117 protein-coding genes, 1 tRNA gene, 2 pseudogenes and 1 riboswitch (2 of these 121 only partly in view) are annotated in these 110,727 nt (G+C 65.3%); of the genes and pseudogenes, 72 read left to right on the forward strand and 48 right to left on the reverse strand.

Annotated elements, in window-relative coordinates:
- On the forward strand, positions 1-292 hold the 3' portion of the coding sequence (locus AM2010_RS00565) for an NADH:ubiquinone oxidoreductase subunit NDUFA12 (RefSeq protein WP_047805426.1). Its footprint begins 107 nt before the window's first position; 292 of the gene's 399 nt are visible here — the last part of the coding sequence; the start codon falls outside the window, past its left edge; the stop codon is at positions 290-292.
- A 2-nt stretch (positions 293-294) separates the two neighbouring features.
- Positions 295-819 (forward strand): DUF2155 domain-containing protein, encoded by a 525-nt coding sequence (locus AM2010_RS00570; RefSeq protein ID WP_047805427.1) that lies wholly within the window; start codon positions 295-297, stop codon positions 817-819.
- On the opposite strand, the gene aat is transcribed toward AM2010_RS00570, so the two are convergent.
- Positions 738-1,433: a leucyl/phenylalanyl-tRNA--protein transferase gene (gene aat / locus AM2010_RS00575; RefSeq protein WP_047805428.1), complete on the reverse strand. Its 696-nt coding sequence runs from the start codon at positions 1,431-1,433 to the stop codon at positions 738-740. The two genes, AM2010_RS00570 and aat, sit on opposite strands and share 82 nt — an antisense overlap.
- A gap of 95 nt (positions 1,434-1,528) precedes the next feature.
- On the opposite strand from aat, the gene AM2010_RS00580 reads away from it, so the two are divergent.
- A tRNA-Trp gene (locus tag AM2010_RS00580) sits at positions 1,529-1,604 on the forward strand.
- Here the strand turns inward: AM2010_RS00580 and AM2010_RS13870 are convergent.
- The gene (locus AM2010_RS13870; protein WP_082132751.1) at positions 1,593-1,895 is read right to left on the reverse strand and encodes a hypothetical protein; all 303 of its coding nucleotides are present in this window, start codon (positions 1,893-1,895) and stop codon (positions 1,593-1,595) included. The genes AM2010_RS00580 and AM2010_RS13870 overlap by 12 nt on opposite strands.
- A gap of 14 nt (positions 1,896-1,909) precedes the next feature.
- Positions 1,910-2,971 (reverse strand): Leu/Phe/Val dehydrogenase, encoded by a 1,062-nt coding sequence (locus tag AM2010_RS00585; RefSeq protein WP_047805429.1) that lies wholly within the window; start codon positions 2,969-2,971, stop codon positions 1,910-1,912.
- Positions 2,972-3,097: 126 nt separating this feature from the next.
- On the opposite strand from AM2010_RS00585, the gene AM2010_RS00590 reads away from it, so the two are divergent.
- Positions 3,098-3,562: an Lrp/AsnC family transcriptional regulator gene (locus AM2010_RS00590; RefSeq protein ID WP_047807556.1), complete on the forward strand. Its 465-nt coding sequence runs from the start codon at positions 3,098-3,100 to the stop codon at positions 3,560-3,562.
- Positions 3,563-3,623: 61 nt separating this feature from the next.
- Positions 3,624-3,884, forward strand: coding sequence for a hypothetical protein (locus tag AM2010_RS00595; protein WP_047805430.1), 261 nt, complete (start codon positions 3,624-3,626; stop codon positions 3,882-3,884).
- Positions 3,885-3,914: 30 nt separating this feature from the next.
- Here AM2010_RS00595 and AM2010_RS00600 read toward each other — a convergent pair whose 3' ends face one another.
- Positions 3,915-4,589, reverse strand: coding sequence for a queuosine precursor transporter (locus tag AM2010_RS00600; RefSeq protein ID WP_047805431.1), 675 nt, complete (start codon positions 4,587-4,589; stop codon positions 3,915-3,917).
- A 128-nt stretch (positions 4,590-4,717) separates the two neighbouring features.
- Here AM2010_RS00600 and AM2010_RS00605 point away from each other — a divergent pair, with 128 nt between their 5' ends.
- The 6 genes from AM2010_RS00605 to AM2010_RS00630 all read left to right on the forward strand — a co-directional run bounded on the left by AM2010_RS00605 (position 4,718) and on the right by AM2010_RS00630 (position 12,592).
- Positions 4,718-6,025, forward strand: a complete 1,308-nt coding sequence (locus AM2010_RS00605; RefSeq protein ID WP_047805432.1) for a NupC/NupG family nucleoside CNT transporter — start codon at positions 4,718-4,720, stop codon at positions 6,023-6,025.
- A gap of 21 nt (positions 6,026-6,046) precedes the next feature.
- Positions 6,047-6,976, forward strand: a complete 930-nt coding sequence (locus AM2010_RS00610) for an isopenicillin N synthase family dioxygenase (protein ID WP_047805433.1) — start codon at positions 6,047-6,049, stop codon at positions 6,974-6,976.
- A gap of 233 nt (positions 6,977-7,209) precedes the next feature.
- The gene (locus AM2010_RS00615) at positions 7,210-9,756 is read left to right on the forward strand and encodes a TonB-dependent receptor (protein WP_047805434.1); all 2,547 of its coding nucleotides are present in this window, start codon (positions 7,210-7,212) and stop codon (positions 9,754-9,756) included.
- Between the two features lie 169 nt (positions 9,757-9,925).
- Complete coding sequence (locus tag AM2010_RS00620) at positions 9,926-10,675, forward strand: TonB family protein (RefSeq protein WP_047805435.1); 750 nt, start codon at positions 9,926-9,928, stop codon at positions 10,673-10,675.
- 67 nt (positions 10,676-10,742) lie between these two features.
- The gene (locus AM2010_RS00625; RefSeq protein WP_047805436.1) at positions 10,743-11,780 is read left to right on the forward strand and encodes a mannose-1-phosphate guanylyltransferase; all 1,038 of its coding nucleotides are present in this window, start codon (positions 10,743-10,745) and stop codon (positions 11,778-11,780) included.
- A gap of 26 nt (positions 11,781-11,806) precedes the next feature.
- On the forward strand, positions 11,807-12,592 hold the full coding sequence (locus AM2010_RS00630; RefSeq protein ID WP_236699473.1) for a class I mannose-6-phosphate isomerase: 786 nt from the start codon (positions 11,807-11,809) through the stop codon (positions 12,590-12,592).
- 56 nt (positions 12,593-12,648) lie between these two features.
- Here the strand turns inward: AM2010_RS00630 and AM2010_RS00635 are convergent, their stop codons facing one another.
- Positions 12,649-13,458 carry a flagellin N-terminal helical domain-containing protein gene (locus AM2010_RS00635; protein WP_047805438.1) on the reverse strand — a complete coding sequence of 270 codons (810 nt, stop codon included), beginning with the start codon at positions 13,456-13,458 and terminating at the stop codon, positions 12,649-12,651.
- Positions 13,459-13,691: 233 nt separating this feature from the next.
- Here AM2010_RS00635 and AM2010_RS00640 point away from each other — a divergent pair, with 233 nt between their 5' ends.
- From AM2010_RS00640 to AM2010_RS00730, 19 genes are all read left to right on the forward strand, one after another.
- On the forward strand, positions 13,692-14,984 hold the full coding sequence (locus AM2010_RS00640; protein ID WP_082132752.1) for a sigma-54 interaction domain-containing protein: 1,293 nt from the start codon (positions 13,692-13,694) through the stop codon (positions 14,982-14,984).
- On the forward strand, positions 14,981-15,352 hold the full coding sequence (gene fliE, locus AM2010_RS00645; RefSeq protein ID WP_047805439.1) for a flagellar hook-basal body complex protein FliE: 372 nt from the start codon (positions 14,981-14,983) through the stop codon (positions 15,350-15,352). The genes AM2010_RS00640 and fliE overlap by 4 nt, the downstream gene beginning before the upstream one ends.
- A 3-nt stretch (positions 15,353-15,355) precedes the next feature.
- On the forward strand, positions 15,356-16,990 hold the full coding sequence (gene fliF, locus AM2010_RS00650; RefSeq protein WP_047805440.1) for a flagellar basal-body MS-ring/collar protein FliF: 1,635 nt from the start codon (positions 15,356-15,358) through the stop codon (positions 16,988-16,990).
- A complete protein-coding gene (fliG, locus tag AM2010_RS00655; protein WP_047807558.1) occupies positions 16,990-18,006 on the forward strand; it encodes a flagellar motor switch protein FliG in 1,017 nt (338 codons plus the stop codon). The genes fliF and fliG overlap by 1 nt, the downstream gene beginning before the upstream one ends.
- The gene (locus tag AM2010_RS00660; RefSeq protein WP_047805441.1) at positions 17,999-18,607 is read left to right on the forward strand and encodes a FliH/SctL family protein; all 609 of its coding nucleotides are present in this window, start codon (positions 17,999-18,001) and stop codon (positions 18,605-18,607) included. Before fliG ends, AM2010_RS00660 begins: the two co-directional genes overlap by 8 nt.
- Entirely contained in the window at positions 18,601-19,932 is a 1,332-nt protein-coding gene (locus tag AM2010_RS00665) for a FliI/YscN family ATPase (protein ID WP_047805442.1), read from the forward strand. The genes AM2010_RS00660 and AM2010_RS00665 overlap by 7 nt, the downstream gene beginning before the upstream one ends.
- Positions 19,922-20,347: a hypothetical protein gene (locus AM2010_RS00670; RefSeq protein WP_047805443.1), complete on the forward strand. Its 426-nt coding sequence runs from the start codon at positions 19,922-19,924 to the stop codon at positions 20,345-20,347. Before AM2010_RS00665 ends, AM2010_RS00670 begins: the two co-directional genes overlap by 11 nt.
- A gap of 32 nt (positions 20,348-20,379) precedes the next feature.
- The gene (locus AM2010_RS00675; protein ID WP_160325584.1) at positions 20,380-21,645 is read left to right on the forward strand and encodes a hypothetical protein; all 1,266 of its coding nucleotides are present in this window, start codon (positions 20,380-20,382) and stop codon (positions 21,643-21,645) included.
- Between the two features lie 35 nt (positions 21,646-21,680).
- A complete protein-coding gene (locus AM2010_RS00680) occupies positions 21,681-22,259 on the forward strand; it encodes a flagellar basal body-associated FliL family protein (RefSeq protein WP_047805445.1) in 579 nt (192 codons plus the stop codon).
- Positions 22,256-23,173: a FliM/FliN family flagellar motor switch protein gene (locus AM2010_RS00685; RefSeq protein ID WP_047805446.1), complete on the forward strand. Its 918-nt coding sequence runs from the start codon at positions 22,256-22,258 to the stop codon at positions 23,171-23,173. The genes AM2010_RS00680 and AM2010_RS00685 overlap by 4 nt, the downstream gene beginning before the upstream one ends.
- Entirely contained in the window at positions 23,170-23,496 is a 327-nt protein-coding gene (fliN, locus tag AM2010_RS00690; protein ID WP_047805447.1) for a flagellar motor switch protein FliN, read from the forward strand. The genes AM2010_RS00685 and fliN overlap by 4 nt, the downstream gene beginning before the upstream one ends.
- The gene (locus AM2010_RS00695) at positions 23,496-23,795 is read left to right on the forward strand and encodes a flagellar biosynthetic protein FliO (protein ID WP_047805448.1); all 300 of its coding nucleotides are present in this window, start codon (positions 23,496-23,498) and stop codon (positions 23,793-23,795) included. Before fliN ends, AM2010_RS00695 begins: the two co-directional genes overlap by 1 nt.
- Positions 23,792-24,547, forward strand: a complete 756-nt coding sequence (gene fliP / locus AM2010_RS00700; protein WP_047805449.1) for a flagellar type III secretion system pore protein FliP — start codon at positions 23,792-23,794, stop codon at positions 24,545-24,547. The genes AM2010_RS00695 and fliP overlap by 4 nt, the downstream gene beginning before the upstream one ends.
- A 16-nt stretch (positions 24,548-24,563) precedes the next feature.
- Positions 24,564-24,836, forward strand: a complete 273-nt coding sequence (locus tag AM2010_RS00705; RefSeq protein WP_047805450.1) for a flagellar biosynthetic protein FliQ — start codon at positions 24,564-24,566, stop codon at positions 24,834-24,836.
- Entirely contained in the window at positions 24,833-25,618 is a 786-nt protein-coding gene (fliR, locus tag AM2010_RS00710; protein ID WP_047805451.1) for a flagellar biosynthetic protein FliR, read from the forward strand. The genes AM2010_RS00705 and fliR overlap by 4 nt, the downstream gene beginning before the upstream one ends.
- Positions 25,615-26,745 carry an EscU/YscU/HrcU family type III secretion system export apparatus switch protein gene (locus AM2010_RS00715; RefSeq protein ID WP_047805452.1) on the forward strand — a complete coding sequence of 377 codons (1,131 nt, stop codon included), beginning with the start codon at positions 25,615-25,617 and terminating at the stop codon, positions 26,743-26,745. The genes fliR and AM2010_RS00715 overlap by 4 nt, the downstream gene beginning before the upstream one ends.
- 45 nt (positions 26,746-26,790) lie before the next feature.
- Entirely contained in the window at positions 26,791-28,212 is a 1,422-nt protein-coding gene (gene fliD / locus AM2010_RS00720; RefSeq protein WP_047805453.1) for a flagellar filament capping protein FliD, read from the forward strand.
- A gap of 1 nt (position 28,213) precedes the next feature.
- The gene (locus tag AM2010_RS00725) at positions 28,214-28,588 is read left to right on the forward strand and encodes a flagellar protein FliS (RefSeq protein ID WP_047805454.1); all 375 of its coding nucleotides are present in this window, start codon (positions 28,214-28,216) and stop codon (positions 28,586-28,588) included.
- A gap of 169 nt (positions 28,589-28,757) precedes the next feature.
- Positions 28,758-29,402 (forward strand): response regulator transcription factor, encoded by a 645-nt coding sequence (locus AM2010_RS00730; RefSeq protein ID WP_160325585.1) that lies wholly within the window; start codon positions 28,758-28,760, stop codon positions 29,400-29,402.
- Here the strand turns inward: AM2010_RS00730 and AM2010_RS00735 are convergent.
- A complete protein-coding gene (locus tag AM2010_RS00735) occupies positions 29,369-29,809 on the reverse strand; it encodes a hypothetical protein (RefSeq protein WP_150115310.1) in 441 nt (146 codons plus the stop codon). The genes AM2010_RS00730 and AM2010_RS00735 overlap by 34 nt on opposite strands.
- 242 nt (positions 29,810-30,051) lie before the next feature.
- Here AM2010_RS00735 and AM2010_RS00740 point away from each other — a divergent pair, with 242 nt between their 5' ends.
- From AM2010_RS00740 to AM2010_RS00760, 5 genes are all read left to right on the forward strand, one after another.
- On the forward strand, positions 30,052-31,377 hold the full coding sequence (locus AM2010_RS00740; RefSeq protein ID WP_047805456.1) for an alkaline phosphatase PhoX: 1,326 nt from the start codon (positions 30,052-30,054) through the stop codon (positions 31,375-31,377).
- 67 nt (positions 31,378-31,444) lie between these two features.
- Positions 31,445-32,008, forward strand: coding sequence for a hypothetical protein (locus AM2010_RS00745; RefSeq protein ID WP_047805457.1), 564 nt, complete (start codon positions 31,445-31,447; stop codon positions 32,006-32,008).
- 99 nt (positions 32,009-32,107) lie between these two features.
- Entirely contained in the window at positions 32,108-32,569 is a 462-nt protein-coding gene (locus AM2010_RS00750; protein WP_047805458.1) for a Dps family protein, read from the forward strand.
- Between the two features lie 72 nt (positions 32,570-32,641).
- Entirely contained in the window at positions 32,642-33,262 is a 621-nt protein-coding gene (locus AM2010_RS00755) for a 6-phosphogluconolactonase (RefSeq protein ID WP_047805459.1), read from the forward strand.
- Between the two features lie 20 nt (positions 33,263-33,282).
- A complete protein-coding gene (locus tag AM2010_RS00760) occupies positions 33,283-33,717 on the forward strand; it encodes an NUDIX domain-containing protein (RefSeq protein WP_236699475.1) in 435 nt (144 codons plus the stop codon).
- Here AM2010_RS00760 and dinB read toward each other — a convergent pair.
- Entirely contained in the window at positions 33,712-34,854 is a 1,143-nt protein-coding gene (gene dinB / locus AM2010_RS00765) for a DNA polymerase IV (RefSeq protein ID WP_236699476.1), read from the reverse strand. The genes AM2010_RS00760 and dinB overlap by 6 nt on opposite strands.
- 63 nt (positions 34,855-34,917) lie before the next feature.
- Between dinB and AM2010_RS00770 the strand changes: the two genes are divergently transcribed.
- Complete coding sequence (locus AM2010_RS00770) at positions 34,918-36,192, forward strand: multidrug effflux MFS transporter (protein WP_082132753.1); 1,275 nt, start codon at positions 34,918-34,920, stop codon at positions 36,190-36,192.
- Between the two features lie 28 nt (positions 36,193-36,220).
- On the opposite strand, the gene AM2010_RS00775 is transcribed toward AM2010_RS00770, so the two are convergent.
- The 6 genes from AM2010_RS00775 to crtY all read right to left on the reverse strand — a co-directional run bounded on the left by AM2010_RS00775 (position 36,221) and on the right by crtY (position 43,092).
- Positions 36,221-38,113: an acetyl/propionyl/methylcrotonyl-CoA carboxylase subunit alpha gene (locus tag AM2010_RS00775; protein WP_047805461.1), complete on the reverse strand. Its 1,893-nt coding sequence runs from the start codon at positions 38,111-38,113 to the stop codon at positions 36,221-36,223.
- A gap of 48 nt (positions 38,114-38,161) precedes the next feature.
- Positions 38,162-39,223, reverse strand: coding sequence for a phytoene/squalene synthase family protein (locus AM2010_RS00780; protein ID WP_420834974.1), 1,062 nt, complete (start codon positions 39,221-39,223; stop codon positions 38,162-38,164).
- Between the two features lie 40 nt (positions 39,224-39,263).
- Entirely contained in the window at positions 39,264-39,845 is a 582-nt protein-coding gene (locus tag AM2010_RS00785; RefSeq protein ID WP_047805463.1) for an LOG family protein, read from the reverse strand.
- Positions 39,842-40,264: an endonuclease domain-containing protein gene (locus AM2010_RS00790; protein WP_047805464.1), complete on the reverse strand. Its 423-nt coding sequence runs from the start codon at positions 40,262-40,264 to the stop codon at positions 39,842-39,844. Before AM2010_RS00790 ends, AM2010_RS00785 begins: the two co-directional genes overlap by 4 nt.
- 87 nt (positions 40,265-40,351) lie before the next feature.
- A complete protein-coding gene (locus tag AM2010_RS00795; protein ID WP_082132754.1) occupies positions 40,352-41,914 on the reverse strand; it encodes a phytoene desaturase in 1,563 nt (520 codons plus the stop codon).
- Positions 41,911-43,092 carry a lycopene beta-cyclase CrtY gene (gene crtY, locus AM2010_RS00800; RefSeq protein ID WP_047805465.1) on the reverse strand — a complete coding sequence of 394 codons (1,182 nt, stop codon included), beginning with the start codon at positions 43,090-43,092 and terminating at the stop codon, positions 41,911-41,913. Before crtY ends, AM2010_RS00795 begins: the two co-directional genes overlap by 4 nt.
- Before the next feature lie 119 nt (positions 43,093-43,211).
- On the opposite strand from crtY, the gene AM2010_RS00805 reads away from it, so the two are divergent.
- A complete protein-coding gene (locus AM2010_RS00805) occupies positions 43,212-44,072 on the forward strand; it encodes a MipA/OmpV family protein (RefSeq protein WP_047805466.1) in 861 nt (286 codons plus the stop codon).
- A 70-nt stretch (positions 44,073-44,142) separates the two neighbouring features.
- Here the strand turns inward: AM2010_RS00805 and AM2010_RS00810 are convergent, their stop codons facing one another.
- The gene (locus AM2010_RS00810) at positions 44,143-46,185 is read right to left on the reverse strand and encodes a S9 family peptidase (protein WP_047807563.1); all 2,043 of its coding nucleotides are present in this window, start codon (positions 46,183-46,185) and stop codon (positions 44,143-44,145) included.
- Positions 46,186-46,317: 132 nt separating this feature from the next.
- Between AM2010_RS00810 and AM2010_RS00815 the strand changes: the two genes are divergently transcribed.
- The 10 genes and pseudogenes from AM2010_RS00815 to AM2010_RS13620 all read left to right on the forward strand — a co-directional run bounded on the left by AM2010_RS00815 (position 46,318) and on the right by AM2010_RS13620 (position 55,835).
- Entirely contained in the window at positions 46,318-47,598 is a 1,281-nt protein-coding gene (locus tag AM2010_RS00815; RefSeq protein WP_047805467.1) for a metal-dependent hydrolase family protein, read from the forward strand.
- Positions 47,599-47,715: 117 nt separating this feature from the next.
- On the forward strand, positions 47,716-49,572 hold the full coding sequence (locus AM2010_RS00820; RefSeq protein WP_047805468.1) for a DUF885 domain-containing protein: 1,857 nt from the start codon (positions 47,716-47,718) through the stop codon (positions 49,570-49,572).
- Positions 49,569-50,015, forward strand: a complete 447-nt coding sequence (locus tag AM2010_RS00825) for a hotdog fold thioesterase (RefSeq protein ID WP_047805469.1) — start codon at positions 49,569-49,571, stop codon at positions 50,013-50,015. Before AM2010_RS00820 ends, AM2010_RS00825 begins: the two co-directional genes overlap by 4 nt.
- Positions 50,016-50,059: 44 nt before the next feature.
- A riboswitch (TPP riboswitch) is annotated at positions 50,060-50,171 on the forward strand.
- 46 nt (positions 50,172-50,217) lie between these two features.
- A complete protein-coding gene (gene thiC / locus AM2010_RS00830) occupies positions 50,218-52,071 on the forward strand; it encodes a phosphomethylpyrimidine synthase ThiC (RefSeq protein WP_047805470.1) in 1,854 nt (617 codons plus the stop codon).
- Between the two features lie 71 nt (positions 52,072-52,142).
- Entirely contained in the window at positions 52,143-52,670 is a 528-nt protein-coding gene (locus AM2010_RS13875; protein ID WP_420834975.1) for a DUF2199 domain-containing protein, read from the forward strand.
- Positions 52,642-53,031: pseudogene (locus tag AM2010_RS14360) on the forward strand (hypothetical protein); the annotation flags it as partial. The gene AM2010_RS13875 and the pseudogene AM2010_RS14360, both read left to right, overlap by 29 nt.
- A gap of 96 nt (positions 53,032-53,127) precedes the next feature.
- Positions 53,128-53,994 carry a hypothetical protein gene (locus tag AM2010_RS00840; RefSeq protein ID WP_047805472.1) on the forward strand — a complete coding sequence of 289 codons (867 nt, stop codon included), beginning with the start codon at positions 53,128-53,130 and terminating at the stop codon, positions 53,992-53,994.
- A gap of 1 nt (position 53,995) precedes the next feature.
- Positions 53,996-54,610, forward strand: a complete 615-nt coding sequence (locus AM2010_RS00845) for an alpha-ketoglutarate-dependent dioxygenase AlkB family protein (protein WP_047805473.1) — start codon at positions 53,996-53,998, stop codon at positions 54,608-54,610.
- 9 nt (positions 54,611-54,619) lie between these two features.
- A pseudogene (arr, locus tag AM2010_RS13880) lies at positions 54,620-55,030 on the forward strand (NAD(+)--rifampin ADP-ribosyltransferase); the annotation flags it as partial.
- Positions 55,031-55,112: 82 nt separating this feature from the next.
- Positions 55,113-55,835 (forward strand): hypothetical protein, encoded by a 723-nt coding sequence (locus tag AM2010_RS13620; protein ID WP_053043821.1) that lies wholly within the window; start codon positions 55,113-55,115, stop codon positions 55,833-55,835.
- Between the two features lie 54 nt (positions 55,836-55,889).
- Here AM2010_RS13620 and AM2010_RS00860 read toward each other — a convergent pair whose 3' ends face one another.
- Positions 55,890-56,378 carry a YaiI/YqxD family protein gene (locus tag AM2010_RS00860; RefSeq protein ID WP_236699477.1) on the reverse strand — a complete coding sequence of 163 codons (489 nt, stop codon included), beginning with the start codon at positions 56,376-56,378 and terminating at the stop codon, positions 55,890-55,892.
- Between the two features lie 125 nt (positions 56,379-56,503).
- On the opposite strand from AM2010_RS00860, the gene AM2010_RS00865 reads away from it, so the two are divergent.
- Entirely contained in the window at positions 56,504-56,707 is a 204-nt protein-coding gene (locus tag AM2010_RS00865; RefSeq protein WP_047805476.1) for a hypothetical protein, read from the forward strand.
- Positions 56,708-56,719: 12 nt separating this feature from the next.
- Here AM2010_RS00865 and AM2010_RS14450 read toward each other — a convergent pair whose 3' ends face one another.
- Positions 56,720-56,854, reverse strand: a complete 135-nt coding sequence (locus AM2010_RS14450; protein WP_269084055.1) for a hypothetical protein — start codon at positions 56,852-56,854, stop codon at positions 56,720-56,722.
- Between the two features lie 173 nt (positions 56,855-57,027).
- Between AM2010_RS14450 and AM2010_RS00870 the strand changes: the two genes are divergently transcribed.
- A complete protein-coding gene (locus AM2010_RS00870; RefSeq protein WP_047805477.1) occupies positions 57,028-57,372 on the forward strand; it encodes an HPF/RaiA family ribosome-associated protein in 345 nt (114 codons plus the stop codon).
- A gap of 38 nt (positions 57,373-57,410) precedes the next feature.
- On the opposite strand, the gene AM2010_RS00875 is transcribed toward AM2010_RS00870, so the two are convergent.
- Positions 57,411-57,866, reverse strand: coding sequence for a GFA family protein (locus AM2010_RS00875; RefSeq protein WP_047807565.1), 456 nt, complete (start codon positions 57,864-57,866; stop codon positions 57,411-57,413).
- Positions 57,867-57,997: 131 nt separating this feature from the next.
- Between AM2010_RS00875 and AM2010_RS00880 the strand changes: the two genes are divergently transcribed.
- From AM2010_RS00880 to AM2010_RS00900, 5 genes are all read left to right on the forward strand, one after another.
- Positions 57,998-58,333: an antibiotic biosynthesis monooxygenase family protein gene (locus tag AM2010_RS00880; protein WP_047805478.1), complete on the forward strand. Its 336-nt coding sequence runs from the start codon at positions 57,998-58,000 to the stop codon at positions 58,331-58,333.
- Positions 58,334-58,382: 49 nt separating this feature from the next.
- Positions 58,383-58,817 (forward strand): DUF6491 family protein, encoded by a 435-nt coding sequence (locus AM2010_RS00885; RefSeq protein ID WP_047805479.1) that lies wholly within the window; start codon positions 58,383-58,385, stop codon positions 58,815-58,817.
- A 202-nt stretch (positions 58,818-59,019) separates the two neighbouring features.
- On the forward strand, positions 59,020-59,232 hold the full coding sequence (locus AM2010_RS00890; protein WP_047805480.1) for a cold-shock protein: 213 nt from the start codon (positions 59,020-59,022) through the stop codon (positions 59,230-59,232).
- A gap of 72 nt (positions 59,233-59,304) precedes the next feature.
- Positions 59,305-59,529, forward strand: coding sequence for a hypothetical protein (locus AM2010_RS00895; protein ID WP_047805481.1), 225 nt, complete (start codon positions 59,305-59,307; stop codon positions 59,527-59,529).
- A gap of 117 nt (positions 59,530-59,646) precedes the next feature.
- The gene (locus AM2010_RS00900; protein WP_047805482.1) at positions 59,647-60,090 is read left to right on the forward strand and encodes a COG3650 family protein; all 444 of its coding nucleotides are present in this window, start codon (positions 59,647-59,649) and stop codon (positions 60,088-60,090) included.
- On the opposite strand, the gene AM2010_RS00905 is transcribed toward AM2010_RS00900, so the two are convergent.
- Together AM2010_RS00905 and AM2010_RS00910 are read right to left on the reverse strand one after the other, a co-directional pair.
- Entirely contained in the window at positions 60,068-60,412 is a 345-nt protein-coding gene (locus AM2010_RS00905) for an Mpo1-like protein (RefSeq protein WP_047805483.1), read from the reverse strand. The two genes, AM2010_RS00900 and AM2010_RS00905, sit on opposite strands and share 23 nt — an antisense overlap.
- Positions 60,413-60,465: 53 nt before the next feature.
- Positions 60,466-61,932, reverse strand: a complete 1,467-nt coding sequence (locus AM2010_RS00910; RefSeq protein ID WP_047805484.1) for a S41 family peptidase — start codon at positions 61,930-61,932, stop codon at positions 60,466-60,468.
- A 244-nt stretch (positions 61,933-62,176) separates the two neighbouring features.
- On the opposite strand from AM2010_RS00910, the gene AM2010_RS00915 reads away from it, so the two are divergent.
- The 4 genes from AM2010_RS00915 (at position 62,177) to AM2010_RS00930 (ending at position 65,310) form a co-directional block, all read left to right on the forward strand.
- Positions 62,177-62,782: a YbhB/YbcL family Raf kinase inhibitor-like protein gene (locus AM2010_RS00915; protein ID WP_053043824.1), complete on the forward strand. Its 606-nt coding sequence runs from the start codon at positions 62,177-62,179 to the stop codon at positions 62,780-62,782.
- Positions 62,783-62,815: 33 nt separating this feature from the next.
- Positions 62,816-63,067: an SWIB/MDM2 domain-containing protein gene (locus tag AM2010_RS00920; protein WP_047805485.1), complete on the forward strand. Its 252-nt coding sequence runs from the start codon at positions 62,816-62,818 to the stop codon at positions 63,065-63,067.
- A 168-nt stretch (positions 63,068-63,235) separates the two neighbouring features.
- Positions 63,236-64,039 carry a DUF72 domain-containing protein gene (locus tag AM2010_RS00925; RefSeq protein WP_047805486.1) on the forward strand — a complete coding sequence of 268 codons (804 nt, stop codon included), beginning with the start codon at positions 63,236-63,238 and terminating at the stop codon, positions 64,037-64,039.
- On the forward strand, positions 64,036-65,310 hold the full coding sequence (locus AM2010_RS00930) for a dipeptidase (RefSeq protein WP_047805487.1): 1,275 nt from the start codon (positions 64,036-64,038) through the stop codon (positions 65,308-65,310). Before AM2010_RS00925 ends, AM2010_RS00930 begins: the two co-directional genes overlap by 4 nt.
- Positions 65,311-65,334: 24 nt before the next feature.
- Here the strand turns inward: AM2010_RS00930 and AM2010_RS00935 are convergent, their stop codons facing one another.
- The 7 genes from AM2010_RS00935 to AM2010_RS00965 form a co-directional block, all read right to left on the reverse strand.
- The gene (locus tag AM2010_RS00935; RefSeq protein ID WP_047805488.1) at positions 65,335-65,523 is read right to left on the reverse strand and encodes a DUF3008 family protein; all 189 of its coding nucleotides are present in this window, start codon (positions 65,521-65,523) and stop codon (positions 65,335-65,337) included.
- Between the two features lie 48 nt (positions 65,524-65,571).
- The gene (locus AM2010_RS00940) at positions 65,572-65,880 is read right to left on the reverse strand and encodes a hypothetical protein (RefSeq protein WP_047805489.1); all 309 of its coding nucleotides are present in this window, start codon (positions 65,878-65,880) and stop codon (positions 65,572-65,574) included.
- 91 nt (positions 65,881-65,971) lie between these two features.
- Positions 65,972-66,793 carry a 2,3,4,5-tetrahydropyridine-2,6-dicarboxylate N-succinyltransferase gene (dapD, locus tag AM2010_RS00945; RefSeq protein ID WP_047805490.1) on the reverse strand — a complete coding sequence of 274 codons (822 nt, stop codon included), beginning with the start codon at positions 66,791-66,793 and terminating at the stop codon, positions 65,972-65,974.
- A gap of 67 nt (positions 66,794-66,860) precedes the next feature.
- Positions 66,861-67,946 (reverse strand): phosphotransferase family protein, encoded by a 1,086-nt coding sequence (locus AM2010_RS00950; RefSeq protein WP_047805491.1) that lies wholly within the window; start codon positions 67,944-67,946, stop codon positions 66,861-66,863.
- The gene (locus tag AM2010_RS00955) at positions 67,946-69,034 is read right to left on the reverse strand and encodes a Zn-dependent alcohol dehydrogenase (protein ID WP_047805492.1); all 1,089 of its coding nucleotides are present in this window, start codon (positions 69,032-69,034) and stop codon (positions 67,946-67,948) included. The genes AM2010_RS00950 and AM2010_RS00955 overlap by 1 nt, the downstream gene beginning before the upstream one ends.
- Positions 69,034-70,320, reverse strand: coding sequence for an acyl-CoA dehydrogenase family protein (locus AM2010_RS00960; protein WP_047805493.1), 1,287 nt, complete (start codon positions 70,318-70,320; stop codon positions 69,034-69,036). Before AM2010_RS00960 ends, AM2010_RS00955 begins: the two co-directional genes overlap by 1 nt.
- A gap of 95 nt (positions 70,321-70,415) precedes the next feature.
- The gene (locus AM2010_RS00965; protein ID WP_053043826.1) at positions 70,416-71,852 is read right to left on the reverse strand and encodes an MFS transporter; all 1,437 of its coding nucleotides are present in this window, start codon (positions 71,850-71,852) and stop codon (positions 70,416-70,418) included.
- A gap of 240 nt (positions 71,853-72,092) precedes the next feature.
- Here AM2010_RS00965 and AM2010_RS00970 point away from each other — a divergent pair, with 240 nt between their 5' ends.
- From AM2010_RS00970 to AM2010_RS00980, 3 genes are all read left to right on the forward strand, one after another.
- Positions 72,093-73,256 (forward strand): acyl-CoA dehydrogenase family protein, encoded by a 1,164-nt coding sequence (locus AM2010_RS00970; protein WP_047805494.1) that lies wholly within the window; start codon positions 72,093-72,095, stop codon positions 73,254-73,256.
- 138 nt (positions 73,257-73,394) lie between these two features.
- Positions 73,395-74,534 (forward strand): acyl-CoA dehydrogenase family protein, encoded by a 1,140-nt coding sequence (locus AM2010_RS00975; RefSeq protein WP_047805495.1) that lies wholly within the window; start codon positions 73,395-73,397, stop codon positions 74,532-74,534.
- Between the two features lie 46 nt (positions 74,535-74,580).
- Positions 74,581-75,378: an SDR family oxidoreductase gene (locus AM2010_RS00980; protein ID WP_047807568.1), complete on the forward strand. Its 798-nt coding sequence runs from the start codon at positions 74,581-74,583 to the stop codon at positions 75,376-75,378.
- Positions 75,379-76,228: 850 nt separating this feature from the next.
- On the opposite strand, the gene gmk is transcribed toward AM2010_RS00980, so the two are convergent.
- The 3 genes from gmk to AM2010_RS00995 are packed head-to-tail and all read right to left on the reverse strand — an operon-like array spanning position 76,229 to position 77,895.
- Positions 76,229-76,864, reverse strand: a complete 636-nt coding sequence (gene gmk / locus AM2010_RS00985; protein ID WP_047805496.1) for a guanylate kinase — start codon at positions 76,862-76,864, stop codon at positions 76,229-76,231.
- A 50-nt stretch (positions 76,865-76,914) separates the two neighbouring features.
- Positions 76,915-77,346, reverse strand: a complete 432-nt coding sequence (locus AM2010_RS00990) for a hypothetical protein (protein ID WP_053043827.1) — start codon at positions 77,344-77,346, stop codon at positions 76,915-76,917.
- A gap of 45 nt (positions 77,347-77,391) precedes the next feature.
- A complete protein-coding gene (locus AM2010_RS00995) occupies positions 77,392-77,895 on the reverse strand; it encodes an SspB family protein (RefSeq protein ID WP_047807570.1) in 504 nt (167 codons plus the stop codon).
- 85 nt (positions 77,896-77,980) lie between these two features.
- On the opposite strand from AM2010_RS00995, the gene hisB reads away from it, so the two are divergent.
- From hisB to AM2010_RS01030, 8 genes are all read left to right on the forward strand, one after another.
- A complete protein-coding gene (gene hisB / locus AM2010_RS01000; RefSeq protein WP_047805497.1) occupies positions 77,981-78,574 on the forward strand; it encodes an imidazoleglycerol-phosphate dehydratase HisB in 594 nt (197 codons plus the stop codon).
- The gene (gene hisH / locus AM2010_RS01005; protein ID WP_047805498.1) at positions 78,567-79,187 is read left to right on the forward strand and encodes an imidazole glycerol phosphate synthase subunit HisH; all 621 of its coding nucleotides are present in this window, start codon (positions 78,567-78,569) and stop codon (positions 79,185-79,187) included. The genes hisB and hisH overlap by 8 nt, the downstream gene beginning before the upstream one ends.
- On the forward strand, positions 79,184-79,912 hold the full coding sequence (gene hisA / locus AM2010_RS01010) for a 1-(5-phosphoribosyl)-5-[(5-phosphoribosylamino)methylideneamino]imidazole-4-carboxamide isomerase (protein ID WP_047807571.1): 729 nt from the start codon (positions 79,184-79,186) through the stop codon (positions 79,910-79,912). Before hisH ends, hisA begins: the two co-directional genes overlap by 4 nt.
- Positions 79,909-80,682, forward strand: coding sequence for an imidazole glycerol phosphate synthase subunit HisF (gene hisF, locus AM2010_RS01015; protein ID WP_047805499.1), 774 nt, complete (start codon positions 79,909-79,911; stop codon positions 80,680-80,682). The genes hisA and hisF overlap by 4 nt, the downstream gene beginning before the upstream one ends.
- Before the next feature lie 84 nt (positions 80,683-80,766).
- Complete coding sequence (locus AM2010_RS13890; protein WP_082634716.1) at positions 80,767-80,934, forward strand: PEP-CTERM sorting domain-containing protein; 168 nt, start codon at positions 80,767-80,769, stop codon at positions 80,932-80,934.
- Positions 80,935-80,984: 50 nt separating this feature from the next.
- Positions 80,985-81,692: a guanitoxin biosynthesis heme-dependent pre-guanitoxin N-hydroxylase GntA gene (gntA, locus tag AM2010_RS01020; protein WP_047805500.1), complete on the forward strand. Its 708-nt coding sequence runs from the start codon at positions 80,985-80,987 to the stop codon at positions 81,690-81,692.
- Positions 81,689-82,306, forward strand: coding sequence for a DUF1989 domain-containing protein (locus AM2010_RS01025; protein ID WP_047805501.1), 618 nt, complete (start codon positions 81,689-81,691; stop codon positions 82,304-82,306). Before gntA ends, AM2010_RS01025 begins: the two co-directional genes overlap by 4 nt.
- Before the next feature lie 64 nt (positions 82,307-82,370).
- The gene (locus AM2010_RS01030; protein WP_047805502.1) at positions 82,371-82,643 is read left to right on the forward strand and encodes a hypothetical protein; all 273 of its coding nucleotides are present in this window, start codon (positions 82,371-82,373) and stop codon (positions 82,641-82,643) included.
- 22 nt (positions 82,644-82,665) lie between these two features.
- Here the strand turns inward: AM2010_RS01030 and AM2010_RS01035 are convergent, their stop codons facing one another.
- Together AM2010_RS01035 and AM2010_RS01040 are read right to left on the reverse strand one after the other, a co-directional pair.
- The gene (locus tag AM2010_RS01035; RefSeq protein WP_047805503.1) at positions 82,666-83,412 is read right to left on the reverse strand and encodes a Crp/Fnr family transcriptional regulator; all 747 of its coding nucleotides are present in this window, start codon (positions 83,410-83,412) and stop codon (positions 82,666-82,668) included.
- Between the two features lie 144 nt (positions 83,413-83,556).
- Positions 83,557-84,849 (reverse strand): sugar MFS transporter, encoded by a 1,293-nt coding sequence (locus AM2010_RS01040; RefSeq protein ID WP_047805504.1) that lies wholly within the window; start codon positions 84,847-84,849, stop codon positions 83,557-83,559.
- A gap of 150 nt (positions 84,850-84,999) precedes the next feature.
- On the opposite strand from AM2010_RS01040, the gene AM2010_RS01045 reads away from it, so the two are divergent.
- Positions 85,000-87,078, forward strand: coding sequence for a glycoside hydrolase family 97 protein (locus AM2010_RS01045; protein ID WP_047805505.1), 2,079 nt, complete (start codon positions 85,000-85,002; stop codon positions 87,076-87,078).
- 9 nt (positions 87,079-87,087) lie between these two features.
- Here the strand turns inward: AM2010_RS01045 and AM2010_RS01050 are convergent, their stop codons facing one another.
- Together AM2010_RS01050 and bglX are read right to left on the reverse strand one after the other, a co-directional pair.
- Positions 87,088-88,764, reverse strand: coding sequence for a sulfatase family protein (locus AM2010_RS01050; protein ID WP_053043829.1), 1,677 nt, complete (start codon positions 88,762-88,764; stop codon positions 87,088-87,090).
- Between the two features lie 4 nt (positions 88,765-88,768).
- Positions 88,769-91,102, reverse strand: coding sequence for a beta-glucosidase BglX (gene bglX, locus AM2010_RS01055; protein WP_082132756.1), 2,334 nt, complete (start codon positions 91,100-91,102; stop codon positions 88,769-88,771).
- A gap of 208 nt (positions 91,103-91,310) precedes the next feature.
- On the opposite strand from bglX, the gene AM2010_RS01060 reads away from it, so the two are divergent.
- Together AM2010_RS01060 and AM2010_RS01065 are read left to right on the forward strand one after the other, a co-directional pair.
- Entirely contained in the window at positions 91,311-94,388 is a 3,078-nt protein-coding gene (locus AM2010_RS01060) for a TonB-dependent receptor (protein WP_236699478.1), read from the forward strand.
- Positions 94,389-94,465: 77 nt separating this feature from the next.
- A complete protein-coding gene (locus AM2010_RS01065) occupies positions 94,466-95,959 on the forward strand; it encodes a glucoamylase family protein (RefSeq protein ID WP_053044101.1) in 1,494 nt (497 codons plus the stop codon).
- A gap of 72 nt (positions 95,960-96,031) precedes the next feature.
- Here AM2010_RS01065 and AM2010_RS01070 read toward each other — a convergent pair whose 3' ends face one another.
- The 15 genes from AM2010_RS01070 to AM2010_RS01140 form a co-directional block, all read right to left on the reverse strand.
- Positions 96,032-96,895: an endonuclease/exonuclease/phosphatase family protein gene (locus AM2010_RS01070; protein WP_053043831.1), complete on the reverse strand. Its 864-nt coding sequence runs from the start codon at positions 96,893-96,895 to the stop codon at positions 96,032-96,034.
- Positions 96,892-98,265 (reverse strand): GH1 family beta-glucosidase, encoded by a 1,374-nt coding sequence (locus AM2010_RS01075; protein WP_047805506.1) that lies wholly within the window; start codon positions 98,263-98,265, stop codon positions 96,892-96,894. The genes AM2010_RS01070 and AM2010_RS01075 overlap by 4 nt, the downstream gene beginning before the upstream one ends.
- The gene (locus tag AM2010_RS01080) at positions 98,262-99,011 is read right to left on the reverse strand and encodes a carboxylesterase family protein (RefSeq protein ID WP_160325586.1); all 750 of its coding nucleotides are present in this window, start codon (positions 99,009-99,011) and stop codon (positions 98,262-98,264) included. The genes AM2010_RS01075 and AM2010_RS01080 overlap by 4 nt, the downstream gene beginning before the upstream one ends.
- Positions 99,012-99,013: 2 nt before the next feature.
- Positions 99,014-99,826, reverse strand: a complete 813-nt coding sequence (locus AM2010_RS01085) for a carbohydrate ABC transporter permease (RefSeq protein WP_047805508.1) — start codon at positions 99,824-99,826, stop codon at positions 99,014-99,016.
- Positions 99,823-100,725, reverse strand: coding sequence for a carbohydrate ABC transporter permease (locus tag AM2010_RS01090; RefSeq protein ID WP_047805509.1), 903 nt, complete (start codon positions 100,723-100,725; stop codon positions 99,823-99,825). Before AM2010_RS01090 ends, AM2010_RS01085 begins: the two co-directional genes overlap by 4 nt.
- On the reverse strand, positions 100,722-101,975 hold the full coding sequence (locus AM2010_RS01095) for an extracellular solute-binding protein (RefSeq protein ID WP_047805510.1): 1,254 nt from the start codon (positions 101,973-101,975) through the stop codon (positions 100,722-100,724). Before AM2010_RS01095 ends, AM2010_RS01090 begins: the two co-directional genes overlap by 4 nt.
- A complete protein-coding gene (locus tag AM2010_RS01100; RefSeq protein WP_047805511.1) occupies positions 101,975-103,006 on the reverse strand; it encodes a LacI family DNA-binding transcriptional regulator in 1,032 nt (343 codons plus the stop codon). Before AM2010_RS01100 ends, AM2010_RS01095 begins: the two co-directional genes overlap by 1 nt.
- Positions 103,007-103,037: 31 nt before the next feature.
- Positions 103,038-104,147 carry an ABC transporter ATP-binding protein gene (locus tag AM2010_RS01105; RefSeq protein WP_047807577.1) on the reverse strand — a complete coding sequence of 370 codons (1,110 nt, stop codon included), beginning with the start codon at positions 104,145-104,147 and terminating at the stop codon, positions 103,038-103,040.
- Positions 104,148-104,243: 96 nt separating this feature from the next.
- On the reverse strand, positions 104,244-105,605 hold the full coding sequence (locus AM2010_RS01110) for a methyl-accepting chemotaxis protein (protein ID WP_047805512.1): 1,362 nt from the start codon (positions 105,603-105,605) through the stop codon (positions 104,244-104,246).
- Positions 105,602-107,131 (reverse strand): putative bifunctional diguanylate cyclase/phosphodiesterase, encoded by a 1,530-nt coding sequence (locus AM2010_RS01115; RefSeq protein WP_236699479.1) that lies wholly within the window; start codon positions 107,129-107,131, stop codon positions 105,602-105,604. Before AM2010_RS01115 ends, AM2010_RS01110 begins: the two co-directional genes overlap by 4 nt.
- Positions 107,132-107,165: 34 nt before the next feature.
- Positions 107,166-108,038: a CheR family methyltransferase gene (locus AM2010_RS01120; RefSeq protein WP_047805513.1), complete on the reverse strand. Its 873-nt coding sequence runs from the start codon at positions 108,036-108,038 to the stop codon at positions 107,166-107,168.
- Complete coding sequence (gene cheB / locus AM2010_RS01125) at positions 108,038-109,129, reverse strand: chemotaxis-specific protein-glutamate methyltransferase CheB (protein WP_047805514.1); 1,092 nt, start codon at positions 109,127-109,129, stop codon at positions 108,038-108,040. Before cheB ends, AM2010_RS01120 begins: the two co-directional genes overlap by 1 nt.
- Positions 109,130-109,135: 6 nt before the next feature.
- Positions 109,136-109,501 carry a response regulator gene (locus tag AM2010_RS01130; protein ID WP_047805515.1) on the reverse strand — a complete coding sequence of 122 codons (366 nt, stop codon included), beginning with the start codon at positions 109,499-109,501 and terminating at the stop codon, positions 109,136-109,138.
- Positions 109,502-109,556: 55 nt separating this feature from the next.
- Positions 109,557-109,988 carry a chemotaxis protein CheW gene (locus AM2010_RS01135; RefSeq protein WP_047805516.1) on the reverse strand — a complete coding sequence of 144 codons (432 nt, stop codon included), beginning with the start codon at positions 109,986-109,988 and terminating at the stop codon, positions 109,557-109,559.
- On the reverse strand, positions 109,988-110,727 hold the 3' end of the coding sequence (locus tag AM2010_RS01140) for a chemotaxis protein CheA (protein ID WP_047805517.1). 1,618 nt of this gene lie beyond the right edge of the window; the window shows 740 of its 2,358 coding nt (coding positions 1,619-2,358); its start codon lies off the right edge, out of view; the stop codon is at positions 109,988-109,990. The genes AM2010_RS01135 and AM2010_RS01140 overlap by 1 nt, the downstream gene beginning before the upstream one ends.

A 110,727-nucleotide genomic window follows, 5' to 3' on the forward strand; every position in this document is an offset into this window, starting at 1 on the left:
CCGCTATTACCGCGCGCGCAAGACGCCGTCCGGCGGGCGCGAACGGCGCTGGGTAATCTACGAAGGCGCAAACGATGCGAGCCGGGTTCCGGCCGAATGGCACGGCTGGCTGCACGGCGCGTTCGACGACGTGCCCGAAAGCCACCTGCCCCCGGCGCGAATCTGGGAAGTGGACTACACCCCCAACGCAACCGGCACGCAGGCGGCCTATCTGCCGCAGGGCGCATTGCAGCGCGGCGGCCGCCGGGCGGCGGCGACAGGCGATTACGAAGCGTGGTCGCCGGACAGTTGAGCATGCGCGCACTGGCCGGGCTGCTGCCCTTCGCGGTGGCGCTCGCCGGCTGCTCGCCCGACGCGCAGGACCCGCCGGCGCCTGACGCGGTCGAGACAGAGGTTCCCGCCGACATCGCGGCGGACGACATCCCCGAGGTGGTGGACGATGTCGAAGGCACGCCGATGGATCAGCGCGTTGCCACGATCGGCCTGCTCAACAAACGCAACAACCTGTCGCAGGACCTGGAAATGAAACCGGGCGAATCGCGGCGGGTGGATAACGTGATCGTGCGACTCGCGGCTTGCGAGCGCACGGCGCCGTGGGAAATGCCGCGCGAGACGGGGGCTTTCGTGCAAGTGCTGGTGCGCGACAATGCCGCATCGGACGAAGGCCGCTGGGACAAGGTCTTCTCGGGCTGGCTGTTCCGCAATTCGCCCAGCCTCAATGTCGTAGAACACCCGATCTACGACGTCTGGGTGAAGGATTGCGCGATGAGCTTCCCGGGCGAGGAAGACGGCTCCGCCTCCGCCAGCAGCGACGAATAGGCTGCCGGCAGGCTCAGGTCCGGCGCGCCGCGCGCGCTTTCGAGCAAGGCCAGATAGCGGGCCTGCGGGATTTCGACCGCGCCGAGCGAAGCGAGGTGGGCGGTCATGAACTGGCAGTCGAGCACCATAAATCCCGCGCGCCGCATCAGCGCGACGAGCCAGGCGAGCGCGACTTTTGAAGCGTTGTCGGCCCGGCTGAACATGCTCTCGCCGCAGAATGTGCGGTCGATCGCAAGGCCATAGAGGCCGCCGACAAGGTCCGCCCCCTGCCAGCATTCGATCGAATGGGCATGGCCGTCCCGGTGCAGGGCGGCAAAGCTCGCTTCTATCCGGTGGTTGATCCAGGTGCCTTCGTTGTCGTCGCGCGGGGCGGCGCAGGCGCGCAGAACCTCTTCGAATGCAGTATTGCATGTGACCGTATAGGCATCGCGCCGCAGGACCTTGCGCAGCGATCGCGCGCAGCGAAAACCGTCGAGCGGAATGACCGCGCGCCGGCGCGGTTCGATCCAGAACAGTTCGTCGTCCTCACGACTGTCGGCCATCGGAAAAATGCCGTTGCGATAAGCATGCAGCAGAAGATCGGGCGGGATCGGGCCTTGCGCGGGCGCGTGCATAATGGGCGGCCTCTACCGCCCGCGAAGCCGGGTGCCTAGAGCCCGTGCCGCCTTGCCATCGCCGGCGCTTGGCTCTAGAGGGCGGCTCCGCCTGCAGGGGTGTAGCTCAGTTGGTAGAGCATCGGTCTCCAAAACCGAGGGCCACGGGTTCGAATCCTGTCACCCCTGCCAGGCGTCTTCCTTCATCATCAAAGACTGCATTGTCGGCCTTTCGGTCGACGGGGGCTTAGTGCCTTCGATCTGGAGCCTCACCGACAGAACTGTGAATGTCTCGCCCAGCCCGGCGGCGATGGTCGCTGCCTGTTGGGGGCTGAGCCCGGCAATGTCCGCGTCGATCCGGCATTCGTCGCCTTCGCGCCTGGCGCGAAGAGCGAGAGGAACGATACCCCGCCGGGCGAAGGCGCCGACCACACGTGCCAGCGCCTCCGGATCGGCGAGCGTGTGGATACGAAACCGGTGCATTGGCGCGAGCGGCGCTAGGCCGCTGCCGTTGCGGGCCGCTGCGCGCTGGCGATCACTTCTTCGGCCAGATCGTCGGCGACTGCGGCGGGGGAGCGTTTTTCGTGCGCGGCGCGTTCGAGCAGGGCGCCAACCCGCGGTGCAATTGCTGCAACGCGCCGAGCGACCTCATCCGTGCCTTCACCCAGATACTCGGCCGAAACGCTGATGATACCGCCAGCATTGACGCCATAGTCGGGCACGTAGGTGATGCCGCGCCGGCGCAGTGTCTCCGCCATTTCCGGTTGAGCCAGCTGGTTGTTCGCCGCACCGCATACGATCCGCGCTGCGATACGCCCGGCGCTATGGTCGTTCAGCACCCCGCCCAGTGCGCAGGGTGCGAAGACATCGGCTTCCGCCTCGACAATGGCATTCACCGGCAACACCGTCGCGCCGTACTGTACGCGCAGACTTTCACAGCGCTGCGGATCGACGTCGGCGACTATCAGGCGTGCGCCGGCTTCGGCCAGGCGGCGGCACAGGTCTGCGCCCACGTTGCCGACGCCCTGAACGGCGACTGTCAGTTCGCCGAGGTCGCGACCCAGAACGATCTCTGCCGCCTGGTGCATCGATTCGAACACGCCCTGGGCGGTCCAGGGCGAGGGGTCACCTCCCGCCCGCCCGGTTCTGGCTGGCAGGCCGGCGACATGCCGCGTGGCGCGGGCGATATCCTGCATGTCAGTCACCGTCGTCCCGACATCTTCCGCCGTCACATAAGCGCCGCGAAGCTCCGCAACGGCCCTGCCGAATGCCTGAAACAGACGCGAGCGGTCGAAATCGCCTTCGGGACGGCGCAGCACTGCCTTGGCACCGCCAAGGGGAAGGCCGGCCAGCGCGTTCTTGTAACTCATCCCTTCGGCCAGCCGCAGCGCGTCGGCCTGCGCCCGGTCCATGTCGGGGTAGCTCCAGAAACGGCAACCGCCGGCGCCGGGGCCGAGCGCGGTCGAATGGATCACGATCACACCTTCCAGCCGGCTTTCGGGATCGTGCAGTGGCACGCATTGAACGGGCGGTGTCAGGCGGGCGGGGCGGGTAACCATTGCAATCGTCTCCATGTTCGGTGGCCGGAGTATTGCACCGTCGCACCGAACAAACCCGGTCCCGTTCATCCCGAAAGCAGGATGTTGAGGATGGATTATCCCGAATGTCCCGAATATCAGGCATGGATGACCCAGCTAGATCGATTTGAAACAAAGATACTCCGCGAACTGCAACGAGACGCGGCTCAAACCACGGCGCAGATCGCGGAACGGGTGGGGCTTTCGCCTTCACCCTGCTGGCGGCGGATCGATCGGCTTGAGCGGGAGGGCTATATCCGCAAGCGGATCGCGGTGGTCGATCGGCGCAAGGTCGGCTTGAACGCCCATGTTTTCGCGCAAGTGAAGCTCAACGCCCACGGGCGGGCCAATCTCGACGAATTCAGCGCCGCGATCCGTGCCTTTCCCGAAGTGCTCGATGCCTATGTTCTGATGGGCACGATGGATTTCATGCTGCGCATCGTGGCCAGGGACATCGACGCCTACGAGCGGTTCTTCTTCGAACATCTGAGCAAGCTTTCGGGCGTGCAGGAAATCCACTCCACCGTCGCCCTGTCCGAGATCAAGGCGACCAACGAGCTGCCCTTGCCATGATGCTGGCCGGGCAGGCGAGTGTGCTTGCCGGCGCGGGCGCTGCGCTCTAGGCCTGCCCGCGATGGAATTCGACGATCTTCTGCGGCGCTATTTCGCGACCGACGATTTCGCGGCGATAAGCCCGGCGGCGCTGGCCGCGGGGATCGAGCGGTGCCAGGTCGATCTGGGCCTGGAACGGGACGCGGGCAAGCGTTTCGCGCTCTGGGCGCTACTGCACATGCTCGGCGCTGCGCCCGATCTCGACATTGCTTTCGAAGACCCGGCAGAGCGGGACGCGGCGCGCAATTTCATGGATATGCTCGACGCGTCGAAGCCGGGCTAGCGCCGGCGCCGATGTTCGCCAGCCGTTCGCTCAGACGGTGCGATCGAGCCGGCGGGCGATCTTGACCGCTATCGCGATCAGGAACGGCACCAGCACCAGCGACAATACGATCTTGGCCAGCGCCTGCCCGGCAATCAGCGAGCCAATCTCGCGCTCCCCACCGAAGGCAAGCGTGATGAAGATCACCGAATCGATCGCCTGGCTCAGCGCGGAGGCAATCGCGCCCCGGATCATCAGTCCGACACTGCCCTGGGCTTCCCCACTGCCGCGCAGGCGCGAGAATATCCAGACGTTGAGCAGCAGCGAAACGAGATAGGCGACCGGCCCTGCGGCCATGATCCGCGGGGTCGTGGCATGGATCATCTGGAACGCTTCCAGCCCTTCAGGCCACATCGCCGGATCGGCGGGGAGGCGCAGCACGAGCAGGATCAGTACGATCGACACCGCCAGCGGCAGGAAGCCCCAGACCACCAGCCTGTTGGCCGCTGCAGAGCCATGGACCTGCGCGGTCGCGCTCGACAGCACAACCAGCACGAGGAAGGCGAAGATGCCGGCTTCGACCCCCAGCCCGGTAGGCCAGAGCATGACCTGCTTCACCGCCAGAAACCCCGCCAGCACGGTCATCCCGCCATAAAGAAGGGCAAAGACGAACAGCGAATTGGGCAGCGAAGGCGCGGGCGAATGGCTGGCGGTCGTGTCGTTCATCGCCCCGGATTATGGGCAGACGGGCAAAAAGGGAAGCGTGGTCAAACGGGTGCGCGCGTTTGACTGTGGATGCGTGGCAGGCAAGAGAGGGATATTGCCCTTGTGCGAGCAAACGGATTTTCAGCCTTATGCACCCAGTCGTTGCCAGCCTGCTCGGGATCGTCGCGATCCTGGCGATTGCCGTTCTGCTTTCCACGGCGCGGCGGCGCATTCGGCCGAGGATCGTGGTCGCCGCGTTCGCATTGCAGGCTTTGCTGGCCTTTCTCGTCCTTCGAACGCCTTGGGGGCGGGCCGTAATCAGGACGATGAGCGAAGGGGTCGCCGCGCTGTTATCCTATGCCGACGCGGGCACCGCATTCCTGTTCGGCGCGGACAATCCGCTGGCCAATACGTTCGCGCTGGGCGCCTTGCCGGTGATCGTCTTCTTCGCCTCGCTCGTCTCGATCCTCTATTACCTCGGCATCATGCAGCGGGTGGTGCGCTGGGTCGGCGGGGCGATTGCCTGGGTGACAGGGATCAGCCGGGTCGAATCGCTGGGCGCGGCGGCGAACATCTTTGTCGGCCAGAGCGAAAGCCCGCTGGTCGTGCGCCCCTATCTCGCCGCGCTAGCGCCCAGCCGGCTGTTCACGCTGATGAGCGTGGGCATGGCGGGCGTCGCGGGCACGATCCTGGCCGCCTATGCCGGGCTGCTGGGCGCGGAATACCTGCCGTTCCTGCTTGCCGCCGCCTTCATGTCCGCCCCGGGCGGCATTCTGATGGCCAAGATCATCATGCCCGACGAAGAAGAGGAATCGCCCGAGGCGGAGGGCGAAATCGCCCTGCCGCGCACCCGGATCAGTGCCGAAGGCCCGGCGGCGATCACCGAAGGCGGCAGGGCGCACGAGGTCGAAGTGGCCGAGACGTTCGAGGAAGGCCAGCGCCCCGCCAACGTGATCGAGGCCGCGGCCCAGGGCGCGCAGACCGGCGTGAAGCTGGCCGTGGCGGTGGGCGCGATGGTCCTCGCCTTCGTCGCGCTCGTTGCGCTTGCCAATGGCCTGCTGGGCGCGGTTGGCGGCTGGTTCGGTATGCCCGAGCTGTCGTTCCAGATGGCGCTCGGCTGGGTCTTCTCCCCCGTCATGTTCCTGATCGGCGTGCCATGGGAAGAAGCGGGCGTCGCCGGGGGATTGTTCGGGACCAAGATCGTGCTCAACGAATTCGTCGCCTTCATCGAACTGGGCCAGCTCGACACCCTGACCGATCGCAGCCGCGCGATCGTGACTTTCGCACTGTGCGGCTTTGCCAACTTTTCCTCGATTGCCATACAGATGGCGGTTACGGGCGGGCTTGCACCGAATCAGCGCCCGGTAATCGCAAGGCTCGGCCTGCGCGCGCTTGCCGCGGGCAGCCTGGCCAACCTGATGAGCGCGGCGCTGGCCGGCCTGTTCCTGCCGTATTGAGCCTACTGTAGAGTCGTCCCCATGTCCGATATCGCTTCCGTTTCCATCGCCCGTCCGCTTTCCGAAGTTTCGGAAGAGATCGGCCGCAGTTTCGAGGAATACGGTTTCGCGGTAATCCGCGATCACGGCATCCCGGCCGACCTGATCGCGCGGGCGGAAGAATTGTCGGAGGCGTTTTTCGCCCTGCCCGATGCGGTCAAGCGCGCCTATCACGTGCCCGGCGGGGGCGGGGCGCGCGGCTATACGCCGTTCGGGACAGAGAAGGCGAAGGATGCCGACGTCCACGATCTCAAGGAATTTTGGCACGTCGGCCGCAGCCTGCCCGAAGGCCACCCGCTGTCCGAATTCATGGCACCCAATCTCTGGCCCGCCGAAATCGACGGGTTCGAGGAAACGTTCGAGGCGCTATTTGCCGCGTTCGAACTGGCGGGTGCGCGCGTTCTGGAAGCGATCGCACTGCATCTGGGGCTGGAGCGGACCTGGTTCGCGCCGACGGTGGAAGATGGCAACTCCGTCATGCGTCTGCTCCACTATCCGCCGCTGACCGGGGCCGATGCCGAAGGGGCGATCCGCGCCGCCGCGCATGGCGACATCAACACGATCACCCTTCTGCTGGGGGCGGAGGAAGCCGGGCTGGAGTTGCTGACCGCCAGCGGCGAGTGGAAGGCGATCGACGCATCGGAAGGCGCGCTGGTGGTGAACATCGGCGACATGCTGGAACGGCTCACCAATGGGAAGCTGCGCTCAACCACCCACCGTGTAGTCAACCCGCGCGGGGAGGCGGCCTATCGTTCGCGCTATTCTATGCCCTTCTTCCTGCACTTCCGCCCCGATTTCACGATCGAGACGCTGGAGAGCTGCATCGATCCCGATGCGCCCGAGGATCACCCGGAGCCGATCTCGAGTCACGACTTCCTGATGCAGCGCCTGCGCGAGATCAATCTCGCCTGATTAAGGGCATTATCGGCAGGCGGGCCGGTTTTCTGGATATTGTTGCATTGCAGCAACAGCGGGCAAACCGCAGAATTCCGCCATTTTCAAAGTGAAGGCGATTGGGGTGCGTCCGATTCGTCGCGACTGTCACTTTATGGTAACAAAACCGACTTCCTAGCGTCGCGGTTCGTAACTATCGGGCCGGCAGTCACTTTCATCTGCCCCACCGAGCCTCACCGAAGGGATCGTACATGAAGCTCAAGTATCTCCTAGCCGCCAGTGTCGTCAGCCTCTCCGCATCGGCACTGATGCCGACCGTGGCCCAGGCCCAGTCCACCGGCTCCATCGATTTCGACAGCGAAGAAATCATCATCGTCACCGGTTCGCGTGAAACCGATATCGGCGGTGTGGACATTCCCGACACGCCGAAGGCCAAGCAGGTCCTGACCGACGAAATCATCCGCCGCCAGCGCCCCGGCCAGACGGTGAACGACATCATCAACCTGGTTCCCGGCGTCAGCTTCCAGAACAACGACCCCTGGGGTTCGGGCGGCGGTGGCTTCACCATCCGCGGCTTCGGCGCCGACCGCGTTTCGCAGACTGTCGATGGTATCCCGCTGAACGATTCCGGCAACTACGCGCTCTACACCAATCAGCAGGTCGATCCTGAGGTGCTGGAGCAGGTCAACGTGAACCTCGGCGTCACCGACGTCGACAGTCCGACCGCTTCGGCCGCCGGCGGCACCGTTAACCTGCGGACCCGCGTCCCGGGCGAGAGCTTTGGTGTGGTCGCCTCCGCCTCATACGGTAACGTTCTGGCGGAAGGTTCGGGCGATCGCCCCTACATCCGTGCATTCGGCATGGTCGATACCGGCGACTTTACCGGTGTCGGCACTCGCGCCTTCGTCTCGGCGTCGTGGACGACCTATGAAAACCCGTTCAACAACTACGGCGAAGTGAAGAAGCAGCAGTATAACGGCCGCATCTATCAGGAGCTCGGCTCCAACGGCGATTTCATCTCGATCGCCGGCCATTATAACGAAAACCGCAACAACTTCTTCGGCTCGATGAATGTCGAAGATCTCAAGGATCTCGTGACCAGCCAGCCGGGCAGTGACCGGTTCTATAACATCAATTATCCCTGCCAGATCCCGGAAACCCAGCTGGGTGGCGGTTTCGGCCAAGGGACACCTGGTGTGGCGGACACCTGGTCCGACAGTTCCAGCAGCGGCAACTGCGGCGTCGAATTCGACCGTCGCTATAACCCCTCCAACACCGGAAACATCCGCGGTTCGTCGCGCTTCACGCTCAGCGACGGGCTGATCCTCACGGTCGATCCGAGCTTCCAGTATGTGAAGGCCAACGGCGGCGGCGTAGAGGATCTGCGCGAAGGGTTCCGGACGATCGATGGGGTCAACTACACCGGCTTCATCGGGGGCGGATACTACTACGGTATGGATCTTAACGGCGACGGCGATCTCGAAGATCGCGTGGCCGGCATGGATCCGAGCCAGACCAAGACTCGCCGCTACGGCGTGATCGCCAACCTGATCTACGACATCAATCCCGATCATCGCGTCCGGTTGGCCTACACGCTCGATCATGCGCGTCACCGCCAGACGGGGCAGACCAGCTTTCTGTACGCGAATGGCGAGCCGTTTGATGTGTTCCCGATCAACGATCCGATCCTGACGTCGGACGGGTTCGAACTGAACAAGCGCAATCGCCTGTCCTACGCGATCCTGAACCAGGTGTCGGGTGAATATCGCGGTGTGTTTGGCGCGATGACGGTGCAGGCCGGTCTGCGCGTACCGTTCTTCAAGCGCGAGCTGAACCAGTACTGCTACACCACTACGGCTTCGGGCTTCGTCGATTGCCTCGGCGACCAGGATACGACCGCTTACGAAGCGGCCAATCCCAACGCCGCCCCGCCGCAGGAACGCACGTACAAGTACGACAAGTTCCTGCCGAACATCGGCCTGACCTACGATTTCGGCAATGCATCGGTTTTCGCAAACTATGCGAAGGGCCTTTCGGTGCCGGGTACCGATCCGCTGTACGACTCGCTGTTCCTCGCCGATGTTCGTGAATCGCAGCCGGTTCCGGAAACCACCGACAGCTTCGACCTCGGTGTTCGTTTCGGCTTCGGCAACTTCAGCGCGCAGCTCGCCGGCTGGTACACGCGGTATAACGACCGCCTCGCCTCGGCTTACGATCCGGTGCTTGAAGAAACGCTGTTCCGTAACCTCGGCCGCGTGGACAAGTATGGCCTCGACGGCTCGATCGCCTGGAACCCGACCCCCAACACCCTCCTTTATGTCTTCGGTTCGATCAGTGAATCGGAAATCAAGGACGATGTGGTCGGTGGCCAGTGCTATCTCGACGACGGCGATCCCGCTCCGGCGCAGTACGGCTGCACCGCGGCAAATATCGGAGAGGATTACTTCCTCCCGACCGCCGGCAAGAGCGAAAGTGGATCGCCCAAGTACACCGTCGGTGCCCGCGGTCAGATCGCCTTCGGCCCGGTCGAGCTGGGTGCGCAGGTCAAGTACACCGGCAAGCGCTACATCAACGACCTGAACCTCGATACCGTACCGTCCTACACGCTGGTCGACCTCGACCTGCGGTATGACCTCGGTGAGTTCGGCGCTGGTCAGAATGCGGCTATCCAGATCAACCTCACCAACCTGTTCGACGAACGCTACGTCGGCTATTACGGTGGTTCGCTGGACAGCACCCCGTTCGCACAGATCGGTGCACCGCGTGCGGGCAGCATCTCGCTCGTGATCGGTTACTGATCGCAATAGCCGGCAGCGGGAAACCGCTGCACAGAATAGCAAAGACGGCGGCGTCCATTGTGGGCGCCGCCGTTTTTTCTTGTCTGTTGCGCCGGGTTCTGTCCCAATTGCCGCCGGGAACCGCATATCGGTATTGCGGATTTCGCAGGAGGGAGGTGATCCGCGCACGATGACTGACGGACACGGACCAGTGCCGGGGGCAGAGCGCGCCGGATATACGGCTGCGCGCCGCAGGCCTCGCCTTGGTACGCTGGCTCTGGTCGCCTTGCTCCACGTGCTGGCCATCTATGGGCTCGCCCGGGCTTTTGCGCCCGACTTCACAGGTTCGGTAGAGCGACAGATGCTGGAGGCGATCACCGTGACCGTAACGACCCCGCCCGAAGAGTTGCCCGAGCCGGAGCCAGAGCCGGATCCCGGCGCAGCGGGTGAGGCGGGGCGCGAGGCGACACCGCGTCCGGTCACGGCGCCCGAACCGCCTGTCCAGATCCAGCCTCCCGTTCCTGTGCCCAGGGCGTCATCCACAGGCGCGGCCAACACGTCCGGTGCCCGGGAAACGGGTGAAGGAACCGGTGCCGGCGGTACCGGGAGCGGCACGGGCAGCGGGCAGGGCGGTGGCGGCACCGGTGGCGGTGCGGTGAACAAGCCCGTCCACGTTTCCGGTTCAATCGACGATGCGCGCGATTATCCGGTGCCCGAAGGCGGCCGTTCGGCCCGGCGGGGGACGCAAGTGATCGTAAGGGTGATCGTGAACCCGGATGGTCGCGCGTCGAACTGCACGATCTATCGCCCCAGCCCCGATGCGGAGGCGGACCGGATCACTTGCCGCCTGGTCCAGGAACGGCTGCGCTTTCGCCCGGCGACCGATGCCGCCGGCAATCCTGTGGCCGCACCGTTCTATTGGCGGCAGCGCTGGTTCTAGATTCGGCTTACGCGAATGGACGCGCCGGCTTGCTCTCACGCGCGAGGTCGTCGATGACAAGGCAAGCATGACCGATCGTATTCATCCGATAATCCTGTGCGGGGGCAGCGGAACCCGCCTGTGGCCCAGAAGCCGGGCGGAACGCCCCAAGCCGTTTCTGCCGCTGCTGGGTGCCAGTTCGCTGTTCGAACAGACGCTGGCGCGCTGCGCCGGGGAAGGGTTCGCGGCGCCGCTGGTGGTGGCCGGTGAACGACACGTGCCGCTGGTCGAGGCGCAAGGTTCGCCCGGTATGCGGCTGGCTGTCGAGCCCGCCGCGCGCAACACCGCCCCTGCCATTGCGATTGCGGCAAACCTCCTGCCCGGCGAGGCCATCATGCTCGTATGCCCGAGCGATCACCACATCGCGGACCCGGACGCCTTCCGCCGCGCGGTGGCCTCAGCCGCGGCGCTGGCGGCTAGCGGTCGGCTGGTCGCCTTCGGGATCGCCCCCGACCGGCCCGAAACGGGCTATGGCTATATCGAACGCGGGGCCGCGATAGAAAGCGGCTTCGAAGTGGCGCGCTTTGTCGAAAAGCCCGATGCCGAAACGGCGAGCGCATTCCTGGCCGCAGGCGGGTTCGACTGGAATGGCGGGATCTTCGCCTTTCGCGCCGACACCTTTCGCCGCGAACTCGCCGAACACAGGCCCGAAATGGCGCAGGGCGTGGCCGATGCTGTGTCTCGCGGAACGTGGGAGGGCACGCGGTTTCATCCCGATGCGGCGTCGTTTGGCCGGGTCGAGAGCGAGTCGATCGATTATGCCGTCATGGAAAACACCCGATGCGCCGCGCTGGTGCCGGTCGCGATGGGCTGGTCCGACATCGGTAGCTGGTCCGCCCTGCGCGATGCCCGGCAGGCGCAGGATGGCGAAGGGCAGGGCAACGTCGCCCGGGGCCCGGTCGAGCTGGTCGATTGCCGCAACGTCATGGTCGATAGCGACGGCCCGCGCGTTTCGTGCATCGGCCTCGACGATGTGATCGTGGTCGTCGACGGCGAAGAAGTGCTGGTGACGAGCGCTGCCGGGGCGCAGGGCGTCGGCAAGCTGACGGGCGCGCGCAGCCAGTGACGGCGCGCGCGCTTCCCACCAGGGCCGTGGCCAAGGTCTGGGGCCGAGACCGCCTCCCCGCACCATTCGCAGCGCCTGAAGGGGAGCGGATCGGGGAAATCTGGTTCGAACCGCCGCCCGAATTGCCCGGCATTCTCGCCAAGTACCTGTTCACCAGCGAAAAGCTTTCGGTCCAGGTCCACCCCGACGATGCCCAGGCTCCGCCCGGCACACGGGGCAAAGAAGAATGCTGGCTGGTGCTGAATGCCGATCCCGGTGCGTCGCTCGCCATCGGGTTCGATGGCCCGCTGTCGAAGGATGCGATGCGCGCGGCGGCGCTCGACGGATCGATCGAAGGGTTGCTCACCTGGTATCCGGTGAAGGCAGGGGACTTCTTCTATCTGCCGGCAGGGACTGTCCACGCGATCGGTCCGGGATTGTCGCTGGTGGAAATCCAGCAGAACAGCGACGTGACCTATCGCCTGTACGACTATGGCCGCCCGCGCGAGTTGCATCTGGATGCGGCGATTGCGGTGGCAAAGGGCGAGCCTTACGACGCCGCCCGCTATCGGCGCGCCACGGGCCAGGGGGCTGCTATGCTGGTAGAAGGGCCGCACTTCCGGCTCGATCGGGTTTCGGGGCCGCCGGGCGCTGCAGTGGCCGCGCGCTATCGCGGGGCCTTGCTGGTGATGCCGCTGGATGGCCATGTCGTGCTGGATGGAACGGTGATCGCTGCGGGGGAATGCGGATTGGCGGATCGGGTCGGCGCGGTCGATTTTGCGCGCTGTGGGTCCGCTCTTCTGGTTCAGCCCGTCAGTTCCGGCGCCCAATAAAAGAAGGGCCCGGCGCTGCGTACAGCGCCGGGCCCGTAGTCTTCCGAGAGGAAAAATCAGCGCAGCAGCGAAAGAACGTTCTGCTGGCTCTGGTTGGCCTGCGACAGCATGGCGGTCGAAGCCTGGCTGAGGATCTGCGCCTTGGCGAGGGCAGTCGTTTCAGCCGAATAGTCGGTGTCTTCGATGCGCGAACGCGCGTCGGAGAGGTTCGTGACGTTGTTGGTCAGGTTGTTGACCGCCGATTCAAGACGGCTCTGACCGGCACCCAGCGAAGCGCGGGTGGCGGCGACTTCCGCCAGCGCAGCGTCGACCGTGTCGATCGTGGTGCTGGCATTGGCCGAAGAGTCCACCGCGAGGGTCGACATGTCGGTCGTGATGGCGGTCGAGGTCAGCGTGACCGTGTCGCCGCTGTTGGCGCCGACCTGAATATCCAGCGTAACGTCTGCAGCCGTGCCGAACACGGCGTTGCCGTTGAATTCGGTGTCCGAGATGATGCTGGCGATCTGCGCCTTCAGCTCGGTCACTTCCGAATCCATGTAGCCACGATCGGAATCCTGATACGAACCCGAAGCCGATTGCACGGCCAGTTCGCGGACGCGCTGCAGCATATTGGTGACTTCGTTCAGAGCGCCTTCGGCGGTCTGCGCCATCGAAATGCCGTCGTTGGCGTTGCGAATGCCCTGGCTCATGCCGCGGACCTGTGCAGTCATAGTCGTGGCGATGGCGAGGCCGGCGGCGTCGTCCTTCGCGCTGTTGATGCGCTTGCCGGTCGACAGGCGTTCCATAGCGGTGCCCAGGGCTTTGTCTGCCGCGGTCGAGGCATTCGCCGCACGCATCGCGCTGGTGTTGGTATTGATAACAGCCATTGTTCAAACTCCCACAATGCTCTTCGAACGCTCCCCCCGAGAAACCCATCCTGGGCGGTAGCTGGAGCAAAGACCGGCAGGGGGCGCGAAAGTTTTAGGGGGGAAGACGGGGAATTCGTCACATACGTAATAGTACTTAAGGGTATATCGCCGTTAACCATTAAGTCGATGTTGCCCATGCCGGCTCCAATACCGCTCGCGAACGGAACTTGGTTAACCAGCAGGGGGCTGAAGTGGGAACGATCGAGCAGACAGAAGGCTTCGAGAAAGCTCACGCACCGGTGGCGGGCAAGTTCGCGGGGATCGCATCCTCGCTGTTTCCGCGCCAGCCGGTGCACCTGGCGGATCACGCCGAAGGTGGCGCGGGCAAGCTGCCAAACGCGATTGCGCTGGTACGCGGCGAAACCCCGTCCATCGCGCGGCGGGGCACGGGTGCGGTTCTTACTTATGCCGATCCGGTGTCCGAGGCGACTTTCGGCGCGCTGGTCGCGCTGGTCGCCGGCCGGGGCGGCGGACCGGTTGCCGCCGACCCGGAATCGCTGTCGGTGCTCGCGCTTGCCGACCGGCTGGCACAGACCGACATTCCCGTATTGATCAACGGCCCGACCGGCACCGGCAAGGAAGTGCTGTCGCAGTTCATCCACAACCGCAGCGCGCGCCGCGACAAGCCGTTCGTGGCGGTCAACTGCGCGGCCATTCCCGAAACCATGCTGGAAGCGCTGCTGTTCGGCCATCAGAAGGGCGCCTTCACCGGTGCCAATTCGTCCGGGGAAGGTTTTTTCCGGGCGGCCGAAGGCGGCACGCTGCTGCTGGACGAAATCGCCGAAATGCCGATTTCTCTGCAGGCGAAGCTGCTGCGCGCACTGCAGGAAGGCGAAGTGGTGCCTGTGGGCGCCACAAGTCCGGTAAAGGTGGACGTGCGGATCATCGCCTGCGCGAACCGCGATCTTCCGGTGGAAGTGGAAGAAGGCCGGTTTCGCGCCGACCTTTTCTATCGCCTCAATGTTTTCCCGATGAACCTGTCGGCGCTGCGCGAGCGGCCGACCGACATTGTTCCGCTGGCCTTCGCCATGCTGCTGCGCCACGCCCCGCAGGGTGCCCAGGTGCCGTGGCTGTCCGACGGCGCGATCGCCATGCTCAAGCAGCACGGGTGGCCGGGCAATATCCGCGAGCTGGAGAACGTCATGCGCCGTGCGCTCGTTCTGGCAGGGGACGCGGGAACCATCGGCACCGGTCATATCGTGTTCGATCGCCCGGCACGCCTGGTCGAACGGCAGGCTGAAACCGCGGCAGCGGCCCCGGCTGCGCCGTTGACCGACACGGTCGAGGCGCCTGGCGCTGGAAACGCGAGAAAGCTTTCGAAAGTGGTTCAGCTTTCCGAAGCGCGCGCGATCATGGAAACACTCGATGCGTGCGGCGGCAAGCGGGCGGAAGCCGCACGTCAACTGGGGATCAGCGAACGCACGCTGCGCTATCGCCTCGCTTCGTTCCGAGAGGCCGGTCTGGCCGTGGGAGGTCGGCGATGAGCGCGATCAACGGCCTCGGCGGTGCAGGTTCGATCCAGCAGATCATGTCGCTGCGCCAGCAGATCCTCGAACGATCGAGCACGCTGCAGGAAATTCATCAGGGCCGCGAGGCCGGCGCACCAGCCGTGCCGGCGGCCGAACCGGCGGGCGGCGGCTTTGCCGATACGCTGCGCGGCGCGCTGGAAGGCGTCAACGACGCTCAATCGCGCGCCTCGTCGCTGACCGAAGGTTACGAACGGGGCGAAGTGACCGACATCGCGAAGGTCATGCTTGCCCGGCAGGAAGCCGGCGTCGCCTTCGAAGCGACATTGCAGGTCAGGAACAAGCTGTTGTCCGCCTATCAGGACATCATGCGGATGGGGGTCTGATAGATGAGCGAACTCGTTCCCGCCAACACCTCCCAGGGCTCCTTGCTCGCTCCGCTTCGTGGCGGCGGCGGGTTCAAGGATCGCGCCGCACATTTCCTCGGCCAACCGGCGGTAAGGAAGACCCTGCCGTGGTTCGCAGGCCTCGCGCTCGCGGGCCTGCTTGCGCTTGTCTGGGCCGGCCTGTCGCCAGCGCCGCAACGGATGCTCTATTCCTCGCTCGGCGATGCGGAGCGTGCCGGCGTGGTCGGCGCGCTGGATGCCGCTTCGATCGATTATTCGATCGACAACAATACCGGCGCGCTCAGCGTCAGCGAGGACGATCTCTACCGCGCGCGGATGGTCGTGGCGTCGGAGGGGGCACTCGCCACACCGGAAACCGGCCAGCAATTGCTCGATTCGCTTCCGATGGGCGCCAGCCGGACGCTGGAAGGTGACCGCCTGCGCGCCGCGCAGGAACGCGATCTGATGCTGACGATCAAGGAAATCGACGGCGTTGAATCGGTGCGGGTCCATCTGGCGAAGGCCGAACGCTCGGTCTTCGTTCGCGACAGCGTGGCACCGACCGCTTCGGTCATGCTGCGCATGGCGCGGGGGCGCCAGCTTTCGGATTCGCAAGTGACCGCGATCGCCAACCTCGTCGCCGGATCGGTGCCGGGGCTTTCGATCGATTCGGTCCGCATCGTCGACCAGCACGGGCGCCTTCTGTCCGAACCGCAGGGTGCCGATGCCGATGGGCTGGAACTGCAGACCCGGATGGAAGCGAAGCTGCGGTCGCAGATCGATCAATTGCTGACGCCGATGATCGGGGCCGAGAACTTCTCCAGCGAAATTCAGGTCGCACTCGACATGAACGAGGTGACGTCTGCGCGCGAAAGCTATGACAAGGATGGCGCGGTTCGCCGCGAAACGACCCAGACTTCCACCGCCACCGCTGCCGGCAATGCAGCCGGCGTGCCGGGCGTCCTCGCCAACACTCCGCCCCCCGCGCCGGAAGCGGTTGAGGGTGCACCCGAAGGTGGGCCGGCCCAGGGCGGTGCCAACGAAGTCGGAGAAAGCAGCGCGACACGCACCTATGAACTGGGGCGCGAGGTTGCGGTGTCCAACATCGCGCCGGGCAGCGTTCAGCGCCTTTCGGTTGCGGTTGCGCTCAACCAGGATGCGCTGAAGGATGCCAAACCGGCCGACCTTCAGAAATTCGAAGAACTCGTGGCCGCGGCTGTCGGTGCCAACCCCGACCGGGGCGACACGGTGGCGGTCGTCGTCCGCCCGTTCGAAATACCCGTTGCGGACGAGATTCCCTTCTGGGAGCAATCGTGGTTCGCGATGGTCGTGCGCAACGCCGTCGCGCTGATCGCTGTCATCCTGCTGCTGTTCTTCGTCGTACGCCCGATCATGCGCACGGTGACGGGCCGCAGCGGCGATGGAGAGGGCGAAACCGAAGAAACGGATGAAGAGCCCGGCCTGATCACGCAGACCCGCCGGACCGCGCTGCCCGCGCGGTCGGACGAACCGAGCCGGGAAGAACTCTCGGCCCAGATCGAACTGGCCCAGCGGATCGCGCGCGAACAGCCTGACGATGCCCTGCTGGCGCTGCGCCGGATGCTGGGCGAAACGCGCAGCACCGAAGGGGTGGCATGATGAGCGCGCCGATCGAATTCGACGGCGCGGATCGCGCTGCCGTAATGGTCATGCTTCTGGGGGAGGAAGAGGCCGCGCGGCTGCTGGCCGGGCTGTCGCCCGAAGAGCTGCGGATGTTGGGGGCCAAGATGTGCGAGATGGGCGACATCGGCCCGGCGGCGATTGCCGATGCCATCGCCAACTTCGCCAGCACTGCCGGCAATGCGGGCATTTCCGCCCACGGCCGGGTGGACGAAGTCCGCAAGATGATGACTGGCGCACTCGGCGAAGTGAAGGCGGACAGCATCATGCGCCGCGTCGCACCGCCGGAAAATGCGCCGCGAACGCCCGCGCTGGAAATCGCCCAGTGGCTGGAACCCGAAGTGCTGATCCCGCTGGTGCAGGATGAACACCCGCAGGCCATCGCCGTATTGCTCGTTCAGCTGGAGCCGGCGACCGCGGCGGCGGTGCTCGCCGGATTGCCCGAAGCGCTGCACACCCCTGTGGTCCACCGGATCGCCAAGCTGGGGCCCGTATCGCCAGAAGCCATCACGATCCTGGAAGAGACACTGGCCGCCCGCATCTCCGGCGTCCACGGGATCAAGCGGCTCGATATGGGCGGCGTGCGCGAGGCGGCGGATATTATCAACAGCGCCGCGCGCAGCATGGAAAAACGGGTCATGCCCGGCATCACCAAGCTGGACAAGAAACTGGCCCGCGATCTGGAAAGCGAGCTGTTCAAGTTCGAGCATTTGCTGGAACTGGATCAGCAGATGATGGGGCAGCTGTTGCGCGAAGTCGAAAGCGAACTGCTGATCGATGCCCTGAAGGGTATCGAGGAAACGCAGCGCGAAGTCTTCTTCGGTGCCATGTCCAGCCGCGCGGCCGATGGCTTGCGCGACGAGATCGAAGAACGCGGCCGGATCAAGCGGGCCGACGTGGAGGCTGCGCAGAAGGCGATCATCGCCGTTGCCAAGAAGCTCGCCGCCGATGGCACGATCGTGATCGGCGCGGGGGGAGATGACGATTATGTCTAGTGTCACCGCGCTCAAGGCCAGCCTGCCGCTCGATCGCCTGCGCGGTGGCGGCGGCTTCGCCCGCGATCCGCGCTTTGCCGGGCTGTTTCGCAGCCCTGCGACCGAGCCTGCGACGGCCGCCGCGCCCGAACCGGACCCGGTGGCGGAAGCCTATCGCAAGGGTTTCGAAGACGGCAGGGCCGAAGCCGAAGCCCACGCGGCCGAGCGGGAGCGCGAAGCCGACGCGCAGCGCGCTGCGATTGAACTGTCGTTCGCCCGCTTCGATGCCGCCAGCGCCGATGCGCTGCGCGAGCGCCTGCGCCAGACCGTGCTCGCCCTGTGCGAAGATGCGATCCTGCCGCTTGCGCTGGATGCGCAGGGGCTGGCTGCACGGGTCGAAAAAGCCGTCGGGATGCTCCAGCGCGCGCAGGATGAACGGCGCGTGCTGCTCCACCCCGAAGATCTTGCCCTGATCAGGGACCGACTGCCGAGCGATCTCGAACTGGTTGCCGACCCCGCGATAGAACGCGGCGGACTGCGGATCGACAGCGACGACGGCGGTATCGATGACGGGCCGAAACAATGGCGGCGCATTCTGGCGGAAGCGTTCGGCGAATGCTGAACCTGGCCGATGTGACGCTAGGCGAGCTTGCCGCTGCGCCGCTCGACCTCGCGCCGCGCCGTTTCGGACGGGTCGCCGCCTGCGATGGCGGGCTGATAGAAGTCAGCGGGCTGTCGGTTCCGATCGGCGGGCTGTGCCGGATCGACGATGGCAAGGGCACGACCCTGCGCGCAGAAGCAATCGGATTTCGCAACGGACGCACGATGATGATGATGCTGGGCGACAGCGTTCTGCTGCGTTCCGGCGTTGCCGTCCGCCCGGAAGGGCAACCGGGCATGTTGCCGGTCGGTCCCGCCTATCTTGGCCGGGCGGTGGACGGGCTGGGCGAACCGATAGACGGCGGCCCCGCGCTGCATCCGGGTGCGCAATGGCCCGCCGGCGGCAAGCGCACTGGCGCGCTGGACCGGGCGAGCGTGCGCGAACCGTTCGATACGGGCATTCGCGCGATCAACGCGCTGACCACGTTCGGCGTGGGGCAGCGGGTCGGCATCATGGCAGGTTCCGGCGTGGGCAAATCGGTGCTGATCGACATGATCGCACACGGGGCGCAGGCCGATGTGGTCGTCGTCGGCCTGATCGGGGAACGCGCGCGCGAAGTTTCCGATTTCGTCGAACGGCATATGCACGGCGAAGCCGCGGCACGTACCGCGGTCGTTGCAGTGCCTGCCGACCATGCGGCGAACCTGCGCTTGCGCGGGGCCTTGCTGGCGACATCGCTGGCCGAATATTTCCGCGCCCAGGGTCTGCGCGTTCTGCTGATCCAGGACAGCCTGACCCGCATCGCCCATGCCGCCCGCGAAATCGGCATTCTGCTGGGGGAACCGGGCGCGGCGCGTGGCTATCCGCCCTCGGCCCTGTCCACCCTTACCAAGCTGGTCGAACGCGCGGGCAATTCTGCGGAAAGCGGCGGGTCGATCACTGCAATCTACACTGTGCTGGCCGATGGCGACGACCAGAACGACCCTGTGGTCGACACCGCGCGGTCGATTCTGGACGGACATATCGTGCTGTCGCGCGATCTTGCCCAGCGCGGCCAGTATCCGGCGATCGACGTCGGGGCCTCGCTTAGCCGGGTGATGTCCGACGTGGCCGATCCCGCTCTCAATGCGTGCGCGCGCAAGTTGCGGGCGCTGGTGTCGGCTTATGAAAGCAACCGCGACCTGCTGTTGATGGGCGCCTATCGCGCTGGGGCCGATCCGCTGATCGATCAGGGTATTGCCTTGCAGCCGCAGATCGCTGCATTTCTGGCCCAGGCGGTGGGCGAGCGCGTGCCGCTCGGCCGAGCAAGGGCGGAGCTTCTGGGGTTGATCGGCGATGAGCAGTGATGCCGCGCGCCTGCGCCGGGCGCGGCTGATCGAACGGATGCGCTGCGCCGAGCAGCGCCAGGCCGCCGCGGAAGCCCACCGGGCGGAGGCGGTACGGCAGAAGCTGGAACAGCTTTCGGCGCGGACGCGAACCCTGGCCGAACTCTACGCGCTGCGCGATACCTCGCGCGACGGGGCCGATTTGCGCAGCGCCACTGTGCTGGGCGCTCACCTGAACGATCTCGGCGCCGCTGCGGCCCGGCAGGCAGCCGATGCGCGGCGAGAGGCCGACCACCGCCTGGCCGATCTCGCGGTGGCCGATCGGCGATTGCAGCGCGCGGAAGAGGGGCATCGCGATCTTGCGCGAGAGATCGACGAGAAGGCCAATCAGCACGAAACGCTGCCGATGCGGAAAACTGGCACGCATCTTGAATAATCGCCTGCGTCATGAACGCAAACGGCAGGCCGATGATCTCTCAATTCCTTTCGAACACGCAGATGTCCACGGCGCCCGTAGCAGCGGGAACGCCGCCGGTGCTGGCAGACGATGCTGCGGCAACTGGCGGATTTTCGGGCCTTTTGGCGACGCTTGGCGCTGTCGCCTCCGATATTTCGGATGGCGAGGGTGCAGCGCAGGTCGTCGCCGACGGAGCTGACGCAGCCGACCAGCCTGCCGATCCGCTGGCCCTCGCGCTTGCCGCGAGTACGGAACTGCCGGCAATTGCCGGAACCGGCAAGGATTTGCCGGTTGCCGCCGCCGAATTGCCGGGCGGGGATGCCGATCCGGCACTTCCGGCGCGCGGTGCCGGAACCGGGGCGGGCGAAGCGACTGCTGCGCGGACGCCCGGCTCAGCCCTATCGTCACCGGAGAATACGTCTTCGCCGGGCACTACCCCGGCCCAGGCGAATGCGCGCCCTGCAGTTGCCATCGAGGTCGCGCCGCGTCCATCCAGTCCTGCGGGGGAAGCTGGCGGAACCAATTCGGTGCATCAGGCAGCGACCGGGGCGCTCGATGCTTCTGCCGGGCGGGAGGCTGCACAGCGCGACGGCGGGCGGAATCAGGGCGATCCCCAGTCGGCGGCTCGCACGATTGCCGAACAGGCGGGCGCCGCACTGGCCAAATCTTCGTCCGATCAGATGACCTTTGCCGCAACAACAACCGCCGCCGCCGCCAATGGCGTCGCAGCCGGCGGAGGGCAGGGCGCCCTTGCCCAGAACGCCGCAGCAATCCCTGCACCGGGCGCGCCGAACGTCGAAACTTCGAACCCGTTTTCCGCGGACAAGCCGGCGATCGAAACCCAGGTCGCGCGCGAACTGGGCCGGATCGTCGACAGTCTCGCCTCCGCCCGTGAAGCCTTCAGTGCCAAGGCGGCCACCCTGGCGCTCGATCACGCCGAGTTCGGCGAGGTTTCGCTGCGTTTTGACCAACGTCGTGACGGGCAACTGGCAGTGCAACTGTCCGCTGCCGATCCCGATGCCCACCGCGCGATTGCCGCGGCAGTGGCAGAGCGCCCGGCGCTCGCCGCCGGTGACAACGGGTCGGCCGGCACGAACAACCAGACCGGCGGAGGCGCATCAGCGCGCGCCGGGGCGGAACGCGACGGTGCCGGAACCGATGCCGGCGGGCCGGGTCGCGAGCGCCGCGACGGCGGGCGGGACGCACAGCGAAATGCCGAAGGGCAACCGGCCCGCAGCACTCCGCAGGGCAGTGGCCGCGCGGCAGTTTACGCCTGAACCCGAACAGACAGCCAGACTGAGGAATCGCGACGATGAGTGACAAGAAGGGCAAGCCGGAAAAATCCGCGAAGGGCGGCGGCGTGATGAAGATCGCGCTCCTGGTCCTCGCGCTGGCCGGCGCCGGGGGCGGGACCGTGTTCGGCCTGATGGCAGCCGGCGTGATCGAGACCGCCGATGCCGGTGCACGGGAAACCGGCCCGCAGTTTGTGCTCAAGGGCGCGAAGGACCCTTACGCCCCGCCGACCAAGGGCAAGGAAGAAACCAAGCTGGTGCACGGCGAAGGCGGGACCAAGTATCGCACTGCCTATTTCAGCTTTGCCGACGATTTCACCTCCAACCTCAGGGATAGCAACGGGCTGATCCAGGTCAGCCTCGCGGCTTCCACCCGGCGCGACGGGCGCGTGCTGATGTGGCTGCACGAACACCAGCTGGCGATCCGTTCGCGGCTTCTGGTCGAACTGGCCGATACGCCGGAAGAGGAAGTGATCTCCAGCGAAGGCAAGGCCCGGCTGCAGAAGCGCCTGACCGACGCGGTCAACGAAGTCCTGACCGAGCAGGAAGGCTTCGGCGGGGTCGACAACATCTATTTCCGGACTTTCATCGTCCAATGACGCGGTCCGCGCCCTCTTCGCCGCGCCGGGTCGCGAGCCATTGCGCCGCGCTGCTCAGCCAGCGCGAGCCAACCGCCGATCTCGTGCCCGATTTCGAGAGCTTCGGCGCTCGCCTGTGCGGCGCGCTCCATTCCGGCGTGGCCGATCTGACGGAAGATACCGGCGTGCGCGTTGCCCTGCAGGGTTCGCAAGCGCTCCGCGGTGCCCAACTTGCCGGCCATTGCGCTCCGCTGGCGGCGGTCAGCCGGCATCGCTTCGGCGTTGCGGGTCATGTCCTGGCCCTTGCGGTCGACGGGCGCGCGATCCTCGAACAGCTTGACCGCACCTTTGGCGGCTCGGGCGATATCGGCAAGGATTTGCCGGCCACGCTGCCGCACACTGCGCGGCTGCTGTCGCGCCGGTTCGAAAAGCGCGTGATCGCGGCCGTTGCGGGCGAACTGGCAGGGCTGGAATTCCATACGGAAGACGACACGTCGTCGACCGACATCGCCGCCCCCTTCGCGCCAGAAGCGGAGCTGACCGCGCTGACCCTGCTCGTCACCGGGTCGGACGATCGCGAATGGCGGCTCGTGATCGCGCTGGAAACCGCAGCGCTTTCCTCGCTCCTTCCCAAGCGTGCCTCTGCCCGCCGCGCGCCCGTTTCGCGCCGCAAGCGGGGCATCGACGAGGCGCCTTTTGCCGAGCTGCCGCTGGCCGCCAGTGCGCGGCTGGTGGACATGGCGATGCCGCTCCACCGTGTTGCCGCGATCGAGGCGGGCACGGTCCTGCCGATCATGGTTGCGCGCAATGTGCCGCTGCAGATCGGCGAAGCCATCGTTGCCCGCGGCACCGTGGGCGAAGTGGACGACCAGGTCGCGCTGCAGATTACCCAGACTTTCACCGGCCAGATAACCCCCGGAAAGGACACCCAATGACCGACGCAAACCAGGGCTTCGGCCTGATCCAGGACATCGATGTCCGCCTGACTGTCGAACTCGGCCGGACGCAGATGAACCTGCGCGAAGTGCTCGACCTGGCGGAAGAAAGCGTGGTCATGCTCGACCGCCTGACCGACGAGCCGCTCGACGTGCTGGTCAACGGCAAGCTGATCGCCAAGGGCGAAGTGGTCGCCGAAGGCAACCGGTTCGGCCTGCGCATTCTGGAACTGGTCGGCGACGGACGCGGCAGCGCCCCGCGCGAACGCCGCGCGCCGCCGATCGAGGTTACGACCAAACAGCCGGAGGGGAGCGCGGCCTGATGGGCTGGTACATTCTCAAGCTGCTGATCCTGCTTCCGCTGATCGGCCTGATGATCTGGGGCAGCCTGAAGCTCGCCCAGAAGATGCAGGGCCAGTTCGGCGCGCCGCAGGGCGGGGGCACCAAGGCCGTGCGGGTGGTGGAAACGACGATGCTGTCGCCGACCATGCGCCTCGCGGTGATCGAATTCCACGGGCGCGAGATCCTCGTCTCCACCTCGCGCGCCGGACTGACCAGGCTGGCCGAGGCGCCGGCGCGCCAGTCGATTGAAAGCCCGGCCATTGCGGAGGACGGCGAATGAAGCGCCTCACGGCCATTGCCGCGACCCTGGCGGCCATCGCGCTGCCTGCCGCCGCGCGGGCGCAGGCGGCCGTTCCCGGCGCGCTCGACCGCGCGTTCGGCGAACTGGGCGGAGCCGGCGGCGAACCGCTGAGCATGTCGCTCCAACTGCTCCTCGTCATGGGGCTGCTGACGATCCTGCCCGCGCTTGTGCTGATGATGACCAGCTTCACCCGGATCATCGTCGTCCTCGCGATCCTGCGTCAGGCGCTCGGCCTGCAGCAGTCGCCGCCCAACCAGGTCCTGATCGGGCTATCGCTGTTCCTGTCGCTGTTCGTCATGGCACCGACGCTGGAACGGGTGAACGAGGCTGCGATTGCGCCCTATGCCGCAGGACAGGTCAATGCCGAGGAGGCGATCGAGCTGGCCGGCAACGAATTTCACGGGTTCATGATCCGCCAGACGCGCGAGCGCGACCTGCATATGTTCGCCGACATTGCCGATGCGCCGCAGTTCGCCAGCCCGGCGGACGTGCCGTTCTCCATCCTGCTGCCGGCCTTCGTCACCAGCGAGCTGAAGACCGCGTTCCAGATCGGCTTCATGCTGTTTCTGCCGTTCCTCGTCATCGACCTTGTGGTGTCGAGCGTGCTGATGAGCCTGGGCATGATGATGATGAGCCCGATGCTCGTCTCCCTGCCGTTCAAGCTGCTGCTGTTCGTCCTCGTCGATGGGTGGGCCCTGCTGATGGGCTCGCTCGCATCCAGTTTCGTCTAGCCGGGGATCGACCAAGATGGACGAACTGCCCATTCTCCTGGCGCTGGCGGACCGGATGCTGTGGATCACAGCGCTGGTCGCTGCCCCCGTCCTGCTCGCCAGCCTGGCGATCGGCCTGGTCATCGGGCTGATCCAGGCTGCCACTTCGGTCAACGAACAGACGCTGACCTTCGTGCCGAAACTGGCCGCCGTGGCGCTGGTGCTGGTCCTGTTCGGCGCGTCGATGATGGCGCTGCTGGGCGACTTCATGCAGGAAATCTTCATGGAAATCGCCAGGATCGGGCAGTGATCGCACTCGATCTGGGCCTTGGTGCGATAGAGCAGGATTTCTGGCGCATCGTGTTCCTGATGACGCGGATCGGCGCCGGCCTGCTGGCCGCGCCGTTCTTCGGCGCCGCATCGGTTCCGATGATGGTTCGCGTGTGCCTTACGGCTGCGCTGGCGATTTTCGTCGGGGTGTGGATGCCCGCGGTCCAGCCGCCCGAAGCCCTGTTTTCCGCCGATGGAATGCTGGCCGTGGCGGGCGAGGTCGCGATCGGCCTGGCGCTCGGCTTCGTCCTTCAGATCGCCTTTGCCGCCCCGGTCATCGCGGCCGAGGTGATCGGCGGCGCGATGGGGATGAGCATGGCCATGGCCGCCGATCCCAACGGCGGCGGGCAGACAACTGCTTTCGGCCAGTATTTCACCATCGTCCTGACCCTGATCTTCCTCGCGCTGGGCGCGCATCTGCAATGGATCGCGCTTCTTGCGGAAAGCTATCGCACGTTCCCGCCGGGTGACACCTGGATGGGGGCGGACGGCTTCGCCCAGGTCGCGGGCTTTGCCGGGGCAATGTTCGAAACCGCCGTGCGGATCGCGCTGCCCGTTACCCTGGTCCTCCTGCTGGTGCAGATGGTGACCGGCGTGCTCAGCCGCTCGGCCCCTTCGCTCAACCTCTTCGCGCTCGGCCTGCCGGCGGGCGTGCTGGCAGGGATCGCCGCACTGATCATAGCGGCGCCGATGATCTACGACCAGTTCGGCGACATCGTTCAGGTGTCGATCGACCAGACGACCGGGGTGCTGGTGCGATGAGCGAGACCGCCGGCGAAAAGACTTTCGCACCGACCGACAAGCGCCGCCGGGACGCTGCACGCAAGGGCGACGTCCTGCGCTCGCGCGAGATCACGACGGCGGCGGCGATCCTGTTCGGCGGTGCCTGGCTGATGTTCGGCGGGCCGTGGCTGCTGGAAGAAATGACCGGCATCGTGCGCGACGCACTGGTGTTCGACCGGGGGGAGATGATCGATTTCCAGCCCGGCCAGATGATGCTGACCGGCCTGCTCGCCGCGCTGCCCCCGATCCTCACCATTGCCGGGCCGATGATCCTGATCGCGCTCGTCACCCAGCTGGGGCCGAGCGCGGACGGGCGCTGGGTGAACGAGAACCTCAACTTCAAGGGGTCGCGCATCAACCCGCTTTCGGGGCTGAAGCGCATGTTCGGCCCCAATGGCTGGATCGAGATGGGCAAGGGCATTCTGAAGGTCGCGCTGCTGGGTGCGATTGCCTGGTTCTGGGCGCGCGCATGGCTCGACACGATCGTCGGGCTGGGCAGCGGCAACCTGTCGCAACAGCTCACCGCCGCCTGGGGCGCGGTGATCTCACTCCTCCTCGCGCTGGGCGGAGGGCTGGTCGTGATCGCGCTGGTCGATGCGCCGATCCAGTGGGTGCGCCGCAACCAGCGGCTGAAAATGAGCCATCAGGAAATGCGCGACGAGCACAAGGAAGCCGAAGGCTCGCCCGAGGCGCGCGCCCATCGCCGCCAGCGCCAGCGCGAGATTGCCGCCGGCGGGGTGGCCCATGCCATGCGCGAGGCGCAGTTCGTGCTGACCAACCCGACCCATTTCGCCGTGGCGATGACGTACGATCCCGAAAAGGCCGCGGCACCGCTCGTTCTGGCCAAGGGGCGCGGCGACAAGGCGCAGGCGATGAAGGAACTGGCGCGCGAATACGGCGTGCCGATGCTCGAATACCCGCAGCTCGCGCGGTCGGTCTATTTCACCACGCGTGAGAACCAGACCATCCGCGAAGAGCTCTATGCCGCGCTGGCGGCGGTCCTGGCTTTCGTCTTCTCCCTCAAACGCGGGGAACAGCGCCCGGCTCCCGCGATCGAGGTGCCGGTGGAACTGCGGTTCGATGCGGAGGGGCGTCGTGCGGCCTGATCCGGCAAGCCTTAACGCCCGCGCCTTGCGGCCGTTCTCAGCGGTATGAGCGAAGTATCGTCCATTATCGCCGGTCTGGGCGCGGGTAGCGGCATCGACATGGTCTCTCTGGCCAGCGATCTGGCCGACGCGCAGTTTGCGCTGCGCAACGACCGTTTGAGCATGCGCAGCGAAGTGCTGGAACGGCAGATTTCCGCCGCTTCGTCGCTCAAGAACACGCTGGCCCTGCTCGCCGGCGCGCTGGGCGACCGGGTGCGCGCGGGCGATCTGGCGGTCAAGCCGCAGATTGCCAATCCTTCGGTGGCGACGGCAACCAGCCCGGCGGGCACGATCGGGTCGGGTTCCTACAGTCTGGAGGTTCTGGCGCTGGCTCGCAGGCAGACCCTGACGAGCCCCGCCTTCGCCGATCCGGCGGCTGCCATCGGATCGGGCACGCTGACCATTCGCTTCGGCGAAACGGACGGCACGGCCTTTGCCGCGGATCCCGAGCGCGAGGCATTGACCATCGATATCGCCAGCGGGGCCACGCTGGCCGACGTCGCCAGCGCGATCAACGCGAAGAAATCGGGCGTCACCGCCTATGTCGCACAAACCGCGCAGGGCGCCCAACTGGTACTGAAGGGCCCGGAGGGCGCGCAAAGCGGATTTGTGGTCGAGGCGACCGAAACGCCTGGCGAAGAAGGGCTGGCGGCGCTTGCCTGGAACCCTGCCGCCGGGGGCGATCCGGCGCGCCTGCTGGCGGCATCGGCCGATGCCCAGTTCCGGCTGGATGGACTGCCGATGACCAGTGCCACCAACGATGTCGGCACCGTTGCGCCCGGCCTCTCGCTCAAGCTCACCGGCACCAACGCCGGCGCGCCGACGACGATCGGTTTCCCCAGCCCGGTGGGGACCATCGCGAGTGCGATGCAGGATATTGTAAGCGCGCTCAACGAAGTGGTCGGGGAACTCAATGCGGCCACCGATCCGCATTCGGGCGACCTCGCGCGCGATCCTGGCGCCCGTGCGCTCAAGAAAACTCTTTCCGGTCTTTCCGGCATGGTGGTCATGCCCAATGCGCCCGACGGTGCGCCGCGCACGCTGGCCGACCTTGGCGTCGCCATCCAGCGTGACGGCACGTTCCGGCTCGACAGTACGCGCCTGCAGGCAACGCTGGACCGCGATCCCGGCGGCGTGGCGGCGATGTTCACCACCGGCCTCTATGGCGTCTACGCGACGGTCGACAAGATTTCGCGTTCCGCCTCAAGCACCGGCGATCCGGGGTCGCTGGCCGGTTCGATTGCCCGTTACCAGTCGCAATCGGCCGACATTTCGGAAGAGGCTGCGAAGCTGGCCGATCAGCAGGAACGCCTGCGGGCCAACATGATCTCCCGCTTCGCCAAGGCGGACACGCGCATTGCCTCCTCGCAATCCACGCTGTCGTTCCTGCAATCGCAGATCGACGCCTGGAACTCTTCGCGCGACTGATATGCTGTCCCTTACCAACCCGCACGAAGCCTATCGCCGCAGCGCGTTCGACGCCCGGATACAGGGTGGGGATTCAGCCGCGCTTGTTCAGTTGTGCCTGGAACAGGCGATCGCCGGCCTGGGTTCCGCGCTGTTTGCGCAGGACCGCGGCGACGCTTCGCTGCGCAGCAAGGCGCTGACGCGTACGCTGACGGCGATCACTGCGCTGGAAATGGGCGTCGACCGCAACGCGCCGCTCGCCCAGGCGCTGCTCCAGGTCTATGGCGCGGCGCGCAAGGCGGTGCTCGACAGCGTGACCGAATTCGAACCGGAACTGCTGCGTTCGGTCCGCCAGGACTTCCTCGATATCGAGGCGGCGCTGCGCGGAATCGACTGATCGGCAGGAAATCGGCGAACCGAGCAATCAAACGATTGCGGCTTATTTACAGTTACGTTAGTTTACATCGCATTGAACGGGGGTTCGATTGGGGTGTGGGGGCGCAGACCTGCTGCATCGGCCTCGCATAGCAATGCGTCGCAACCTGCGCGGAAATTGGGATCGATCGGTGAAGCTGGCAATGCAAGTGACCGACGTCGCGGGCGGGGCTCTCGTGCACGTTATCGACTCCGATACTCGACGGCGGGCGGAAGTCTCGCGCGAACTTCTGGCGCTTGGCGTTCATGCCGAAATTTACGAAGATGCCGGAGAATTCCTGCGGATGCTGCCCGCGCGGGGTGCCGTGCTGCTGGTGGAATCGAGCGAGGATGACCTTTCCGAATTCATGGACAGCCTGCGGGCCAGGCAGCGGTATTACCCGGTCTCGCTCTATTCGGAAACGCCTCGTCCCGAACGGATCGTGCGCGCCTTGCGCGAAGGGGCGCTCGACTATCTCGCCTGGCCGTTCGATCCGGCCCTGTTTGCCGATGCCCTGCGCAAGCTGAACGAGGACGGCGACCGGCAGCGGCGGATCGAGCGGGTCCGGGCCGAAGCGCGCGCGCTGGTCGAACAATTGACGATGCGCGAGCGTGAAGTGCTGGTTTCGCTGCTCGATGGCAATTCGAACAAGCAGATCGCCGCCGAGCTGGATCTCAGCCCGCGAACAGTCGAAATCTATCGCAAGAACGTGATGCGCAAGCTGGGTGCGAAATCGGCGTCGGATGCGGTGCGGATCGGGATCTATGCCGATTTGTGGGAATTGCCGGTCGCCTGAGCGGCGCAGTCGGGTTGCAGCGACAGCAGAAAGCCGATCCACGCCAGAACCAGCGCCCGTGCCGGGCAGCGTGCGCTGGCCGTCGCTTCGCCGCGATGCCCTTCGCTCCAGACCCGCGCAGAGGTCAACGATCCGGGCTGCGCAACGATTTCGTGCAGCAGCGATGGGCCGATCAACTGGATGGCGGCGGCTTCGAACGCCTGATCCGCCAGCAGGCTCTCGAACGCCGCTTCGTCGATCTCGCGGTCGACGATGGCGTCGAACGGCGACGGGGCCAGGGCGCAGAGGTGCCGCGACAGACGCAGGCAGTTTTCCATCGGCGCATCGCCGCTGGCCCGATCGGAAAGCCTGGCCAGGCTGTCGATCCAGGTCGCCCGGTCGAGAAAGGCGTCGTCACTGGGTGCCATCAGGGCAGGCCCCTTCCCGTTTTGCATTGAATATACACCGATAACGGGCGAGGTGTTATCTTTCTCTTGCTGGCAGGACCGGGGGCGCATTCAGCCTCGAATCCCCGGCAACGCGGAAAGTTCCCGCTTTTTTTTCGGCAAATGCTGGGCGGGCGAAATGTCGGGCATGTTGGCGGCTGTCACATCGGCTTCACGCTGCTAAGGCATGGCGATCCGCTCAACCACGCAGGATAGTATCGTTCATGTCGCACCTTTCCGCCGATCGCCGCACGTTTCTCGCCGCTACAGGTTCGGCCTTCGCCGCGCTCGCTGCCAGCGGCTGCACCACCACGATGGCCGCCGGCGGCGGAAGGGGCGGTGCGGGATATGGTCCCCTGCGATCCGATCCGGCGGGTCTGATCGATCTGCCCGAAGGCTTCAGCTATCGCACCATTTCCAACCTCGGCGAGATGATGAACGACGGTTTCACCGTGCCCGACGCAGCCGATGGCATGGGGTGCTTCGATCTCGGAAACGGCAAGCTGGCCCTGGTGCGCAATCACGAACTGGTTCCGGGCAAGGATGGCGGCGGCGTTGCCGGGCCGGCCTTCGACACCGTGGCGCGCAGCCTGGTGCCCCTGCCGGGCGGCACGACCACGCTGGTGCTCGATGCGGAAACGCTGGCGGTGGAACGGCAGTATCGTTCCCTCGCCGGCACGATCCGCAACTGCGGCGGTGGGATCACCCCGTGGGGCAGTTGGCTGACTTGCGAGGAAGCGCCGGTGCGGGCCGACGGGCGGATCAATCAGGACCACGGGTGGACGTTCGAAGTGCCGGCCGATGCGCCGGGCCTTGTCGATCCGGTCCCGCTCAAGGCAATGGGCCGCTTCAATCACGAGGCAGCCTGCGTCGACCCGGCAACCGGCATCGTTTACCAGACCGAAGATCGCGACGACAGCCTGCTCTATCGCTTCATTCCCAAGGTTCCGGGCAAGCTGGCGGAAGGCGGGCGTCTGCAGGCGCTGGTGATCTCCGACGCGCCGGCGGATACGCGCAACTGGGCCGGGGCGCCCTGGCCCACCGGAAGCTGGGCCGATGCGCGCTGGATCGACCTCGACGATGTGGAATCGCCCGAAGACGACCTGCGCCAGCGCGGCGCAGCGGACGGCGCGGCATTGTTCGCCCGGGGCGAGGGCATCCATATGGGCGATGGCGAGTTCTATTTCTGCTGCACCAGCGGCGGCGCGGCCAAGCTGGGCCAGGTCTTCCGCCTGGTGCCCGGTACTGGCGGCGCGCCCGACAGGCTGCAGCTGTTCTTCGAATCGACCAGCCCCGATCAGTTCAACTACGGCGACAACCTGACCGTTGGACCCAACGGGCACCTTGTGGTGTGCGAAGATCAGTACACCGAAGTGGTGAGCAACCACTTGCGCGGAATTACCCCGGCGGGGGAAGCCTATCCGCTGGCCCTTCTGCGCCAGCAGACCGAATGGGCCGGGGCCTGCTTCTCCCCCGATGGGCGGACGCTGTTCGTCAACGCCTACAGCCCGACCAGGACCTTCGCGATCACCGGGCCGTGGCTTGCCTGACGCGAACGGGGGCGACTGCATGCGATAGCGGCTTGTCCCGCGCCCGAGCAGGCCGCATGACCGGCTGATGTCTTCGCTGCTTTTCGCATTCGTCGCCGTTCTTCTGGGATCGTTCGGCGGCCGGGATCAACTGATCGTGGCGCAGGTTTCCGGCGCGTCGCGGCGCGGGCCCGGCGTGCTGTGCGCCGCCATCGCCAGTGCCACGCTGTCGGCCTTCGTCATGGCACTGGCGGGCCAGGCCGTGTCGACGATGTTGCCGGGGCCGGGCAAGACGATGCTGGTGGCCATTGCCCTGCTGTTCGCCGCGCTGGAGCTGGCCTGGCCGGTAAAACAGGCGCGGGCGAAGGAACCGACCCGGTCGGTTGCCGCCATTCTGATCGTGCTGGTGGTCAAGCAGTTCGGGGACGGCGCGCGGTTTCTGGTATTCGCGATCGCGGCGGCGACCGGGGCGCCGCTGCTGGCCGGCCTTGGCGGCGCGGCGGGGGGCACGCTCGCGCTGCTGGCGGCCTGGGCATTGGGGGAGCGGGATCTGGCCCGCCTGCCGATGCGGCCGCTGCGCCTCGCACTTGCAGGCATCGCGCTGCTCGCTACGATCGTGATCGGGCTGGGTGCACGGGGCATTATCGAATAATCGCTTTTTCCGATCACAGCATCAGCCACACTTGCCGAAACCGATTCCGATTTCGTCCGTTCGTAAGGCGAACACCGAATCCACAAGGAGGGCAGATTTATGAGCACGACGGGCGACAATTCGAAAAAGGCACTGGTTGACGCGCTGAACGGCGCGCTTGCCGATACGCTGGCGCTTTACGTCAAGACCAAGAATTTCCACTGGCACGTGGCCGGTCCGCGCTTTCGCGATCTCCACCTGCTGTTCGACGAGCAGGCGGCCCAGTTGATCGGAACGGTCGACCTGATTGGCGAGCGTGTGCGCAAGAATGGCGAAAGCACGCTGACTTCGATCGGCGCAATCGCGACGGCGACGGGCGTTGCCGACCAGGATGATACCGCGCTCGATGCCGACAAGATGGTGGCCGAACTGCGCGATGATAACCGCAAGCTGCACGACCGCCTGAATGCGGTGAAGGAAGCGGCAGAGGACGTGGGCGACAACGCCACCAGCGGGATCGTCGACGACTGGATCGACCAGGCCGAAGAACGCATCTGGTTCCTCGCCCAGACGTTGAAGTAAGAATACCTAAATTTCTGGCGAAAGCCCGCTGCGGCGCTTGGCCGCGGCGGGCTTTATGCTATTTGCGCGGACGTGACCGATATTGCTCTGATCGAAGAGGCCGACGATAGCCGGATCGCCGACTGGATCGGCGACAGGCTCGATGCCGCACTCGCTGCGACCGGCGGAACGGTGGCGATCACCATTCCTGGCGGTTCCACGCCATTTCCGATTCTCGACCGGCTGGGCGCGCGCGGGCTGGACTGGTCGCGCATCCGCGTGTGGCCGGGGGATGACCGGATCGTGCCCGAAGATCATCCGGCCAGCAACACCGGCCGAATCCGTGCCGCGCTGGACCCGCTGGGCGCGCAGATCGTGCCGCTGGCGGAAGACGCGCAGCCGCCGCATTTCGCAATCGCCTGGCTGGGCATGGGGGCTGATGGTCACATCGCCTCGCTGTTCCCCAACACCGATCCGAAGATTGACGATCCGGTGCAGGTGCGCCGGTTGACTCCCGACCCCCTACCGCCCGAGGCGCCCTTCGATCGGGTGACGCTGACCATACCCTCCCTGCTTTCGAGCGACGAGATCATGTTCGTCATCCGGGGTGCGGAAAAGCGTGCCGTGTTCGATGCGGCCATGCGCGGGGGGCACGATCTGCCCGTGGCGCGCCTGCTGTCCGCCGCGCGCCAGCCGGTGACATGTTTCGCCTGATCCCTCCGCCGGCGCACCGTATGGCGCTGCGCCTGGCCCATGCGGTGCGCAAGCGCTGGTGGCGCATTGCCCGCCCGCAGCTGGAAAGCTGCACCATCATCGCCAGCGATATCGGGGGGCGCCTGCTGCTGGTACGCCTCAGCTACGGCGCGGGGACCTGGGCTTTCCCTTCGGGCGGGGTGCGCCGGAACGAAACGCCCGAGGATGCGGCCCGGCGCGAACTGCACGAGGAAACCGGCTGCCGCGCGCACGCAATGGCGTTGCTGGGGGTCCGCAACGAGAGGCTGCACGGCGCGGCCAACCGGCTGCACATTTTCGCAACCCAGGTTTCCGACCGTCCCCGCCCCGATCAGCGCGAAGTGGTGGAGGCGCGGTTCTTCCCTCCGCATTCGCTGCCCGAACCGCTCGACGAGCGCACCCGGATCAAGATCGCGCTCTGGCGTAACCGGTCATAACAGCGACAGCTGCGCCGTATCCTGCGGCCTGTCGTCCCGCTGCGCGTCGCCCTGATCGAGGTTCGATAACGTCAGGCCCATCAACCGGATCGGCAAGGGCAGCGGCAGCATGGCGTCGAGCAGTTCGTGGCCGAGCCGCGCAAATTCCTGTTTGTCGGCGACATTGCGCGAGAGGCTGCGCGACCGGCTGACGATACGAAAATCGGTGTACTTCATCTTCAGCGTCACGGTGCGCCCGCGGGCACCTGTCCGTTCTATGCTGTCCCATACGATGTCGACGATCGCGTCCAGTGCTTCGCGCAGGGCATGGCCCGATGAAATGTCCTCGCCATATGTCCGCTCGCCGCCCACCGATTTGCGGATGCGGTTGGCCCGCACCGGGCGCAGGTCCACGCCGCGTGCCGCGCGATAGAGATAATCGGCAAAACTGCCGAAATGCGCGCGGAGGAAGGCGATGTCTTTCGCCGCCAGATCGGCGCCGGTTTCGATCCCTAGCCGGGCCATCTTTTCCGCCCCCTTCGGCCCCACGCCGTGGAACCGGCGGACCGGGAGCGTCGCGACGAAGGCTGCCCCTTCGCCGGGGCGGATGACGCACAGCCCATCGGGCTTGTTCTGATCGCTGGCGATCTTGGCCAGGAACTTGTTGTATGACACACCCGCGCTGGCGGTCAGCCCGGTCTGTTCGCGAATGGCAGCGCGGATGAGCTGCGCAATCCGGGTCGCTGAACCGATGCCGTGCAGGTCTTCGGTTACGTCGAGATAGGCCTCGTCCAGGCTGAGCGGCTCGACGTGCGGGGTGTAGTGGCGAAAGATCGCGCGGATCTGCTGGGAAACCTGCTTGTAGACATCGAACCGGTGCCGGACGAATATCAGATCGGGACACCGGCGCCGGGCCGTGATCGAAGGCATTGCGCTGCGCACGCCGAACTTGCGCGCTTCGTAACTGGCGGCGGCGACGACCCCGCGTCCGCCCGATCCGCCCACCGCCACCGGCTTGCCGCGCAGTTCGGGGTGATCGCGCTGTTCGACGCTGGCGAAGAAGGCATCCATGTCGACGTGGATGATCTTGCGCAGCCCTTGCGCTTCGTCGGTTTCCCGATCGTTCGTAGCGCTGCCATCCTCCATCGCGTCATTCATTCGTTTTGATTACTTCACCGGGTTGCAAAGCGGAACCGTTCGCCGCAGAGGATTCTTGTGCAGATGCGAAATCAAACCCTGAGCGGCGACGAATCCGAGGTCCGGCGGCATTCCAGCCTCGCTGGCCGCCCCCCTATCGGGGAGGGGGAGCTGATCTGGATGATGGCGCTGCTGATGGCACTCAACGCCTTCGGGATTGACGCGATTCTGCCCGCGCTCGACGATCTTGCGCGCGATTTCGGCGCCAGCGGCAACGACCGCCAGTTCGTGGTCGGCATCTATCTGCTGGCAAGCGGTGTGGGGACTTTGTTGCCCGGCAGTTTCGCCGACCGGTTCGGGCGCCGCCCCGTCCTGTTCGTGGCGCTGGGCGCCTATATCCTGCTGTCGATCGCCTGCGCGCTGGCCACCTCGTTCGAAATGCTGGTTGCGCTGCGCGCGGTGCAGGGGATCTTCGCCGCCGGGATCATCGCCCTGCCGCCCGCGATCATTCGCGACCGGGTCGGCGGCGACCGCATGGCCCGGATGATGAGCCTGATCTTCGTCATCTTCCTGCTCGTCCCCGCCATCGCGCCCAGCATCGGGCAGGCGATCGTGGCCGTCATGGGGGACTGGCGCTGGATCTTCGGCGCGATGGCGGCCCTGGGCATCGGGATGGCGATATGGGTCTATATCCGCCTGCCCGAAACGCTGCACGCCACCGACCGGCAGGAAATCCGCCTGAAGCCGATTGTGCGCAACATGACGAGCGCGGTCACCTTGCGTGAGACGATCGGCTATACGCTGGGCAGCGCGCTGGTGTTCGGCGGCCTGTTCGGCTTCATCAATTCCAGCCAGCAGCTGATCGGCGAGGCGTTCGGCGCCGGCGACAGCTTCCCGCTGATCTTCGCGATCTGCGCCGCCTGCATGGCGGTATCGAACTGGTCGAATTCGCGGATCGTCGAACGTTTCGGCGCGCGCCGGGTCAGCCATGTGGCGCTGTTCGCCTTCATCGCCGTGGCCGCCGCCCAGCTCTGGTTCGCCAGCCAGCCGGATGAAAGCCTGTGGACTTTCGTGCCGCTGATGGCCGCGAACATGAGCCTGCTGGGCTTCATCGGCGCGAACTTCGGCTCTATCGCGATGCAGCCGTTCGGCCATATCGCAGGTGCGGCCTCATCGGCCCAGGGATTCCTGCGGATGACCAGCGGCGCGGCGCTGGGCGGGGTGATCGGCTATGCCTACGACGGAACGGCGCGGCCGCTGGCGCTGGCCCTGCTGGCGACTGCGGTGCTGAGCCTGCTGTTCGTGCTGTTCAGCGAAAGGGGCGAGCTGTTCGGCGCGCCGGTGCGGGACGAGGATTGAGCCTGCCGGTCGCTGCCGGGCCGGGTGATCACTCGCCCGCCGGTTCGACCACTGCCAGCACTGCCTCCACCTGGACCTGAGCGCCCTCGCTGGCCGAAAGTTCGGTCACCGTCCCGTCGAACGGTGCGGTGAGCGCGTGTTCCATCTTCATCGCTTCCAGCACCATCAGCCGCTGGCCGGCGGTGACCGTGTCCCCTTCGGCCACATCGAGCGCGATGACCTTGCCCGGCATGGGGGCAAGGATCGCCCCATCGGTGGCCGCGGCTGCCCCTGCGGCGGGGCGCGGCAGGTCGAAGCGCAGGGCATGACCCTGTTCGAAGACCACCAGCCCCCCGTCCATCGCCACCCAGTCGAGGAACTGCGCCCCGTCTTCAGCTTCCTCGTCGGCGCAGATGTCGACCACGTGGACCGTGCCCTCGTGGGATACGGCGACGGGCGAGCGATGCGGCGCGTTGAGCCGGAAGCCTTCGAGGCCGAACCAGGTCGGGTGGTGATAGCTGCCGTCGATCTCGTCCCGCGCCATCGCTGCGGTATAGAGCGCGGAGGGGGAGGGTTCGCCCTTGCGGACCAGATCGTCGATATGGTCGCTGATGAAACCCGTGGTCAGCGCGCCGGCGCGGAAATCTTCCGCCAGCAGGCACTCGCGCAGGAAGGCGGCATTGGTCTTCACCGGCCAGACCTGCGTGTCGTCGAGCGCGTCGGTCAGATCCTCGATCGCGGTGATCCGGTCGGGTGCGGTGGCAATGACCTTGGCGATCATTGGGTCGTAGAACGGCTGGACCGTGTCGTCGGTGGTGACGCCGGTATCGACGCGCATGGCTTCGGGCAGGTTGAACACGCGCAGCCGGCCAATACTGGGCAGGAAGCCGCTGGCCGGGTCTTCGGCATAGAGCCGCGCCTCGATCGCATGACCCTCGATGCTCAGCTCGTCCTGCTTCAGCGGGATCGGCTCTCCGCTCGCGACGCGCAACTGCCATTCGACCAGGTCCACGCCGGTGATTTCTTCCGTCACCGGGTGTTCGACCTGCAGGCGCGTGTTCATTTCCATGAAGAAGATGCGGTCGGCACGCAGGCCCTCGCTGGCATCGGCGATGAATTCGATCGTGCCTGCGCCCTCGTAATCGACCGCTTTCGCCGCGCGCACGGCGGCGGCACAGATTTCCGCGCGCGTGCTCTCGTCCATGCCGGGGGCGGGGGCTTCCTCGATCACTTTCTGGTGGCGCCGCTGGAGCGAGCAGTCGCGTTCGAACAGGTGGACGACATTGCCGTGGCTGTCGCCGAAGACCTGCACTTCGATATGGCGGGGGGACGTGATCCACTTTTCCAGCAGCACTTCGTCATTGCCGAAGCTGGCCCTGGCCTCGCGCCGGCAGGATTCGAGTGCTGCCGCGAAATCGGCCGGGGCATCGACCTTGCGCATGCCCTTGCCGCCGCCGCCCGCAACCGCCTTGATCAGCACGGGATAGCCGATTGCGTCGGCTTCCTGCCTGAGCCGTTCAGGCGACTGGTCTTCGCCTTCGTAACCCGGCGTGACCGGTACGCCCGCTTCGCGCATCAGCTTCTTCGCCGCGTCCTTCAGCCCCATCGCGTCGATGCTGTCGGGTTTCGGGCCGACCCAGATCAGCCCGGCATCGATCACCGTCCGCGCAAAACCGGCATTCTCCGACAGGAAGCCGTAGCCGGGGTGAATCGCCTGCGCGCCGGTCTGCTTCGCCGCGGCGATGATCTTCTCGCCCAGCAGATAGCTTTCGGCGGCGGGAGAGGGGCCGATATGGACCGCTTCGTCGGCCAGCCGCACGTGCAGCGCCTGGGCATCGGCGTCGGAATAGACCGCGACCGTGGCGATATCCATCGCATGCGCGGTGCGGATAATGCGGCAGGCGATCTCGCCGCGATTGGCAATCAGGAGCTTGGTGATCATGGGCACGATCGCTAGCCCAAATCTTTCGTTATTGCGAGGTGCGACGCGCTATTCGTCGTCGGGCAGCGGGTCCATCGGCGGCTTGGCGATCGGGCCGGCCATGCGCACGTCGATCAGGATCGATCCGCGGGTCCATTCGGGCATCGTGTCCGGCATGGGCGGGCGGTTCTTCAACGCTTCCCAGAACGCCGCGGCGACGTGTTTCGCCTTCTCCCGCCGGCCGATCACCACGCGATGATCCCACGCCGCAGTGCCCCGCGCGCGAACCTCGCGCCCGATCGCGCCATATATGCGTGCGGCTGCCAGCACGGCCCAGCGACTGCGGAAGGGCAGGCGCCGGGTGCCCAGCCGGGCCGCGGCCTCGTGCCGTTCCATATGTTCGACCAGCCGCGCGGCCATCGCGGCCAGTTCGCCCCGGTGATGCGGCTTCATATGCTGGCCCGGTTCGATATCCTGTTCGACCAGCCATTCGATCGGCAGATAACAGCGGTCGGCCGCGTCGTCTTCGCCCAGGTCGCGCGCAATATTGGCGAGCTGGAAGGCGATGCCGAGATCGCAGGCCCGGTCCAGTGTTTCGCTGTCGTTGCGCGGCACGCCCATCACCACTGCCACCATGACGCCGACCGCCCCGGCGACGTGATAGCAGTAGCGGGCCAGATCCTCATCGGTGCGCGGACGCCACCCCATGGCATCCAGTTCGAAGCCCATGATCACGTCTTCGGCCATCTCGCGGGTCAGGCCGCATTCGCGGGCGACGAGGCCGAAGGCGTCGAAGGCCGGCTCCGCCGTCGGCAGACCGTCCAGGGCCCGCCCGGTCAGAAGCCGGATCGCGCGCAGCCGCTTGCCTGCATCGCCGTGATCGGCGGAAGAGTGGTCGTCCGCCGGATGGCCATGATCCTGCCCATCGGCCAGATCGTCGCAGCGGCGACACCAGGCATAGAGCAGCCACACCCGTTCGCGGGTGTCCCGGTCGAACAGCGTGCTGGCGGCGTGGAAACTGCGCGATCCCAGCTCTATCGCTTCACGGGCCCGATCCACCAGCGCCTCGCGACTGCGCCCGCCGCCGGCCTGCGACGGGGTGGTGCGCAGGATGCGCGATGGCGCGAGCATTCGCGGAACGACGCGGCGCGCCCGTGCCATCAGCGCCCCCTCATAACTCGCTCGCCTGCATTCGGAAGATCGGCGTGTGCGGCCGATAGGCCGCCATCCGGTCCAGCAGGGCGGGCAGGGTGGTTTCGGCGACGATGATGCCCTGGTGCGCGGGCCTTACGAAGCCGACTTCGGCCATATGTCGGTTGAACGCGATCAGATGGTCGTAAAACCCGAAGGCGTTGAGAAGGCCAACCGGCTTTGTGTGATAGCCGAGCTGCGCCCAGCTGACCGCTTCCCACAGCTCGTCCATCGTGCCCACGCCGCCGGGGATGGTCACGAATCCGTCGGAAAGATCGGTGAAGCGCTGCTTGCGTTCGTGCATTCCCGATACGGTGTGCAGCTGAGTGCAATCGGTGTTGGCGACTTCGCTGCCGGCCAGCGCCTCGGGAATAATGCCGATAACTTCGCCGCCTTCGTCGAGCGCGCCGCCCGCAACCGCGCCCATCAGGCCCAGCCGGCCCCCGCCGTACACGACCCCGATCCCGCGCTGCGCCAAAGTGGCCCCGACCTCGCGCGCGAGTTCGATATAGCGCGGATCGGCGGGCGTGGCGGACCCGCAATAGACGGCAAGACGTTTCATAAATCCTCCCCGTATCGGGGAGGGGGACCAGCCGCAGGCTGGTGGAGGGGTACCATCGGTTTCTCCGTCCGTTGGGAGCAGATCTCGATAATGCGCCTAACTACCGGCTCGATATCTTCAAGCACTAGTTTGGCCGGAACGCGTGTGGTCGCAATGCCTTGCGAACGCAGGAATGCCGAACGACGTGCATCCTTGCGCGCATTGATCTCGTTGTCGTGCGCCCAGCCATCGACCTCGATCGCTAGCCTCGCCTTCGCGCAATAGAAATCGAGAATGTAGTCGCCTGCCGGGTGCTGGCGGCGAAACTTGAACCCGTTCGGCCTCTTCCGAAGCTCTCGCCATAGCAGCGTTTCGGGCAGCGACATCTCGCTGCGCAGCTTGCGAGCCTTGCTGACCGTTTCACGCGGGCCGGTGATCATGGTGAACACGCTTCTTTCAAGGCCCCGATCATGGCGCGTACCCCTCCACCATGCTGCGCATGGTCCCCCTCCCCGGGGCGGGGAGGATCATGCGCTGAGGTCCCCGATCATCAGCCCTGCGGTGGCTTTCGCGCTGCCGACCACGCCGGGAATGCCTGCGCCGGGGTGCGTGCCCGCGCCGACGAGGTAGAGGTTGGCGATCGCATCGTCGCGGTTGTGCGCGCGGAACCAGGCGCTTTGCGTCAGGGTTGGTTCCAGGCTGAATGCGCTGCCTAGATGGGCGTTGAGGTCGAGCGCGAAATCGCGCGGGGCGTAGTGAAAACTGGTGACGATGCGGTCGTGGATATCGGGGATCAGCCGGCGGCCGACCTCGTCGAGAATGCGCCGTTCCAGGATCGGACCGATCTGATCCCAGTCCACCGCCAGCTTGCCCTGATGGGCGACCGGTATCAGCGCATAGAAGGTAGAGCGGCCCGGCGGGGCCATGCCCGGATCGGTCACCGTGGGATGGTGCAGGTAGATCGAGAAATCGGCCGGCAGGACGCCGTTTTCGTAAATGTCTTCCAGCAGCCCCTTGTACCTGGGGCCGAACAGGATCGTGTGGTGCGGGATTCCCGGCCAGGTGCCTTCCAGCCCGAAATGGACCACGAACAGGCTCGGGCTGAACCGCTTGCGCGCCAGCGAACGGGCCTGTTGCGGCCCGCGCTTGGTCCCGCGCAGCAGATCGCGATAGGTGTGCACGATGTCGGCATTGCTGGCGACGGCATCGAACGCCTCGCGCCAGCCGCTGGCGGTTTCAACCTCGGTCACCCGGTTGCCGATCGCGTGAACCTGCGTCACCGCATCGCCCAGCCGCACGGTGCCGCCCAGCCGTTCGAAATGACGCACCATGCCGGCCACCAGCCGGTTTGTGCCCCCGCGCGCCCACCACACGCCGCCGTCCTTTTCCAGCTTGTGGATCAGGGCGTAGATCGCGCTCGTCGTCATCGGATTGCCGCCGACCAGCAGGCTGTGGAAACTGAACGCCTCGCGCAGCCGCTCGTCCTCGATATAGCGCGAGACCATCGAATAGACGGAACGCCAGGCCTGGTGCTGCAGCAGGGCGGGCGCGGCGCGGATCATGGCCCGGAAATCGAGGAAGGGCACGCTGCCCAGCCGCAGATATCCTTCGCGATAGACGCCTTCGGAATAGGCGAGGAATTCCTGATACCCGGCCACGTCGGCGGGATTGATCCGCGCGATTTCGGTGTTGAGCTGCGCCTCGTCGTTCGAATAGTCGAACACCGTCCCGTCAGGCCAGTTGAGGCGATAGAACGGCGCGACCTTCATCAGTTCGACATCTGCATCCATGTCGCTGTCGGTCAGCGCCCACAGTTCGCGCAGGCAGGCCGGATCGGTGATGACGGTGGGGCCCGCGTCGAAGGTAAAGCCTTCGCGTTCCCAGTGGTAGGCGCGGCCGCCCGGCTTGTCCCGCGCTTCGATCACTGTCGTGGCGATCCCGGCCGATTGCAGCCGGATGGCCAGCGCCAGCCCGCCGAAGCCCGAACCGATCACGCAGGCGCGTTTGCCATCGGCGCGCTCGGGCACGAGAGTGCCGGTCGCGGTGGGCTCTTCACGCAGGAAGGATGTCTGCCGGTCGGTGTCGATCATTGCGGGGGACCCTGCAACGGCGGGCCGGTCCGTGCAAGCGCGCCTATTGCACGCGCCACGGGAACCGGCGGCTTTCCGATCAGGAGCCGCGCTTTATCCCCCATCGTCGAGCGCGCGGCGTAGAATCGTTCGATCAGCTTTTCGTCCAGGCGATAGAAGCGCTGGAATATGCGGTAGCGTTCGGCAGGCTGGGCAGCGCCGAACAGCATGGCGCCCAGATGGCGATAGAACCGCGTCCGCCGCCATGTTCGGCGCGCCTGCCGGTCGAGCAGGGCGGCGAGCTGGTCGCCGGGCAGGTCCGCCTGCGCCGAGACGGCCAGCGCAGTCTCGACCGCAAAGGGCAGGGTATAGCTGGTGAGCGGATGCAGGAACCCGCCGGCTGCACCGGCGCGCGCAACCCCGTCAGCCGCTTGTCCGCGCTGCCAGCGGGCGAAATCGCCGCCGGTAATCACCGGCAACACGCCGGCCTCCCCGCCCAGAATATCGCCTTCCAGCCCGTGGCGGCTGCAATAGCGGTCGATCCGGCCCGACAGCGCGCCGCGATCGAGCAGGGGGCTGTCCTGGTAATACGTATCCTCGACGAAGACCTCGTCCGCGCCGAGGGGGAGGACATAGACGAAGCGATAGCCATCGTGTTGGGTCACGGCGGCGTCCATGATCACCGGCCGGGCGATGCCGTGCGGGCGGGGTGTACGCAGGTGGCGGCCGAGGAAGACCTGCCAGCCGCCGGTGAGCCCATCGGCCTGGGCGAAACCGCGGCAGTCGATCACCGCGCGGGCGGAAATCCGATCGTCGTCTGCCAGCGTCACGCCCCCGGCGTCGAGCGCGGCAACCGCGCGCCCGCTCAGGATCGCGTCTGCGGGGAGTTCGCGCCGCAGACCGGCATCGAAATCGGTCGATGCCAGCGAGACGTAGCGGGTGTTCAGCGACCGGCGATAGGCGGGGAAGCGCACATCGTATCCGTCCCAGGCGGTCGTGCGGAACCGGGCAAGCAGGCCCGCGCCCGCTGGGTCGAGATCGCTGGCGAACCAGCTCCACCGGTGGTTGCCGCCCAGAATGTCGCCTTGTTCGATCAGCAGCACCGACACATCGGGCCGTGCGCGATGCAGCGCCAGCGCGATCAGTCCCCCGGCCAGCCCGCCGCCCACGATGGCGATTTCGACACGGCGCAGTTTCATGGTCTTTGCGGTACGAGGTAAAGCCCCGCCGGGCAATCGCCCCGCGCGTTGCACGCCCGCGCCGGAACAGGCGCGCCAGCCGCACGTTGCGAACAGAACACTTGCGGGGACTTCACCTTATGAAATCGACTCTCATGCTCGCCGGCGGGGCGCTGTTCGCGGTGATCGGCGCGCCGGCCCTTGCGCAGGATGGCGAGGCCGCCGGCCCGCCGGACAGGGAAGACAGCGTCTATTCGGGCGACTGGATCACGGTCGGCGCGGGCGCGGTCTATTCGACCAGCTACGACGGGTCGGACGACTACGTCGTTTTCCCCATTCCCATGATCATGGGCAAAGTCGGGCCGGTCAGCATCGCGCCGCGCGCGGGCGGGGTGGCGCTGGACTTTATCGAAAACCCCGATCGGGGCGTGGGGATCGACCTCGGCCTTGTCGTCGGCCTCAATTCCAATCGCGCCAGCAAGATCGAAGATCCGGTGGTCAAGGCCGCGGGCGAGCTGGACCGTGCGGTCGAGATCGGCCCCAGTGCCGGGCTCAGCTTTCCCGGCGTGCTCAATCCCTACGACCGGCTCTCGGTCGGGGTCGATGCCCGGTGGGACGTTGCCGGCGCGCATGAAGGCATGGTGATGAGCCCGAGTGTTTCGTATTTCACGCCGCTCAGCCGGGGCATGATCAGCGTGCTGTCGCTCAGCGCCGAATATGGCGACGACGACTATGCCGATTACTATTACTCGGTCTCGCCTGCGCAGAGCGCCGCCAGCGGCCTGCCACTCTATCAGGCCGACAGCGGGTTCAACAAAGCGGGCGCGACCATGCTGCTCGGCGTCGATCTCGACGGCAATCTCGCCAATGGCGGTCTCGCGGTTTACGGGCTGGGCGGCTATTCGCGGATGCTCGGGGATGCGAAGCGCACCCCCTATACCAGCGTGCGCGGCGATGCGGACCAGTGGTTCGCCGCGCTCGGCGTCGGCTACACCTTCTGAGCAGCCTGCAGGGGTGAATGATGCGGGCGGGGGCGCGGGCTGAACGCCGCGCCCCGCGCCCGTCAGCCCGTCAATCCTCGCCTTCTTCGTCGATCTTCAGTTCCGGCCGCGGGGCGGGCAGCGGCGCATTGCGGTTGCCCGGCTTCAGGTAAGTGTCGAACCACTCCATCATCCGCACGCTGTAATCGTAGCGCGCGGCGGCCTTCTGGTTGCCGTGCCCTTCGCCCGGATAGAGCACCAGCCGCACCGGCGTTTCGGGCTTGCGCGTCTTCATGTGGCGATAAAGCTCGTAGCTTTGCGTCGGCGAAACGCGGGTATCGCTGTCGCCGTGCATGATCAGCAGCGGGGTTTCGGCCTTGTCCACGTGATAGATCGGGCTGCGTTCCATCAGGTGGTCCCATTCTTCCCACGGCCACTTGCGTTCGTGGACAAGGTACATCTCGTTGGGAATGTCGGTCGTGCCGAACTTGCTGACATTGTTGGAAATGCCCACGAACATGACGCCGGCGGCAAATTCCTGCGAGTAATAGGTGGAGCCCCAGGCCGTGGCGAAGCCGCCATAGGACCCGCCGGTCAGGCCCACACGGTCGGGATCGGCGATGCCGGCTTCGACCAGCGCGCGCTTGCCATCGACCAGATCGTCGAATTCCTTGCCCGCGTAATCGCCCTGGTGCTGTTTGGAAAAGGCCGTGCCGTATCCGGTGGAGCCGCGGTAATTGGGCATGAACACGGCATAGCCGCGCCCGGCGGCGACCTGGCCGGGGGAGCTGTAATAGGTCTGCCAGCCGTTCGATTCGTGGGCTTCCGGCCCACCGTGAACGTCGAAGATCACGGGTGCCCCGCCGCGCGGAATGCTGCCGACCGGCTCGATCAGGACGCCTTCGATTTCCTGCCCGTCGCGCGCGGTATAGGTGAAGGTGCGCTGGGCGCCCATGTCGATTTCGGCCAGCCACGGATTGTGCCGGGTCCAGCGGGTGAACTGGCCGTCCGACACGACGTAAAGCTCCGGCGGATGCTCGGGCGAATGGGCCTCGACCGCGATCGTGCCGCCGCCCACTTCCAGATCGCTGAGGATCAGTGCGCCGGGGTCATGCTCTTCCAGCACGTCGCCTTCGGCCGAATAGATCCGCAGCACGCTCTGCGCGCCGACATCGACGATTGCGGCCAGCCGCCCGTCGGGCAGGAATTCCGCATCGCTGGTCGCTTCGGGCGCACCGGCGTTGAGCGCGCGATAGGTGCCGGTGGCGACATCGGCCATGTGCAGCGTGGTCGCCGCCGGGTCGTTCGCATCGACCGCCGCGATCAGCGACAGGCGGCTGCCGTCAGGCGAAATCTCGACATCGCCCAGCTTGCCCGGCGTTTCGACCGCGCGCAGCACGCGCCCGCGGGCAAGATCGAGGATATGCACGCGCTTGGAGGTATAGCTGTCGTCCACCAGCGGCGAAGGCGCGCTTTCGACAATCGCGGTGGTCCCGTCGGATGCGACCTGGATGCCGCTGACGTGGCCGGGGATGTCGATTGCGCGCGGGGCCGAATCGACTTCGTGCCCGACGCGTGCGGCGAAGAGCCGGTTCAGATCCGCCTCCTCCTCGTAAACCACGGCGTCGAAACCGGCTTTCTTGCGCTTGTCCAGCGCCTTGTCGGGCGCGGCGGCGGCCAGCAGGTACAGCGTGGCACCGTCGGGCGACCAGGCATAGTCGCGCAGATGCGCATCTTCGATCTCGGCGAGCTTGCGATGGCCCCCGCCATCGACCGGAATGCCCCAGACCGCGCGCTTTTCATCCTCGGCCTTGTGAAGGAAGCTGACCATCCGCCCATCGGGCGAAAAACGCACGGCCGACACGTCGATATCCGCGGGCAGGAAGTCGCGCGCACTGTCGGGCCCGTATGCCAGCTTGAGCTGGTCTTCGCTGCCGCCGTTGTCTTCGCCTGCGGTGACATCCGGCCTGCGCGACGTGGTATAGGCGATGCGGCTGCCATCGGGTGAAACCGCCAGTTCGCCAACGGTTTCAAGCTTCGCGACATCTTCGGCCGTCATCGGCCGGGCGGCGGCCGTGGCGGCGAGCGAAACCGATGCGAGCAGGGTCGCGGCGCTAACCAGTGTCCGGGTCATGGATTTCCTTTCGAATGAAACTGCCTGCGCGGTCATACAGCCTGTGGCGCGTAGGGCAAACGGCAGGCCGTGCCCCCCTTGCGCCGGACGGCGCGCGCGGGCATCACCCGCGCCGACAGGGAGGATTGCTCGATGAAGTTCAAGGTTCCGCTGGCGGCCGCCGCCGCTTTCGCCGCTGTGCTGGGTGCCGCGCCGGCGCTCGCCGAAACGATCGTGATCCATGCCGGCGCGGTCGTGACCGATGCCGGCAGCGACCCGCGCGGTCCCTCCACCATCACCGTTACCGACGGGCGGATCGTCGCCATCGAAAGCGGCCACCAGCCCGCGCCCGCCGGGGCCGATACGGTGGACCTGTCGGACCGCACCGTCCTGCCCGGCCTGATCGACCTGCACGTCCACCTGACCGGCGATCCGGGCGGCGATTTCTGGAAGGAAGCGGTCGAACCCGACGAATGGGGCGTCGTGGTCGGGGCCAAGAACGCGCGCCTGACCGCGCTGGCCGGGTTCACCACCGTGCGCGAGGCGGGCAGCGCGCAGCACACCGCCTTTGCCCTGCGCCGGGGCACGGAAGAAGGCATGATCCCCGGCCCGCGCATCGTTGCCGCCGGCCCCGCGCTCGCCATCGTCGGCGGCCACGGCGACGTTTCGGGCTTCCGGCCGGATATCAACCACGTTCTCGCATCGGGCTATGCCTGCACCGGCGCGGTCGAATGCGCGGAGAAAGTGCGCCGCGCGAGCCAGAACGGGGCGGACTGGATCAAGATCACCGCGACCGGCGGCGTGCTGAGCCAGCAGGGCCGCGGGCTCGACGCGCACTTCACCAATGCGGAGATGGCGGCGATTGCCGACACCGCGCATTCGTTGGGTCTCAAGGTCATGGCCCATGCCCACGGCGCGCGCGGGGTGGAAGCGGCCAGCAAGGTCGGGATCGACACGATCGAGCACGGCACATATCTCGACGATGGCGCGATCGGGGCGATGAAGGCGAACGGCACCGTGCTGGTCCCGACGCTGATGGCGTTTCAGGGCATTTCGGAACGGCTCGGCACCGGCACTTATACCCCGGTGGTGGAAGAAAAGGTGCGCGCCGTGGCGGAGGCCGCGCGCGTGTTCATGGGCAAGGCGCACCGCGAAGGCGTGCGGATCGCCTTCGGCACCGATGCCGGCGTGTTCGAACATGGCCGCAATGCGGGCGAGTTCCGCCTGATGATCGGGCAGGGCATGTCGAGCCGCGAGGCCTTGGCCAGCGCCACCACGGTGGCCGCCGAAGTGCTGGAGATGGAAAACGAAATCGGCCGCCTGGCCCCCGGCTATTCAGCGGATATCGTCGCGGTGGCGGGCAATCCGCTGGAAGATGCCACGGTGCTGGAAAATGTCGAATGGGTCATGGCGCGGGGCCGTGTGATCGAATAACCGCACCGGTCGAACGGAATGGCCGCCTCGTCGAAGTGCGCCCGCAATCCGCGGCGCTGTGCCTAGGCTGGGCCGATAGATGAACACGCCGACAAACGAATACAGGGGAGATCTCGCATGAATAGCCTTCGCCTCGCGCTTGCCGCGACCACCGCGCTTTCGCTCTGCCTCACCGCGCCCGCCGCATCGGCGGCGGCGCAGGGCGCGGAAACGTCCCCTGTCGAAGCGCGTGAGCAGACCGAGCACGATCGGCTGTTCGCCCTGTTCGCGGCGGCCAACGAGAAGTACCTCGCACTCAATCCGATCATGGCGCTGTTTCGCGGCGACATGCGCTATGCCGACAGGCTCGGCGGCTTCCTGACTGATGAATACAACGCGCAGACCATTGCCTTTGCGCGCGAGAACCTGGCTGCGCTGGCGAAGATCGACCGTACCGCGCTGAACGCCACCGACCAGCTTGCCTACGACGTGTTCGAATACAACCAGCGCAATACGCTGAAGGATTACGCGCCCGATATTCTGGCGCTGACCGAAGTGCGCCCGATCAACCACTTCTTCGGCTACCACACGTTTTACCCGACCTTCGCCAGCGGGCAGGGGGCAGCGCCCTTTAAGACGCTGGAGGATTATCAAAACAACCTCAGCCGTCATGCCGAATATGTCGATCTGATCGACCGTTCCATCGACCGGTTCCGTCAGGGCCAGGCGACGGGCGTTTATGCGACGAAGCTGACCATCGGCAACGTGGTCGAACAGCTCGACACTCAGCTCGCCATGCCGCTGGAAGAATCGCCGCTGTGGGGGCCGGTCGGCATGTTCCCCGACGATTTTTCGGATGCCGACAGGGAACGCCTGACCGAAGACTATCGCGCCGCCGTTCAGGCGATCTATGCCGCGCACGAGCGTCTGCGCGATTACCTGCGCGACGACTATCTGCCGAATGCGCGCGATTCGGTTGGCCTGTCGCAGATGAAGGGCGGGGCGAAGCTGTATGATCGCCTGATCGAAAGCACGACCACGCTGGCGCTGGATGCGAATGAAATCCACGAACTCGGCCTGGCCGAAGTCACGCGGATCAAGACCGGAATGGAAGAGATCAAGGCCGAAGTCGGCTTCGACGGCACGCTCAACGAATTCTTCGATTACGTTCGCACCGATCCCAAGTTTGCGCCGGAAAGCCGCGAGGCGCTGACGCAAAGCTATTACGATATCGGCGAACAGGTCGATGCGAAGATCGGCGAGTATTTCTCGCTCGTCCCCCAGACCCCGCTGGAGATCAAGCCTTACGAACCTTTCCGCGAGAAGTTCGAGGCGGGCGGATCGTACATGTCCGGCGCGCCTGACGGATCGCGGCCGGGCACGTTCTATTTCAACGCCTACGATCTGCCCAGCCGGCTGACGACGGGCAATGTCACGCTCTACCTGCACGAAGGGGCGCCGGGGCATCACTTCCAGATCAGCCTGGCGCAGGAAAACGATGCCTTGCCCGCCTTCATGCGCTTCGGCGGCAATACCGCCTATGTCGAAGGCTGGGCGCTCTATTCCGAAACCCTGGGGTACGAGATGGGCTTCTTCGACGATCCCTGGAATCGCTATGGCACCCTGCAGGACGAACAGCTGCGCGCGATGCGACTGGTGGTCGACACCGGCATTCATGCCAAGGGCTGGACGCGCGAGCAGGCGATTGATTTCATGCTCGAAAATTCGGGCATGACGCGGACCGAAGTCGTGGCCGAAGTCGAACGCTATATCGCTATCCCCAGCCAGGCGCTGGCGTACAAGATCGGCGCGCTCAAGATCCAGCAACTGCGCGAGAAGGCAGAAGAACGGCTGGGCGACGATTTCGACATCAAGGCGTTCCACGCCCAGGTGCTGGGCACCGGCGCGCTGCCGTTGCCGGTGCTGGAGACGAAGATCGACCGCTGGATCGCGGTCGGGGGGCCTTCCGCGCCCGGGGGAGCTTCCGCGCAATGAGCGGCGCGACGATCTGGCACGGCGGCGTCACCCCCGAAGTCGCCGCCCTGACCGAGCTGGGCGATCAGTCGATGCCCGGCCACATCGGGATCGAATTCGTCGAAGTCGGCCCCGATTTCATGCGCGCGCGGATGCCGGTCGATCGCCGGACGCATCAACCGTTTGGCCGGCTTCACGGCGGGGCTTCGGTCGCGCTGGCGGAGACGGTCGGATCGGTCGCGGCGGCGAGCACGATCGACCCCGCGCGCTTTGCCGCGGTGGGCATGGAAATCAACGCCAACCATGTGCGCCCGGCGCGCGACGGCTGGGTCTTCGCCACCGTCCGGGCGGAGAACCTGGGGCGCACGACCCAGATATGGTCGATCCGCATCGAGGACGAGGCGGGCAAGCTGGTCTGCATTTCGCGCCTCACCGTCGCCGTGATCGAGATCGATCGCAAATAGCCACCGCGCAATGCGTGACACGCCCCCCGGCATCGGCTAGACGCGAGCCATCCCCGGGGAGCCTGTCGCGCAATCGCAGGTTGAGAGCGGAATAGCCCGCGACCCGTCGAACCTGATCCCGGTAATACGGGCGGAGGGAGGGAAGCGGTTTTCGCTACAGGAATCCGTGGCCTCGCTCCGAACTTGTACGGAGAGCGATTCTATGGCCGACATCAATTCCCAGTTCGACATCGGCGTGACCACCGGCCCGATCCGCGGCAGCCGCAAGATCCATGTCGGCGCGCGCACCGGCAGCGGCGTGCGCGTCGCCATGCGCGAGATCGATCTGGAGGGCGGCGAACCGCCGGTGCGGGTCTACGACACTTCCGGCCCCTATACCGACCCGGAGGCGCAGATCGACATTCGCCAGGGCCTGCCCGCCCTGCGCCGCGAATGGCAGCTTTCGCGCGGCGACGTGGAAGAATACGAGCCGCGCGAGGTGAAGCCGGAAGACAACGGCCAGCTTGGCCCCGACCGCAGCGGCGGCGTGCCCGCCTTCCCCACCGCGCTGCGCCGCCCGCTGCGCGCGAAAGCCGGCGGCAACATCAGCCAGATGCACTACGCCCGCCGCGGGATCATCACGCCCGAGATGGAATATGTGGCGGAGCGGGAGAACCTGGGCCGCGAATTCGTGCGGCGCGAGATGGACGGCAATTCGTGGGGCGCCGAAATCCCCGAATTCGTCACCCCCGAATTCGTGCGGGACGAGGTCGCCCGCGGCCGCGCGATCATCCCCAGTAACGTCAACCACCCCGAAGCCGAACCGATGGCGATCGGGCGCAATTTCCTGGTCAAGATCAACGCCAATATCGGCAATTCCGCCGTCGCCAGCGACGTCGCGAGCGAAGTCGACAAGATGGTCTGGTCGATCCGCTGGGGTGCGGACACGGTCATGGACCTCTCGACCGGCCGCAACATCCACGACACGCGCGAATGGATCATCCGCAACAGCCCCGTCCCCATCGGCACCGTGCCGATCTACCAGGCGCTGGAGAAAGTCGGCGGCATTGCCGAGGACCTGACCTGGGAAATCTTCCGCGATACGCTGATCGAACAGGCCGAACAGGGCGTCGACTATTTCACCATCCACGCCGGCGTGCGGCTGCCCTATGTCCCGATGACCGCCCGGCGCGTCACCGGCATCGTGTCGCGCGGCGGCTCGATCATGGCGAAATGGTGCCTCGCGCATCACAAGGAGAGCTTCCTCTACGAACGCTTCGACGAGATCACCGAGATCATGAAGGCCTATGACATCGCCTACAGCCTCGGCGACGGCCTGCGCCCCGGCTCTATCGCCGACGCGAATGACGAAGCGCAGTTCGCCGAGCTCTACACGCTGGGCGAACTCACCAAGCGCGCCTGGGAACAGGACGTGCAGGTGATGATCGAGGGCCCCGGCCACGTGCCGATGCACAAGATCAAGGAGAACATGGACAAGCAGCTCGAGGCCTGCGGCGAAGCGCCCTTCTACACGTTGGGCCCGCTCGTCACCGATATCGCGCCCGGCTACGACCACATCACCAGCGGCATCGGCGCGGCGCAGATCGGCTGGTACGGCACCGCCATGCTTTGCTACGTCACCCCCAAGGAGCATCTCGGTCTGCCCGACCGCGACGATGTGAAGGTGGGCGTGGTGACCTACAAGCTCGCCGCCCACGCGGCCGATCTCGCCAAGGGCCACCCGGCAGCGAAAGTGCGCGACGACGCGCTGTCAAAGGCTCGCTTCGAATTCCGCTGGCGCGACCAGTTCAACCTCAGCCTCGACCCCGACACCGCCGAGCAGTACCACGACCAGACGCTCCCCGCCGAAGGCGCCAAGACCGCCCACTTCTGCTCGATGTGCGGGCCGAAGTTCTGCAGCATGAAGATCACGCAGGAAGTGCGCGACTTCGCGGCGAAGCAGAACTCGGATAGCTATCTCGCGGCAACCGCGCCGGTCGAGGGTGCCGACGAGGGTATGGATGAGATGGCCGAAAAGTACCGCGAGGGCGGCGATCTCTACATGCCGGCCAAATGATCTTCCGTCGCCTGTTCGAGCGCAAATCGCCGCCCGATCCACTGGCCTGTGAGGATTCGCTGACCCTACAGATGTTGCAGGGCGATTGGCAGTGCTCCTGCTGCGGGGAATGGTTCCATGGTATTACCGATCTCACGGCGGATCATCCTGATCCCTGGAGCTACGGCGCGAGCCATGAACCCAACTCCGCGCTACGGAGGGACGGCGACTTCCTCTCTGAGGATTTTTGCGTGCTCGATGGTGAGCATTTTCTCGTCCGCTGCGTGCTGGAGTTTCCCGTGTGCGGGCTGGAGCATTCCTGGGGGTTCGGCTGCTGGTCGTCGCTCAGCCGGGAGAACTTCGAGGAGTATGTCGAGGGTTTCGACAGTGGAGAGTACGAAGACGCGGGGCCATGGTTCGGCTGGCTGTGCAACAGCCTCAAGCCGCATCTCGTCGATCCTGTCGCAGTAGACGTATGTCCACGCTCGGGCCAACAAAGGCCGCGTCTGCTTGTAGTCGATGAGGATCACCCGATCGCCGTAGCCCAGCGGAAGGGGCTCTCCGCACGGGATCTTCTGGAAATCCTGCGAGCCAACGGTCACGGCCCGACAATACAGTAGCGAAGCGGCTCTCCTCGAATTCCGCTGGCGCGACCGGTTCTTGCCTGAGCCTCGTCCCCGGCACCGCCGAGCAATATCACGACCAGACGCTCTCCGCGGAAGTCGCCGAGACCGACCACGTCCGCTCGATGTGCGGGCCCGGGCCGAGGCCGCTTAGCGGCCGACGCGAACGAGCGAAGCGAGGACAACTTCTGCTCGATGAAGATCACGCAGGAAGTGCGGGACTTTGCGGCGAAACAGAACTCGGACGGCTACCTTGCGGCGGCGACGCCGGTTGAGGGGGCCGAGGCCGAGGGGGATGGAGAAGATGAGTAAGGTTTACCGGGAGAAGGGGGAGAAGCTATATCTCCCGGATGAGTAAATGGGATTCGCTCGATTGCGACCTAACATCGCACGATAGGTTGCAAACCAGACCCAAGCGCTTTACGAGAACAGATGGAGAACAAGGAGCGCTCAAGTGATCATTGAGGTATTCGAGAATTTGTTGAACAGTCTCGATGGCGAGGGGCGGGAGCGATATGGAGATGCGTGGGTTGGCCTCGTTGGTGAAAGGCTTGAGCAACTCCGTTCCGATTATAATGAGCTGACAGACCCCGGTCGTACCATAATCGACTATGGAGATTTGGCGACCCAAGCCGCTTACGTGTATGCATATGGGGTAGGGCGAGCATTTTTTACCTACGAACTTTTGAAGAAGCATCGCAAAGAACTCGAGGAGCCAATTTTTAGCGCCGATGTCGCGAGGGTCACAAGTCTGGGTGGAGGTCCGGGTAGCGAGCTCGCGGGCCTGGTCATGTATCTTCTAGATGAATCCAGCGGTGAAAGCGTCGAATCTATAAAGTATTGGGTGCTCGATAAAGATTCGGAGTGGGAACACCCTTGCCAAGCTTTGATCGATGATCTCTCAAATCACTTACCGATCAAATTGATCTATGACGAGCTTGATCTCGCAAACCAGAAAGAATGCAAAGCGATCTCGCTGGAAGGCGATGATCTTTTAATATTGAGTTTTGTCATATCGGAGTTGTGTGCTCTTGAAGACAAGAATGAGATACTTGAAGGTTTGAGGCATTTATACGGTACGATGGATAGTGGTTCATATATTTTTTATAATGACAGCAATGCATACAGCTTTTATAAGTTCTTTAATGACTCTAAAACTTTTGTGAAAGGTTTTGGAAGAGCTAGTCAAGTTAATGAGGTTATAGAGGAAATTGCGTTTAAAGAGGAATTGGGGGGAACTTATTCGAGTTACTCATGCGCTTACGATGCTACTCCGCACACGACGAGCGATGCGCTTTCGAAGTTTTTGAGAAGGGTGTGAAATGAGAGACTTGTTCTCTCTCGACCGACAATTTGAGGCTCTAGACTTGCCCGACGCGGATGTTTCAATCCTGCATCAGATTGAGATGCCGTTATCGTATCCTGAAATGCTTCGGAGATTGATTGATGACACTAAGTGGCGTCAGGAGCAGGTTCGCGTATACGGTAAGGTGCATGACCAGCCCCGCCTTGTGGCTTTATATGCCGACAAGGGAAAGACCTATGATTATTCAGGAATTTCTCTTCATCCTCTTCCTTGGACCGATTTATTGCGTGAAATAAAACGGCGGGTTGAAGACTGCACCGATGCAACATTCAATGCAGTGTTCTTGAATCTGTATCGGGATCACAACGACAGCATGGGTTTCCACAGCGATAACGAAAAGGAATTAGGAAAGAATCCAATCATAGCATCGGTGACATTCGGGGCCACCCGGACTTTTGTGATGAAACATAAGTTCGCCAAAGAGATTCCGCCTGTAAAAATTCCTCTAGAGGCAGGCACCGTGCTTTTGATGAAAGGGTCTACACAGCACAACTGGAAGCACGGCATTAATAAGCAGACTCGACCGTGCGGACCACGTGTGAATTTGACGTTTAGAACGCTTCTCTCCTGAGGACGAGGCCATGACCTACGCCCGCAACGCCTCCGGCCTTTCTACCACGGCGCCCGCGCCGATCTCGCGCCGGGCGACCTGCTCTCGCCCGGCTTCACCTCCAACTACGCCGACCGAAAGCTGTCGTGGATTTACTTTTCCGGTACGATCGACGCGGCGGTCTGGGGGTGTGAACTGGCCAAGGGCGAGGGCCGGGAGCGCATCTATATCGTCGAGCCGACCGGCGCGTTCGAGGACGACCCCAACCTCACCAACAAGCGCTTCCCCGGCAACCCGACCGAGTCGTACCGCTCGCGCGAGCCGCTCAAGGTCGTCGGCGAGGTCGAGACGTGGGAACCCCATCCGCCCGAGCGGTTGGCGGAGATGAAGGCGGCGCTTGCGCGGATGGAAGCCGAGGGCGGGCCCGAAATCATCGACTGAGCCCCCCACCGCCTCCACCCCGCACGCCCCACCGGCAAAAACCATTTTCCTACAGGGCCCCATCTGTGCCTTATCCTGCGCGATGAGCACGCATCCCGATCCCTCCGCCTTCGCCGCAGGGGCCGCCAGCGGCCCGGACGGCGGCGAAACCTCCGCCGCGTCCCCCGCCTCTTGCTCCGCCGCGTCCGGTGGGGAGGGGGGCGGGGGCGGGCCAGCCACTCGCCACGATGGCTGGACGCTCGAGCGGCAGGCGGGCTTCCTGCGCGCGCTGTCGGCCACGCATTCGGTCAGCGCGGCGGCGAAGTCGGTCGGGATGAGCCGTCAGTCGGCCTATCGCCTGCGTTCCCGCCTGAAGGGCAAGGCCTTCGATCTGGCGTGGGAAGTCGCCTTCCACCACAGTTACGACGTGCTCGCCCATGCCGCGCTCGAGCGCGCGCTCAACGGGGTGGAGGTGCCGGTCTATTTCCAGGGCGAGCAGGTCGGGACTTACCGCCGGTATGACGAGCGGCTGACGGTCGCGCTGCTCAACCGCTTCACGCTCGGCGGCAATCCGGTGTTCGGGCGGCTCGGCCCTCGCGCCGAACTGCACGCGCGCGATTTCGAGGCGCTGCTGGCGCGGGTCGAGGCGGGCGAGGCGGTCGATACTGGCGCGCCGGGGCCGGATGAACCGGGCGAGCTGGAGACGATCCTGCGCCAGAGCAGCGCGAAGGCGACATACAGCCCCTCCGCCACCTGTCCGTCCGGCTGGAGCGACGACGAATTGATCGCGGCTTTACAGGGGCTTGGCGGCGAGAGCGAAAAGTGACGCGGTGTCGCCTTCGTCACCCGCCGATGGTCGGCGGCCGCGCAGTTCGGCGGATCACTTGCTCAGCGCGACCAGTTCCCGGTCCAGCGCCTGGAGGAAGCGGGATCGGTCCGCCCTCGCGAACGGGGGCGGGCCGCCGCCGCTGGCGCCCAGCGGGCCATCCATCCCCGCGCGCAGGTCGGCCATGATCGCGCGGGTGGCGATCGCGCCGCCGATGCTGGCGGAATCGAACGGCCTGCCGTTGTGGGCGATGACCCTCGCGCCCGCCTTCAGGCAGCGTTCGGCCAGCAGGATATCGGCCGTCACCACCACGCAGCGCGGGGCCGCGCGGACAGCCTCCTCCGCAATCCAGTCATCCGCCGCGTCGAACGCGTCGGACACGACCACGCGGCGGATGCGCGGGCTTTGCGGCACGCGGAAGGGGGCGTTGCTGACCACGGCGACATGGGCGCGGTAGCGTTCGGCGACGCGGTAGATCTCCTCCTTCACCGGGCAGGCGTCGGCATCGACGAGGATGGTGAGAGGGGGGCGGTCGGCGTTCACCCGGCGCGCTCTAGCGTCCCTGTCGCGCGAAGTCATTGGCGGGTACGCGTTCGGGCCATTCGCGCACGGCGCTGGCCATTCGCCCCCGCCGCGCCCATAGGCCCGCGAAAGAAAGGAGGCCCCCGATGGCCGATCTCTATCTCAAATCCATGCAGTCGGAGCGCAAGGCGCTGTGGGCGACCTGCCGGCTCAAGGGGCTGGCCAGGGACACGCCCGAACGCCGCCGGATCGCCGAACTGGACGAAGCGATGGCGGCCCACGCCCGCAAGCAGGGGCGTGACGCTGGCGGCGGCGCGGGGGGTGGCGGCGGCGGCGGCGGCGGGGAATAGCCGGCGTGCGGCTCAGGCGTTTTTCATATTCTCTAGCCCCTTGATCCCGCCGGGTTTGAGGCTGGGGTTGGAGGCATTCTGTTTCGGCGCCTTTTCCGCCTTGGGTTTGCGGATTTCGCGGTTCGATTTGCGTTGGCCCTTGGCCATGATCGTTTTCCTAGCGGGGCGGGGTGCCCCGCCGGCCACGATACGCGCTTTATGCGCGCGCCCTGCATGAAATCGTCCCCCGCGGGCAGGCCGGCCGATTTTACTGGAAACCCGCGGCGTGCTTCCCATTTTGGTATATGACAAAGCCGCAACCACAAAAGGAGCATGTCGCTATGCAGGTCCAGTTCAATTCCGACTCGTCGGTCATGGGTACGGAAAACGTCGCCGAACGGATCGAGGCCAGCGTGCGCGAGAAGCTGGCGCGGTTCGAAGAACGGCTGACCCGGCTCGAAATCCATGTGCGTGACGAGAACGGATCGAAGGGCGGGGCGAACGACAAGGCCTGCACGATAGAGGCGCGCCCGCGCGGCGGCCGCGCGATCGGGGTGACCGAACATGCCGCGACAGTGGACGATGCCGCGCGCAAGGCAGCGAACACGCTTGCCCAGCGGCTCGAACGGCATTTCGGCAAGGAAGCGAAACACAGCCACGATCCGCGCCCCGAAAAGGCGCTGTAGCACGGTCTGCCGCCCTCGCACGGGCGAGCCGTTGCGCCCTAGTCGAAGCTGAAACCGGCGGCCTTCGCCTCGGCAATCACTTCGGCCCCGGTTTTCTTCGGGGTATCGGCGGCGAGTTCGGTGTGGGGCGGCATTTCGTCGATGAAGATCTGCTCGTCCAGCTTCCAGTCCGCCGGCAGGTCGAACAGGCCGGCCATGAACGATACGGTTCCGGCGGGCTTGAAGCTGTACCACAGGTTGCTGCCGCAGCGCCCGCAGCTCGCCCGTTCGGCCCATTCGGACGAATCGTAACGGTGCACGGCATCCTCCCCCGATAGCGCGAACGCTTCGGGCTGAAGACCGTGGAGCGAGAAGAACGTGCCCCCGGTCCAGCGGCGGCACATGTCGCAATGGCAAACCTCGATCCCCGGCTTCGCCCTGTTCAGGCGAACGGTGACGGCACCGCACAGGCAGCGCCCTTCGAGCGGCGGATCGAGCGGGACGGGATCGGCCATGGCGGGCTCCTCGACAGGTTGGATCTTGCCGCCGCAGGATAACGCGCGGCGCGGCGGGCACAAGGCGCTTTGCGCAGCGCCGGAACAGGCAAGCGCGGCGCGGGTTGATGGCGGTAAGAGGAGGCCGTGCCATGTTCGTCGCCGCCTATTGGTGGAAGGTCCATCCGGGCAAGGAAGCGCAGTTTCGCGCAGCCTGGCGGCGCGGCACCGAACTGATCGCGCGCAAATACGGCTCGCTCGGCTCGCGCCTTCATTGGGATGCGGACAACGCCCGTTTCGTCGGGGTCGCCGAATGGCCCGACAGGGCAACCTGGCAAGCGGCCTACGACGCGAAGATGGCTTACGACGAGCCGGAAACGCGGCGCGCCTTCACCGAAGCGATCGCCGATACCGCCGACGATCCGCTGCTGCTGATGGAAGTGACCGACGATCTGCTGGCAAGGCCGCCGGGCAGCGGCACCGTCTGACAGGTGCGGCAGCATTGCCGGATCGACGCGAGAGAGAACGGAGGTTTCCATGCCCACACCATCCCATCTCCCAATCGCCGCGCTGGGGGCGCTCGGCCTGGCGTTCGCCGCGGCCTGCACTCCGGCTGCGGACGGACCTTCGGCGGCCGGCAATGCGTCCGCCAGCCCGCGCGAATGCTTCAGCGCCCGGTCGGTCACCGGCTATCGTTCCGCGCCCGAGAGCGAGGACGGGGCAGAGCGGATCTATGTCGATGTCGGCGCGCGCGACACTTATCTGTTCGAAACGTTCGGGGGATGTCCCGACCTGGATTTCTCGTGGCGGATCGGCCTGCGCGACCGGGGAATCGGGCGGATATGCCGCGGTATCGACGTGGACCTGGTGGTGCCTGATCCTGCCTTCGGCCCGCGCGTGTGCCCCGTGCGCATGATCCGCAAGCTCGACCCCGGAGAGCCGGGCGCGCGGCGCAGTCGCAGCGATGATTAGGTGAATCGTCCCGGGCGTGCTAGATGGCCGGCGCTGACGTCGAAAATTGCGACGGACTTCGGCTTTTGACGACCGCCTTTGGCCGCCCTCGCGCGGCACCGGCGCAACCCAGACGGCGACTTCCTTTCATTTGACGACCCGACGCACGACCGGCGGGCAATTCCGTCCGCCAGCAATACCGTTTCTTGAAAGGAAACACTCGATGTCCAAGACCGGCACCGTAAAGTTCTTCAATGCCGATAAGGGTTATGGTTTCATTCAGCCCGACGATGGCTCGCCCGACAGCTTCGTTCACATCACCGCGGTTCAGGCCGCCGGTATGCAGTCGCTCGATAAGGATCAGCGTCTGAACTACGAAGTCGAGCGTGGCCGCAATGGCAAGGAAAGCGCGATCAACCTTTCCACCGCCGACTAATCCGGTTTGCCGGGCGCGCGCCCCAGGTCCGCGCCCGGCATCCCACTCCGTTTCGAAAGAAGGACTCCATCCATGAGCCAGGGTTTCGAATTCTACGAAGCACGCGCCAACGAAGCGGCCGCCGAAGCGCGGGTCGCCGTGCTGGACAACGTGCGCGATCGCGCGCTGCGTTCGGAAGCAACCTGGCGTTCTCTGGCCGATCAGGCGCGCGCCGTCGCGCAGGAGCGAATTCGGGTGGAGCATGAAAAGGCCGTCCGCCGCGCAGAAGAAGCGCTGGAAGCCTGCCCTCCCCAATAGGGCGCCCGCTGCACTGCGCCGAGGCAAAGATACCGACTTTGTGTCGCTTGGTCTTTCGGTAGACCGAACCGCCTCTTGCCACTGGCCATTGCAGGTCGGCGCGCTTAGAATGGAGGCATGACCCGTTCATTCATCGCCGCTGCCGCCGCCCTAATCTCGCTCACCGCGTGCCAACCCGGACCCGAAGGACCGGAGGGAACCACGCGCGACACGCCCGGAGAGGCGTTTTCTGATATCGCACCGCGCGAAACGGTGACCTTCACCGGTACCGAGCCGTTCTGGGGCGGCGAAATCACCGGCGAAACGCTGACTTACTCCACGCCCGAAAATATCGACGGTACGACGATCCCGGTCGAACGGTTCGCAGGCAACAATGGTCTTGGCTATTCAGGAACACTGGATGGGCAGGCGTTCGACATGACCGTGACGCCCGGCGAATGCTCCGACGGCATGAGCGATCGGACGTACCCGTTTACCGTTACCTTGCAGATCGGCGATGAGCAGCGAAACGGCTGCGCCTGGAGCGAAAGCAAGCCGTTCAGCGGCCCGGCGAACCCCTGACGCCGGCCCGATCCAGTTCCGGCCCAAGCCGGCCGGTGAGCCACAGCCACCACATGCGAAAATCCGCGGCGAGGCTCCACAGCGGATAAGTGAACGTCGCCGGGCGGTTCTTCTCGACACCGAAATGGGCGACCCAGGCGAAGAAATAGCCTGCGAGTGGCAGCGCGAGCAGCCACCACCAGCGCCCCGTCACCAGCGCGAATGCGGCAATCATGAGCACCAGCGTCGTGCCGATATAATGCAGCGCCCGTGTGCGCGGCAGCGAATGCTCGCGCAGATAGAAGGGCCAGAATTCGGCGAATGTGGAATAGGCACGGGCCATGACGCGATAATGCCACGCCGGCCCGCGCCAGGCAAATCCCCGCGAAAGGCGCGCTAGAACAGTCCCGGCGTCTCGCGCTGGGCGGGTGTGGGTCGATCGGGCTGGAGCACTTCGCGCTGGGCGGTGATCGACCGGCCGGTGGCCCCACTCTGCGCCGCGGTGGCATCGCGGCCGCTGATCGCGCTGCACACGCCAGCTCCACCGCGCAGAAATGCCAGGGCCTGTGCGATCGAAGCTTCCCCGGGATCGCCCAGCGGTGTCAGGATGTCGTCGGTCGCGCGGCATGTCACCGGGACTACGCTAGCCAGCCCGGTGAAATACTCGCCCTGGCCATCGGCATTGTCGGTCTTGAATGTGACCGCCCGCAGCCGATCGTCGCAATTGCGGCGATCGAAGCCATACTGGCCGACCGGTTTGCCGTAGGTGTTCGTTCCCACCAGTGCCATGTCGGTGCCGAGATAAGGGGTAAAAGCATTGGTGACGAGTTCGCTGGCCGAAGCAGTCCCGCCAGTACCGATGAACGCGATTTTCGTCGGGGCGATCGCCTGGTTCTGAGCGCCAAAGAGGCGAGTTTCGTTCTCGCTCGACTTCGAAGGCCGCAGCGTGGTGCGACTGAAGACCTGACCGACGTGGCCACGGCCCATCAGGTCGCCCATCAGCTCCGCAATTTCCACCAGACCGCCGCCATTGTACCGGAAATCGACGATCACCTCGGTCACGCCCTGTGCCTGGAAATTGGCAAACGCCTCGCGCAAGTCGGCTTCGGCCGGGCCGATAAAGGTCCGTAGATTGATATAGCCGACTTTCTTGCCGCCATCGTTGAGGATCCTGGCGCCATAGCGGTCCGATACCGGGTCGAGAGCGTGTTCGGTCTTTGTCACCGTGATCTGGCGCTCCGTGCCGCCGGCCTCGCGGATACGGAACACGCGCTGGACGCCGGGGTCCGACGGCCCGAGCGCATTGACCACCGCCTGCGGTCCACCCGAAACCATCAGGTCCGATATGTTCTGCAGGGTCGAGGCACTGGTGCCGACCGCCAGCAGTTCGACACCGCGGTCGAGACCCTGCGGGACCCCGGGGCCTTCCTCGAACCCTTCGATCACGAACACCCGGTTGCTGCCGGTATCGTACCCCAGCCTGATCCCGAAACCCGCATTGGAGCCGGAATTGTAGTAAGCCTTTTCCTCGGCGATCGAGGTGATGTAGGTGAAATACCGGTCCTTCAACTGTGCGCGGGCCGGGGCAACGAGCGCGTCGATGTACGATTGCAGATCGGTATGGTCGGCCTTGTTCACGCCGGTCGCGATCAGGTCGGGGAACAGGTACCATTCATCGAGCACGGCACGAACGAAATCCTGCCGGGCCGACAGCGAGCATTCGGAAGTGCCTGAAGTCGGGGTAGGCGTGGGATTGCCGCTGGTCGGTCCGCCGCTGCCGGAATCGTTGCGACCCCCACCCCCGCCACAGGCGACAAGCGAGCTTGCCAAAACGATGCTGAGTGCAGTGCGACCTCGACCCATTGTCGTCCTCCCGTCAGCCCCTTGGCATGCGGCAGGGGCGGTCTGTGGGAAGCAGGATGCCCGCCCCGGGCGACCGGTGCAAGCTGGCTGAGCAGTGTAAACTGCGAATATTACATGAGTTTAACGCCCAATCGGCTGAAAATGAGGCTCTGATCGGTGGAAAACCTCGTATTTACGCCTTACCGCTCTCGCGGGACCGGGCGGTTGCCCCTAGGTTGTTCCGTCTGAAACAACAGGAGTTCCAATGTCGAGTACCGTTCCGTCCTGGCTTGCTGGAGCGCTCAAGGGCTCGGGTCCGGGCGATGGGCGGCTGACGGTCGCGCATCTGGGGGACGAGCGCATGTTGGCGCGCGGCGGGTTTGCGCTGTCCAGTCCGGCATTTGCCGATGGCGATGAACTCGATCCCTGCTTTACTGCGGATGAGGAGGATGCCGTGGCGCCCCCTCTCGAATGGACCGCTCCGCCGCCGGGCACGCAGGAACTCGTGCTGGTGGTCGAAGATGCGGATACGGCGGGTGACTCTCCGTCGTGCCATTGGCTCGTGTGGGGGTTGCCTGGTCAGCGGGGCAAGCTGCTGGAAGGCGAAGTGCCGCCGCGGGTCGGCAAGAATTCGCATCGCAATTCCGAATGGCTTCTGCCGGAGCCGCCGCGGGAAGACGACGCGCACCGTTATGTATTTCAGCTATTCGCCCTCGATCTGCCACTGACGCTCATGCCCGGGGCAGAGCGTGAGGATCTGATCGCGGCGATGAAGAACCACGTCACCGCGGTCGCCGTGTTGACGGGAAAGTACCAGCGCCAGCCGGAGGATGCAGGGGAAGGCGCTTGGGACGAAGACGATTCTGTGTAACCAGCAACAAGCCAAGAAGGAAAGGACCTTAAAATGGCTGGCAAGAACAATGCACTGCAGAAGCCGGTGAACCTCTCATCGGACCTTGAGAATGTCGTGGGCAAGGGGCCGATGACCCGCGCTCAGGTCACGTCCAAGGTGTGGGAATACATCAAGGGCAACAACCTGCAGGATTCGCAGGACAAGCGGATGATCAATCCCGACGCCAAGCTGGGCGCCGTGATCGGCACTGCGCAGATCTCGATGTTCAAGATGACGGCTGCGGTGTCCAAGCACCTCACCTGATTGTGATCCGCCGGCGGCGTCGCGCCTGTCGCTGACGCCGCCGGATACGGCGCGGGGCATGGACCCTGCGCGAACTTTGCGCTCGGCGGCGGCAAGATCGCCGGACAGGCGTTGTTGCCGATGATGTCCGGGACCGCTCCCGGCGCTCGACGAAGGTTTCTGGGGCCTATGACAATCCGAACCGGCATCGGCGGATGGACGTACCCCGATTGGCGCGGCGGGATGTTCTATCCCAAGGGGCTGCGCCAGGCAGACGAGCTTTCCTACGCCGCACAACGGCTCGGCGCGATCGAGATCAACGGCACGTTCTATCGTCTGCAAAAGCCGGAAAGCTTTGCCAAATGGCGCGATGACACCCCACCGGGGTTCGTCTTCGCATTGAAGGGTTCGCGCTTCGTCACGAACCGCAAGGATCTGTCGCAGGCCGGCGAATCCATCGATAAATTCGTGGGGCAGGGCATCGCCGAACTGGGCGACAGGCTCGGCCCGATCCTGTGGCAACTTGCCAAGACCAAACGGTTCGAACGCGACGAGATGGCGGCGTTTCTGGCGCTGTTGCCACCCGAAGTCGCCGGCCTGCCGCTGCGCCACGCGATCGAAGCGGGGCACGAGAGTTTCGCCTGCCCGGAATTTGTGGAGCTTGCGCGTAAAGCGAGGGTCGCCATCGTCTGGTCCGAGGATGATGGCCGCGTGCCGATCGCCGACCGGACCGCCGGCTTCGCCTATCTTCGGTGCCAGAAGATGCAACCGGAGTGCGAGACCGGATACGACCGGGCGGATCTGGATCGGATAGCGGGGATGTGCCGTGCGTGGTCGGGCGGTTCCGCGCCGCAGGGCCTGGCGTATGCCGCGGAACCGACCGACAGCCAGGACTATGGCGGAGATGTCTTCGCCTTCATGATCAACGGCGCGAAGGAACGCGCGCCGGCGGCCGCGATGGCGCTCGCCGAAATACTGGAGGGATTGCAATGAGAATACCGTCGTCGCTGCCGCTGTGCGCGTTGATCCTGGCATTGGCGGGGGCGATCCCCACCGGCGCAGTGGCCCAGACGCCCGAACAGGTGGCGGAGGCTGCGCTGGATGCCGCGCCGGTGTTCGACGGTCATAACGACGTCCCCATTCAGCTGCGGTCACGCTGGCGCAACATGATCGGCGATTTCGATTTCGTCGATACGACAGATACCGGCAGCGACCACGCGGATGGCCGCACGATGCACACCGACCTGACGCGCCTGCGCGAGGGGAAAGTCGGGGCGCAGTTCTGGTCGGTTTATGTATCGGCGGCAATGGACGAGCCGGAAGCGGTGCAGGCGACGATCGAACAGATCGACGTGACCCGCCGCCTGATCGACCGCTATCCCGACCGGCTCGCGCTCGCGCTGACGGCCGAGGATGTCGAACGCGCGGTGAAGGAGGGCAAGATCGCCTCGCTGATGGGGATGGAAGGCGGCCACTCGATCGGATCGAGCCTGGCCGTTCTGCGCCAGATGCACGCTATTGGCGCGCGCTATCTGACGCTCACCCATTCGCGCAACACGCCCTGGGCCGACAGCGCGACCGACGATCCCGAACATGACGGATTGACCGACTTCGGCCGGCAGGTCGTGCGCGAGATGAACCGGCTCGGCATGCTCGTCGATCTCAGCCATGTGAGCGAAGCGACAATGGCCGACACGCTGGACGTCGCCGTCGCGCCGGTGATCTTCAGCCATTCGGGCGCACAGGCGGTCAACGGCCATTCGCGCAATGTGCCCGATACGATCCTGCGCCGCCTGCCGGAGAACGGCGGGGTGGTCATGGTCGTCGGCCTGCCCGGTTATCTCAGCGAAGATATGCGTCAGTGGAACGCCCGGCGTCAGGCGGAGAAGGCGCGGCTTCAGTCGCTGTGGCAGGGGCGGCCCGACATGGCCGCCTCGGCGCTGGGCGAATGGGACGCGGCCAACCCCGCGCCGTCGGCGACCATCGCCGACATGGCGGACCATATCGATCACGTCCGCGACGTCGCCGGGATCGATTACATCGGGATCGGGGGCGATTACGACGGAATGCCGACGGGGCCCGTGGGTATGGAAGACGTAACGGGCTATCCCGCGCTGTTCGTGGAGCTGGCACGCCGCGGCTATAGCCAGGCCGATCTCGAAAAGATCGCGATGGGCAATGTTCTGCGAGTCATGCGTGCGGCAGAAGCCGTCGCGGCGCAGCAGGCGAACATGCCGCCGATCGAAACGCCGGTGCCCGAATAGCGTCAGCCTGCGGGACGGGTCCGGTCAGTCGTCCGATTTCTTGTCGGGCAAACCTTCGCGATCGGTTTCGGCCAGATCCTCCAGTTCGCTTTCGCTCATCGAATCGTACATCTGTTTCGATGCGCCCTGGAGATCGGAAACGTCGGTGTCACCGCGCTTGGCGGAAAGCGCGGCACCGGCTGCCTGTTGCTGAGCTTTCGATTGTGCGGGCATGATGAAATCCTTTCCTCTGTCCGCCGGCACGCACAGGTGCCCGGCAGTTCAGGTGCCGACGCGGCCAGGCTCGTCTGCGGGGCTGTCGCCGCCTTCCGCAGCGCCTTCGATATCTTCGAAGCGGTCATCGACGATGCTGTCGGTGGCGGTGTCGCGTTCCGACGCCTCGATCCGTCCGCTGGCGGTGGCTTCGCTCTCGGCCTCGCCCTGAGTCAGCGCACCGGTCACCCAGATGACGGTCAGGGCCGCGATTGCCAGAAACGTGCCGACGATCAGGACCCAGCGCACGACGCCTTCCTTGGAACCACCGCTTGCTTCGGTCTCGTTCATGTGAACCTCTTCGCCCTGTCGTTCCATCGTTCCTGCTCCCGTAAAGCGACCCTGATGGGCCATTTACGTTCGGCGGGGGCGAATGTTCCTGTTCCGTGCGGGCGGTTAGCGGAGGCGGCTAGTCGCGAAGCAGTTCGTTGATCCCGGTTTTCGCGCGCGTCTGGGCATCGACCGTCTTGACGATCACCGCGCAGGCGAGCGAGGGCCCGCCCGCCGGATCGGGCAGCGTGCCGGGCACGACGACAGAGTAGGGCGGGATCGCGCCGCGGGTGATGGCCCCGGTGGCGCGATCGACGATCTTGGTCGACTGGGTGATGAAAACGCCCATCGCCACCACGCTGCCTTCGCCGACGATCACCCCCTCGACGATTTCGGAGCGCGCGCCGATGAAGCAGTTGTCGCCGATGATGGTCGGGTTGGCCTGCAGCGGTTCCAGCACGCCGCCGATCCCGGCCCCGGCGGAAATATGGCAGTTGGAGCCGACCTGGGCGCAGCTTCCGACCGAAGCCCAGGTGTCCACCATCGTCCCGTCGCCGACATAGGCCCCGATGTTGACGAAACTGGGCATCAGCACCACGCCCTTGCCGATATGGCTGCCGCGGCGGACGATCGCGCCCGGAACCACGCGGAAGCCGCCGGCGGCAAAGCGGGCTTCGTCCCAGCCATCGAACTTGCTCGGCACCTTGTCGTAGGCGGGGGCGCCCACGGCGCCGTCGATCACGGCGTTGTCGCGCAGACGGAAGCTGAGCAGCACCGCCTTCTTCAGCCACTGGTTGACCTTCCATCCGCCCGCGCCGTCGGGTTCGGCAACCCGCGCCCGACCGCTGTCGATCAGCTCGATCGCCGCTTCCACCTGCTCGCGAATTTCAACCGACTGCGGGCTGACTTCGGCGCGGTTTTCCCAGGCGGCTTCGATGGCGGATTCGAGTTCGGCGGACATGGTGGCGCTCCGGTGATGTGAAAGTCGCCCCGGCTGCTAGCGGCCCCATGCCGATGCGGCAAGAAAGCTAATCTAGCCCCGCTGCCTGCGCGAACTGATAGGCGCGGTCCACCAGCGGCCCGACCCGCTCCGACATCGTCTTTGCATGGGCCGAAGATGCCGTGCCGTCGATCACCCGCTTCTTGATCCCCTGCATGATCCCGGCGAGGCGGAACAGGTTGTAGGCGAAATACCAGTCCATCGGCGGAACCGGATATCCAGTGCGCGCGACATAGCGTTCGACCGCATCCTCCACCGAGGGAATGCCGAGCGCCTTGAGATCGAGACCCTCCAGCCCTGCGCGGCCATCGGCCGGGCTGAACCAGTTGAGCATCAGATAGGCGAAGTCCGCAATCGGATCGCCCAGCGTCGAAAGCTCCCAGTCCAGCACCGCGATCACGCGGTTTTCCGTCTTGTGGAAGATCATGTTGTCGAGCCGGTAGTCGCCGTGCACCACGCTCGATTCGTGCTGCGGCGGCACAGTTTCGGGCAGCCATTCGATCAACCGTTCCATCTGCGGCATATGTTCGGTTTCGGACAGGCGGTATTGTTTGGCCCAGCGGGCGATCTGGCGGGCGCAGTAATCGTTCGGCTTGCCGAAATCGCCCATTCCGATCGCCTGCGGGTCCTTCAGATGAAGGTCCGCGATCGTGTCGATCATCGCGTGGTAGATCTCTCGGCGCTGATCGGGCGAACTGTCCGGCAGGGCACCGTTCCACAGCGACCGGCCATCGGCCAGGTCCATGACGAAGAACTTCGACCCGATCACTTCGGGATCTTCGCACAGGCCGTAAGTCTTCGGGACCGGAAAGCCGGTGGGGCCGAGCGCGGACATCGCCTTGTGTTCGCGGTCGACCGCATGGGCGCTGGGCAGCAGCTTGCCGAATGGTTGGCGGCGCAGGACATAGGCGCGCTGCGGGGTATCGACCCGATAGGTGGGGTTCGATTGCCCGCCCTTGAACTTCGACAGCGTGATCGGCCCGGCGAACCCTTCCACGTTGGCATCCATCCAGGCGGTGAGCGCGCCTTCGTCCAGCCTGTCGCGGTCGGGCACGTCGATCGTGCCGACCATTTCCTTCTCGTAATCGATCGAGCTGTTGGAATTGTCTGTCATCAGTCGAACACTATCACGCTGCGCGCGCTGTGGCCGGCGCGCATCTTGTCGAAACCGTCGTTGATCTGTTCCAGCGAAATACGCTCCGCAATGATCGTGTCGAGATCGAGCAGGCCGCGCATGTAGAAATCCACCAGTCGGGGCAGATCGACGGGGAAATGGTTCATCCCCATGATCGCGCCCTGCAGCTTCTTGCCCGAGAGCAGATCCATCGCGCCCAGGCCGACCTTGCAGTCGAGCGGCATCATGCCCAGCACGGTGGCGGTTCCGCCGCGGCGCAGGACCTTGACCGCCAGATCGGCGCTGGCCTGCCGGCCGACCGCCTCGATCGCGTGATCGACGCCGCCACCGGAAATGCGCACGATCTGTTCCACCGCATCGTCTGCCAGGGAATCGACGGTGTGGGTCGCGCCGAGCGTTTCGGCCAGCGCGCGCTTTTCGGGCAGGGGATCGACCGCGATGACTTTGCCCGCGCCGGCGATCTTCGCCGCGTTCACCGTGGCCAGCCCCACGCCGCCGCAGCCGATGACAGCCACGGTTTCGCCGGGGACCAGCTTGCAGGCGTTGAAGATCGCGCCGGCACCGGTCGTCACCGCGCAGCCGATCACCGCCGCGCGATCGAGCGGCATCGCCTTGTCGATCGCGACGCAGGCATGTTCGTGGATCAGCATCTGCTCGGCAAAGGCGGACAGGTTGAGAAGCTGCATCACGGGGCTGCCGTCGCCGCGCGTCAGCCGGGGCGCTTCGGTCTGCGCGCGGCGCGTATCGCCGCCCAGGCACAGCGCCATGCGCCCGGTCACGCAGAATTCGCAGTGGCCGCAAAAGGCGCTGAGGCAGGTGACCACGTGATCGCCCGGCTTGACCGTCTTCACCTCGCTGCCGACCGCGCGGACCACGCCCGCTGCCTCGTGTCCGGGGACCAGCGGCAGGGGGTGGGGATAGGCGCCGTCGATGAAGTGCAGGTCCGAATGGCACAGGCCGCAGGCCCGGGTGTCGATCAGAACCTCGTGGGCCTGCGGCTCGGCCACCTCGATCTCCCCGATGACGAGGCCGTCACCGGGCTTTTCCAGGATCGCTGCCTTTGCCATCAGCGCGTCGCCCCCATATCGCCCGAGCTGACGGCGTCGCTATTGGGCTGGGGCGCGTGCTTGGCGAATTCCATCCGCGCGATCGAGCGTGCATGAACCTCGTCCGGCCCATCGGCGAGCCGCAGGGTACGCTGGTGGGCGTAGGAATTGGCCAGGCCATAGTCGTTCGACACGCCGCCGCCGCCATGCGCCTGAATCGCATCGTCGATGATCTTCAGCGCCATGTTCGGCGCCTGGACCTTGATCATCGCGATTTCCTGCTTGGCGCTCTTGTTGCCGACCTTGTCCATCATGTCGGCCGCCTTGAGACACAGCAGGCGGGTCATGTCGATATCGATCCGGGCGCGGGCCACGCGTTCTTCCCATACCGAATGCTTGTAGATCGGCTTGCCGAAGGCTTCGCGTTCCTGCAGGCGGCGGCACATCTTCGCCAGCGCTTCTTCCGCCGTGCCGATGGTGCGCATGCAGTGGTGGATGCGGCCCGGGCCGAGGCGCCCCTGCGCGATTTCGAACCCGCGCCCTTCGCCCAGCAGCAGATTGTCCGCCGGCACGCGCACGTTGTCGAGCGCGATTTCCATGTGGCCGTGGGGGGCATCGTCGTATCCGAACACCGGCAGGTGCCGTTCGATCGTGACCCCTTCGGCATCGAGCGGCATGACGATCATCGATTGCTGTGCATGGCGCTGCGCGCCGAAATCGGTCTTGCCCATGACGATCGCGATCTTGCAGCGCGGGTCCCCGGCGCCCGATGACCACCACTTGCGCCCGTTGATCACGTAATGATCGCCGTCACGTTCGATCCGGGTTTCAATATTGGTCGCGTCGGAGCTGGCGACATCCGGTTCGGTCATCAGGAAGGCGGAGCGGATTTCGCCTTCCATCAGCGGCTTCAGCCACTGATCCTTCTGCGCGCGCGTGCCGTAGCGGTGGAAGACTTCCATATTGCCGGTGTCGGGCGCGGAACAGTTGAACACTTCGCTCGCCCAGCCGATGCGGCCCATTTCTTCGGCGCACATGGCATATTCGAGATTCGTCAGGCCGGGGCCGTCGAATTCGAACGAATCGTCCACGTGGCTGAGCTGGCCCTGCGGCGGCATGAACAGGTTCCAGATCCCCTGCGCCTTCGCCTTGGCCTTCATGTCCTCGACGATCGGGATGACTTTCCAGCGGTCGCCCTGCGCGTCCTGCTCGGTATAGGTGCCGGTGTTGGGGCGCACGTTCGTTTCGATGAAATCGCGCACGCGGTCGCGCCAGTACTGCTGCCTTTCGGTGGGTTCGAAGTTCATGGTTCTCGCTGTTCCTCTCTAAAATCTCGATTCCGTTTCCGGGTGAAACTGGCAGAGCCGCCGGGGCCCGCCAAGCGCATTCGTCTTGCCTGGGCTCAAGGTGCCATGGTGTTGGCATCCAGATCGCCGCGTGCCGCAGCGTCCAGCGCCGCCAGCCGCGCCTCGTGATCGGCGCGGTCGATGGGGAAGCGGGCCAGCCACCATGCGGAAAACGCGCCCAGCACGGTGATCATGACGCAATATTGCACGATGACACTGTCGATAATCGGCGCCGCAACGCTGCCGGGGGTGGCGTCGCTGGGCAGGCCGGACAGCGAAACCACAGTTCCCGCGGCCAGGATGCCCAGCCCGGTCGCGCATTTCTGCACGAACCAGTTGCCCGAATAGAATGCCCCTTCCGCCCGGCGGCCGGTCCGTTCTTCGAACGCTTCGACGATTTCGGCGACCATCGACGATGCCGAAACAAGCACCATCACCGTGAAACAGTTGCTGACCAGGACGAACGCGAACAGCATCGCGGTGGAGATAGTGCCGCCGACTTCGGGCCACATCCCGGCAAGCCGCAGGCCGTAGGGGATCAGCCAGAACACCGCGCCCAGGATTGTCGCACCAGAGGCTACGCGGATCTTGCCAAACCGGCGATGAAGCGCGCCCAGCGACAGGAACACGATGATGACGCTGGCGAGGAGCACGAAGGGATAGATCGCCAGCGCGCCTTCGGTGAATTCCCACACGAAATAGAACAGGTAGTTGGACAGCGCGAATGTCATCCCCTGGGTGATGTAGGCCGCGACGGCCCCCAGCGCGAAGATCAGGAACGCCCGTTCGGAAAACGATTCGACGATTTCGGCGAAGGCGATTTTGAGGCTGAACGGCGGTGGCTTGGCGTCCGGGTAACGGGCCACAAACTTGTGTTGTCCCAAGGCGGAAAGGAGCGTGGTGACCACGATCACGATCGCGCCGACCAGGCCGTAAATGCGATAGCCATCCCGATCCAGCAGGCCATCGCTCAGGAATACGCTGTAAGTCAGGAACAGGAGTGCCAGGCCGCCGGTCCAGCCGAACAGGTAGCGGAAACGGAACAGTGTGGTGCGTTCGTCGTAATCGCGGGTCAGTTCGGGCACGAGCGCGGCGGAGGGCACTTCGCAGGCGGAAAGCAACAGCCGGATCAATATCGCCATGCCCAGCAGCAGTGCGAAGCTGGGCGGGCCGTCGACCGGCGGCGACCACAGCACATACCACGCAATCCCCAGCGGTAGCGGGGCGAGATAGAGCCAGGGCAGGCGCCGTCCCCAGCGCGTATATGTGCGATCCGAGAGATTGCCGAGCAGGGGATCGACGAAAGCATCGACGATCAGCGCGAGCACGAGGGCAAGGCTGACCAGCCACGCCTCCATCCCCAGAACGAGGTTGTAGAAGGTCAGCAGGAAGACGGAAAAGCCGTTGTCCTTCACCCCGAAAGCGATCGAGCCAAAGCCGTTGGCCAGCTTGATCCGCAGCGGTAGCGGGCCGGTTCGGGCCTGCGCCGTCACGATGGCGATTCGCAGCCGGTTGCCGCCGTCTGGGCTGGGTGTGTCATGCAGGCCTCTCCTCCCGATTTTCGCCGCCAAGCTTACGGGAAGGTAAACTTGCGTCAACGCGGTTCTGATGACGTTACGGCATGGCGGAGCGACACGAACGCGCTTGCGGAAAGGGGCCGAATCACCTTAACCTGCACGTAAAGCAGACGGCATCGATTGCCGCCCGATTTTCCCGAGAGGAGCCTGCCTGACATGTCCGACCTAGAGAGTTTTCGCGCCGAAACGCGCGCATGGCTTGAAGCCAATTGCCCCGCCGAAATGCGCGAGCCCGCCCAGGGCGAAGACGATGCCTACTGGGGTGGCCGCAACGCCACGTTCCAGAGCGAGGCGCAGAAAGCCTGGTTCGAGGCGTGCCGCGACAAGGGCTATACCGTTCCGGCCTGGCCGCGCGAATATGGTGGGGCCGGTCTCTCCCCGCCCGAAGCCAAGATCCTGCGCGAGGAAATGGCGCGGATCAACGCGCGTTCGCCGCTGTCCAGCTTCGGCATCTGGATGCTCGGCCCCGCGCTGCTGAAATTCGGCACCGAGGAACAGAAGCGCAAGTATCTGAACGAGATCGCCCGTGGCGAAATCCGCTGGTGCCAGGGCTATTCCGAACCCGGGTCGGGCAGCGACCTCGTCAGCCTGCAGACGTTTGGCGAGGACAAGGGCGATCACTGGGTCGTCAACGGCCAGAAGATCTGGACCAGTTATGCCGACAAGGCGGACTGGATCTTCTGCCTCGTCCGCACGGACAAGACGAACAAGTACCAGGGCATCACCTTCATGCTGTTCGACATGGCATCGCCCGGTGTTTCGACCAAGCCGATCCTGCTGATCAGCGGCAACAGCCCCTTCTGCGAAACCTTTTTCGACGATGTGAAGGTGCCCAAGGACCAGTTCGTGGGTGAGATCAATCGCGGCTGGGACGTGGCCAAGTACCTGCTGGGGCACGAGCGCGAGATGATTTCCGGTGCCGACAACTCCGAACGCGGCGCGGGCATCGGCGCGATGCTGAAGCGCCAGGCGGGCGAGATGGACCCGGTCCTGCGCGCGGAGCTGGCGATGTTCGACGTCGACGCCCTGGCCTTTTCCGCGATGGGCGAGAAATTCCTCGACGAAGTGAAAGTCGGCAAGGCGCACCCGGCGCAGCCGAACATGATGAAGTATGCCGGGACCGAGCTGAACAAGCGCCGGCACGAACTGGTAATGGCCGCCGGCGGGTCCGCCGCGCTCGAATGGGACAGCGAGGAATCGCGTGGCGGATCAGCCGCGCGGTCGTGGCTGCGGACCAAGGCCAATTCGATCGAAGGCGGGACGAGCGAAGTCATGCTCAACGTTATCGCCAAGCGTATTCTGGAGCTGCCGGGGGCTTGAGCCAATTTCCCCTCCCGCTTGCGGGAGGGGCCGGGGGTGGGCCTCGGCCAGCAAGCCCACCCCGCCGCTATCAGGGCTTGCCGCGCAAGCGCAGGTCTCGCTCCCCCACGCAGGTGGGATGGGGCCAGGGAGAAAGAAATGCCGCTCTATCACGATGACGATCAGACGATGCTCGCCGATACCGCCAGCCAGTTCATGGCCGAAGAAGGCGCAATCGCGAAGCAGCTGCGCCACTGGCGCGACCGCGAATGCAAAGATGGCTTCGGCCACGCGCTGTGGAAACAGATGGCCGAAATGGGCTTCACCGGCATTCTGGTGCCCGAAGCCGACGGCGGCCTGGGCATGGGCCATGTCGAGGCCGGCATCGTGCTGGAGGAGATCGGCCGCAATCTCACGCCCTCGCCGTTCCTCACCAGCTCGGTGATCGCCGCCAGCGCGCTGGGCCAGGCGAGCGACGACTTGCGCGGGCGCTATCTGCCCGGCCTGATCGCGGGTGACAGCGTGTTCGCCGTGGCGATCGACGAAGGGGCCAAGCACCGGCCCGAGCGGATCGCCACCCGGGCCGAAAAATCGGGCAACGGTTTCCGCCTGTCGGGCCGCAAGGACTTCGTCGTCCAGGGCGCGAGCGCGGACATGATCGTCGTCGCCGCCCGCACTTCCGGCGCGGAAGACGATGCCGACGGCGTGACCCTGTTCGCCGTGCCGAAGGATGCGGCGGGCCTCGATCACGATGCCGTGCGGCTGGTCGACAGCTCGATGGCGAGCCACCTGACGCTCGACGGGGTCGAACTGGACGGTGATGCCGTGATCGGCGAAGTCGACGGCGGGCGCGAAGTGCTCAGCCGGATGATCGACGCGGGCCGGGTCGGCGCCGCTGCCGAAGGTGTCGGCGTCGCGAGGGGGGCGATGGCCATGACGGTCGATTACCTCAAGCAGCGCAAGCAGTTCGGCAAGCTGATCGGCGAATTCCAGGCGCTGCAGCACCGCGCCGCGCACCTCTATTCCGAAGTCGAGATCGCCCGTGCCGTGACGATCAAGGCGCAGCAGCTGCTCGATGCCGGGGCGCAGAACGCCTCGCTTATGGCCTCGGTCGCCAAGGCCAAGGTGGGCAAGGCCGCCAGCCTCGCGGTCAAGGAAGGGGTGCAGATGCACGGCGGCATCGGCATGACCGACGAATACGACATCGGCCTCTACATGAAACGCGACCGGGCGCTGGCCGAATTCCTGGGCGACGCGCATTACCACGCCGGCCGCGTGGCGGAGCTTTCGGGCTACTGATATTCTCCCCTCTCGCTTGCGGGAGGGGCAAATGGGAGAGAAATTCATGACCCTCGAAGACCTGTTCAGCCTCAAGGGGCGCGTTGCACTGGTGACCGGCGGCAGCCGCGGAATCGGGCGGATGATCGTCGAAGGCTTTCTCGCTGCCGGAATCGACAAAGTCTATATCACCGCGCGCAAGGGCGGCGAGCTGCACGAAGCGGCGGAAGAGATGGGCGAGAAAGTCGTGCCGATCCAGGGCGACATTTCGACGATGGAAGGGATCGAGGAACTGGTGGCGGAAATTTCCGGCCGCGAGAGCAAGCTCGACATCCTCGTCAACAACGCCGGGGCGGCCTGGGGCGCGGATTACACCGAATTTCCCGAAGACGGGTGGAACAAGGTGATGGACCTCAACGTCAAGACGCCGTTCTTCCTGACCCAGAAGCTGCACGGCCTGCTGACTGCGGCAGCCAGTGCGGACCGCCCGGCCAAGGTGATCAACATCACCTCGATCGACGGGCAGCGGGTGAACCCGTGGGAAACCTATTCCTATCAGGCATCCAAAGCGGCGCTGATCCATCTTACCCGGCGCATGGCCGCGCGGCTGGTGAAGGACCATGTCTATGTCACCAGTCTCGCACCGGGGGCCTTCCCCTCGAACATGAACCGCGCCGCGCGCGACCACGAAGAACAGTCGGCCGCCGGCATTCCCAGCAAGCGGGTCGGGGACAAGCTCGATATGGGCGGAACCGCAGTCTATCTCGCCAGCCGCGCGGGCGATTACACGATCGGCGAAACGCTGACCGTCGACGGCGGCATCGTCAACGCCCTGCTGCCCAACCACTTCGCGCAACCGGGCTGAGCCATCGCGGCGGGTAGAGAACCGTCCACTGGTGCGGACGGGTGGGGGCATCAAACTGCCCTCACGCGATCCCCCGCGCAGGCGGGGGCCTCAGGCCGCAGGCGCTGTGCCCGATAGCATGAGACCCCCGCCTGCGCGGGGGATCGGAGGGGGAAAGGTCGGTCTCTCCGAGGTGATCCCCTGCGAAAGCAGGGGTCCATGATGGCGGGCGTTGCGGCTGCGTCTGGGTTCCTGCTTTCGCAGGAACTCACGGGGGGGGCGGTCAGGGCCAGCCCGCGCCCGATCATCCGCTGGCGAGTGCGGACGGTTGCGCCGGGAAAGGCAAGCGGACGGAATCGGCCGGTGCCGCCTGGGCATCACAGGATTGCCACCTGGGCGTCACAGGGTTGCCTTGGTAACATCGTCGCGAGTGGCGGAAGGGGTTACGCACAACCTGCCGCTCAGCCCTAGGAGGGGTGCAAGGCACGGAAGAGGGCCAGGGCTCGCGCTCACCCAATCCGTTTGGAATGCGGGTCCCTGTCGTTCGCGGCGTTGAGGGCCACCGCGACAAACGAACCTGCAGTTCCAAAACTCCTCGCATCCCGGCACAGGGTGCTTTCTCTAGAAGGTCACTAGCCCCCCGAGGCACCGGCCGTAAGGACGAAGCGGCCAGACGTGACGCGTACACGCTTCGACCCCGTCGCTTGTGCCAGTATGGACTGGCCCTCACCACATAACCAAAACGGTTATAAATGTCAAGTCGAATGTGCCAAAGCCCGCATATAGCCGATGCCCCGCGCAGGCGGGGGTCTCAGGCTATCAGGCGGAGCGCCAGCGGTCTCAGGTCGCCGCCTGCGCGAGGGTGCAGGGCTTAATCCATCAGTTCGCGGACGAAGCCGATCAGGCCGGTCTGGCGGGCGCGCTTCATCCGTTCGGCGTGGAGGATTGCGCGCACTTTGCCGAAACAGACGTTCACGTCGTCGTTGACCACGACATAGTCGTATCCGTCCCAGTGGCTGATTTCCGCCCGCGCGCGTTCCATCCGGCCTTCGATCACCTCGCTGCTGTCGGTCGCGCGGGCCATCAGCCGGCGGTGCAGTTCGTCGAGGCTGGGCGGCAGGATGAACACCCGCACCACGTCCTGCTGATCCTTCTGGTAAAGCTGCTGCGTGCCCTGCCAGTCGATATCGAACAGGAAATCGTGCCCATCCTTTAATCCTGCGCGGATGTGGCCCTTGGGCGTGCCGTAGCGATGATCGAAGACATGCGCCCATTCGTAGAAATCGTCTTCCTCGATCATGCGATCGAAGTCGGCATCGGACACGAAGTGGTAATGCACGCCATCGATTTCACCGGGCCGCCTGGGCCGCGTGGTGGCGGAGACGGAGAGCCGGATTTCCCCGTCGGCTTCCAGCAACATGCGTGAAATCGTGGTCTTGCCTGCGCCGGAGGGCGAGGAAAGAATGAACATCAATCCGCGGCGGTGAAGCGTATCCTGGTCGGCCATGCGCGCTCATGCGCCGAGCGGCGCGGGGAAATCAACCCCATGTGCCCGCGTCAGTCCTTTTCCACACGCTTGCGCAGCGTCCGGTCGCCCTTGCGCTGGGCAGCGCGGCGCGCGAGGCTGCGGTCCAGCAGGACCTTGGCGACCAGTCCGCCACCGACGACGATGGCGCCGGGAACCGACCGGGTCGCCACGCGCGCGACGGCATAGGATGTGAGCGTCTGCACCATAGAACGCTGCTCGACCATCTCTTTCGCTGCCGGGCCGCCATAGCGGTTGCCCAGCAACCCCTTTTCCAGCCCCAGCCGCAACAGACGCCCGCCGCTTCGCATCAGAACGTCGACCATCAGCAGGTTGGTCGCGGGATTGGGGCTGACGCCGGCCACGTCGTCGTTGCCGGGATGCAGCCGGTCGCCGGCGCTGTCGATCGCCGCCCCGATTTTATCGGTCGCATGTTCATTGGTGGAATTTCTCGCCCTGGCCATCTGCCTCACCTTGTTGCGCGGCCCGGGGCAAGGCCAGGGCCGCAGCTATTTCTTGCGGCCGAAATCGACCGTGACGACGTTGGAGCCGTCCTCGCTTTCGCCAACGGTCGGCTGGTCGCCCTGTTCCGGGGCGTCGTTTTCTGCCGCGTCGTGCGCTTCGGGCGCCATATCGGCGACACTGGCCTGAAACTGCAGTCCGAAATCGACCGCCGGATCGACGAACGCGGTGATCGCGGAGAACGGAATGTCGAGCTTGGCCGGAACCTGATTGAAGCTGAGGCCGACGGTGAACCCTTCTTCGTCGACCTTCAGATCCCAGAACTTGTTCTGCAGCACGATCGTCATTTCATCGGGGAAACGTTCGCGCAGATGGGCCGGGATGGAAACACCCGGCGCATGAGTCTTGAACGTAATGTAGAAATGGTGGCTGCCGGGCAGTTCGCTGCCGCCGGCCTGGATTTCGCCCAGCACGCGACCGACCACGGCGCGCAGCGCCTCCTGGACGATCTCGTCATAAGGGATCAGGCTGTCGGGTGTATCGTCGGTCATCTCGCCCGCTTCGTGGCGACCCTCGGCGCGCCGGTCAAGCGCCAATGCTTGCGCCATGCCCAGCCATGCGTATAGCGCCGCAGACATGCGAACAGGCAGGATCGAGCGGAAGACGGCGGAAACCGCCATTGAAATCGAGGTCAACCTCGATGGCAGCGGTATCTATACGGTGGCGACGGGGATCGGCTTTCTCGATCACATGGTCGAACAGTTTGCCAAGCATTCGCTGATCGACGTGACGATGAAAGTCGACGGCGATCTTCACGTGGACCAGCACCACACGACCGAAGACAGCGCCATCGCGCTGGGGCAGGCGCTGGCCCAGGCGCTGGGCGACAAGGCGGGGATCGCGCGATATGGCCACGCCTATTCGCCGATGGACGAGACGCTGGCGCGGGTCGCGCTCGACATTTCCGGTCGGCCCTTTCTCGCCTGGCGGGCCGGCTTCTCGCAGCCGCGACTGGGCGAATGGGATACCGAGCTGATCGAACACTGGTTCCAGTCGGTGGCGCAGGCAGCGGGGATCACCCTGCATGTCGAACTGCTTTATGGTCAGAACAACCACCATATCTGCGAAGCGATCTACAAGGGTTTCGCCCGCGCGATGCGCACCGCGGTGGAAATCGACCCGCGCAAGGGCGGCGCGGTTCCCAGCACCAAGGGCATTCTGGGTGGCTGAAACCGTTGCGCTGATCGATTACGGCGCGGGCAATCTGCATTCGGTGGAAAACGCGCTGCGCACGGTGGGGGCGGCGGTGCAGGTGACCGCCGATCCCGATGCAGTGCGCGCTGCCGACCGGATCGTCCTGCCCGGCGTCGGCTCGTTTCGGGCCTGCGCGCGCGGCCTGACCGCGATCCCCGGCCTCGTCGACGCGATGGACGAGCGCGTGCGCGGGGGCGGCGTGCCGTTTCTGGGCGTGTGCGTGGGGATGCAGCTGCTAGCGGACCGCGGGCTTGAGCACGGGGTGACGCGCGGGCTGGGCTGGATCGGCGGGGAAGTGCGCGCGATCGAGAGGACTGACCCTGCGATCAAGGTTCCGCACATGGGCTGGAACGATGTCGCCCCGACCGCCCATGCCGGAACCGTGCTGGAGGAGGGGGAGGCATACTATCTCCATTCCTACCATTTCGCCGCCGACGATCCGCAGACGATCGCCGCGATGACCGACCACGGGGGCGGGATCGTCGCCGCGGTCGCGCGCGACAACCTGCTGGGCGTGCAATTCCATCCCGAAAAGAGCCAGGCCTACGGGCTGGCCCTGTTGACCCGTTTCCTGGAGTGGCGCCCGTGATCGTTTTTCCCGCAATCGACCTCAAGGCTGGCCAGGTCGTGCGCCTGGCCGAAGGCGACATGGATCGCGCCACCGTTTACGGCGACGATCCCGCCGCGCAGGCCATGCTGTTTGCCGAGGCGGGGGCGCAGCATCTCCACGTTGTCGATCTCGACGGGTCGTTTGCCGGGCGGGCTGAAAACCGCGAGGCAGTGGAAGCGATCGTCGCCGCCTTTCCCGGCTATGTCCAGCTGGGCGGCGGCATCCGCACGCGCGATGCGGTCGCAGGCTGGTTCGATCTGGGCGTGGCGCGGATCGTCATGGGCACCGCCGCGCTGAAGGACCCGCAGTTCGTGAAGGACATGGCGGCGGAATTTCCCGGCGGGATCGTGGTCGCGGTCGACGCGCGCGACGGCATGGTTGCGACCGAAGGCTGGGCCGCGGTGTCGGACGTGCCGGTCGCCGATCTTGCCCGCCGGTTCGAGGATGCCGGCGTTGCCAGCGTCCTGTTCACCGACATCGGGCGCGACGGATTGCTGAAGGGCTGCAACATCGACGCGACGGTCGATCTGGCGCGCCGGGTCGACATGCCGGTGATCGCCAGCGGCGGGGTCAAGGGGCTGGACGATATCCACCTCCTCGCGCTCCACGCGCACGAGGGGATCGAGGGCGTGATCACCGGCCGCGCGCTTTACGACGGGCGGCTGGATCTGGCCGCGGCGATCGCGATGGCGGACCGGGCATGACCGTTCGCGTGCGCGTGATCCCCTGCCTCGACGTGGCCGAAGGCCGCGTGGTCAAGGGTGTGAACTTCGTCGACCTGAAAGATGCCGGCGACCCGGTCGGACAGGCCCAGGCCTATGACGCGGCCGGCGCGGACGAGCTGTGCTTCCTCGACATCTCCGCCAGCCATGAAGGGCGCGGGACCCTGCTCGACATCGTGCGGCGCACGGCGCAGGTCTGCTTCATGCCCTTCACCGTCGGCGGCGGGGTCCGCACGGTCGAGGATGCGCGCGCGCTGCTGCTCGCCGGGGCGGACAAGGTCGCGGTCAATTCCGCCGCCGTTGCCCGGCCCGAGCTGGTGGGAGAAATCGCCGCGCGGTTCGGCAGCCAGTGCTGCGTCGCCTCGGTCGATGCGCGCCGCGTGGGCGAGGGGGCAACCCGATCGGGGTGGGAAGTCTTCACCCACGGCGGCCGCCGGGCCACCGGGATCGACGCCGTGGCCCATGCCCGGCGGCTTGCCGGGCTGGGCGCCGGCGAACTGCTGGTCACTTCGATGGACGGGGATGGGACTCAGGCCGGGTATGATCTCGCGCTGACCCGCGCGATTGCCGATGCGGTGGCAGTGCCGGTGATCGCCAGCGGCGGCGTCGGCACGCTCGATCATCTGGTCGACGGCGTGATGCAGGGCGGCGCAAGTGCCGTGCTGGCCGCATCGATCTTCCATTTCGGCAAATATTCGATTGCTGATGCCCACTCGGCGTTGCGCGCAGCGGGCATTCCCGCGCGGGGATAGTGCCCGGCGGCGAGTGCCAATGCGGGACGGGCGAGGAATTGCGCTTGCCTGTTCGGGCATAGGGGCAGAGCGGCTGTGGGTATCATGCGCATCTGGGCGATCATTCTCGCGGGCCTGGCGGCTCCGGCAGCGGCGGCGGAGGCGACGCAATTGCCCGAACCTTCGGGCCTTGCGCTGTTTGGTCTCGGCCTGGCGGGTCTGCTGATCGGTCGGCGCTTCGGCGCGCGGGGGCGGGGCAAGCGATCCGACTGATCAATGTTGATGCGCGGAAACCGTAACGCGTTTCCCGAGTATTTAGGGGCATGTCCCCACTATCCGATTACGATCGATCTCTCATCCCGCTCGACGGCGCCCATCTCGAATCGTCGCTCCGGGCCCATGTCGCAGCGACCGAATTTCCCTGCGTCGGGGCGAAATCCGCGCTCGCCAAGGGCACCCTTCGGATCGAACCCGCCTGGTCGCTGGTGAGCGGCTGGGACGATGTGCGCATTCATCAGCGGCTGCTGGAATGGAGCGCGGACTATTCGCGCGACCCCACCGGCCTGCGCAGCTTCGCCGTGGTCTTCTCCGAACCGGGGACGATGAGCGAGAGCGCATTCGAGAAGGCGATGTGGGAACGCCTCCAGTCGCTGGCCGACAAGGATGGCTGGATCGGCCATCCTTATGACGAGAATGTCAGCAGCGACCCGGAAGACCCGCATTTCTCGCTCTCGTTCGGGAAGCAGGCCTATTTCGTGGTCGGGATGCACCCCAATGCCTCGCGCCCGGCACGCCGCGCGCCGCATCCGACGCTGGTGTTCAACCTGCACGATCAGTTCGAACAGCTCCGCGCGGCCAACCGTTACGAACGGATGCGCGAACGGATTCTCGCGCGTGACGAGGAACTGGCCGGCTCCATCAACCCCATGCTTGCGCGGCATGGCGACAACAGCGAAGCGCGCCAGTACAGCGGGCGGCAGGTGGGGGAAGACTGGCGGTGTCCGTTCCGCGATCCGCGGTCGGCAGCATGACCGACCGCATCGCCCCCCGCAGCGGCACGGCCTTCGAACTCGATTACGGCGACGAACTCGTCGTGCTCGACCCCGAAGGGGGCCAGGTCAGCGATCTGGTGGCCTATGCCCGCGCCGACGTTCGCGAAGTCATCTCCAACGGCCGGACGTTCGATTACGAGGAAACGATCAGCCTCACGACGGGCAATGCCCTGTGGTCCAACCGCTCGCGCAGGATGCTGGAAATCGTCGAGGATACGGCTGGCCGTCACGACTTCCTGCTCACGCCGTGTTCGGTCGATACTTTCCGTCATTTCTATCCCGACAAGCCGGCCCATCGCGGTTGCTTCGGAAATCTGGCGGAAGCGCTCGCCCCGTATGGGATCGAAGAGGACGCGATCCCCACGGCATTCAACGTGTTCATGAACGTGCCGGTCGATCCGGCAGGCGGAAAGATCGCGGTGCTGCCGCCGTCGACCAGCCCAGGTGACCAGATCCGGCTGCGCGCGCTGATGCCGCTGGTGATCGGGCTGACCGCCTGTTCCGCCTATGCTTCGAACGGGGGCAGCTTCAAACCGATCGACTACCGGATCGAGCCTGCCGGCGACGACAGCGACGGGGACGACCGGTCCTGACTTGCCTCCCGCATGGCGGAGGCGGTTCATCTGGGCGCGTACATTTTGGCTGCGAGGTATCTTTGTGTTTGTGCAACTGCAGACTCCGCTTCCGGTCCATGTCGTGGATCGCGGCCCCGGCCTTGCCTTCGCGGTGATCGACTATGGGCCGGAACACAACCTGATCTGGGTTACCGCGCTCGACGATTCGGGCGAGATATGGTGCGCGCCCAATCCGAAAGTGCGGCTGGCGCGAAACTGGACGATGGGGCGCGGCGCGGGCGATGCTTCGAGCGCGCGGGAAGGCGAATGCTCGCCCGCAGTCGCCCGAATGCCGATGGCGCGCGGCGACGATTGATCGCCGTGTGGCAGGCGCCCCGCTATTCGCGGTCTTCCAGCGTAGTCGGGGCCAGGTCGCCTTCGCCATAGAGATAGGACGCATCGAACTGCGCCAGATCGCGCAGCGCGGCTTCGTCGTGGATTTCCAGCCGCCCATCGCCGAGGGGGGTCAGCAGGCCGCGTTCCTTCAGCGTGCGGAAGCTGCGATTGGCGTGGACGGGGGTGATCCCGCAGGCTTCCGCATAGTCGCGCTGCAGCAGCGGGATGGGTAGCAGGCACCCGTCGAACAGATCGACGAAGCGCAATCGCGCGATCAGTTCGCAGATCAGGTGCGCGATCCGCCCTTCTGCGTGGAGCCGGCCGAGGCGGAATATCCATTCGCGGTGCATGGCGGCATCGAGCAGGGTCGAAAACCACAGCGCGCGGGCGAGATGGGGATGGTTCGCGACCATATCGGTGATCGCATGGTGCGGCACCTCGGCCAGCGTCGCCCGGGTCAGCGATGAAATGCTGTGGTCGAGCCGCTTCATCGGATAGCCGTGCAGATCGATGAAATCGCCGGCGATGTTGACCCCGACGAGCTGGCGTTCGCCGCGCTTGTCGTCGATATGCCGGACCATCGTGCCTTCCACGATATAGAGGCTGCGTTCCAGCCTTTCACCGCGTTCGACGAGCTGTTCGCGCGGCTCCAGCTGCACGGTCCGCGCGATCGCATCCTCGATCGCGCGCATTTCCGTATCGCTCAGATCGTGGCGAAGGCGCCCGCAAAGGAACAGTCTGGTCAGCACGGCAGTCTCCCCTTGGGGAGAGGCGTATCCGCTCCCTCGCGGGGAAGCAACGCGCCAGCCCGCCGCCTGTGGGGAAGCGCGGATGATCCCGCGCCCCGTGCAGGGATCGTTCGGCAAGGTTGCCGCGCCGTTGCTGTCGCGCGCTCAGGCCGGGCGGCGCGCGAAGATGCCGAAGCCTGCGATGATTGCATAGCAGGTCGCGGGCAGCGCCAGCGCGGCGGCCAGGCTGCCGGTTAGGTCGGCAAGGGCGCCGAACAGGACCGGGACCACGGCGCCGCCGAAGATCGCGACGTTGATGATGCCCGATCCGTCCGCCGCACGCGGGCCTAACTTCTCGCATGCGAGCGAGAAGATGGTCGGGAACATGATCGAATTCATCAGGCCCACCGCCAGCAGGCTGTATCCGGCGATCACGCCGCTGGTGTTGGCCGAAATCAGGATCAGCAGGATTGCGCCGGTCGCGTTGAAGGCCAGGATCTTGCCGGGGCTGAACATCCGCAGCACGGCAGAACCGATAAAACGGCCGACCATCGCACCGAACCAGTAGATGCCGATCATCCACCCGATCACGCTTTCGGGCTGGCCGAGCACGCGATCCTGCGCGAGGTAGTTGATGATGATCGATCCGATCGCAACCTCTGCCCCGACATAGAGGAAGATGCTGAGCGCGCCGTATCCGAAACGCGCGCGCTTCAGCAGGTCGAACCCTGCAAGGCCGGAGGACGGGGCATGTTGTTCGCCTTTCAGGCGATTGCGGAACAGCCACACAGCGAAGGCGACCAGCGCAATCAGCGCAGCGACGCCCAGGTATCCCTGCCAGATCGCTTCGCTTTCCGCCTGACGGTAAGCGAGCAGTTGCGCGCCCGACAGGTCATCGGCGGTAACATTGGCCAGACTGCCCAGGATCACGACCGACCCGACGATAGGGAACACCGTCGTGCCCAGCGAATTGAACGCCTGCGCGAAAGTCAGCCGGCTATGCGCGGTTTTCTGCGGGCCGAGCAGGCTGATCAGCGGGTTGGCGACTACCTGAACGATCACCACGCCGCTGGCCAGCACGAACAGGGCGAACAGGAAGATGCCGTATGTCGCCGTCTGGCTTGCCGGGATGAACAGCAGGCAGCCGACCATCATCGTCATCAGGCCGGCGACTGCGCCGCGCATATAGCCGATCTTCTTGACCAGCTTCGCGCCGGGAATGCCAATCACCAGATAGGCGGTGAAGAAACAGAACTGCACCAGCATCGCCTGGGTGTAATTGAGCGTGAACAGCTCTTTCAGCTTGGGGATCAGCACGTCGTTGAGGCTGGTGATCCCGCCGAAGATGAAGAACAGGCCGAACACGAAATACTGCAATCCCGGCGCATTGATCGGCTGCGCGCCGTCTTCCACCGGATTCGGGTCCGTGCTCGATGCGGTTTCGGGTGCCACGGCCATTCTGCTTCCCTCCCAGGGTCATCTGCTTTTGAAGCGGCTTAACCGATCATGTAACCGGTTGCACGCGGTTTCTTCTTCGCCCACAACCGCAGGCAGGAAATCCGCCGAACGGTCATCAAACCGACCGCGTGAACGGCTAGGGAGAGTTGGATGAACGACGAACAGTCTCGCGATCGGCGCCGGTCACGCAGCTTGCGCGCCAGCGTATTGACGCTGGGGGTCACGATGGGCCTGCAAACCGCCGCCGCGCAGGCGCAGGACGGTGTCAGCCACAGCGAGTGTTCGCCCGACACCCGGATATGCTTCGCCCTGACAACGGTGGATGGCGTGCCGACGTACACGGTGACCCGCGATGGCCGGCAGATCATCGCCCCTTCCGCGCTCGGTTTCATGCTGCGCGGTGCGGGCAAGTGGCAGCATGGCGTGAAACTGGGCGAGGCGACGCACGCCAGCCACACCGAAACCTGGGAACAGCACTGGGGTGAAAGCCGGCTGGTCACCAACGACTATCGCGAAATTCGCGTGCCGATGGTGGAACAGGTGCGCGATCGGCGCACGATCGAACTGGTGGCGCGCGTGTTCGACAGCGGCGTCGGCTTCCGCTTCGAATTTCCGGAGCAGGACAAGTTGGCCGACGTCAGGATCGACGAGGAGCTGACCGAATTCAATCTGGCGACCGAGGGTGGGGACACCGAAGCCTGGTGGATCCCCGGCGGCGAATGGAATCGCTACGAGTATCTCTATCGCCGGACCCCTGCGCACGAGGTTGGCACGGCGCATAGCCCGATCACCTTCCGCCGTACCGACGGGCTGCACATCGCGATTCACGAGGCTGCGCTGGTCGATTACGCGGCCTTCTGGCTCCAGCGGGTGGAGGGGCAGCGCTTTCGCACCCGTCTCGCGCCGTCCTCGCAACCGTGGAAGGTCCGCCGGGCCGCTCCCTTCGCCACCCCCTGGCGGACGGTGCTGATCGGGGAGGATGCGCCTGCGCTCTATGCCGCTTCGGACATGATCCTCAACCTCAACGAACCCAGCCGGATTGCGGATCTGGGCTGGTTCACGCCGCACAAGTACGTCGGCATCTGGTGGGGGATGCATCTCGATATCTGGAGCTGGAACGACGGGCCGAAGCACGGCGCGACGACCGAAAACGCCCTGCGCTATATCGACTTCGCTGCCGATCACGGCTTCGGATCGGTCCTGATCGAAGGCTGGAACGTGGGGTGGTGGAGCGAGAGCGGCCGGAACTTCCAGTTCGCGGAAGCCTACCCCGATTTCGACATGGACCGTGTTGCCGCCCATGCCAGGGCGAAAGGCGTCGAGATCATGGGCCACCATGAAACCGCAGGCAACGCCGGGCTTTACGAACGGCAGCTTGAGGATGCCCTCGATTACTATGCCGCGCATGGCATCCATTCGGTCAAGACCGGCTATGTCGCCGATGCTGGCATGGCCCTGCGCGAAGACCCGGACGGGACCGAGCAATGGGAATATCATGACGGGCAATACATGGTGCGCCATCACGCCCTGGTGGCGGAGCGGGCGGCGGAGCACGCCATCGCGGTGAATGCGCACGAGCCGGTCAAGGATACAGGCCTCCGCCGCACCTGGCCCAACCTCGTCACTCGCGAAGGCGCGCGCGGCACCGAGTATATGGCCTGGGGCGAACCGCCGAACCCGCCGGAGCACGAACCGACCCTGCTGTTCACGCGCATGCTGTCCGGTCCGTTCGACCTGACGCCGGGCATCGTCAGTCTGGAAGGGCGTGATGCGCGGCCGCTGCCCAACACTCTGGCGCGCCAACTTGCGGATTACGTGGTGATCTATTCGCCGATTCAGATGGCGGCGGACCTGCCGGAAAACTACGCCGCAGCGCCCGATGCGCTGGCGTTTATCGAGCAGGTTCCGGTCGATTGGGAACGCACGCAGGTGCTCGCCGGCGAGATCGGCGAATACGCAGTCGTTGCGCGGCAGCGCAGGGACGGGGATGACTGGTGGATCGGCGGCGTCACCGATGGCGAGCGGCGCGAGATTGCAATCGACCTTGCCTTCCTGCCCGCCGGTGCGCGCTATGTTGCGGAGATCTGGCGCGACGGCGAAGGCGGCGGGATCGACGGCGATCGCTTCGCGATGGTGCGCGAGACACGCCGGGTTCGGGCCGGCGAAACGCTGGCCCTGACGATGGAAGCAGGCGGCGGCTTCGCCCTGTCGCTGCGCCCGGCGGAGTAGCGCTGCGGCCTAGTGCGCGTGCCCCGCGATGCCGGCGGCTGCCTCCGCATCGCGTCGCCCCTTGGCCGCCGCGGTCAGCGGATCGCTTACCGCCGGCCCGTCGCTGTCGCGGTATTGGGCGCGCAGAGCCTCCAGCCGCAGTTGGAGCCGGGCGACGATCGGTTGGACCGCGGGATCGTCGATCCGGTTGTGCATCTCGCCCGGATCGGTCGCGAGGTCATAGAATTCCCACTGATTGATGTCGCCGTAGAAACGGATCAGTTTGTAGCGGTCGGTCCGCACGCCATAATGCGCGCGGACCGAGTGGAACCCCGGATATTCGTAGTAGTGGTAATAGATGTCCTCGCGCCAGTCGGGCGGGGCCTCACCGTCCACCACCTCGCGCAGGCTGCGGCCCTGAATGGCGGCGCGTGCTGGGATGCCGGCGTAATCGAGGAACGTCGGGGCATAGTCGACATTCTGCACCGGCGCTTCCACCCGTGTGCCGGGCGCGATCTGGCCGGGGAAGCGCATCACCAGCGGGGTGCGTAGCGATTCCTCGTACATGAAGCGCTTGTCGAACCAGCCGTGTTCGCCGAGGTAGAAACCCTGGTCGGAAGTATAGACCACGATCGTGTTCTCGGACAGATCGTTCGCCTCCAGCCAGTCGAGCACGCGGCCGACGCTGTCGTCCACCGCGGCGACGGTGGCGAGGTACTGCTTCATGTACCGCTGATATTTCCACAGCGCGAGTTCACGGCCGGCCAGCCCGGCTTCGTTAACCGCGTCGTTGGCCGGCTGCATCTGCGCATCCCACGCCGCGCGCTGTTCCGGCGTCATGCGGGCGAAATCGTCGGGCCAGCGGTCGAAGCGCAGCGCGTTCGATCCTGCTTCCTCCGTCATGTGCAGGTCGTGCCCTTCGTACATGTCCGCGTAGATGTTCATTTCCTGCGCCGCCGCGGCGGGGCGTCCGTCGTAGTGGTCGAAGTAATTGGTTGGCACCGGAAATTCGGTGCCGAGATAGGTCTGCAAGTGGCGGATCGCGGGCATGAAATTGCGATGCGGCGCCTTGTGATGGATCAGGATCGCGAATGGCTTGTCCGGATCGCGTTCCTCCTCCAGCCAGTCGATGCTGAAATCGGTGACAAGGTCGGTGGCATAGCCTTCCACCACGCTGCGCCCTTCGGGCGTGATGATATCGGGATTGTAATACTTGCCCTGATCGTCGAGCACCTTCCACGTCTGGATGCCGGCGCCTTCGGGCGAATAATTGAGGTGCCACTTGCCGAACAGCGCGGTCTGGTAACCTGCGGCGCCGATTTCCCGCACCCAGTTCCAGGTGGCGTTGTCGAACCGTTGCCCGTTCTTGGTAAAGCCGTGCAGGTGGCTGAACTGTCCCGTCAGCATGGTCGCGCGGCTGGGGCCGCAGAGCGAATTGGTGACGTAGCTGTTGGCGAAGATCGCGCCTTCACGCGCGATCCGGTCGATATTGGGGGTGGGCGCCAGTTGCGCGATCTCTCCGCCATAGGCGGACACCGCCTGGTAGGCGTGATCGTCCGACATGATGAAGACAATGTTGGGTCGCCGCTGCTGCGCTGCTTCCTCCCCCGCAACCGATGCGGCCTGCGATGGGGAGGGGGCGGCCGTCGCGCACGCCGGAAGTGTCAGCGTGGCGAGGGTGGCAAGCGCGATCAGCGGGCTTCGCACCGCCTCATTCCGTCAGCGTGAAAGTGACCGGCGTGCTGGCCTTCGCGCCGGAGGAGGGCGCGATCCACAGTTGGAATTCGCCCGGTTCCCACCCATGCGACATGTCCGCGCGAGTGAAGGCGAGATCCGCCGGGGTCAGCGTGAAGCTGACGGTGCGCGATTCGCCCGGCTTCAACATGATCTTCTCGAACCCCTTCAGTTCCTGGACCGGCCGGGTGACCGAGCCGACGAGGTCGCGGACGTAGAGCTGGACGACTTCCTCGCCCGCGCGATCGCCGGTGTTGGTGATCGTGGCGCTGGCGGTGATCGACCCGCCCGGTCCCATCGAGGCGGCCGAGAGCGTCGCCGGCGAATAGGTGAACGTCGTGTAGCTGAGACCGTATCCGAACCGGTACAGCGGATCGTTCGGCGTGTTGAGGTAGCGCGAAACGTACTTCGCGCCCGGCGCGCCCAGCTCGATCGGACGCCCGGTGTTCTTCATGTCGTAATGGATCGGCACCTGGCCGACATTGCGCGGGAAGGTGACCGGCAGTTTGCCCGAAGGATTGTAGTCACCGAACAGCACGTCGGCGACCGCGTGGCCGCCCTGGGTACCCGGATACCAGGCGTGCAGGATCGCCGGAACGTTCTCGTCGGCCCAGCCGATCGAATTGGGCCGTCCGCTCAGCATTACCAGAACCACCGGCTTGCCAGTGGCGACGAGCGCTTCGAGCAGGGCCTGCTGGTTGCCGGGCAGATCGAGCGAGGTGCGGCTGGCGGCTTCGCCGGTCATATCCCATTTTTCGCCCATCGCGGCGACGATCACGTCCGAACCTTCCGCCAGGGCCAGCGCTTCCGCAAAACCGTCGGTCTTGCCGGCGTCCGCAAATTCGTAGCTGGCGCCTTTCGCATATTCGACGCTGACACCGGCACCGGCGCGGGCTTCGATCCCTTCCAGGATCGTGACCGGCCGCGTTTGCCGGTCGCCGCCCGCGGCCCAGCTTCCGATCATGTCGGGCTTGCTGTCACCCAGCGGGCCGATCACCGCGATCCGGCCGGCTTCGGCAGCCAGCGGTAGCACGTCGCCTTCGTTCTTGAGCAGGACCATGGACTTGCGCGCGACATCCCGTGCCGCTTCGAGAAATTCCGGCTTGTACAGCGTGGCCTTTTCCCGCTCGTTATCGGCATAGCGATAAGGGTCTTCGAACAGGCCGAGGCGATACTTCATTTCCAGAATGCGGCGCACCGCCTGGTCGATCTGCGTCGTGTCGACGCGCCCCTCCTCCACCGAGCGGGCGAGGTTTTCCATGAACACCGCGCCCTGCATGTCCATGTCCACCCCGGCATTCAGCGCCTGTTCGCCGGCCTGAGCCAGATCCTTGGAATAGCCGTGGGGAACCATCTCGTTGATCGACGTGTAATCGGTTACCACGAACCCGTCGAAGCCCCATTTGTGGCGCAGCACGTCGGTAAGCAGGTACTTGCTCCCGCTGGCGGGGACACCGTCGTACTCGTTGAAAGACGTCATGAAAGTCGCCACGCCTTCGTCGACCGCGGCCTTGAACGGCGGCAGGTACACGTCGCGCAGCGTGCGTTCGGAAATATCGACCGTGTGATAATCGCGCCCCGCCTGCGCGGCGCCGTAGGCGGCGAAGTGCTTGGCCGTGGCAAGCAGGGTGTCGACCGCGCCCAGATCGTCACCCTGATAGCCGCGTACGCGTGCGCGGGCGATTTCGCTGCCGAGGAACACGTCTTCCCCAGCCCCTTCGGAACCGCGGCCCCAGCGCGCATCCCGCGAGATGTCGACCATCGGCGAGAAGGTCCAGTGAATGCCTTCCGCCGTCGCTTCCAACGCGGAAACCCGGGCGGATTTCTCGATCGCGTCGAGATCCCAGCTGGCCGCTTCGCCCAGCGAGATCGGGAAAATCGTGCGATGGCCGTGGATGACGTCGTATCCGAACAGCAGCGGAATTTTCAGCCGCGTACCTTCGATCGCCGCGCGTTGCAGTTCGCGCGTGTAATCGGCGGTATAAGCGTTGAAGATCGCCCCCACGCGGCCCGCGGCGATATCCTGCTTGTACCCTTCGCGCATCGTCGGGCCGGTCGATTCCCAATCGCTGGTGAGCAGGGTGAGCTGACCGATTTTCTCCTGCAGCGTCATCTTCGCCATCAGGTCGGCGATGAAGGCGTCCATTGCCGGGTCCTGCCGGGCCCATTCGGGCTGGGCCTGCGCGACGGAAACCTGCGTCGGCGAACTGGCCGCAGGCGCCTCCGGCGTGGAGGCTTGTGCTGCGCTCGCCAAGCCGGCGAGGGCGAGGGCGGCGGCGCTGGTTAGGAGGACATTGACGGACTTCTTCATGAACTCTCTCCCTGAACCCGCGTGCATTACCGCACGCCGGGCTGTGAATTCCTATGCCGGATTCGGCGATCTGGTGAAGGCTATACAGGCCATATGAAACCGGTTACAAGGCCCTAGATCAAGTTGATTCGGCGGCCGGACGCAAGGTCCGCCGTCATGCAGGCAGCTATCGGATCGCCCAGAAGGGCGGCCGTGTGGGGAGGAAACCATGACCATGATCCAGTCTCGCAATCCAATTAATGAATCGCGCGCCAACGATTCGCATCTGGCCCGCAGGCTCGCGGCTGCGCTGGCCGTTGGCGTTGCAGGCGGCGCGATGTCCATCGCGCTCGTCGCGCCCGCCCATGCGCAGGAATCCGGCGCGTCGCTGCGCGGGCAGATCACCGGCGCCGAAGGCATCAGCCAGGTCGTCGCGATCGAGGTGAACACCGGCGTGCGCCGCACGGTCGCGGCCAATGCCGCCGGCGACTATAACTTCGCATCGTTGCGTCCGGGGACGTATCGCCTTGAGGTGACAACGGCCAACGGCGTGCGCACGACCGAAACTTTCACGCTGCGCGTCGCCCAGAATGCCGTTCTCGATTTCGATCTCGGCCCACAAGATTCCGCGGCCACCACAGGGGCAGAAGCGCCTGCGGGCGGGGGCGAGATCGTCGTGGTCGCCGATCGCATCCGGACGATGGAAGGCGGCGAAGTCGGCGCCAATATCTCTTTGCGCCAGATCGAGACCCTGCCGCAGAACAACCGCAATTTCCTCGCCTTTGCCGATCTCGCGCCCGGCGTACAGTTCATCTCGGGGGCGAACGGTCAGTCGCGCCTTCAGGGTGGTGCGCAGGACAGCCGCACGGTGAATATCTTCATCGATGGCGTCGGACAGAAGGACTACGTACTGAAGAACGGCGTAACGGGGCAGGATTCGTCGCAGGGCAATCCCTTCCCGCAGATGGCGATCGGCGAATACCGAGTGATCTCCTCGAACTACAAGGCGGAGTTCGATCAGGTCAGTTCGGTCGCGATCACTGCCGTAACCCGTTCGGGGACCAACGAATTCCACGGCCAGGGCTTCATCGATTACACCGATCAGAGCCTGCGCGCGGCCACTCCGCTGGAGCTGTACGGAAATAATCCTGGCAAGGTGGAAACCAAGGATTTCCAGTTCGGCGGGGCGCTGGGCGGTCCGATCATCAAGGACATGATGCATTTCTTCGTTACCTACGAAGGCAAGCGTCAGGAACGGCCGGTTGAAATCACGCCCGGGCTTGGGCTGCCGGTTTCCTACTTCCCCGCGGAGTATCAGGGCGAGTTCGGTCCGACCAATTCGACCTTCAATGAAGACCTCTATTTCGGGAAGATCGATTTCGTCCCCAGCAACAGCGACCTGTTCGAGATATCGGCCAAGTACCGCGACGAGAGCGGCGAATTTCTGGGCAACGGGATCAACGCGCGTTCGACCATCAGTTCGCAGGATGTCGAGGAACTGCGCGTAACCGGGCGGTGGGAACACACCGCCGATAACTGGATCAACGATCTCAAGGTTACTTATGAAGACGTGAAGTGGGCGCCGACCCCGGTCGAATTCTCCAACGCTTCGTTGTTCGCCTATGTCGGGCCTTCGCCGACCAATCCGCAGCCGGGCGAGGTCGTGCGCGACAACCTGCTGCGCATCGGCGGTGGCGGCAACTATCAGGACAAGGGGCAGAAGGGCTGGGCGATCCAGAACGATTTCACCTGGATCGGGTTCGAAGGCCACACGATCAAGGCGGGCGTGAAGAGCAAGTGGGTCGAACTCAACACGCTGCAGCTCAACAACTTCAACCCGGTTTACACCTATAACGTCGCCCACAATCCCGGCGGCGGCACGTTCAACGACACTATCCCCTACCGCGTGCAGTTCGGCGCGCAGACCGGTACCGGCAGCCCGATCGTCAATTCCAAGAACTGGCAGTTCGGCATCTACATCCAGGACGACTGGGAGGTGACCGACCGGCTGACGCTGAACCTGGGCGTGCGCTGGGATTACGAGGAAACGCCTTCGTTCCTCGACTTCGTTCATCCTCAGGATGCGGTCGATGCGGTGTCGCCGGAAAACTATCCCAACCTCGCAGGCGCCAATTACGACATCAACGATTACATCTCGACCGGTTCCGAACGGGAAGCCTTCATGGGCGCGATCCAGCCCCGCATTGGCTTTACTTACGAACTGGACGAAGACGGTCGTTATGCGGTGTTCGGCGGGTTCGGCCGATCATACGATCGCAACCAGTTCGATTTCCTGCAGCAGGAAATCAGCGTCGGATCGTACAGCACGCGCACGTTCAACTTCATCACGGGCGATCCCAACAACACCTGCGATCCCGGGCCGACCTGCGTCGCCTGGGACCCGATCTATCTGACCGAAGCCGGGCGCGAGCAGCTGCTCGCCGGTGCCGGGGCCGGCGGCGGGCGTGAGCTGCGGTTTATCGATAACGACCTGAAGATGCCCTATTCGGACCAGTTCAGCCTGGGCCTGCGCGGGCGCCTGACGTCGAATTTCGATGCGGAAATCGGCTTCAGCCATATCGAGAGCAAGGATGGCTTCGCCTACCTGCTCGGCAACCGGCGGCCCGACGGGTCGTTCTTCGAGCCGGCGCCGGCCGTGCCCAATTCGCCCTGGGGCTTCGCGCCATCTGGATATGGCTCGATCATCATCGGGACCAACGGGTTGGAGACGAGCGCGGATTCGGCCTATCTCAAGCTCAACAAGAGCTACACGGTCGCATCGCCTTGGAGCCTTTCGGCCACCTACACTTATACCGAGGCGGAGGAGAACCGGAGCTTCGGCGAGACGTTCGCCCTCGATTTCCCCGCGCTGGAAGACTACCCGGTCACCCGCTCCAGCGGGGTGCGCAAGCACCGGCTGGTGATGACCGGTTCGGTTGACCTGCCCATCGGTATGGTTCTGTCGGGCAAATTCCAGATCGCGTCGCCGCCCTACCTCAAGCGGTTCATTTCGACTGGCGGGGAAAACCCGTCGCGCGACGTGATCTCGAACGAGGCGGACAGCAACGGCGATCGCTGGGGCTTCCGGCAGATGGACCTGGCGGTGACCAAGTATCTCTCGCTGCCCTTCATCACCGACGACACGCGTGTCTGGGTCCGGGCGGATGTGATCAACCTGTTCAATGATCGCAACTATGTCGACTATAACAACGATCCCAGCTCGCCCGACTACCTGAGCATTTCGGGGCTGGGCGTTGGCGGCAACCCGCCGCGCACGGTAAAGGTGTCGGCCGGTTTCGAATTCTGACCGGTCACGTTCGGGCGCCTGGCCACTCTATCCCCTCCCCCCGGGGTGGCCAGGCGCCCTTTGCCCTGGGAGCCATGATGTCCGCTCGTTTTGCTGCTTTCGCCGTGCCGCTGCTGGCGCTCACCGCCTGTGGGCCCGCAGCGATGCCGCCGTCGCCCGCCGCCGCTAGGCCGCATTCGCCCGCGGCGAAGACCGCATTTGCGGAAGATCTGTCGCTCCGCACCTTCCGCTATTTCTGGGAAACCACCGATACGCAGCGCTGCCTCGCGCCCGACCGCTGGCCCAGCAATCCCTTCTCCTCCATCGCGGCGACCGGCTTCGCGCTGACCGCCTATGGCATCGGGGCGGAGCGGGGCTACGTCTCGCGCGAAGATGCAGCCGCCAGAACTCGCGACTGCCTGGAATTCTACTGGAACGCGCCGCAGGGCCCGGCAGTGTCGGGCACCGCCGGGCACAAGGGCTTCTTCTATCACTTCCTGACGAACGAGGACGGCACGCGCCGGGGGCAGACGGAACTGTCCACCGTCGATACATCGCTGCTGCTGGGCGGTGTCCTGTTCGCGCAAAGCTATTTCGATCGTGACGATGCAGTGGAAGCGGAAATCCGTGATCTGGCGGAGAAGATCTATCGCCGTGTGGACTGGACATTCGTCCAGCGGGAAAACAGCGCCATCCCTTCGGCCAACGGCGGCAGCGGCAAGGCGATCGTCATGGGCTGGTATCCCGAACGCGGCGAGGGCGGCGATTTCGGAACCCACGACTGGGTCGGATACAATGAAGGCATGCTGGTCTATATCCTGGCAGCCGGATCGCCGACCCATCCGATCGACAAGGACGCCTGGAACACCGGCTGGGCCGCTGATCTGGAGAAGGACTGGGGCGACTATTACGGCCACGAACACCTCCAGTTCGAGCCGCTCTTCGGCCACCAGTACAGCCATGTCTGGGTCGATTTTCGCGGCATTCGCGACGAATTCATGCGGTCCAAGGGGATCGACTATTTCGAGAACAGCCGCCGCGCGACCCTGAGCCAGCAGGCTTACGGCGCGGACAACCCGAACGACTGGATCGGGTATTCGGGCGACATGTGGGGCTGGACGGCGTCCGATGGGCCGACCGGCGCGGGCAATGGCCGTGAAGTGAATGGAAAGTCGCGCGAATTCCTGGGATATGCGGCCCGCGGCGTCAGTGCGGAGCGGGTGGTGGACGACGGGACGATCGTGCCCACGGCCGCAGGCGGTTCCATCCCCTTCGCGCCCGAGGTGACGATCCCGGCGCTGATGAACATGCGCGATGCCTATGGCGATGCGCTATACACCCGTTACGGGTTCAAGGACGCGTTCAATCCCAGTTACACCTTCACCGATGCCGGCAGCACCACCGGAACGGTCGATCCCGAACATGGCTGGATTGCGGGCGACCACCTGGGCATCGATCAGGGCCCGATCCTGGCGATGATGGAGAACTATCGTACCGAGCTGGTCTGGCTCACGATGCGCAAGAACCCGCATATCCGGCGCGGTCTGGAACGGCTGGGCTTCACCGGCGGCTGGCTGGAAAAAAGCGAGTAGCGGGGCGCCGCCGGTTGGGCGCCGTCGGGCGTCAGTCCCTTTAGCGTCCGCAGCGGCAGGCGAGCCAGCGCATCAGGGCGCCTGTTCGAAATCGACAACGACCGGGTAGTGATCCGAAGGCAGGCGCCCACCCCAATGCTGGGTCACCACCGCGTGGGCGGCGACGGCAAGATCGCGGGTCGCGAAAACATGGTCGATCGGCGCGTCGTGCGCGGTGGCGATATCGAACCCGGTGAAAGTGCCGGGCGGGCCGTAGAGCGGCGTGCGGCTGGCGCTGCGCGTGTCGACCAGTCCGCTGGTCGCGGTATCGGCAAGAATACGATAGGGCGGGCTGTCGGGCAGGGCGTTGAAATCACCCATCACGATTGCCGGGGCGCTGCTGTCGCGCGCAACCCATTCGGCGATCATCCGCGCCCCTTCCGCACGCGCCTGCCCCCCTACATGGTCGAAATGCGTGTTGAGCGCCCGCAGCCGCCGGCCGGTGCGCCGGTCGCGCAGGACGGCCCAGGTGGCGATGCGGGGATAGGCGGCATCCCACCCCTTGCCCGGCGTGCCGGGCGTGGGGGAGAGCCAGAAAGTGCCCGACTGCAGAAGGTCGAACCGGTCGCGCCGCCACGCCAGGGGGGCAAATTCGCCGGCCCCCGCGCCATCGTCGCGGCCGACGCCGGCGAAGGCATACCGGGGCAGCGCCGCTTCCAGATAGCGCTTCTGATGGATCAGCACCTCTTGCAGGCCCAGCAGATCGGGCGCCTCGCGCTCGATCAGGGCGGCCACCATGTCCTTGCGGTGCGGCCAGGCATCGGGGCCATCGCTGTCGGTGTCGAGCCTGATGTTGAACGTCATCGCGCGGATCGGCGCCGCGCCCGCTTCCTGACCCGGCAGATGGGCACAGGCGCCGACCAGCAGGGCGCCGAGCAGGATCAACAGGCGGATCACGATGCCGCGTCTTCGGTGGCCGCCCCTGCGACTGCCGTGCCGTTGCTTTCGATGATCCGGCGATAGAGGTCGGCCGATTTCTTCGGCGTGCGTTCAAGCGTCTCGTAATCGACATGGACGATCCCGAACCGCTTGGCATAGCCCAGCGCCCATTCGAGGTTGTCGAACAGCGACCAGACCATATAGCCGCGAACGTCCACACCCGCCGCGATCGCATCGCCCACGGCGGCGATATGATCGGCGAGATAGCGGCACCGGTGGTCGTCCGCGATCAGCGCGCCGGCGCTGCTCGCCGGGTCGGCGAAGGCGGCGCCGTTTTCCATGATGTAGAGCGGGATGTCGCCGTAGCGTTCGCGAAACCACAGCAGGGTGCGGGTCATCGCCTCGGGGAAGACTTCCCAGTCGGTTTCGGTGTGCTGGGCCCCTTCCTGCACCACGGGTTCGGCGTAGAACGGCCAGGCGGTGTCGGATGCGCGCACGACGCTGCGGGTGTAGTAATTGATGCCGACGAAATCGACCGGCTGGCAGGCAAGCGCGAGATCGTCCTGCGACCAGTCTTCCCACGCTTCGCCATACACTTCGCGCAGTTCCGGCGGGCACGTGCCCAGCAGCGCGGGGTCGGCATATTGCCGGTTCATGTAGGCATCGGCGCGGGCCGTGGCGGCGAGATCTTCCGCGCTGTCGCTGGCTGGGTACTTGGGTTCGATATTGAAGACCACGCCGACTTCGTGCCGGCCCAGCTCGCGATAGACCTGCACCGCGCGGCCATGCGCGCGCATCAGGTTGCGGCTGGCGATCGCGCATTCGAAAATGCTGCGATGCCCGGGGGCCAACACGCCGTTGAGATAGCCACCGTCGGCCACGACCCAGGGTTCGTTCAGCGTCGCCCAGCGGCGGACCTCGCCGTCGAGCGCGCGGTACATGACGGCGGCATATTCGCCGAACCATTCGGCAATGTCGCGGTTGAGCCAGCCCCCTCGATCATCCAGTGCGGCGGGAAGATCCCAGTGATAGAGCGTGGGCAGGGGCATGATACCCGCATCGTTCAGGCGGTCGACCAGGCGGCGATAGAAATCGAGCCCGGCCTGGTTCACCCGCCCCGTGCCGCCTGGCAGGATGCGGCTCCACGAGATACTGAAGCGATAGGCCTGCAGGCCCAGCCGCTTCATCAGGTCGACGTCGCTTTCCATGCGGTTGTAGTGGTCGCAGGCGACGTCCCCGGTGTCGCCGCTGGCGATCATCAGGCGCGGATCGTGGGTGAAGCGGTGCCAGATGCTGGTGCCGGCACCATCGGCCAGCGGCGATCCTTCGACCTGATAGGCAGCGGTCGCAGCACCCCACAGAAAGCCTTCGGGAAACGCGCCGCTCATCGTGCGTCTCCCCCGATCCGGTGCGAAAGGAGCCACAGGTACAGCGCCGGATCGTCGTAAGCCGGGTCCCAGGCGTTGTGGCCCAGATCCGGGTAGATCGTCAGCCGGCTCTTGCGCCCGTCGCAGGCGCGGATCGCGCGGGCCATGGCGAAGCTGCCTTCCGGGGTCACGACATCGTCGCGATCGCCATGCAGCGCCCAGATCGGCACATCGGTGAGCGCGCAGGCCGTGGCGGGATCGCCGCGCCCGGCGACAGGGGCCACGGCGGCGAACCTTCCGGGTTCGGCCGCGGCCCAGCGCCACGAGGCATGGCCACCCCGGCTGAGCCCGGTGAGATAGATCCGCGCAGGGTCGACTGGCAGCGTCGCCAGCGCATGGTCGAGCAGGGCATCCAGCCTGGCGAGATCCCAGTCTTGCTCCGCCGGCAACTGGGGGGACACGAGGATGAACGGGAAAGCAGGATCGCGATCGGCGATCTTCGGTGGGCCGTGGACTTTCACTTTCGCAATGTCGCTGCCCCGTTCGCCCGATCCGTGGAGGAAGATCATCAGCGGCCAGCGTTCCTCATCCGGTTCTGCCCGTGCCGCACCGGGGGGAAGGTGGAGCTGATATTCATAGCCGCCAGCCGCGACCGGGGGCTGTGGATGCTGCCCGGCCTGCAAGGCGGGCGAACGGGCATGGAGATGACCGGGGGCGGTACAGGCCGCGGCAAGACAGGCGAGGGCGAGAGAGATCAGTCGTTTCATCGTCATCCTTTGACACTTCCGGCGAGCAGGCCGCCGATGAACTGGCGTTGCAGCGCCAGGAACAGAATCAGCACCGGAACCGTGGTCACCACCGAACCGGCCATCATCAGCTCGATATCCTGCGCACGCTCGCGCCCCATGGCGGCGAGCGCGACGGGCAGGGTGTAGAGATCGTGATCGGACAGCACGATCAGCGGCCACAGAAAATCGTTCCAGCTGCCGAGGAACACGAACAGCGCCAGCGTCGCGACGGCAGGGCGCATGATCGGTAGAACGATATGGCGGAAGATGCGCCATTCGCTGGCACCGTCGATCCGGGCCGCTTCTATCAGGTCGAGCGGAATCGACAGGGCATATTGCCGCACCAGGAATATGCCGACAATCCCGGCCAGCCACGGCACCAGCACACCGGCATAGGAATTGACCAGCCCCAGTGCCTTGAGCTCCAGAAACAGGGGCAGCATCCCGATCTGCCCGGGTATCAGCAGCAGCGCGAGCAGGACCCGCACTGTCGTGTCGCGCCCCGGATAGCGCAGCCGGGCGAAAGCATATCCGGCGGGCAATGTAAAAACGAGCGCGAGCAGCGTGGCGAGGGTGGAGATCAGCAGGCTGTTTATCAGGAACATCCCCATGCCCTGGCTGGCGAACAGCGCGTGGTAATTAGCGAGCGTCGGGTCGCCGGGGATCAGCGGCGGAGGGAACTGCCCGGCTTCGCCCGGTTGCATCAGGCTGACGGAAACCATCCACAGCAGCGGGGCCAGCGTAATCGCCGCGAAGGCTGCAACCAGCGCGGTCATGCCGAGGCGCGCCGTCATGCGCGCCGCCTGCGATAGATCCGCAGCGCCAGCGCCGGGATCAGCGCGGCCGCCAGAATGCAGGCGAACAGCACGACCGCGACAGCTGCGCCAATGCCCAGGTTCCACCACTGGAAGCCCTGATCGAACATCAGATACAGGACCGTGATCGTCGATTGGGCGGGTCCACCCTCGGTCATCACGTAAGGTTCCGCAAAGAGCTGGAACATGGCGATAACCGCGAGCACCGCGACCAGCCCGGCGGCGGGGGCGACCGCGGGCAGGGTAACGTGCCGCAGGCGCGACCACCAGCCCGCACCGTCGATCCGGGCCGCCTCGTCCAGTTCGCGCGGGACGGTCTGGAGGGCGGCGAGGAAGATCAGCATGGAATAGCCGAAGCTCTTCCAGACGACGAACACAGTGATCGCGGGAATGGCCCAGCGCGGATCGCCCAGCCAGTCGACTGGGGGCAGGCCGATCGCGCCCAGAGCATGATTGAACAGGCCGTACCGGGCGTGGAGCATGTATTTCCAGACCACAGCCGCAGCGACCAGAGTGGTCACGTAAGGGGCGAAGAACACCGCGCGCCATGCCGGACGCCAGGCGACCATCCGTTCATTGACCAGGATCGCGGCGAAGAAGGCGACGACCACGACCAGCGGCACGCCCAGCAGGACGAACCAGAACGTATTGCCCAGCGCGGTCCAGAACAGCGGGTCGGAAAGCAGCGCGGAATAGTTGGCGAGGCCGACGAACCGCAAATTGCCGATGTCGGCCAGCGCATAAATGTCGAAATCGGTCAGGCTCAGCGCCAGCGACGCGACCGTCGGCAGGATGAAGAACAGCGCAATGGCGATCAGCGCCGGTGCGCTCAACAGCCAGCCGGCGCGGCGTTCGGCGCGGGAAGCCAGGCCGGTCATGCTCGTTTGTCCCGCGTGGCCATCCACCGCCGCTTGGCCAGAATGCGATCGACCCGCAGATCCATTTCCCGCGCTGCGCCGCGAACCGTGAACTCTCCGCGAACCATGCGGTCGGCGACGATCTGCATTTCGGTCACCACCCGTTCCCATTCGGGCACTTTGGGCAGCGGGCGGGCCCGTTCCAGCTGGCGGGCGAAGGGGGCGACGACCGGGTCCCGCGCCAGCTCTCCGCGCGTCCATGCCGATCGCATCACCGGCAGATCCCCCGTCGCGTGGTGGAGGGCGAGCTGCGCGTCGGGGCGCAGCAGCCGGCGGACGGCGTTCCAGGCTTCGCGCTGGCGCGCGCCGCCGGCAAAGACGACGAGGCTGGAACCACCCGGGGCCGAAGCACCAATGCCGGACGGGCCGGGATTGGGCGCCGTGGCCCATTTCCCTTGCATTGCGGCGGGCAGGCGTTCGCGCATCTCGCCGATCATCCACGGCCCTGACGGATAGGCCGCGAACCATCCGCGGGCGAACTCCGCCCAGCGGTTGGCGATCTGGGCACCGGTGACGATCGGCGCCAGTCCTTCGTCGAACAGGGATTTGTAGAAACCCAGTGCCTCCACGAACGCGGGCGCGGCGAAGGCGCCTCGCGTGCCTTCGTCGCGCAGAAAATCCGCCCCTGCGGAAAGCGCCAGGGTCTGCAAATGCTCGAATTCGTCGAGCGGCAGCAGAACGCCGTAAGTCTCGCCGCCGCTCTGCGATCGGATGCGCGCCAGCGCCCGCTTCCATTCCTGCCATTCGAGCGGGGGCGCGGCATATCCGGCCCGCGCAAACAGATCGCTGCGATAGAACTGGACCCGGGTATCGACATACCATGGCAGCGCCATCAGTCGGCCGGAAATGCGATTGCTTTCGATCACGGCCGGGAACGGATCAATGCCTGCCGCGACGTCATCGGGCACGGGCGCCAGTGCCCCGATCGCGTCCAGTTCGCCCAGCCAGCTGTTGCCCACCTGGGCCAGGTCCGGCAGCGCATCGCCGGCGAAACCCGTCAGCAGCTTCTGGTGCGCCCCCGACCAGGGCAGGGGCTGAACCTTCAGGTCGCCCAGGTTGTGGCTGTCGAGCAGCGCCGGCAGAGCGGCGGCCTCGTTTCCGATTGCCCAGAATGTCAGCCGGTCGGACCGGGCGCAGCCGCCGAGCGCCAGCGCCGCGGAACCGGCCAGCGTCGATGCGAGCAGACGGCGGCGCGACAGACCGGGCCCCATCAGCCGCTTCCGGTTGGCGTTCGTGCTCCGCTCGCATCGGGGCCGAGAGTCGATTCCCGGCCGGCGAGGGTGGGGGACAGGACTACCCCGTGGGCCATGCCCAGCGGCTCCCCACGCAACATCCGCAGCAACAGCATGGCGGCAGTGGAGCCGAGCTGCGCGATGTTCGATTGCATGGTGGTAAGCCGGGGCGTGATGTGCCGAGCGAGCGGGATATCGTCGAACCCCGCCACCAGCATCTTCCGTCCGATCAGCACGCCAGCGTCGTCGAGCACGGAGATCAGCCCGACGGCCATGACGTCGTTGGCCGCGAACACGGCATCGGCGGGAACTTGCCCGGCCAGGAGAAGCTGCGCGGCTTCGCGCCCTGCGCTCTCGGTGAAATCACCGGGCAGCACGACGGGATGCTTCTCCCCCGCCTTCTCGCGCATCGCATCGGTGAACCCGCGCAGGCGTTCGCGCGCGTCGCGGTTATGCTTGGGCCCCGCGATGTGGACGATCCGCTTGCGACCGCAGGCGATCAGATGTTCGGTAATCGCGCGCGCGCCGCGATAGTTGTCGACCGCGACGAAGGGGATGTCGCTTTCCCCCGCCTGCGCATTGAGGAGGACCGTCGGCATCCCGGGGTCGAGATGGTCGGCAAGCAGCTCGGCGGTGGAATCCGGCGGCATCAGCAGCAGCCCGTCGACCCGTCCGCGCATGGCGCGGATCGCGCTGGTCGTTTCGTGCGAACTGCCGTGCATGTTGCCCAACAGCAGATGCTTGCCCGCGCCATGGGCGATCATGTCGATCCCGCGGATGATTTCGGAGAAGAATTCGCCGAACAGGTCGGGCAGGATCACGCCGATCGTGTCGGTCTGGCGGATCGTCAGGCTGCGGGCGCCCGAATGGGGTACGAAATTCAGGGCCTTGGCCGCGGCTTCGATCGCCTCGCGCGTATCCTTGGTTACATTTGTCCGACCGTTGAGTGCGCGGGAAACCGTGGCGACCGATACGCCCGCTTCCCTGGCAACATCCCGAATCGTGACCATGTCGTCCCCTCCAGCCCCTATGTAACCGTTTTCACAAAATCGGCAATGGCGCGCGTTCCAGCGCCTGTCCGTCTGCCGCGAAAAGGTGGATATCGCGAGGTTCGGCGTAGAGTGCGATTCTGTCGCCCGGTGCGATCCCATTCGCCCCGACGGCGCGCCAGATCAGGGTGTCGCCGTCATCGCCCAGGCCGACGTGGCATTCACCGCCATACCATTCGACATAACGGACCTGGCGCGTGGCGAATGCGATCCGCCCGTCACCTGCCGCGGTGGTCAGCGCCTCAGGCCGAACGGCCACGATCACATCGGCGCTGCCGCGCTGGCTTTCGCGCAGCGGCGACAGCGAAAGCCGTTCGCCAGAGCATTCGGTCACAACCAGCGTGCCGTGTTCGTCAGCACGGTCGATGCGCGCCTGCAAGGTATTGATCGGCGGCTGGCCGAAGAAGCGCGCCGCAAACAGCGATGCCGGACGGTGATAGATGTCTTCCGGCGTCCCTTGCTGCTCGATCCTGCCTTCGCGCATCAGCACGATCCGGTCCGCCAGGGCCATCGCCTCTGCCTGATCGTGGGTGACGTAGATGGTCGGTGCGCGCAGCCGGGCGTGCAGCTCGGCAAATTCGCGCCGCATCTGCGCGCGCAGATTGGCGTCGAGGTTGGAAAGGGGCTCGTCGAACAGGAACAGCTCTGGCTCGCGCACGATCGCGCGCCCGATCGCCACCCGCTGGCGTTGCCCGCCGGACAGTTCCGCCGGTCGCCGATCTGTCAGGGTGTCCAGACCCAGCAGCTCGCATGCCTGCGCGACGCTGGCATCGATCCTGCTGCGCGGCCAGCCCGCCATGCGCAGCGGGAAAGCAATGTTCTGGGCGACCGTCATCTGGGGATAGAGCGCATAGGACTGGAACACCATTGCGACCCCCCGCTCCCCCGGGGGCAAGTGGTCCACGCGCCGCTGTCCGATACGGATTTCCCCGCTATCCGCGCTTTCCAGCCCGGCGATCAGGCGCAGCAGGGTCGATTTGCCGCACCCCGATGGACCGACCAGGACGACGAACTCGCCATCGCCCACGGAAAGATTGAAGTCCTGGAACAGCGCGGCGGCGCCGAAGCTCTTGTCGATCCGGGATAAAGTTGCGCCCGGCACGTTTCTCTCCCGTTCGCGGACGCCGAGGCATCCGGTCCGAGGCCACATAGCGCTGTCATCCGCGCGGCAGCAATCACTAGTTGCGCCGCAGGGCCGTCAGCTCCGTTTGTGAACGGCTTCCAGTATCCGCGTGACCTGCGTTCGAAGGGATGAGGCCTGGCCTTCCAGTTCGGTCGCGGAGCTGAGCACCTGCGAAGCGGCTGCCCCCGTCGACAGCGCGGTTTCGCGGATCTTCTCGACGCTGGAGCGGACGTCGTTCGTTCCCCGGGCGGCAAGATCGATGTTCCGCGCCAGTTCCTGGCCGGCGACCGATTGCTGATCGACCGCCGATGCGATGGAGATCGCAGTCGATTCTAGCTGTTGCACCTGTTCGGCGACTGCCCGAAGCGCGCCGACGCTGGCGCCGGTCGAATCCTGAATCGCCTGGATCTGTTGCGCCACCTGTTCGGTCGCGCGGCCTGTCTGTGCCGCTAACTCCTTCACTTCCGAAGCGACCACGGCGAAGCCGCGCCCGGCCTCTCCGCCGCGCGCTGCCTCGATCGATGCATTGAGAGCGAGCAGATTGGTCCGCTGCGCGATCGTCGAAATGAGGCCGACGACATGCCCGATTTCCTCCGCAGTTTTCGACAGTGCGGAGATCGTGTCGTTGGCGGTTTGGGTGGAGCCGGTCGCTTCGCGGGCCAGTTCGGCCGACTGTGCGGCCTGGCGGCTGATTTCTCCGATCGACATCGCGAATTCATCCGATGCGGCGGCGGCGGCTGTCACACCCGACGATGCCTCCGCCATTGCCTGGGCCACGCGCGAAGTCTGCTCCGCGCCCTTTTCGGCCGCGCTTGCCATCGATCCGGCGGTTGCCTTGAGCTGGACCGCGGCGGTGCCCACGCCGTTGACGACATGGCCCACGTTCGTTTCGAACGACCGCACCAGCGCCTGCATTTCCTTCCGCCGTTTCTCGCGTTCCTTGCGGCGATTGGCGAACATTTCGTCCAGCTTGCGGCCGGACTTCACGAAGACTTCGAACGCGCGGGCAATGTCGCCGATCTCGTCGCGCCGTTCCAGCCCGGTTATCGCAAAGTCGCGATGCCCGGCCGCCAGCGCAGTCATGTCGTCCGCCAGTTTGCGAAGCTGGTTCGAGGTGTCCTTCATCACGATGCCGATTGCGCCGAGGCCGGCGACGATCAGCAGCGCCGTTACCCCGACGATTGGCCAGCGCAGCGAAGCCGCGAACTCGCGATCCGCCGAACCAAGTCCGATCCAGGCAAGCGCGGCAATCGCGGCCAGGGCTACGAGCGGCACGCCGCACAGGATCGTGAGCTTGCGCCCCAATGACAGATCGTTGAAACGGCGCACGAGAACGAAACGCGCCGGCGGCGCGGCCTGATCGGTATCTTCCAGAACGACCTGTTCGATTTCCTCACGCATGTCGTCGGGGACGATGATCGTTGTTTCGGCGTTCATGCTGTTATCCTTCCCGGCTGCTTCCGGGTGTCGTTGCCCGTCGACGACTGGTTGAGATGCCGGGCGATGTCGCTCGACGGCATGGGCGAAAAGTAGAGCCAGCCCTGAAGGTGGTCGCATCCCGCACTGCGGACCATTGCCGCCTGATCCGCGGTTTCGACCCCCTCGGCGGTAACCCGCATGGCCAGGGCGCGCGCCATCGAGATGCTGGACAGCATCATCGCGCGCGAGCTTTCGTCGCTGGCAGAATCGACCACGAGCGAGCGGTCGAGCTTGAGCTTTTCGAACCGGAACTGCCGCAGGAAGCCGATGGAGGCATAGCCGGTCCCGAAATCGTCGAGCACGACATCGACCCCCAGCCCGCGGACGAGGTCCAGCGTCCGTTCGGCCACGATCGGATCGAGCACGAGGCAGGTTTCGGTTATTTCAAGCTCCAGCCGTTCAGCGGGAAATCCGGTTTCTTCGAGTATCTGGCCGAGCTGAAACGGAAATTCCGGATTGCGCAGCTGGGCAGCCGAAATGTTGACCGACAGCTTGATGTTCCAGGCAAGTGCATCGGTACATGCCCGCCGAAGAACCCACAGCCCGATCGGATTGATCAGGCCGGATTCCTCCGCCACCGGCACGAATACGCCGGGGCCCAGTTCGCTGCCGTCGGGCCGTGCCCAGCGAAGCAGTGCCTCGACCCCGACGATTTCGTGCGTTCGGGCATCGACGAGCGGCTGGTAGTGGACGAGAAATTCGTTGTTCAGCAGCCCCGCGCGCAGCTCGTTATCCAGATCGCGCAATGCGGCCAGGCTGTGGTCGAACTCGGGCTTGAACCAGGTGCAGCGCATTTTCCCGTCGCGCTTGGAAACGTACATCGCAACGTCTGCCCGGCGCAGCAGCTCCGATGAATCGAGCGATTCGCCGGAATGGCAGCGCGCCAGGCCGATGCTGGCCCCGATCGGTATCTGCTTGCCTTCAACGTTGACCGGCTGGCTGAGCATTTCGAGAAAGCCGCGGCAGATGCCTTCCAGCAGGGTGCCGGATAAAGGCCCGATCATGCTGATCGCGAATTCATCGCCGCCAAGGCGATAGGCGACCGCTTCGCTGCCGCACAGATGGCGCAGGTTAGCGGCGACTTCCTTGATCAGGTGGTCGCCCATGCCGTGGCCGTAAAGATCGTTGATCGTCTTGAATCCGTCGAGATCGATCAGGGCAACCGCGATTTCCCGATCCGAACTGGCGCCGGCGGTGACATTGCGGTGCAGTGCGCGGCGATTGGGCAGTTCGCTGAGGCTGTCGGTAGTGCCCAGCCGTTCGAGGCGTGCGACATGCGCAAATCCGAAACGCAGCAGAAGCAGCACCGCGACTGCGTAGATTACGCTGCCGGTCAGGATCAGATGCGATGTTCTGGCAAAGCCGTAATCGTTGCCGAACAGCAGTGCGGCACAAATGGCAGCGTATATCGCGGTCAGAACCACCAGCGGCAGAATGACGAGTAGACGCGGCGCGAAACCGTGCTGTTCTGCCTCCAGTGTCACCGCTTGAGTCCCAACCCCTGTTCTTTTGTTCGATTTAGCGACCCTGCACTAACGAACCGTTAAGCGCAGATTTACCTTGTCTGTCGTCTGTCTCTTTCCACTCTGGGCGGCGGTACAACCCCTGCACGGCCGTCGCTGGGGCGAAGGCGTCGGTCTTGCCCGCCACCGTTTCTCCCGATCCCAGCATCAGCCACCCGTCTTCGCGCAGGCTGGAAGCCACCCGCTCGAACGCCGTCCGCCGCGTTTCATGATCGAAATAGAGCAGCACATTGCGGCACAGGACGAGGTCGAACCGTTCGGGGCGCGGCTGTTCGTCCAGCACGTTGCCAACGCGATAGCGGATTGGCCGCAACAGGACCGGATCGGGCTGCCAGCCCTGCGGCGTTTCGCGAAAGTGCTTGAGCATCTGGGCGACGCCCAGGCCGCGCTGGATCTCGAACTGACTGTAACAGGCGCGCCGGGCGGCGGTGACAGCCTGGGCCGAAACATCGGTGCCGAGGATGTCGATCGTCCATCCGCGCCAGGTTTGCGGTTGATCGGCGAACAGCATCGACAGGGACAGTGCCTCCTGCCCGGTCGAACATCCGGCGGACCAGATCGACAGCCGGCGGGCATGCGCGCGCCGTTTTGCCAGATCGGGCAGGACCGTTTCGGTCAGTTGCTGAAACAGCTGACGATCGCGGAAGAAATAGGTTTCGTTGTTCAACAGCGCTTCGACGACGCGCTGCGACAGATCGCCGGAGTCGGGGTCTGCGAGCAGGCATGCCAGCTGTTCCACATTGGCTATGCCGCATTCGCGGTACAATCCGGCCAGCGCACTGTCGATCCGCCACTCGCGACCGCGGGTTAGCTGCTGGCCCGTGCGCTGCATCAGAAGGTCGGCGATTATTCGGTGCGAAATCTGCATCACGCCCAGGCCGAATCGCCTGCGTGCACGCCGATACGCAGCGCGATCTTGTCGGGCGGCAGCACGGCAGAGGCCAGTCCGGCTTCCACCACCGCCCGGGGCATTCCCCAGACCGAAGAACTCGCTTCATCCTGTGCGATCAGGTTTCCGCCCGCTGCCACCAGTTGCCCCGCACCTGCCGCCCCATCGCGGCCCATGCCCGACAGGACGACGCCCAGTGCCCCCGGGCCGGCAGCACCGGCCATGCTTTCGAACATCGGATCGACCGAAGGCATACATCCGCTGGCGGTGTCGAAGCGCTGCGTGTGTGCAACGAATTGACGACAATCGCGGCGAAGCAGCAGATGGCTGCCGCCCGGAGCGATCAGTATGCATCCCGGCCGGACTGCGGTTTCGCTCTCGACCACGATAGCGTCGCGCGAACTGGCCATTTCCAGCTGGCGTGCGAAGACCTGCATGAAATTTGCGGGCAGGTGCTGTGTCACCAGAATGGGGATCGCGAGCTGGCGAGGCAAGGCGCGCAGCAGCATGCAGAGCGCGTGAATCCCCCCGGTGGACGCGCCAATGCCGATGACTTCGAGCGGGGCGCTGCGATTGCGCGATCGCACCGCTGGCGGCGATGGCCGTGCCGTCCCTGCCGACCTGCCTCCATGCCGTCCCAGAGCACGAATGCGCTGGAGGAGCGCGAGGCGATAGGCTTCATCGAACTCGCCGCTGCGCGGCTTGAGCATGGTGTCTGCCGCGCCTGTCGACAGTGCGGCCAGAGTATGTTCGGCACCCTCCTCGGTCAGCGAGGAGACGACCAGGACCTGAGTGCCGGGACATGCGGCAAGAATGCGCGGCAGGGCGTGAAGCCCCCCTATGCCCGGCATTTCCAGATCGAGCAGAACGACATCGGCAGGCGTCTTGACCAGAAAGGCCAGCGCCGTTTCCGCGCTGCCGGTCTTGCCCACGATGACCATGTCGCGTTCGGCCGCGATAAGCTTGGACAGCACCGTCCGCACAATCAGCGAATCGTCGACGATCATCACCCGGATCGGGGTGGTCCGCCTTCGCTCGCCATAGGCGGCAATACTGCTTTGCGCGTTCATTGCCCCTCAGGCCATCCCGACGAGCTGCAGCTTTATCTGTAAGGTTTCGTGGTCGAACGGCTTCATCACGTATTCGTCGGCACCCGCACCGATCGCTTCGCGAATGTGCGCGACGTCGTTCTCGGTCGTGCAGAAAACCACTTTTGGCGCGTCGCCGCCCGGCATGCGCCGGAGATGGCCGATAAATTCGATGCCGTTCATGACCGGCATGTTCCAGTCGAGCAGTACGAGATCGGGCATTGCTGCCTCGCACTGGGTGATCGCGGCCTGACCGTTTTCCGCTTCTTCCACCGCGAAGCCCAGCGATTCGAGGATATGGCGGGAAACCTTTCGAATTACGCGGGAGTCGTCGACGATCAGGCAGGTTTTCATGGATGCGATCCTTGGTTTTGCAGTTCCCGGTTATACCGTCCGGGTAACCATATTTTTAAGCGGCGGCCCGTTGCGGGCCGGAGATAAGGGCGGATACGTCGATCACGATCGCCGGTCCGGCGGCGGTTTCGATCATGCCGTGTGCGCAGCGGCTCCATTGTGGCCCCAGCGTCGCGGCGAGTGGGGTGGGGGCACCGACCATGGCGACGACATCTTCGACCGTATCGACCAGCAGCGCATAAGGATGCCCGCCAATTTCGACGACCGGGCTGCGCGGATCGGCCGGTCCAGGCTGAGCAAGCCCCAGCGCCATACGGCTGTCGATCACCGTCAGTGCACGGCTGCGCAGCGCAGTCAGCCCGGCGACGAAGTCGGGCGCTTGCGGGACCGGGGTAATCGCGTCGATCTCTATGATCGAAGCGATGTCGCTCGCGCGAAAGACTGCGGGACGGTTCGCGATACGCGTCAGAAGCATCAGATCGTTCATCATCCGCCTTTCGAATGGGCACGGGCCAGCGCCGAAAGCAGCGCGTCGCGATCGTACCGATATATGCTGTCCGGCGCGGTGCCGGCCGCATCGGGATACGAACGCAGACGCACGACATCGCCCGTCGTCGCGGCCGGTTCCGCCTGATCCAGAACCACCGCGACATCGGCTGTGCGGGGATCGTCCTCGTCCAGAATGTCGTAGCCGGCAGAACGGATCAGCGGTTCGAGAAAGCCCTTCGCCCAGGCGTCCGTGCGGGCAAGGCGGCAGGTCGGGCGGTGGGTGGATGCGCCCATCCGTCCATATCGTGCGAAGAGCCGGTGGGTATCAATCGCGCCAACGATCGTGTCGTCGATCAGCACTGTTCCTTCCAGAAGCGGATCGTCTTCCGCAGGAACGACAGGCCCTGTCAGTTCGGCCGTGTCGATGATGCTGCGGGCGGCATAGAGGATGTCGGAGCCTCCATCGCTCAGCCGTAGCGCGATGACGCTGTCACGCGTACTGGTGGCGTCCTCGTCGTCCAGAATGAAGCCCAGAATGGGAAGGATCATGCCATCTACGCTCACCAGCGGGGTAGGACCGGATCGATCGATGGCCGAAGCAGGCAGTGTGTGTATGTGCCGGATCGCCGGCATTCGTATCGCCAGCCGCCGGCTGCCGAACGCCTCGAACACCACAACGTGTTCGCCGGGATCTTCTGCATGAATGTCGGCCGCGCCTTGAACCGATGGGCGTGCCC

The organism is Pelagerythrobacter marensis (assembly GCF_001028625.1).
In the GTDB taxonomy this organism is placed as follows: domain Bacteria; phylum Pseudomonadota; class Alphaproteobacteria; order Sphingomonadales; family Sphingomonadaceae; genus Pelagerythrobacter; species Pelagerythrobacter marensis.

Excerpts from the sequence above, each read along its gene's own strand:
- AM2010_RS00570 (WP_047805427.1), top strand. The coding sequence starts at position 295 with ATGCGCGCACTGGCCGGGCTGCTGCCCTTCGCGGTGGCGCTCGCCGGC.
- aat (WP_047805428.1), bottom strand. The coding sequence starts at position 1,433 with ATGCACGCGCCCGCGCAAGGCCCGATCCCGCCCGATCTTCTGCTGCAT.
- AM2010_RS13870 (WP_082132751.1), bottom strand. The coding sequence starts at position 1,895 with ATGCACCGGTTTCGTATCCACACGCTCGCCGATCCGGAGGCGCTGGCA.
- AM2010_RS00585 (WP_047805429.1), bottom strand. The coding sequence starts at position 2,971 with ATGGTTACCCGCCCCGCCCGCCTGACACCGCCCGTTCAATGCGTGCCA.
- AM2010_RS00590 (WP_047807556.1), top strand. The coding sequence starts at position 3,098 with ATGACCCAGCTAGATCGATTTGAAACAAAGATACTCCGCGAACTGCAA.
- AM2010_RS00595 (WP_047805430.1), top strand. The coding sequence starts at position 3,624 with ATGGAATTCGACGATCTTCTGCGGCGCTATTTCGCGACCGACGATTTC.
- AM2010_RS00600 (WP_047805431.1), bottom strand. The coding sequence starts at position 4,589 with ATGAACGACACGACCGCCAGCCATTCGCCCGCGCCTTCGCTGCCCAAT.
- AM2010_RS00605 (WP_047805432.1), top strand. The coding sequence starts at position 4,718 with ATGCACCCAGTCGTTGCCAGCCTGCTCGGGATCGTCGCGATCCTGGCG.
- AM2010_RS00610 (WP_047805433.1), top strand. The coding sequence starts at position 6,047 with ATGTCCGATATCGCTTCCGTTTCCATCGCCCGTCCGCTTTCCGAAGTT.
- AM2010_RS00615 (WP_047805434.1), top strand. The coding sequence starts at position 7,210 with ATGAAGCTCAAGTATCTCCTAGCCGCCAGTGTCGTCAGCCTCTCCGCA.
- AM2010_RS00620 (WP_047805435.1), top strand. The coding sequence starts at position 9,926 with ATGACTGACGGACACGGACCAGTGCCGGGGGCAGAGCGCGCCGGATAT.
- AM2010_RS00625 (WP_047805436.1), top strand. The coding sequence starts at position 10,743 with ATGACCGATCGTATTCATCCGATAATCCTGTGCGGGGGCAGCGGAACC.
- AM2010_RS00635 (WP_047805438.1), bottom strand. The coding sequence starts at position 13,458 with ATGGCTGTTATCAATACCAACACCAGCGCGATGCGTGCGGCGAATGCC.
- fliE (WP_047805439.1), top strand. The coding sequence starts at position 14,981 with ATGAGCGCGATCAACGGCCTCGGCGGTGCAGGTTCGATCCAGCAGATC.
- fliF (WP_047805440.1), top strand. The coding sequence starts at position 15,356 with ATGAGCGAACTCGTTCCCGCCAACACCTCCCAGGGCTCCTTGCTCGCT.
- fliG (WP_047807558.1), top strand. The coding sequence starts at position 16,990 with ATGAGCGCGCCGATCGAATTCGACGGCGCGGATCGCGCTGCCGTAATG.
- AM2010_RS00660 (WP_047805441.1), top strand. The coding sequence starts at position 17,999 with ATGTCTAGTGTCACCGCGCTCAAGGCCAGCCTGCCGCTCGATCGCCTG.
- AM2010_RS00665 (WP_047805442.1), top strand. The coding sequence starts at position 18,601 with ATGCTGAACCTGGCCGATGTGACGCTAGGCGAGCTTGCCGCTGCGCCG.
- AM2010_RS00670 (WP_047805443.1), top strand. The coding sequence starts at position 19,922 with ATGAGCAGTGATGCCGCGCGCCTGCGCCGGGCGCGGCTGATCGAACGG.
- AM2010_RS00675 (WP_160325584.1), top strand. The coding sequence starts at position 20,380 with ATGATCTCTCAATTCCTTTCGAACACGCAGATGTCCACGGCGCCCGTA.
- AM2010_RS00680 (WP_047805445.1), top strand. The coding sequence starts at position 21,681 with ATGAGTGACAAGAAGGGCAAGCCGGAAAAATCCGCGAAGGGCGGCGGC.
- AM2010_RS00685 (WP_047805446.1), top strand. The coding sequence starts at position 22,256 with ATGACGCGGTCCGCGCCCTCTTCGCCGCGCCGGGTCGCGAGCCATTGC.
- fliN (WP_047805447.1), top strand. The coding sequence starts at position 23,170 with ATGACCGACGCAAACCAGGGCTTCGGCCTGATCCAGGACATCGATGTC.
- AM2010_RS00695 (WP_047805448.1), top strand. The coding sequence starts at position 23,496 with ATGGGCTGGTACATTCTCAAGCTGCTGATCCTGCTTCCGCTGATCGGC.
- fliP (WP_047805449.1), top strand. The coding sequence starts at position 23,792 with ATGAAGCGCCTCACGGCCATTGCCGCGACCCTGGCGGCCATCGCGCTG.
- AM2010_RS00705 (WP_047805450.1), top strand. The coding sequence starts at position 24,564 with ATGGACGAACTGCCCATTCTCCTGGCGCTGGCGGACCGGATGCTGTGG.
- AM2010_RS00715 (WP_047805452.1), top strand. The coding sequence starts at position 25,615 with ATGAGCGAGACCGCCGGCGAAAAGACTTTCGCACCGACCGACAAGCGC.
- fliD (WP_047805453.1), top strand. The coding sequence starts at position 26,791 with ATGAGCGAAGTATCGTCCATTATCGCCGGTCTGGGCGCGGGTAGCGGC.
- AM2010_RS00725 (WP_047805454.1), top strand. The coding sequence starts at position 28,214 with ATGCTGTCCCTTACCAACCCGCACGAAGCCTATCGCCGCAGCGCGTTC.
- AM2010_RS00735 (WP_150115310.1), bottom strand. The coding sequence starts at position 29,809 with ATGGCACCCAGTGACGACGCCTTTCTCGACCGGGCGACCTGGATCGAC.
- AM2010_RS00740 (WP_047805456.1), top strand. The coding sequence starts at position 30,052 with ATGTCGCACCTTTCCGCCGATCGCCGCACGTTTCTCGCCGCTACAGGT.
- AM2010_RS00745 (WP_047805457.1), top strand. The coding sequence starts at position 31,445 with ATGTCTTCGCTGCTTTTCGCATTCGTCGCCGTTCTTCTGGGATCGTTC.
- AM2010_RS00750 (WP_047805458.1), top strand. The coding sequence starts at position 32,108 with ATGAGCACGACGGGCGACAATTCGAAAAAGGCACTGGTTGACGCGCTG.
- AM2010_RS00760 (WP_236699475.1), top strand. The coding sequence starts at position 33,283 with ATGGCGCTGCGCCTGGCCCATGCGGTGCGCAAGCGCTGGTGGCGCATT.
- dinB (WP_236699476.1), bottom strand. The coding sequence starts at position 34,854 with ATGAATGACGCGATGGAGGATGGCAGCGCTACGAACGATCGGGAAACC.
- AM2010_RS00770 (WP_082132753.1), top strand. The coding sequence starts at position 34,918 with ATGCGAAATCAAACCCTGAGCGGCGACGAATCCGAGGTCCGGCGGCAT.
- AM2010_RS00775 (WP_047805461.1), bottom strand. The coding sequence starts at position 38,113 with ATGATCACCAAGCTCCTGATTGCCAATCGCGGCGAGATCGCCTGCCGC.
- AM2010_RS00780 (WP_420834974.1), bottom strand. The coding sequence starts at position 39,223 with ATGCTCGCGCCATCGCGCATCCTGCGCACCACCCCGTCGCAGGCCGGC.
- AM2010_RS00785 (WP_047805463.1), bottom strand. The coding sequence starts at position 39,845 with ATGAAACGTCTTGCCGTCTATTGCGGGTCCGCCACGCCCGCCGATCCG.
- AM2010_RS00790 (WP_047805464.1), bottom strand. The coding sequence starts at position 40,264 with ATGATCACCGGCCCGCGTGAAACGGTCAGCAAGGCTCGCAAGCTGCGC.
- AM2010_RS00795 (WP_082132754.1), bottom strand. The coding sequence starts at position 41,914 with ATGATCGACACCGACCGGCAGACATCCTTCCTGCGTGAAGAGCCCACC.
- crtY (WP_047805465.1), bottom strand. The coding sequence starts at position 43,092 with ATGAAACTGCGCCGTGTCGAAATCGCCATCGTGGGCGGCGGGCTGGCC.
- AM2010_RS00805 (WP_047805466.1), top strand. The coding sequence starts at position 43,212 with ATGAAATCGACTCTCATGCTCGCCGGCGGGGCGCTGTTCGCGGTGATC.
- AM2010_RS00810 (WP_047807563.1), bottom strand. The coding sequence starts at position 46,185 with ATGACCCGGACACTGGTTAGCGCCGCGACCCTGCTCGCATCGGTTTCG.
- AM2010_RS00815 (WP_047805467.1), top strand. The coding sequence starts at position 46,318 with ATGAAGTTCAAGGTTCCGCTGGCGGCCGCCGCCGCTTTCGCCGCTGTG.
- AM2010_RS00820 (WP_047805468.1), top strand. The coding sequence starts at position 47,716 with ATGAATAGCCTTCGCCTCGCGCTTGCCGCGACCACCGCGCTTTCGCTC.
- AM2010_RS00825 (WP_047805469.1), top strand. The coding sequence starts at position 49,569 with ATGAGCGGCGCGACGATCTGGCACGGCGGCGTCACCCCCGAAGTCGCC.
- thiC (WP_047805470.1), top strand. The coding sequence starts at position 50,218 with ATGGCCGACATCAATTCCCAGTTCGACATCGGCGTGACCACCGGCCCG.
- AM2010_RS13875 (WP_420834975.1), top strand. The coding sequence starts at position 52,143 with ATGTTGCAGGGCGATTGGCAGTGCTCCTGCTGCGGGGAATGGTTCCAT.
- AM2010_RS00845 (WP_047805473.1), top strand. The coding sequence starts at position 53,996 with ATGAGAGACTTGTTCTCTCTCGACCGACAATTTGAGGCTCTAGACTTG.
- AM2010_RS13620 (WP_053043821.1), top strand. The coding sequence starts at position 55,113 with ATGAGCACGCATCCCGATCCCTCCGCCTTCGCCGCAGGGGCCGCCAGC.
- AM2010_RS00865 (WP_047805476.1), top strand. The coding sequence starts at position 56,504 with ATGGCCGATCTCTATCTCAAATCCATGCAGTCGGAGCGCAAGGCGCTG.
- AM2010_RS14450 (WP_269084055.1), bottom strand. The coding sequence starts at position 56,854 with ATGGCCAAGGGCCAACGCAAATCGAACCGCGAAATCCGCAAACCCAAG.
- AM2010_RS00870 (WP_047805477.1), top strand. The coding sequence starts at position 57,028 with ATGCAGGTCCAGTTCAATTCCGACTCGTCGGTCATGGGTACGGAAAAC.
- AM2010_RS00875 (WP_047807565.1), bottom strand. The coding sequence starts at position 57,866 with ATGGCCGATCCCGTCCCGCTCGATCCGCCGCTCGAAGGGCGCTGCCTG.
- AM2010_RS00880 (WP_047805478.1), top strand. The coding sequence starts at position 57,998 with ATGTTCGTCGCCGCCTATTGGTGGAAGGTCCATCCGGGCAAGGAAGCG.
- AM2010_RS00885 (WP_047805479.1), top strand. The coding sequence starts at position 58,383 with ATGCCCACACCATCCCATCTCCCAATCGCCGCGCTGGGGGCGCTCGGC.
- AM2010_RS00890 (WP_047805480.1), top strand. The coding sequence starts at position 59,020 with ATGTCCAAGACCGGCACCGTAAAGTTCTTCAATGCCGATAAGGGTTAT.
- AM2010_RS00895 (WP_047805481.1), top strand. The coding sequence starts at position 59,305 with ATGAGCCAGGGTTTCGAATTCTACGAAGCACGCGCCAACGAAGCGGCC.
- AM2010_RS00900 (WP_047805482.1), top strand. The coding sequence starts at position 59,647 with ATGACCCGTTCATTCATCGCCGCTGCCGCCGCCCTAATCTCGCTCACC.
- AM2010_RS00905 (WP_047805483.1), bottom strand. The coding sequence starts at position 60,412 with ATGGCCCGTGCCTATTCCACATTCGCCGAATTCTGGCCCTTCTATCTG.
- AM2010_RS00910 (WP_047805484.1), bottom strand. The coding sequence starts at position 61,932 with ATGGGTCGAGGTCGCACTGCACTCAGCATCGTTTTGGCAAGCTCGCTT.
- AM2010_RS00915 (WP_053043824.1), top strand. The coding sequence starts at position 62,177 with ATGTCGAGTACCGTTCCGTCCTGGCTTGCTGGAGCGCTCAAGGGCTCG.
- AM2010_RS00920 (WP_047805485.1), top strand. The coding sequence starts at position 62,816 with ATGGCTGGCAAGAACAATGCACTGCAGAAGCCGGTGAACCTCTCATCG.
- AM2010_RS00925 (WP_047805486.1), top strand. The coding sequence starts at position 63,236 with ATGACAATCCGAACCGGCATCGGCGGATGGACGTACCCCGATTGGCGC.
- AM2010_RS00930 (WP_047805487.1), top strand. The coding sequence starts at position 64,036 with ATGAGAATACCGTCGTCGCTGCCGCTGTGCGCGTTGATCCTGGCATTG.
- AM2010_RS00935 (WP_047805488.1), bottom strand. The coding sequence starts at position 65,523 with ATGCCCGCACAATCGAAAGCTCAGCAACAGGCAGCCGGTGCCGCGCTT.
- AM2010_RS00940 (WP_047805489.1), bottom strand. The coding sequence starts at position 65,880 with ATGGAACGACAGGGCGAAGAGGTTCACATGAACGAGACCGAAGCAAGC.
- dapD (WP_047805490.1), bottom strand. The coding sequence starts at position 66,793 with ATGTCCGCCGAACTCGAATCCGCCATCGAAGCCGCCTGGGAAAACCGC.
- AM2010_RS00950 (WP_047805491.1), bottom strand. The coding sequence starts at position 67,946 with ATGACAGACAATTCCAACAGCTCGATCGATTACGAGAAGGAAATGGTC.
- AM2010_RS00955 (WP_047805492.1), bottom strand. The coding sequence starts at position 69,034 with ATGGCAAAGGCAGCGATCCTGGAAAAGCCCGGTGACGGCCTCGTCATC.
- AM2010_RS00960 (WP_047805493.1), bottom strand. The coding sequence starts at position 70,320 with ATGAACTTCGAACCCACCGAAAGGCAGCAGTACTGGCGCGACCGCGTG.
- AM2010_RS00970 (WP_047805494.1), top strand. The coding sequence starts at position 72,093 with ATGTCCGACCTAGAGAGTTTTCGCGCCGAAACGCGCGCATGGCTTGAA.
- AM2010_RS00975 (WP_047805495.1), top strand. The coding sequence starts at position 73,395 with ATGCCGCTCTATCACGATGACGATCAGACGATGCTCGCCGATACCGCC.
- AM2010_RS00980 (WP_047807568.1), top strand. The coding sequence starts at position 74,581 with ATGACCCTCGAAGACCTGTTCAGCCTCAAGGGGCGCGTTGCACTGGTG.
- gmk (WP_047805496.1), bottom strand. The coding sequence starts at position 76,864 with ATGGCCGACCAGGATACGCTTCACCGCCGCGGATTGATGTTCATTCTT.
- AM2010_RS00990 (WP_053043827.1), bottom strand. The coding sequence starts at position 77,346 with ATGGCCAGGGCGAGAAATTCCACCAATGAACATGCGACCGATAAAATC.
- AM2010_RS00995 (WP_047807570.1), bottom strand. The coding sequence starts at position 77,895 with ATGACCGACGATACACCCGACAGCCTGATCCCTTATGACGAGATCGTC.
- hisB (WP_047805497.1), top strand. The coding sequence starts at position 77,981 with ATGCGAACAGGCAGGATCGAGCGGAAGACGGCGGAAACCGCCATTGAA.
- hisF (WP_047805499.1), top strand. The coding sequence starts at position 79,909 with ATGACCGTTCGCGTGCGCGTGATCCCCTGCCTCGACGTGGCCGAAGGC.
- AM2010_RS13890 (WP_082634716.1), top strand. The coding sequence starts at position 80,767 with ATGCGCATCTGGGCGATCATTCTCGCGGGCCTGGCGGCTCCGGCAGCG.
- gntA (WP_047805500.1), top strand. The coding sequence starts at position 80,985 with ATGTCCCCACTATCCGATTACGATCGATCTCTCATCCCGCTCGACGGC.
- AM2010_RS01025 (WP_047805501.1), top strand. The coding sequence starts at position 81,689 with ATGACCGACCGCATCGCCCCCCGCAGCGGCACGGCCTTCGAACTCGAT.
- AM2010_RS01040 (WP_047805504.1), bottom strand. The coding sequence starts at position 84,849 with ATGGCCGTGGCACCCGAAACCGCATCGAGCACGGACCCGAATCCGGTG.
- AM2010_RS01045 (WP_047805505.1), top strand. The coding sequence starts at position 85,000 with ATGAACGACGAACAGTCTCGCGATCGGCGCCGGTCACGCAGCTTGCGC.
- bglX (WP_082132756.1), bottom strand. The coding sequence starts at position 91,102 with ATGAAGAAGTCCGTCAATGTCCTCCTAACCAGCGCCGCCGCCCTCGCC.
- AM2010_RS01060 (WP_236699478.1), top strand. The coding sequence starts at position 91,311 with ATGACCATGATCCAGTCTCGCAATCCAATTAATGAATCGCGCGCCAAC.
- AM2010_RS01065 (WP_053044101.1), top strand. The coding sequence starts at position 94,466 with ATGTCCGCTCGTTTTGCTGCTTTCGCCGTGCCGCTGCTGGCGCTCACC.
- AM2010_RS01075 (WP_047805506.1), bottom strand. The coding sequence starts at position 98,265 with ATGAGCGGCGCGTTTCCCGAAGGCTTTCTGTGGGGTGCTGCGACCGCT.
- AM2010_RS01080 (WP_160325586.1), bottom strand. The coding sequence starts at position 99,011 with ATGAAACGACTGATCTCTCTCGCCCTCGCCTGTCTTGCCGCGGCCTGT.
- AM2010_RS01085 (WP_047805508.1), bottom strand. The coding sequence starts at position 99,826 with ATGACGGCGCGCCTCGGCATGACCGCGCTGGTTGCAGCCTTCGCGGCG.
- AM2010_RS01090 (WP_047805509.1), bottom strand. The coding sequence starts at position 100,725 with ATGACCGGCCTGGCTTCCCGCGCCGAACGCCGCGCCGGCTGGCTGTTG.
- AM2010_RS01095 (WP_047805510.1), bottom strand. The coding sequence starts at position 101,975 with ATGGGGCCCGGTCTGTCGCGCCGCCGTCTGCTCGCATCGACGCTGGCC.
- AM2010_RS01100 (WP_047805511.1), bottom strand. The coding sequence starts at position 103,006 with ATGGTCACGATTCGGGATGTTGCCAGGGAAGCGGGCGTATCGGTCGCC.
- AM2010_RS01110 (WP_047805512.1), bottom strand. The coding sequence starts at position 105,605 with ATGAACGCCGAAACAACGATCATCGTCCCCGACGACATGCGTGAGGAA.
- AM2010_RS01120 (WP_047805513.1), bottom strand. The coding sequence starts at position 108,038 with ATGCAGATTTCGCACCGAATAATCGCCGACCTTCTGATGCAGCGCACG.
- cheB (WP_047805514.1), bottom strand. The coding sequence starts at position 109,129 with ATGAACGCGCAAAGCAGTATTGCCGCCTATGGCGAGCGAAGGCGGACC.
- AM2010_RS01130 (WP_047805515.1), bottom strand. The coding sequence starts at position 109,501 with ATGAAAACCTGCCTGATCGTCGACGACTCCCGCGTAATTCGAAAGGTT.
- AM2010_RS01135 (WP_047805516.1), bottom strand. The coding sequence starts at position 109,988 with ATGAACGATCTGATGCTTCTGACGCGTATCGCGAACCGTCCCGCAGTC.